Source organism: Burkholderia sp. AU17457 (assembly GCF_002223255.1).
Classification (GTDB): Bacteria; Pseudomonadota; Gammaproteobacteria; order Burkholderiales; family Burkholderiaceae; genus Burkholderia; species Burkholderia sola.
The window spans coordinates 223,856-337,045 of the sequence record NZ_NKFB01000006.1 but is presented as its reverse complement, the minus strand read 5'-3'; the positions used below and the strand labels follow the sequence as shown (position 1 = coordinate 337,045).

General features: G+C 67.3%; 104 protein-coding genes and 2 pseudogenes (2 of these 106 only partly in view). 58 read left to right on the top strand and 48 right to left on the bottom strand.

What is annotated here, in order from left to right:
- The 3 genes in view from glcF to glcD are tightly spaced (at most 24 nt apart) and all read right to left on the bottom strand, a layout consistent with a single transcriptional unit that may run on beyond the window.
- Positions 1 to 909 carry the 5' portion of a glycolate oxidase subunit GlcF gene (gene glcF, locus CFB49_RS28415; protein ID WP_089492980.1) on the bottom strand. The gene continues 312 nt to the left of window position 1, outside the view, so only the first 909 of its 1,221 coding nucleotides appear in the window; the start codon lies at positions 907 to 909; its stop codon lies beyond the left edge, outside the window.
- A 24-nt stretch (positions 910 to 933) separates the two neighbouring features.
- Complete coding sequence (gene glcE, locus CFB49_RS28410; protein WP_089492979.1) at positions 934 to 2,022, bottom strand: glycolate oxidase subunit GlcE; 1,089 nt, start codon at positions 2,020 to 2,022, stop codon at positions 934 to 936.
- On the bottom strand, positions 2,022 to 3,521 hold the full coding sequence (glcD, locus tag CFB49_RS28405; RefSeq protein ID WP_069621727.1) for a glycolate oxidase subunit GlcD: 1,500 nt from the start codon (positions 3,519 to 3,521) through the stop codon (positions 2,022 to 2,024). Before glcD ends, glcE begins: the two co-directional genes overlap by 1 nt.
- A gap of 223 nt (positions 3,522 to 3,744) precedes the next feature.
- Between glcD and glcC the strand changes: the two genes are divergently transcribed.
- The 3 genes from glcC (at position 3,745) to CFB49_RS28390 (ending at position 6,591) form a co-directional block, all read left to right on the top strand.
- Positions 3,745 to 4,515: a transcriptional regulator GlcC gene (gene glcC / locus CFB49_RS28400; protein WP_050013449.1), complete on the top strand. Its 771-nt coding sequence runs from the start codon at positions 3,745 to 3,747 to the stop codon at positions 4,513 to 4,515.
- 63 nt (positions 4,516 to 4,578) lie between these two features.
- A complete protein-coding gene (locus tag CFB49_RS28395) occupies positions 4,579 to 6,033 on the top strand; it encodes a DEAD/DEAH box helicase (protein WP_089492978.1) in 1,455 nt (484 codons plus the stop codon).
- A 174-nt stretch (positions 6,034 to 6,207) separates the two neighbouring features.
- Positions 6,208 to 6,591: an ATP-dependent protease gene (locus tag CFB49_RS28390; RefSeq protein ID WP_069621725.1), complete on the top strand. Its 384-nt coding sequence runs from the start codon at positions 6,208 to 6,210 to the stop codon at positions 6,589 to 6,591.
- 81 nt (positions 6,592 to 6,672) lie between these two features.
- Here CFB49_RS28390 and CFB49_RS28385 read toward each other — a convergent pair whose 3' ends face one another.
- Positions 6,673 to 7,614 (bottom strand): LysR substrate-binding domain-containing protein, encoded by a 942-nt coding sequence (locus CFB49_RS28385; RefSeq protein ID WP_089492977.1) that lies wholly within the window; start codon positions 7,612 to 7,614, stop codon positions 6,673 to 6,675.
- A gap of 81 nt (positions 7,615 to 7,695) precedes the next feature.
- On the opposite strand from CFB49_RS28385, the gene CFB49_RS28380 reads away from it, so the two are divergent.
- Complete coding sequence (locus CFB49_RS28380; RefSeq protein WP_176730275.1) at positions 7,696 to 8,094, top strand: nuclear transport factor 2 family protein; 399 nt, start codon at positions 7,696 to 7,698, stop codon at positions 8,092 to 8,094.
- Between the two features lie 214 nt (positions 8,095 to 8,308).
- On the opposite strand, the gene CFB49_RS28375 is transcribed toward CFB49_RS28380, so the two are convergent.
- From CFB49_RS28375 to CFB49_RS28355, 5 genes are all read right to left on the bottom strand, one after another.
- Positions 8,309 to 9,160 (bottom strand): carbohydrate ABC transporter permease, encoded by an 852-nt coding sequence (locus CFB49_RS28375; RefSeq protein WP_089492976.1) that lies wholly within the window; start codon positions 9,158 to 9,160, stop codon positions 8,309 to 8,311.
- A 21-nt stretch (positions 9,161 to 9,181) separates the two neighbouring features.
- Positions 9,182 to 10,126 carry a carbohydrate ABC transporter permease gene (locus CFB49_RS28370; RefSeq protein WP_069621722.1) on the bottom strand — a complete coding sequence of 315 codons (945 nt, stop codon included), beginning with the start codon at positions 10,124 to 10,126 and terminating at the stop codon, positions 9,182 to 9,184.
- 55 nt (positions 10,127 to 10,181) lie between these two features.
- The gene (locus CFB49_RS28365; protein WP_089492975.1) at positions 10,182 to 11,441 is read right to left on the bottom strand and encodes an ABC transporter substrate-binding protein; all 1,260 of its coding nucleotides are present in this window, start codon (positions 11,439 to 11,441) and stop codon (positions 10,182 to 10,184) included.
- A gap of 66 nt (positions 11,442 to 11,507) precedes the next feature.
- Positions 11,508 to 13,502 carry a beta-galactosidase gene (locus tag CFB49_RS28360; RefSeq protein ID WP_089492974.1) on the bottom strand — a complete coding sequence of 665 codons (1,995 nt, stop codon included), beginning with the start codon at positions 13,500 to 13,502 and terminating at the stop codon, positions 11,508 to 11,510.
- A gap of 9 nt (positions 13,503 to 13,511) precedes the next feature.
- Positions 13,512 to 14,660, bottom strand: a complete 1,149-nt coding sequence (locus CFB49_RS28355; RefSeq protein ID WP_089492973.1) for an ABC transporter ATP-binding protein — start codon at positions 14,658 to 14,660, stop codon at positions 13,512 to 13,514.
- Positions 14,661 to 14,849: 189 nt separating this feature from the next.
- Between CFB49_RS28355 and CFB49_RS28350 the strand changes: the two genes are divergently transcribed.
- Complete coding sequence (locus tag CFB49_RS28350) at positions 14,850 to 15,875, top strand: LacI family DNA-binding transcriptional regulator (RefSeq protein WP_069621718.1); 1,026 nt, start codon at positions 14,850 to 14,852, stop codon at positions 15,873 to 15,875.
- A 27-nt stretch (positions 15,876 to 15,902) separates the two neighbouring features.
- On the opposite strand, the gene CFB49_RS28345 is transcribed toward CFB49_RS28350, so the two are convergent.
- On the bottom strand, positions 15,903 to 16,544 hold the full coding sequence (locus CFB49_RS28345; protein WP_089492972.1) for a GntR family transcriptional regulator: 642 nt from the start codon (positions 16,542 to 16,544) through the stop codon (positions 15,903 to 15,905).
- Between the two features lie 131 nt (positions 16,545 to 16,675).
- On the opposite strand from CFB49_RS28345, the gene CFB49_RS28340 reads away from it, so the two are divergent.
- Positions 16,676 to 17,152 (top strand): OsmC family protein, encoded by a 477-nt coding sequence (locus CFB49_RS28340; protein WP_089493144.1) that lies wholly within the window; start codon positions 16,676 to 16,678, stop codon positions 17,150 to 17,152.
- 18 nt (positions 17,153 to 17,170) lie between these two features.
- On the opposite strand, the gene CFB49_RS28335 is transcribed toward CFB49_RS28340, so the two are convergent.
- Positions 17,171 to 18,121 (bottom strand): LysR substrate-binding domain-containing protein, encoded by a 951-nt coding sequence (locus CFB49_RS28335; protein ID WP_069621715.1) that lies wholly within the window; start codon positions 18,119 to 18,121, stop codon positions 17,171 to 17,173.
- A gap of 114 nt (positions 18,122 to 18,235) precedes the next feature.
- Between CFB49_RS28335 and CFB49_RS28330 the strand changes: the two genes are divergently transcribed.
- From CFB49_RS28330 to CFB49_RS28295, 8 genes are all read left to right on the top strand, one after another.
- On the top strand, positions 18,236 to 19,987 hold the full coding sequence (locus tag CFB49_RS28330; RefSeq protein ID WP_069621714.1) for an IlvD/Edd family dehydratase: 1,752 nt from the start codon (positions 18,236 to 18,238) through the stop codon (positions 19,985 to 19,987).
- Between the two features lie 131 nt (positions 19,988 to 20,118).
- Positions 20,119 to 21,477, top strand: coding sequence for an MFS transporter (locus CFB49_RS28325; RefSeq protein ID WP_089492971.1), 1,359 nt, complete (start codon positions 20,119 to 20,121; stop codon positions 21,475 to 21,477).
- 49 nt (positions 21,478 to 21,526) lie between these two features.
- The gene (locus CFB49_RS28320; RefSeq protein ID WP_089437318.1) at positions 21,527 to 22,456 is read left to right on the top strand and encodes a dihydrodipicolinate synthase family protein; all 930 of its coding nucleotides are present in this window, start codon (positions 21,527 to 21,529) and stop codon (positions 22,454 to 22,456) included.
- Between the two features lie 25 nt (positions 22,457 to 22,481).
- Positions 22,482 to 23,411, top strand: coding sequence for a Gfo/Idh/MocA family protein (locus tag CFB49_RS28315; RefSeq protein ID WP_089492970.1), 930 nt, complete (start codon positions 22,482 to 22,484; stop codon positions 23,409 to 23,411).
- 90 nt (positions 23,412 to 23,501) lie between these two features.
- The gene (locus CFB49_RS28310; protein ID WP_069621710.1) at positions 23,502 to 24,515 is read left to right on the top strand and encodes an arabinose ABC transporter substrate-binding protein; all 1,014 of its coding nucleotides are present in this window, start codon (positions 23,502 to 23,504) and stop codon (positions 24,513 to 24,515) included.
- A 21-nt stretch (positions 24,516 to 24,536) separates the two neighbouring features.
- Positions 24,537 to 26,084, top strand: coding sequence for an L-arabinose ABC transporter ATP-binding protein AraG (gene araG, locus CFB49_RS28305; protein WP_089437317.1), 1,548 nt, complete (start codon positions 24,537 to 24,539; stop codon positions 26,082 to 26,084).
- Positions 26,085 to 26,114: 30 nt separating this feature from the next.
- Positions 26,115 to 27,134 carry an L-arabinose ABC transporter permease AraH gene (araH, locus tag CFB49_RS28300; protein WP_069621708.1) on the top strand — a complete coding sequence of 340 codons (1,020 nt, stop codon included), beginning with the start codon at positions 26,115 to 26,117 and terminating at the stop codon, positions 27,132 to 27,134.
- Between the two features lie 50 nt (positions 27,135 to 27,184).
- On the top strand, positions 27,185 to 28,087 hold the full coding sequence (locus tag CFB49_RS28295; RefSeq protein WP_089492969.1) for an SMP-30/gluconolactonase/LRE family protein: 903 nt from the start codon (positions 27,185 to 27,187) through the stop codon (positions 28,085 to 28,087).
- A 118-nt stretch (positions 28,088 to 28,205) separates the two neighbouring features.
- Here CFB49_RS28295 and CFB49_RS28290 read toward each other — a convergent pair whose 3' ends face one another.
- From CFB49_RS28290 to CFB49_RS28275, 5 genes are all read right to left on the bottom strand, one after another.
- Complete coding sequence (locus CFB49_RS28290; protein WP_249190366.1) at positions 28,206 to 29,000, bottom strand: hypothetical protein; 795 nt, start codon at positions 28,998 to 29,000, stop codon at positions 28,206 to 28,208.
- Between the two features lie 215 nt (positions 29,001 to 29,215).
- Positions 29,216 to 30,055: a hypothetical protein gene (locus tag CFB49_RS28285; protein ID WP_089492968.1), complete on the bottom strand. Its 840-nt coding sequence runs from the start codon at positions 30,053 to 30,055 to the stop codon at positions 29,216 to 29,218.
- A 1-nt stretch (position 30,056) separates the two neighbouring features.
- Positions 30,057 to 32,387, bottom strand: a complete 2,331-nt coding sequence (locus CFB49_RS36925; protein ID WP_256979921.1) for a type VI secretion system Vgr family protein — start codon at positions 32,385 to 32,387, stop codon at positions 30,057 to 30,059.
- 36 nt (positions 32,388 to 32,423) lie between these two features.
- Positions 32,424 to 33,902, bottom strand: coding sequence for a type VI secretion system Vgr family protein (locus CFB49_RS36920; protein WP_249190368.1), 1,479 nt, complete (start codon positions 33,900 to 33,902; stop codon positions 32,424 to 32,426).
- Positions 33,903 to 33,920: 18 nt separating this feature from the next.
- The gene (locus CFB49_RS28275) at positions 33,921 to 34,172 is read right to left on the bottom strand and encodes a PAAR domain-containing protein (protein ID WP_089492967.1); all 252 of its coding nucleotides are present in this window, start codon (positions 34,170 to 34,172) and stop codon (positions 33,921 to 33,923) included.
- A 232-nt stretch (positions 34,173 to 34,404) separates the two neighbouring features.
- Between CFB49_RS28275 and CFB49_RS28270 the strand changes: the two genes are divergently transcribed.
- The 7 genes from CFB49_RS28270 (at position 34,405) to CFB49_RS28240 (ending at position 43,786) form a co-directional block, all read left to right on the top strand.
- Positions 34,405 to 34,905: a MarR family winged helix-turn-helix transcriptional regulator gene (locus CFB49_RS28270; RefSeq protein WP_089492966.1), complete on the top strand. Its 501-nt coding sequence runs from the start codon at positions 34,405 to 34,407 to the stop codon at positions 34,903 to 34,905.
- Between the two features lie 235 nt (positions 34,906 to 35,140).
- Entirely contained in the window at positions 35,141 to 35,971 is an 831-nt protein-coding gene (locus CFB49_RS28265) for a p-hydroxycinnamoyl CoA hydratase/lyase (RefSeq protein ID WP_069621703.1), read from the top strand.
- Between the two features lie 71 nt (positions 35,972 to 36,042).
- A complete protein-coding gene (locus CFB49_RS28260) occupies positions 36,043 to 37,491 on the top strand; it encodes an aldehyde dehydrogenase (RefSeq protein WP_089437311.1) in 1,449 nt (482 codons plus the stop codon).
- On the top strand, positions 37,488 to 39,395 hold the full coding sequence (locus CFB49_RS28255; RefSeq protein ID WP_373453193.1) for a feruloyl-CoA synthase: 1,908 nt from the start codon (positions 37,488 to 37,490) through the stop codon (positions 39,393 to 39,395). The genes CFB49_RS28260 and CFB49_RS28255 overlap by 4 nt, the downstream gene beginning before the upstream one ends.
- Before the next feature lie 217 nt (positions 39,396 to 39,612).
- Positions 39,613 to 40,818, top strand: a complete 1,206-nt coding sequence (gene mhpT, locus CFB49_RS28250; protein WP_089492965.1) for a 3-(3-hydroxy-phenyl)propionate transporter MhpT — start codon at positions 39,613 to 39,615, stop codon at positions 40,816 to 40,818.
- 61 nt (positions 40,819 to 40,879) lie between these two features.
- Positions 40,880 to 42,028 (top strand): porin, encoded by a 1,149-nt coding sequence (locus tag CFB49_RS28245; RefSeq protein WP_089492964.1) that lies wholly within the window; start codon positions 40,880 to 40,882, stop codon positions 42,026 to 42,028.
- A gap of 33 nt (positions 42,029 to 42,061) precedes the next feature.
- Positions 42,062 to 43,786: a tannase/feruloyl esterase family alpha/beta hydrolase gene (locus tag CFB49_RS28240; RefSeq protein WP_089492963.1), complete on the top strand. Its 1,725-nt coding sequence runs from the start codon at positions 42,062 to 42,064 to the stop codon at positions 43,784 to 43,786.
- A 63-nt stretch (positions 43,787 to 43,849) separates the two neighbouring features.
- On the opposite strand, the gene CFB49_RS28235 is transcribed toward CFB49_RS28240, so the two are convergent.
- Positions 43,850 to 44,326, bottom strand: coding sequence for an Lrp/AsnC family transcriptional regulator (locus tag CFB49_RS28235; protein WP_089492962.1), 477 nt, complete (start codon positions 44,324 to 44,326; stop codon positions 43,850 to 43,852).
- Positions 44,327 to 44,506: 180 nt separating this feature from the next.
- Between CFB49_RS28235 and CFB49_RS28230 the strand changes: the two genes are divergently transcribed.
- Together CFB49_RS28230 and CFB49_RS28225 are read left to right on the top strand one after the other, a co-directional pair.
- Complete coding sequence (locus tag CFB49_RS28230) at positions 44,507 to 45,739, top strand: diaminopropionate ammonia-lyase (RefSeq protein ID WP_089493142.1); 1,233 nt, start codon at positions 44,507 to 44,509, stop codon at positions 45,737 to 45,739.
- A 41-nt stretch (positions 45,740 to 45,780) separates the two neighbouring features.
- Positions 45,781 to 46,965: a M20 aminoacylase family protein gene (locus CFB49_RS28225; protein WP_089493141.1), complete on the top strand. Its 1,185-nt coding sequence runs from the start codon at positions 45,781 to 45,783 to the stop codon at positions 46,963 to 46,965.
- A gap of 123 nt (positions 46,966 to 47,088) precedes the next feature.
- Here CFB49_RS28225 and CFB49_RS28220 read toward each other — a convergent pair whose 3' ends face one another.
- From CFB49_RS28220 to CFB49_RS28205, 3 genes and pseudogenes are all read right to left on the bottom strand, one after another.
- Complete coding sequence (locus CFB49_RS28220) at positions 47,089 to 48,450, bottom strand: aspartate aminotransferase family protein (RefSeq protein ID WP_089437305.1); 1,362 nt, start codon at positions 48,448 to 48,450, stop codon at positions 47,089 to 47,091.
- A gap of 689 nt (positions 48,451 to 49,139) precedes the next feature.
- Positions 49,140 to 49,649 (bottom strand): annotated as a pseudogene (locus tag CFB49_RS28210) (GNAT family N-acetyltransferase).
- 282 nt (positions 49,650 to 49,931) lie between these two features.
- The gene (locus tag CFB49_RS28205; RefSeq protein ID WP_089437304.1) at positions 49,932 to 50,579 is read right to left on the bottom strand and encodes a glycine zipper 2TM domain-containing protein; all 648 of its coding nucleotides are present in this window, start codon (positions 50,577 to 50,579) and stop codon (positions 49,932 to 49,934) included.
- 461 nt (positions 50,580 to 51,040) lie between these two features.
- Between CFB49_RS28205 and CFB49_RS28200 the strand changes: the two genes are divergently transcribed.
- Genes CFB49_RS28200 through CFB49_RS28190 form a run of 3 tightly spaced genes read left to right on the top strand, consistent with a single transcriptional unit; the run spans position 51,041 to position 53,977 of the window.
- Positions 51,041 to 52,240, top strand: coding sequence for an amidohydrolase family protein (locus CFB49_RS28200; protein WP_089437303.1), 1,200 nt, complete (start codon positions 51,041 to 51,043; stop codon positions 52,238 to 52,240).
- A gap of 21 nt (positions 52,241 to 52,261) precedes the next feature.
- Positions 52,262 to 53,446 carry an amidohydrolase family protein gene (locus tag CFB49_RS28195; protein WP_089492961.1) on the top strand — a complete coding sequence of 395 codons (1,185 nt, stop codon included), beginning with the start codon at positions 52,262 to 52,264 and terminating at the stop codon, positions 53,444 to 53,446.
- A 54-nt stretch (positions 53,447 to 53,500) separates the two neighbouring features.
- Positions 53,501 to 53,977, top strand: coding sequence for a nuclear transport factor 2 family protein (locus CFB49_RS28190; protein ID WP_089437301.1), 477 nt, complete (start codon positions 53,501 to 53,503; stop codon positions 53,975 to 53,977).
- 54 nt (positions 53,978 to 54,031) lie between these two features.
- Here CFB49_RS28190 and CFB49_RS28185 read toward each other — a convergent pair whose 3' ends face one another.
- Positions 54,032 to 54,895, bottom strand: a complete 864-nt coding sequence (locus tag CFB49_RS28185) for a LysR family transcriptional regulator (protein WP_069621693.1) — start codon at positions 54,893 to 54,895, stop codon at positions 54,032 to 54,034.
- Positions 54,896 to 55,479: 584 nt separating this feature from the next.
- Here CFB49_RS28185 and CFB49_RS28180 point away from each other — a divergent pair.
- A complete protein-coding gene (locus CFB49_RS28180) occupies positions 55,480 to 56,280 on the top strand; it encodes an ABC transporter substrate-binding protein (RefSeq protein WP_089492960.1) in 801 nt (266 codons plus the stop codon).
- Positions 56,281 to 56,309: 29 nt separating this feature from the next.
- On the top strand, positions 56,310 to 57,158 hold the full coding sequence (locus tag CFB49_RS28175; RefSeq protein WP_089492959.1) for a phytanoyl-CoA dioxygenase family protein: 849 nt from the start codon (positions 56,310 to 56,312) through the stop codon (positions 57,156 to 57,158).
- Positions 57,159 to 57,235: 77 nt separating this feature from the next.
- On the opposite strand, the gene hutC is transcribed toward CFB49_RS28175, so the two are convergent.
- Together hutC and CFB49_RS28165 are read right to left on the bottom strand one after the other, a co-directional pair.
- The gene (gene hutC / locus CFB49_RS28170; RefSeq protein WP_089437298.1) at positions 57,236 to 57,973 is read right to left on the bottom strand and encodes a histidine utilization repressor; all 738 of its coding nucleotides are present in this window, start codon (positions 57,971 to 57,973) and stop codon (positions 57,236 to 57,238) included.
- Between the two features lie 31 nt (positions 57,974 to 58,004).
- On the bottom strand, positions 58,005 to 58,547 hold the full coding sequence (locus CFB49_RS28165; protein ID WP_050013406.1) for a helix-turn-helix domain-containing protein: 543 nt from the start codon (positions 58,545 to 58,547) through the stop codon (positions 58,005 to 58,007).
- A 134-nt stretch (positions 58,548 to 58,681) separates the two neighbouring features.
- Here CFB49_RS28165 and CFB49_RS28160 point away from each other — a divergent pair, with 134 nt between their 5' ends.
- Genes CFB49_RS28160 through CFB49_RS28150 form a run of 3 tightly spaced genes read left to right on the top strand, consistent with a single transcriptional unit; the run spans position 58,682 to position 61,110 of the window.
- Positions 58,682 to 59,464: an aldolase gene (locus CFB49_RS28160; protein ID WP_089437297.1), complete on the top strand. Its 783-nt coding sequence runs from the start codon at positions 58,682 to 58,684 to the stop codon at positions 59,462 to 59,464.
- 48 nt (positions 59,465 to 59,512) lie between these two features.
- Positions 59,513 to 60,409: a dihydrodipicolinate synthase family protein gene (locus CFB49_RS28155; RefSeq protein WP_089492958.1), complete on the top strand. Its 897-nt coding sequence runs from the start codon at positions 59,513 to 59,515 to the stop codon at positions 60,407 to 60,409.
- Positions 60,406 to 61,110 (top strand): MOSC domain-containing protein, encoded by a 705-nt coding sequence (locus CFB49_RS28150; protein WP_089492957.1) that lies wholly within the window; start codon positions 60,406 to 60,408, stop codon positions 61,108 to 61,110. Before CFB49_RS28155 ends, CFB49_RS28150 begins: the two co-directional genes overlap by 4 nt.
- 17 nt (positions 61,111 to 61,127) lie before the next feature.
- Here the strand turns inward: CFB49_RS28150 and CFB49_RS28145 are convergent, their stop codons facing one another.
- A complete protein-coding gene (locus CFB49_RS28145; protein WP_069621687.1) occupies positions 61,128 to 61,889 on the bottom strand; it encodes an SDR family oxidoreductase in 762 nt (253 codons plus the stop codon).
- Positions 61,890 to 62,298: 409 nt separating this feature from the next.
- On the opposite strand from CFB49_RS28145, the gene CFB49_RS28140 reads away from it, so the two are divergent.
- Entirely contained in the window at positions 62,299 to 63,009 is a 711-nt protein-coding gene (locus CFB49_RS28140; protein WP_089493140.1) for a YceH family protein, read from the top strand.
- A 97-nt stretch (positions 63,010 to 63,106) separates the two neighbouring features.
- On the opposite strand, the gene CFB49_RS28135 is transcribed toward CFB49_RS28140, so the two are convergent.
- Together CFB49_RS28135 and CFB49_RS28130 are read right to left on the bottom strand one after the other, a co-directional pair.
- A complete protein-coding gene (locus CFB49_RS28135; protein ID WP_089437295.1) occupies positions 63,107 to 63,532 on the bottom strand; it encodes a hypothetical protein in 426 nt (141 codons plus the stop codon).
- Positions 63,533 to 63,561: 29 nt separating this feature from the next.
- Complete coding sequence (locus CFB49_RS28130; RefSeq protein WP_069621685.1) at positions 63,562 to 64,116, bottom strand: hypothetical protein; 555 nt, start codon at positions 64,114 to 64,116, stop codon at positions 63,562 to 63,564.
- Positions 64,117 to 64,398: 282 nt separating this feature from the next.
- Here CFB49_RS28130 and CFB49_RS28125 point away from each other — a divergent pair, with 282 nt between their 5' ends.
- On the top strand, positions 64,399 to 65,529 hold the full coding sequence (locus tag CFB49_RS28125; protein WP_089492956.1) for a 3-deoxy-7-phosphoheptulonate synthase: 1,131 nt from the start codon (positions 64,399 to 64,401) through the stop codon (positions 65,527 to 65,529).
- A gap of 42 nt (positions 65,530 to 65,571) precedes the next feature.
- Here CFB49_RS28125 and CFB49_RS36500 read toward each other — a convergent pair whose 3' ends face one another.
- Positions 65,572 to 65,715: a hypothetical protein gene (locus tag CFB49_RS36500; RefSeq protein ID WP_179234956.1), complete on the bottom strand. Its 144-nt coding sequence runs from the start codon at positions 65,713 to 65,715 to the stop codon at positions 65,572 to 65,574.
- Between the two features lie 219 nt (positions 65,716 to 65,934).
- Between CFB49_RS36500 and CFB49_RS28115 the strand changes: the two genes are divergently transcribed.
- Entirely contained in the window at positions 65,935 to 66,363 is a 429-nt protein-coding gene (locus tag CFB49_RS28115; RefSeq protein WP_069621683.1) for a PRC-barrel domain-containing protein, read from the top strand.
- Positions 66,364 to 66,422: 59 nt separating this feature from the next.
- Here CFB49_RS28115 and CFB49_RS28110 read toward each other — a convergent pair whose 3' ends face one another.
- The 8 genes from CFB49_RS28110 to dapF form a co-directional block, all read right to left on the bottom strand.
- On the bottom strand, positions 66,423 to 67,175 hold the full coding sequence (locus CFB49_RS28110) for an SDR family NAD(P)-dependent oxidoreductase (protein ID WP_069621682.1): 753 nt from the start codon (positions 67,173 to 67,175) through the stop codon (positions 66,423 to 66,425).
- Positions 67,176 to 67,215: 40 nt separating this feature from the next.
- Entirely contained in the window at positions 67,216 to 67,731 is a 516-nt protein-coding gene (locus CFB49_RS28105) for an Ohr family peroxiredoxin (RefSeq protein WP_069621681.1), read from the bottom strand.
- 25 nt (positions 67,732 to 67,756) lie between these two features.
- Positions 67,757 to 68,512 (bottom strand): SDR family oxidoreductase, encoded by a 756-nt coding sequence (locus CFB49_RS28100; RefSeq protein WP_089492955.1) that lies wholly within the window; start codon positions 68,510 to 68,512, stop codon positions 67,757 to 67,759.
- Positions 68,513 to 68,717: 205 nt separating this feature from the next.
- A complete protein-coding gene (locus CFB49_RS28090; RefSeq protein WP_069621679.1) occupies positions 68,718 to 69,722 on the bottom strand; it encodes a LysR family transcriptional regulator in 1,005 nt (334 codons plus the stop codon).
- 109 nt (positions 69,723 to 69,831) lie between these two features.
- Positions 69,832 to 70,236 (bottom strand): cupin domain-containing protein, encoded by a 405-nt coding sequence (locus tag CFB49_RS28085; protein ID WP_089492953.1) that lies wholly within the window; start codon positions 70,234 to 70,236, stop codon positions 69,832 to 69,834.
- Positions 70,237 to 70,312: 76 nt separating this feature from the next.
- Positions 70,313 to 70,792, bottom strand: coding sequence for a carboxymuconolactone decarboxylase family protein (locus CFB49_RS28080; RefSeq protein WP_069621677.1), 480 nt, complete (start codon positions 70,790 to 70,792; stop codon positions 70,313 to 70,315).
- Positions 70,793 to 70,977: 185 nt separating this feature from the next.
- The gene (locus CFB49_RS28075) at positions 70,978 to 71,862 is read right to left on the bottom strand and encodes an RNA polymerase sigma-70 factor (RefSeq protein ID WP_069621676.1); all 885 of its coding nucleotides are present in this window, start codon (positions 71,860 to 71,862) and stop codon (positions 70,978 to 70,980) included.
- Positions 71,862 to 72,671 carry a diaminopimelate epimerase gene (gene dapF / locus CFB49_RS28070; protein ID WP_089492952.1) on the bottom strand — a complete coding sequence of 270 codons (810 nt, stop codon included), beginning with the start codon at positions 72,669 to 72,671 and terminating at the stop codon, positions 71,862 to 71,864. The genes CFB49_RS28075 and dapF overlap by 1 nt, the downstream gene beginning before the upstream one ends.
- 269 nt (positions 72,672 to 72,940) lie before the next feature.
- On the opposite strand from dapF, the gene CFB49_RS28065 reads away from it, so the two are divergent.
- From CFB49_RS28065 to trhA, 3 genes are all read left to right on the top strand, one after another.
- Positions 72,941 to 75,019, top strand: a complete 2,079-nt coding sequence (locus tag CFB49_RS28065) for a carbon starvation CstA family protein (protein WP_050013389.1) — start codon at positions 72,941 to 72,943, stop codon at positions 75,017 to 75,019.
- A 12-nt stretch (positions 75,020 to 75,031) separates the two neighbouring features.
- Positions 75,032 to 75,238, top strand: coding sequence for a YbdD/YjiX family protein (locus CFB49_RS28060; RefSeq protein WP_050013388.1), 207 nt, complete (start codon positions 75,032 to 75,034; stop codon positions 75,236 to 75,238).
- 208 nt (positions 75,239 to 75,446) lie between these two features.
- On the top strand, positions 75,447 to 76,067 hold the full coding sequence (gene trhA / locus CFB49_RS28055) for a PAQR family membrane homeostasis protein TrhA (protein ID WP_006480281.1): 621 nt from the start codon (positions 75,447 to 75,449) through the stop codon (positions 76,065 to 76,067).
- Positions 76,068 to 76,131: 64 nt separating this feature from the next.
- Here the strand turns inward: trhA and CFB49_RS28050 are convergent, their stop codons facing one another.
- Both CFB49_RS28050 and CFB49_RS28045 read right to left on the bottom strand, forming a co-directional pair.
- Complete coding sequence (locus tag CFB49_RS28050) at positions 76,132 to 76,557, bottom strand: nuclear transport factor 2 family protein (protein ID WP_089492951.1); 426 nt, start codon at positions 76,555 to 76,557, stop codon at positions 76,132 to 76,134.
- A gap of 118 nt (positions 76,558 to 76,675) precedes the next feature.
- Positions 76,676 to 77,029: a DOPA 4,5-dioxygenase family protein gene (locus CFB49_RS28045; RefSeq protein WP_089492950.1), complete on the bottom strand. Its 354-nt coding sequence runs from the start codon at positions 77,027 to 77,029 to the stop codon at positions 76,676 to 76,678.
- A gap of 488 nt (positions 77,030 to 77,517) precedes the next feature.
- Here CFB49_RS28045 and CFB49_RS28040 point away from each other — a divergent pair, with 488 nt between their 5' ends.
- The 3 genes from CFB49_RS28040 to CFB49_RS28025 all read left to right on the top strand — a co-directional run bounded on the left by CFB49_RS28040 (position 77,518) and on the right by CFB49_RS28025 (position 79,028).
- Positions 77,518 to 77,895 carry a hypothetical protein gene (locus tag CFB49_RS28040; protein ID WP_089437285.1) on the top strand — a complete coding sequence of 126 codons (378 nt, stop codon included), beginning with the start codon at positions 77,518 to 77,520 and terminating at the stop codon, positions 77,893 to 77,895.
- A gap of 223 nt (positions 77,896 to 78,118) precedes the next feature.
- The gene (locus CFB49_RS28030) at positions 78,119 to 78,598 is read left to right on the top strand and encodes a hypothetical protein (RefSeq protein WP_089492948.1); all 480 of its coding nucleotides are present in this window, start codon (positions 78,119 to 78,121) and stop codon (positions 78,596 to 78,598) included.
- Positions 78,599 to 78,767: 169 nt separating this feature from the next.
- A complete protein-coding gene (locus tag CFB49_RS28025) occupies positions 78,768 to 79,028 on the top strand; it encodes a hypothetical protein (RefSeq protein ID WP_089437282.1) in 261 nt (86 codons plus the stop codon).
- A gap of 153 nt (positions 79,029 to 79,181) precedes the next feature.
- Here CFB49_RS28025 and hpnH read toward each other — a convergent pair whose 3' ends face one another.
- Both hpnH and ispH read right to left on the bottom strand, forming a co-directional pair.
- Entirely contained in the window at positions 79,182 to 80,342 is a 1,161-nt protein-coding gene (hpnH, locus tag CFB49_RS28020) for an adenosyl-hopene transferase HpnH (RefSeq protein ID WP_006480287.1), read from the bottom strand.
- Between the two features lie 12 nt (positions 80,343 to 80,354).
- Positions 80,355 to 81,296 (bottom strand): 4-hydroxy-3-methylbut-2-enyl diphosphate reductase, encoded by a 942-nt coding sequence (ispH, locus tag CFB49_RS28015; RefSeq protein WP_050013381.1) that lies wholly within the window; start codon positions 81,294 to 81,296, stop codon positions 80,355 to 80,357.
- Positions 81,297 to 81,699: 403 nt separating this feature from the next.
- Here ispH and CFB49_RS28010 point away from each other — a divergent pair, with 403 nt between their 5' ends.
- On the top strand, positions 81,700 to 82,887 hold the full coding sequence (locus CFB49_RS28010; protein ID WP_069621669.1) for a glycosyltransferase: 1,188 nt from the start codon (positions 81,700 to 81,702) through the stop codon (positions 82,885 to 82,887).
- Between the two features lie 119 nt (positions 82,888 to 83,006).
- Here CFB49_RS28010 and CFB49_RS28005 read toward each other — a convergent pair whose 3' ends face one another.
- Complete coding sequence (locus tag CFB49_RS28005) at positions 83,007 to 84,416, bottom strand: phage tail protein (RefSeq protein ID WP_089492947.1); 1,410 nt, start codon at positions 84,414 to 84,416, stop codon at positions 83,007 to 83,009.
- A gap of 108 nt (positions 84,417 to 84,524) precedes the next feature.
- Positions 84,525 to 85,532, bottom strand: coding sequence for a hopanoid-associated sugar epimerase (gene hpnA / locus CFB49_RS28000; RefSeq protein ID WP_011353724.1), 1,008 nt, complete (start codon positions 85,530 to 85,532; stop codon positions 84,525 to 84,527).
- Positions 85,533 to 85,684: 152 nt separating this feature from the next.
- Here hpnA and CFB49_RS27995 point away from each other — a divergent pair, with 152 nt between their 5' ends.
- From CFB49_RS27995 to CFB49_RS27985, 3 genes are all read left to right on the top strand, one after another.
- Positions 85,685 to 85,981, top strand: a complete 297-nt coding sequence (locus tag CFB49_RS27995) for an acylphosphatase (RefSeq protein WP_006480292.1) — start codon at positions 85,685 to 85,687, stop codon at positions 85,979 to 85,981.
- A 15-nt stretch (positions 85,982 to 85,996) separates the two neighbouring features.
- Positions 85,997 to 86,896: an EamA family transporter RarD gene (gene rarD / locus CFB49_RS27990; RefSeq protein ID WP_069621666.1), complete on the top strand. Its 900-nt coding sequence runs from the start codon at positions 85,997 to 85,999 to the stop codon at positions 86,894 to 86,896.
- Between the two features lie 418 nt (positions 86,897 to 87,314).
- A complete protein-coding gene (locus tag CFB49_RS27985; protein WP_089492946.1) occupies positions 87,315 to 88,439 on the top strand; it encodes an OpgC domain-containing protein in 1,125 nt (374 codons plus the stop codon).
- A 35-nt stretch (positions 88,440 to 88,474) separates the two neighbouring features.
- Here CFB49_RS27985 and CFB49_RS27980 read toward each other — a convergent pair whose 3' ends face one another.
- Both CFB49_RS27980 and CFB49_RS27975 read right to left on the bottom strand, forming a co-directional pair.
- Entirely contained in the window at positions 88,475 to 88,681 is a 207-nt protein-coding gene (locus tag CFB49_RS27980; protein WP_069621664.1) for a hypothetical protein, read from the bottom strand.
- 120 nt (positions 88,682 to 88,801) lie between these two features.
- Positions 88,802 to 90,325, bottom strand: coding sequence for a peptide MFS transporter (locus CFB49_RS27975; protein ID WP_069621750.1), 1,524 nt, complete (start codon positions 90,323 to 90,325; stop codon positions 88,802 to 88,804).
- A gap of 496 nt (positions 90,326 to 90,821) precedes the next feature.
- On the opposite strand from CFB49_RS27975, the gene CFB49_RS27965 reads away from it, so the two are divergent.
- The 7 genes from CFB49_RS27965 (at position 90,822) to CFB49_RS27935 (ending at position 98,703) form a co-directional block, all read left to right on the top strand.
- Entirely contained in the window at positions 90,822 to 91,400 is a 579-nt protein-coding gene (locus CFB49_RS27965) for a cupin domain-containing protein (RefSeq protein ID WP_011548888.1), read from the top strand.
- 178 nt (positions 91,401 to 91,578) lie between these two features.
- Positions 91,579 to 93,189 (top strand): peptide ABC transporter substrate-binding protein, encoded by a 1,611-nt coding sequence (locus CFB49_RS27960; RefSeq protein WP_069621663.1) that lies wholly within the window; start codon positions 91,579 to 91,581, stop codon positions 93,187 to 93,189.
- A gap of 10 nt (positions 93,190 to 93,199) precedes the next feature.
- Positions 93,200 to 94,138, top strand: coding sequence for an ABC transporter permease subunit (locus tag CFB49_RS27955; RefSeq protein WP_050013372.1), 939 nt, complete (start codon positions 93,200 to 93,202; stop codon positions 94,136 to 94,138).
- Positions 94,139 to 94,151: 13 nt separating this feature from the next.
- Positions 94,152 to 95,054 carry an ABC transporter permease gene (locus tag CFB49_RS27950; protein ID WP_089437278.1) on the top strand — a complete coding sequence of 301 codons (903 nt, stop codon included), beginning with the start codon at positions 94,152 to 94,154 and terminating at the stop codon, positions 95,052 to 95,054.
- Positions 95,055 to 95,056: 2 nt separating this feature from the next.
- Positions 95,057 to 96,049, top strand: a complete 993-nt coding sequence (locus CFB49_RS27945; protein ID WP_089437277.1) for an ABC transporter ATP-binding protein — start codon at positions 95,057 to 95,059, stop codon at positions 96,047 to 96,049.
- The gene (locus CFB49_RS27940; RefSeq protein ID WP_179234955.1) at positions 96,046 to 97,065 is read left to right on the top strand and encodes an ABC transporter ATP-binding protein; all 1,020 of its coding nucleotides are present in this window, start codon (positions 96,046 to 96,048) and stop codon (positions 97,063 to 97,065) included. The genes CFB49_RS27945 and CFB49_RS27940 overlap by 4 nt, the downstream gene beginning before the upstream one ends.
- A 165-nt stretch (positions 97,066 to 97,230) precedes the next feature.
- Positions 97,231 to 98,703, top strand: coding sequence for an OprD family outer membrane porin (locus CFB49_RS27935; protein ID WP_089493139.1), 1,473 nt, complete (start codon positions 97,231 to 97,233; stop codon positions 98,701 to 98,703).
- A 55-nt stretch (positions 98,704 to 98,758) separates the two neighbouring features.
- On the opposite strand, the gene CFB49_RS27930 is transcribed toward CFB49_RS27935, so the two are convergent.
- The 3 genes from CFB49_RS27930 to CFB49_RS27920 form a co-directional block, all read right to left on the bottom strand.
- Positions 98,759 to 99,751 (bottom strand): DedA family protein/thiosulfate sulfurtransferase GlpE, encoded by a 993-nt coding sequence (locus CFB49_RS27930; protein WP_069621659.1) that lies wholly within the window; start codon positions 99,749 to 99,751, stop codon positions 98,759 to 98,761.
- 154 nt (positions 99,752 to 99,905) lie between these two features.
- Positions 99,906 to 100,175, bottom strand: a complete 270-nt coding sequence (locus CFB49_RS27925) for a hypothetical protein (RefSeq protein WP_050013367.1) — start codon at positions 100,173 to 100,175, stop codon at positions 99,906 to 99,908.
- A 272-nt stretch (positions 100,176 to 100,447) separates the two neighbouring features.
- Complete coding sequence (locus tag CFB49_RS27920; RefSeq protein ID WP_089492944.1) at positions 100,448 to 102,775, bottom strand: phosphocholine-specific phospholipase C; 2,328 nt, start codon at positions 102,773 to 102,775, stop codon at positions 100,448 to 100,450.
- Between the two features lie 591 nt (positions 102,776 to 103,366).
- On the opposite strand from CFB49_RS27920, the pseudogene CFB49_RS27910 reads away from it, so the two are divergent.
- Together CFB49_RS27910 and CFB49_RS27905 are read left to right on the top strand one after the other, a co-directional pair.
- Positions 103,367 to 103,868 (top strand): annotated as a pseudogene (locus CFB49_RS27910) (GNAT family N-acetyltransferase).
- A gap of 251 nt (positions 103,869 to 104,119) precedes the next feature.
- Complete coding sequence (locus CFB49_RS27905) at positions 104,120 to 105,715, top strand: thioredoxin family protein (protein ID WP_089492943.1); 1,596 nt, start codon at positions 104,120 to 104,122, stop codon at positions 105,713 to 105,715.
- A gap of 38 nt (positions 105,716 to 105,753) precedes the next feature.
- Here the strand turns inward: CFB49_RS27905 and CFB49_RS27900 are convergent, their stop codons facing one another.
- Both CFB49_RS27900 and CFB49_RS27895 read right to left on the bottom strand, forming a co-directional pair.
- Positions 105,754 to 106,008, bottom strand: a complete 255-nt coding sequence (locus tag CFB49_RS27900; RefSeq protein ID WP_069621748.1) for a DUF4148 domain-containing protein — start codon at positions 106,006 to 106,008, stop codon at positions 105,754 to 105,756.
- Positions 106,009 to 106,349: 341 nt separating this feature from the next.
- Entirely contained in the window at positions 106,350 to 107,753 is a 1,404-nt protein-coding gene (locus tag CFB49_RS27895; protein WP_050013360.1) for a GntP family permease, read from the bottom strand.
- Positions 107,754 to 108,079: 326 nt separating this feature from the next.
- Here CFB49_RS27895 and CFB49_RS27890 point away from each other — a divergent pair, with 326 nt between their 5' ends.
- The 5 genes from CFB49_RS27890 to CFB49_RS27870 form a co-directional block, all read left to right on the top strand.
- Complete coding sequence (locus CFB49_RS27890; protein ID WP_069621654.1) at positions 108,080 to 109,567, top strand: sigma-54 interaction domain-containing protein; 1,488 nt, start codon at positions 108,080 to 108,082, stop codon at positions 109,565 to 109,567.
- Positions 109,568 to 109,621: 54 nt separating this feature from the next.
- Positions 109,622 to 110,149 (top strand): BON domain-containing protein, encoded by a 528-nt coding sequence (locus CFB49_RS27885; protein WP_089492942.1) that lies wholly within the window; start codon positions 109,622 to 109,624, stop codon positions 110,147 to 110,149.
- A 61-nt stretch (positions 110,150 to 110,210) separates the two neighbouring features.
- Positions 110,211 to 110,483: a hypothetical protein gene (locus CFB49_RS27880; RefSeq protein ID WP_089492941.1), complete on the top strand. Its 273-nt coding sequence runs from the start codon at positions 110,211 to 110,213 to the stop codon at positions 110,481 to 110,483.
- Between the two features lie 103 nt (positions 110,484 to 110,586).
- Positions 110,587 to 110,892 (top strand): H-NS histone family protein, encoded by a 306-nt coding sequence (locus CFB49_RS27875; protein ID WP_089437271.1) that lies wholly within the window; start codon positions 110,587 to 110,589, stop codon positions 110,890 to 110,892.
- A gap of 581 nt (positions 110,893 to 111,473) precedes the next feature.
- Positions 111,474 to 113,190: the 5' portion of a GNAT family N-acetyltransferase gene (locus CFB49_RS27870; RefSeq protein WP_089492940.1), read on the top strand. 641 nt of this gene lie beyond the right edge of the window; the window shows 1,717 of its 2,358 coding nt (coding positions 1-1,717); its start codon is at positions 111,474 to 111,476; the stop codon falls past the right edge of the window.

Below are 113,190 nucleotides of genomic sequence, written 5' to 3'. Positions count from 1 at the left end.
CGCGACGCGCCGTGGCGTCGCATCGGCGAGCGCGTCGAGCGGCTCCGCCGCGATCACTTCGGCCAGATCGCGCGCGAGTGCGCTGACGCGCCGCGCCTTCTCCGCATAGACGGGGTCGGAGCGCAGCAGGTCGCCGTATTCCTTCACGAACGCGCCGCAGCCGCTCGCGGTCAGCACGATCGCTTCCGCGCCGGCCTCGATCGCGGGCCACCATGCGTCGATGTTGCGGCGTGCGCGCTGAAGGCCCGCGTCCTGCGCGTTCAGGTGATATTCGGTCGCGCCGCAGCAGCCGGCTTCGCGCGCCGGCGTCACGCTGATGCCGAGCCGGTCGAGCACGCGCGCGGCGGCCGCATTGGTGTTCGGCGACAGCGACGGCTGCACGCAACCCTCGAGCATCAGCATGCGCCGCGCATGACGCACGGCCGGGCGCGGCGCGGCCGCGGGCACCGCGGCCGGGATCTTGTCCCGCAGCGCGCCGGGCAGCAGCGGGCGCAGCGCGCGGCCGGCCTTCAGCAGCGCGGCGAACGCCGCCGGACGCGGCACCACGTGACGCAACCCCGCACGCAGCAGGCGCTCGCGCGTGGGCCGCCGCGCGCGCTTCTCGGCTTCCACGCGGCCGATGTCGAGCAGCGTGTGATAGCGCACGCCGGACGGGCAGGTCGTTTCGCAGTTGCGGCACGTCAGGCAACGGTCGAGATGTTGTTGCGTGCGTTCGCCGCACGGCTCGCCTTCGAGCAACTGCTTGATCAGGTAGATGCGGCCGCGCGGCCCGTCGAGCTCGTTGCCGAGCACCTGGTAGGTCGGGCAGGTCGCATTGCAGAAGCCGCAGTGCACGCATGCGCGCAGGATCGCTTCCGCTTCGTCGGCCCGGACGAGGGCCTTGCTTGCTTCGCTGAGGTTGGTTTGCATCGGCGGGTCGAAGTCGGGTTGGCGTCAGAAGTCGGCGTAGAGCCGGCCGGGATTGAAAATCGCGTGCGGGTCGAGCTGGCCCTTGAGTTGCCGGTGCACGCGCAGCAGCGCCGGCGGCAGCGGCTGGAACGGCTCCTGTGTCGTGCCCGGCGTGTAGCAGCTTGCGTGGCCGCCGCACTGCGCGGCGAAGCGCTGCACGTCGGCCGGCGCGGCGTCGGTCTTCAGCCAGCGCTGCGCGCCGCCCCAGTCGACGAGCTGCGCGCCCGCGAGCGCGTCGAGCGGCGCGGCGGCCGGCACCGACACGCGCCACAGCGGGCGCGGATCGTCGAAGAACGGCAGCGACAGGTCGCGCAGACGTGCCCAGAACGCGTCGTCGCGGTCGTCCATGCGGTCGCCTCCGATCGTGTCGCGCGCGGCCTTCACCGAGCCGTCGCCGCCTTCGAGCCGCACGCGCAGCACGCCGTCCGCGTGGCATGCGCCCGCGAGCGGCAGCCCCGCGCGCCGCCACGCGGCGACGCGTCGCACGGCTTCGCTCGCCGTGAGCGTCAACGCGAGATCGCCGGTCGCACGCGGCTTCGGCAGCACCTTCAGCGATACCTCGGTCACGACGCCGAGGCAGCCGAAACTGCCGGCGAGCAGCCGCGACACGTCGTAGCCCGCGACGTTCTTCATCACCTCGCCGCCGAAGCGCAGATGCTTCGCGTGGCCGGTGATCACGCGGCAGCCGAGCACGAAGTCGCGCACCGCGCCGGCCCACGGGCGGCGCGGGCCCGACAGCGCCGCCGCGAACATGCCGCCGACCGTCGCCGCGCCGCCGAACGACGGCGGCTCGCACGGCAGCATCTGGCCGGCCGCGTCGAGCATCGCATCGAGATCTGCGAGCGGCGTGCCCGCGCGCGCGGTGATGACGAGTTCGGTCGGGTCGTACGAGACGACGCCGCGATGCGTGCGCACGTCCAGCGTGCGGCCTTCGACCGGCCGGCCGACGAACGCCTTCGTGCCGGCGCCGCGGATGTGCAGCGGCTGGCGATCGTGGATCGCCGCGTCGACCTGCGCGACGAGCGCCGCGCTGTCGTCGATCGATTCGGGTTCGCGTTCGCGTTCGCGTCGCATCAGAAGCGCTCCAGTTCGGGAAACGGCAGCTTGCCGTGATGGACGTGCATCGCGCCGAATTCGGCGCAGCGGTGCAGCGTCGGGATGTTCTTGCCGGGATTGAGCAGGCGCTGCGGATCGAACGCGGCCTTTACCGCGTGGAAGAACGTGATTTCGTCGGCGTTGAACTGCACGCACATCTGGTTGATCTTCTCGCGCCCGACGCCGTGTTCGCCGGTAATGCTGCCGCCCACGGCGACGCACAGCGCGAGGATCTTGCCGCCGAGCGCTTCCGCGCGGTCGAGCTCGCCGGGCCGGTTCGCATCGAACAGGATCAGCGGATGCATGTTGCCGTCGCCCGCGTGGAACACGTTCGCGACCGGCAGCCCGTATTCGGCGGACAGCGCGGCGATCCCTTCGAGCACGCGCGGCAGTTCGCGGCGCGGGATCGTGCCGTCCATGCAGTAATAGTCGGGCGACATCCGGCCGACCGCCGGGAACGCATTCTTGCGGCCGGCCCAGAAGCGCTGGCGCTCGGCTTCGTCGCGCGCGACGCGAATCTCGCTTGCGCCCGCGTCGCGCAGCAGCGCGGCGACGCGTTCGGCGTCTTCTTCGACATCGGTTGCCGCGCCGTCGAGCTCGCACAGCAGGATCGCCTGCGCGTCGACCGGATAGCCCGCGTGGATGAAATCCTCGGCCGCCCGGATCGCGAGGTTGTCCATCATCTCGAGGCCGCCGGGAATCACGCCCGCGCCGATGATCCGCGCGACCGCGGCGCCAGCCTCGGCGACGTCGTCGAAGCTCGCCATCAGCACCTTCACGCTCGGCGGTTTCGGCAGCAGCTTCACGGTCACTTCGGTGACGATCCCGAGCATTCCCTCGGAGCCGGTGAACAGCGCGAGCAGGTCGAAGCCCGGTGCATCGAGCGCATCGGCGCCGAGCGTGAGCGTGTCGCCGTCGATCGTCAGGATCTCGACCTTCAGGATGTTGTGCACCGTGAGCCCGTATTTCAGGCAATGCACGCCGCCCGCGTTCTCGGCGACGTTGCCGCCGATCGAGCACGCGATCTGCGACGACGGGTCGGGCGCGTAGTAGAGGCCGTGCGGCGCGGCGGCCTGCGAAATCGCGAGGTTGCGCACGCCGGGCTGCACGCGCGCGATGCCGGCATCGGGGTCGATGTCGAGAATCCGGTTGAACTTCGCCATCACCAGCAGGATGCCTTTTTCGAGCGGCATCGCGCCGCCCGACAGCCCCGTGCCGGCGCCGCGCGCGACGACCGGCACGCGGTGCGCGGCCGCGACGCGCAGCACCGCGCGCACCTGGTCGACCGTATCGGGCAGCACGACCGCGAGCGGCACCGTGCGGTACGCGGCGAGGCCATCGCATTCGAACGGCTTCAACGCCTCCCGTTCGTGCAGCACGTCGAGGCCGGGTGCCGCCGCGCGCAGCGCGGCGACGAGCGTGGCGCGGTCGATGGTCGCCAATGGGCCGTCGATCCGTTCGTCGTAGATGAAACTCATCGTGTGTCTCCGTCTCCACCAGACAGCTGGCCGCGCGATGCGCGACACGCCGGATGGACGGCATTCTTGGCGGTACGCGCGGGCCTGTCCAGCCGTCTTGAAGGTGGTCGTACCAGTTTTTGGAAAGCCACCGATCGCGGTTTGTCGATCGATCGATAAAACCCAATAACGACAAGGCTTTGTGCGAAAATCGACATCATTCGTCCAAAGTGGTCATACCAGCATGGAAATGCAGGATCGGGAGAGGCCGGCGCGGCGCGTGGCCGACGTCGTCGCCGAGCGGATCGAGCAGTTGATCGTCGACGGCGTGCTGAAGGCCGGGCAGGCGCTGCCCTCCGAGCGGCGGCTGACCGAGAAGCTAGGCGTGTCGCGCACGGCCGTGCGCGAAGGCATGAAGCTGCTGCACGCGCGCGGGATCATCGATACGACGCACGGCAAGGGTTCGTTCGTCGCGAGCCTGACCCCGCAGCGCGCGATTACGCCGATGATGCATCTGCTCGGCTCGCAGCCGCGCACGCTGTACGACCTGTTCGAGGTGCGCGGGATGCTCGAGGCCGAGGCCGCCCGGCTCGCGGCGCTGCGCGGCACGCCGGCCGATTTCATCCTGATCCGGCGCCGTTACGAGGAAATGACGGCGGCCGACGCGCAGGATCTCGATCCCGCCGCGCGCGCGAAGCTCGACCACGCGTTTCATCTGGCGATCTGCGAGGCGTCGCACAACCCGGTGCTCGTCAATACGCTGCAGTCGCTGACCGACCTGCTGCTCAGCTCGGTGTTCGCGTCGGTGAACAACCTCTATCACCGCGAACCGCTGAAGAAGCAGATCGACCGCCAGCATGCGCGGCTTTACAACGCGGTCACGGGCCGGCTGCCCGACCAGGCGCGCAAGGCCGCGAGCGAGCATATCCGTCAGTGCGTCGACTATCTGCGCGAGATCGAGCAGGAGGAACAGCGGCTCGTGCGTTCGACGTTGCGGCTCGAAGGCTGGACGTGAGCGGGCCGGGGCTTGGCCGACGCGGTAACCGCTAGAATTGCGGTTTTAGCCGGGAACACGTCCATGTCTTTTGCCTCGCTTGGCCTGATCGAGCCGTTGCTGCGTAATCTGCAGGGCCTCAATTACCAGACACCCACGCCGGTGCAGGCCAAGGCGATTCCCGTCGTGCTCGGCGGCAAGGACGTCATGGCCGCCGCACAGACGGGCACCGGCAAGACGGCCGGCTTTGCGCTGCCGCTGTTGCAACGGCTCGTCCAACACGGCCCGGCGGTATCCAGCAACCGTGCGCGCGTGCTGGTGCTGGTGCCCACGCGCGAACTGGCCGAGCAAGTGCTGCAAAGCTTCGTCGAGTACGGGAAGGGTCTCGATCTGCGATGTCTGGCCGCCTACGGCGGGGTGAGCATCAATCCTCAGATGATGAAGCTGCGCAAGGGTGTCGACGTGCTCGTCGCGACGCCCGGCCGCTTGCTCGACCTCAATCGGCAGAACGCCGTGCAGTTCGATCAGGTGCAAACGCTGGTGCTCGATGAAGCCGACCGCATGCTCGATCTCGGCTTCGCGCGCGAACTCGACGCGGTGTTTGCCGCGTTGCCCGCCAAGCGCCAGACGCTGCTGTTCTCCGCGACGTTCTCCGACGAAATCCGCACGCTGGCGGCCGGCATTCTGCGCAGCCCGGTCGACATCAGCGTCAGCCCGCCCAACGCCGCGGCCAGCAAGATCAAGCAGTGGGTCGTACCGGTCGACAAGCGGAACAAGCCCGACCTCTTCATGCATCTGGTGGCCCAAAACAACTGGGAACACGCGCTGGTGTTCGTCAAGACCCGCAATGGCGTCGATTATCTGGCGGTCATGCTGGAGAAAGCGGGCTATGCGGTCGATACGATCCACGGCGACAAGCCGCAACCCGCGCGTTTGCGTGCGCTGGAGCGCTTCAAGACGGGCGAAGTGCAGATGCTGGTCGCCACCGACGTGGCGGCGCGCGGGCTGGATATCGACGATCTGCCGCTGGTGATCAACGTCGATCTGCCGATCGTCGCGCAAGACTACGTGCACCGTATCGGCCGCACCGGCCGCGCGGGCGCGAGCGGTGTGGCGGTGTCGCTCGTGTGCGCCGATGAGGCGCCGCAACTGGCCGCGATCGAAGCGCTGATCCGGCAGACGCTGCGGCGGGAAGAAGAGCCGGGTTTCGAAGCCGAACACCGCGTGCCGGAAACCAGCGCGACGGGCCAGATCATCAAGAAACCCAAAAAGCCGAAGAAACCGAAGGTGCCGCAAGCTGTGCCGGTGGCCAGGCAGGCGTCGGGCAAGAAGCCGCATACGCAAGGTGGCGAAGGCAAGCGCAAGCCTGCGGCGCAGCACGCGGCGGCCAATGGTGCCGGTCAAGGCCCGGACTACACCATCGGCAGCCCGTTCAGCGTGCACAAGCCGCGCGGCAAACCGGCCGGCAAGCCGGCGGCGGGGAAGGCTGCTGGCAAATCTGCTGGTGGTCGCGGCAAATCCGGCAAACCGTCCAGGTAGCCTGAATCCTTTCCTTTTCAACGTGCGCGATACGATCGAATAAACCGATGCCGTGAACGCATACGGACGGTTCGGAACAGCGCTGCCGGTTTTCTCGTTCGCGACCTGCAACCGCGCGCGATAGCGGCTTTCCCGCGTGACCCATGAAGTGCGATGACTGAAGTGAGAGATGGAATGACGACGACATTCGACGAGGCGACAACGGCGGCGATCGCCGCGTTCGCCCAGCTGGATTTCTACACGGCCGTGCAGGCGATGCGCGCCGAAGCCGATTACGACCACGAACGAGAACAGTGGATCTCGCGCTATATCGACGAGCAGGGCGGCGGCGTGGACGATGCGGAATACGACGCCCTGCACGCGCGGGCACAGGCCACGCCGGAATACGCCGAGTTCATCGATGGGGTTCGACGGGAAATTCTGGCGTACTTCGGCGTGACCGACGATCAACTGGACTGGATGGTCGTGCTGCGCGACGACGACAGCGATGAACTGTGGGCGGAGGTCAACCGGCAGCGGAGCGCGCTGGGAACCGGTGAAGTGCGCGGGGATCTCTGACCCGGCCTGTCATTCGCCGGTACTTTTGGGCGGGCCATTTGAGTGTCGGTCCCACCCAGGTATCGGACGCGTGCCGATCCATCAATCTTCTCGCGCGAGTCGTAGCAAGACGTCGACGAGGGCACGAATTTTCGGTTGTGTCGCCCGTTGGGGCGGATAGACGAGAAAGTAGGAAAGGCCGTCTTCAACCACTTCGTCAAACGGCGTCACCAGCGATCCGGCACGGAGCCGGTCTCTCGCCATTCGCGGGTCGCCGATTGCAATGCCGTGTCCTTCCATCGATGCCGCGAGCGTCAATTCGAGGGTATCGAATACGAGCCCACGTCCCGCATCGATCTGGCGCGCCCCAACGTGATCGAGCCAGCATCTCCACTCTGCGCGGCTGGGCCCGGGATGGAGCAAATCGAGCTGCGCAAGGTCGGCAACGGATCGCAGGGATGTCGCCAGCGCGGGCGCGCACATCGGCGTGAGCCGCTCGGAAAAGAGCGGTACCGCTTCCATGCCGGTCCACTGTCCGGTGCCGCGCACGATGATGGCGTCGACGTCGGAGGTCGTGAAATCCGGCGTGTCGTCCGCGGATGTCGAAATACGCAGCTCCGTGCCGCCCATCGCGCGATGAATGTCCGGCAGCCGCGGGAGCAACCAGCGAACGGCGAACGTGGACGGCAACTTCAACGTGAGCGCCGAGGTTGCCCGTGCATGGGAATCCGCGTGCTGGATCAATTGCGTGAGCACGTTGACCGCGACCGTCAGCAATGCATTGCCTTCCGGTGTCAACGTCAGCCCCGATACATGGCGCACGAACAGTGCGCATCGATAATGCGTTTCCAACTGCTGTATCTGGCGGCTCACCGCGCCTTGCGTACGGCATAGGTGATCCGCGGCCTTGCTGACGCTGCCCAGCTGCGCCGCCGCGACGAACGACTGAATCGCCGCCAACGGCGGGAGCGGCCGCGTCAGGTCAGCCAGCGGATATGCATGCGCCGCATACCCGGGTTGCAAATTTTTCGATTGTTCGGTCATCGGTGCGTCGCTATCGTACGTCTACCGGATGCCCTGTTCTTGCGAATGAACGGGGTGTCGACGAATGATCGGAGGATAATTTTGGGCTCAACGTCGGAGTCACTCTACACGGAACAGGTGCGCGCTTACCTGCGGGAACTGGAGCGCGGCGATGTCGGCGCCATCTGCGCGCTATTCACGCCGGACGCGCAGATTTTCTCGCCATTTCTCGGCTGGATGCGCCCCGAACCCTTCTTTTCGAAGGTCGCTGCCGCATCGGGAGAAAGCAAGATTACACCGATCGATATCTGCGTCAGCACGAGCGGGGCTCGACGTGCGACAGGTTACTTCATCTACGACTGGGGCCTGAAAGACGGTTCGGTGGCGCGCTTCGAGTGCGTCGACGTGTTCGAGTTCGACACGGCGGGGCTCATCGAACGGATGATCATCGTCTACGACACCCATCCGATTCGCAGTGCGGTCGGCGACAAGTACGCGTAGCCGAATCGGCGTCGGGCAAAGTCGCGCGCTGACGTCCACGCGCGTCCAAGCCCCGGCGAGCGACGAGTTCGATCGGTCGACGGCGTGGAAGCCCGGGTCACGAGCCAGGTTGCCAAGCGGCCTCACCCGAATCCGCAAAGCATGAAAAAAGCCCGCCGAAGCGGGCAACCTCACGATGCGGAGGGGGAGATGCGAAAACGCGACCGGCGCGCGTTCAGCCTTTCGTCGCGCCGAACGTGAGCCCCGCGACGAAATGCTTCTGCATCGCGAAGAACATCGCGACCGACGGCAGCGCGGCGAGGATCGACCCGGCCGATACGAGGTTCCACGACGTCGTCCATTGCCCCTTCAGCGCCGCGACACCCGCCGTGATCGGCGCGGCCTCGTCGCCTTGCGTGAGGCACAGCGCCCAGAAGTAATCGTTCCACACGAACGTGAACACGAGAATCGCGAGCGCGGCCAGCGCCGGCCGGATCAGCGGTAGCACGATTCGCCAGAACACCGTCCATTCGCCCGCGCCTTCGATGCGCGCCGCCTCGATCAGCTCGAACGGCAACTGCTTGATGAAGTTGCGCAGGAACAGCGTGCAGAACCCCGTCTGAAATGCGACGTGAAACAGGATCAGCGCTTCGACGGTATTGAACACGCCAAGCCGCAGCGACAGGTCGCGCACCGGAATCATCAGCACCTGCACGGGCACGAAGTTGCCGGCGACGAACGTGCCGAACAGCGCGGTATTGCCGCGAAACCGGTAGGTCGCGAGCGCGAAGCCGGCCATCGCCGCGAGCGCGATCGAGCCGATGACCGACGGCACCGTGATCTGCACGCTGTTCCAGAAGTAATGCAGCATCGGCGACGTCGTCAGCGCGTCGCGATAGTTCTCGATCATCGAGAAATGCCGCGGCCAGCCCCAGTAGTGGCCTTCGACCAGTTCCTCGGTCGAGCGCACCGACGTGACGAACACGGCGATCATCGGCAGCAGCCAGATCGCGAGCGCGACGGGCAGCGACAGCTTGTACAGCCGGCGCGATACCGGCTTCCAGTGGGCAACGGGTGTCGGAAACATGATGAGTGAACTCCCGGAAGGTCACTGTTCGTTGCGCAGCATGCGGCGCAACTGGAACGCGATGTAGACGAGCATGATCGCGAACAGCACGACCGCGATCGACGCGGAATAGCCGAGCCGGTAGTACTTGATCGCCTGGTCGTACATGTAATACGCGAGCACGGTCGAGCTCTCGAACGGGCCGCCGCCCGTCATCACCGAGATCAGGTCGAAGCTGCGCAGCGCGCCGATCACGGTGACGACGATCGCCATGAAGGTGGTCGGCCGCAATTGCGGTAGCACGACGTGCCACAGCAGCGCGAAGCCGCGCGCGCCTTCCATCCGCGCGGCTTCGATCTGTTCCGGGTTGACCGACGTGAGGCCGGTCAGGTACAGGATCATGCAGTACGCCGTTTGCGGCCACAGCGCGGCGAACACGATGCCGAAGGTCGCATAGCGCGCGTCGCCGAGCACCGGGATGCCGTGCCCGGCGACGAGCGCGAGCAGCCCGAAGGTCGGATCGTAGAACCACGAGAAGATCAGCCCGACGACCACGCCCGACAGCACGAACGGCGCGAAGAACAGCGACTTCACGAGCCGGATGCCGCCGACCGCCTGGTTCAGGTAGAGCGCGAGCGCGAGGCCGAGCGGCGGCGCGAGCATGAACAACACGAGCCAGATCACGTTGTTGCGCAGCGCCGTGTAGAACGTCGGCGCATGCAGCAGTTCCGCGTAGTTCGCGAGGCCGACGAAGGTGCGCTCGGTCATCCCGTCCCAGTTGTACAGGCTCAGCCACAGCGTCGACAGGATCGGCCAGATCACATAGACGGCGACCATCGCGCAGGCCGGCGCGAGAAAGAGCCACGCGGCGCGCCGTTGCCGCCGCACGGCGGGCGACGGGCGGCGCGCGGGCAACGCACCGGCGGATGGGCCGCGCGGGGGCGGCGCGGTGCCGGCGGGCGGGGTGGACGTGGTCGGACTGGACACGGCAAGCCTCCTGAAACGGACACGGCGGCGCGCGGCCGCCGGTTGGGTCACGCGGTCACTTCTTGTAGATCCGCTTGCGGGTCTGTTCGAGTTGCGCGAGCACGGTGTCGAGCTGCGCGGGGTTCGCGACGAACTGCTGCATGCCCTTCATCCCCTCGTCGGCCATTTCCTTCGTCATGTCGCGGTCGTAGAACTGCGCGACGCCGCCCTTCGTGTCGGCGAGGATCCGGAAGCCGATGCGCGAGATCGGATCGGCCGGCTCGGGCGACTTGCTGTTGGCCGACAGCGAGCCGAGCCCTTCGGCGAGTTTCGCGCCGATCTCGGGCGTTTCGACGAAGGCGAGGAACGTGTGCGCGTCGGCCTTGTTCTTCGCCTTGGTCGGGATGTGCAGCGATTCGACCGGGCCGTCCTCGGCAGTCGGCACCTTCGGGTCGATGACGGGGAAGCGGTAGTAGCCCATTTCCTGCTTCACGTTCGGCGGAAAGCCGGCCGCGATGAAGGTGCCCATCAGCATCATCGCGGCCTTGCCCTGGAACAGGAACGGCTGCGCGCCGTCGAGATCGTAGGACAGCGCATTGTCGATGAAGTAGCCCGAGTCGATCAGCGATTTCCACGTCGTGTAGACCTTCTTCACGCGCGGGTCGGTGTACGGCACGTCGCCGGCCATCAGCTGCTGGTGGAACGCGTTGCCGTTCAGGCGGAGGTCGAGATAGTCGAACCAGCCGGCGAGCGTCCACGCGTCGCGGCCGCCGATCGCGATCGGCGTGATGCCGGCCGCCTTCAGCTTCTTGCATGCATCGAGAAACTGGTCCCAGGTCTTCGGCTCGTCGGCGATGCCGACCTTGCGGAACAGGTCCTTGCGGTAGAACAGCCCCCACGAGTAATAGACGGTCGGCGCCGCGTACTGCTTGCCGTTATAGGACGACGCGCTGCGCGTCGATGCGTACGCCGCGTCCCAGCCGTTTTTCGTCCAGTCGCCGCTCAGGTCCTCGAACAGCCCGCGCTTCGCGTAGTACGCCATGCGCTCGCCCGCGTGCCAGTTCACGACGTCCGGCGCGACGGTCGTGAGCCATGCGGGGAGCTGCACCTTGTACGCTTCCTCGTCGACGAAGGTCGGCTTCACGTCGATGTCGGGATGGGCCTTGTGGAACGCTTCGATCGTCGACTGCCACACGGCGCGCTGGCTCGCGCCCTTGAACGCGATGTTGATGGTCAGCGTGCCGGCATCGGCGGGCGTCGTCGCGCCGAACGATGCGAATGCGATGGCGGCGGCGGTCGCCAGGCGGGCAGCGACGCGAAGGGGGCGATGGGTCATGAGTGTCTCCAGTCCTGTGTGTCGTTGTTTGTGCGTGACCGGCGCGTGGCGGCGCCGGGGCGATTGCTACGAACGGCTTCGATACACGGCCACGCCTTGCGGCTCGACCTGCGCGGCGCCGAACACGAATGCGGACGGCGGTACGCCGTCGATCGCATGCGGTGTGCTCGCGTAGTTGAATACGTAAGTCAGGCTGCCGCGCCGGCTCACGCGCACGGTGTCGCCGAGCGGCGTCGGGGCCAGGCCGGCTTCGGCCGCGACATCGGCGAACAGTCGCGCGGTGGTCGCGTCGTCGAACAGCGCGGCCCAGTAGTGCAGCGTGCCGTGCGACAGGCAGGCCGGATGGCCGTCGGCGAAGCGTGCACGCACGACGCGGTGTGCGTCGTCGTCGCTCAATTCGACGAGGTCGCGCCAGTGACGCGCTTCGCCCGCGAGCGGCGAACCGTCGCGCAGCGTGCCGTCGATCCGTTCGGTCACGTTCGGACGCAGCGATTCGACGCGCCACACGCGTACCGGCAGGATCGACGCGAGCGGGCCGGGCGGCAGCGCCGGTGGAATCTGCAGGTCGGCGGTCTTCGAGCCGGTGCGCGGGCCGAACACCGCGTGCGCGCCCGACGCGGCGAGCCGCGACGCGAAATCGTCGGGCACGATCGGCAGCGGCGGCACGACGACGAGCCGGTAGCCTTCGAGCGGCGCGTGCGCGGAAACGATGTCGACGTCGAGGCCGAGCGAGCGCAGCGCCGAGTAGTACTCGAACGCGAAACGCGGGTAGTGGAAATCGGCGCCCTGCGGCTGCACTTCGAACAGCCACTTCGCTTCGTAGTCGAACACCAGCGCAACGGGCGCGCGCACCGGGCCGTTCGCGTCGGCATCCGCGCCGGCGTCGAGCACGGCGGCGATCTCCTGCGCGACGCGCTGCGCTTCGCGGCCGCCTTCGTCGAGCTGGTTGTCGGGTGTGTTCAGGCCCGCGTGCATCTGCTCCTGCGCGAACGGCGCCTGCCGCCAGCGGAAGTACGACACGCAGCCGGCGCCGTGCGCGAACGCTTCCCAGCTCCACAGCCGCACCATGCCCGGTAGCGGCGCCGGATTCCAGTGCGCCCAGTTCACCGGGCCCGGCTGCTGCTCCATCACCCAGAACGGCAGCTTCGACATGCCGCGGTACAGGTCGTGATTGAACGACGCGAAATCGGGATGGCCGGTGCGCAGCCAGCGCGCCTTCACGTCGGGCGCGAACCAAAGCTCCTCGAGCGCGCCGAGCGGATAGCTGTCCCACGTCGCGACGTCGAGGTCGCGCGCGACTTCGTAGTGGTCGAACTCGGTGAACAGCTGCATGAAGTTGTGCGCGACGACACGGCCCGGCGAGTGCGCACGGATCACGTCGACCTGCATCCGGTGATAGCGCGCGAGCTCGTCGGACGCGAAGCGCCGGTAGTCGAGGCGATGCGACGGATGGGCTTCGGTCACGGTGCCCACGGGTGCGTCGACTTCGTCGAAATGGCGATACTCCATGCTCCAGAAGACGGTGCCCCACGCGCGGTTCAGCGCGTCGATCGTGCCGTAGCGCGCTTTCAGCCATTCGCGAAAGCGCACGAGCGCGGCCGGCGAATAGCTGACGACGGTCTGGTGGCAGCCCAGCTCGTTGTCGGTCTGCCAGTAGCGCACAGCCGGATGGCGGCCGTAGCGTTCGGCGACCGCCGTGCAGATCTGGCGCGACGCTTCGAGATAGGTCGGCGACGAGAAATCGTAGTGCCGGCGCGAACCGAACGCGCGCGGCCGGCCGTCCGCGCCGATCGCGAGGATGTCGGGATGGCGGTCGATCAGCCATTTCGGCGGCGTGGCGGTCGGCGTGCACATCACGATCTCGAGGCCGGCCGCGCCGAGCACGTCGACCGCGCGGTCGAGCCAGCCCCAGTCGTATTCGCCCGGCGACGGCTCGATGCGGCTCCACGCGAATTCGGCGATCCGCACCTGCTCGATGCCGAGCGCTTTCATGCGGCGGGCGTCGTCGGCCCACATCGATTCCGGCCAGTGTTCCGGGTAGTAGCAGACTCCGAGGCGCATGCCCGATCCTTATGCGTAGTGGTGGACGGGAAGATCGGCGCACGCGGGCACCGCGCGGCCGTCTTCGGTGAACAGGTGGCAGGCCGCGGCCGGCGCGTGCACATGCATGCGTTCGCCGGTGCGCACCGGCGCGTTGCCGGGCACTTTCGCGATCAATGCCGTGCCGCCGGGCTGGTCGAGGTGCACATAGGTCTGCTCGCCCAGGCGTTCGACGAGCGCGACGTCGCGCGCGAGCGTCGTCGCGTCGGGCGCGGCGCCGAGCGTCAGGTGTTCGGGGCGGATGCCGAGCGTCACGGCGGCGCCGGCGCCGAGCGCCGAGCCGTCGCGCGGCAGCACGAAGGTTTCGCCGGACGGCACGAGCGTGACGGTCGTGCGACGCGCGTCGCACGCGGTCACGACGGCCGGCAGGAAGTTCATCCGCGGCGAGCCGATGAAGCCCGCGACGAAGCGGCTGGCCGGATGGTGGTAGAGGTCGAGCGGCGCGCCGACCTGCGCGATGCTGCCGTGCTGCGCGGTATCCGCGCCGGCGTGCAGCAGCACGATCTTGTCGGCGAGCGTCATCGCCTCGGTCTGGTCGTGTGTCACGTAGACGACGCTCGCGCGTTCGAACTGCCGATGCAGCCGCGCGATCTCGATGCGGGTCTGGCCGCGCAAGGCCGCGTCGAGGTTCGACAGCGGTTCGTCGAACAGGAACACGCCGGGCTCGCGCACGATCGCACGGCCGATCGCGACGCGCTGCCGCTGGCCGCCGGACAGCGCCTTCGGCTTGCGCTCGAGCAGCGTGTCGAGCTGCAGGATGCGCGCGGCGTCGCGCACCTTCCGGTCGATCTCGGCCTTCGGCACGCGCGCGAGCTTCAGCCCGAACGCCATGTTCTCGTACACCGTCATGTGCGGAAACAGCGCGTAGCTCTGGAACACCATCGCGACGCCGCGGTCGGCGGCCGGCACGTCGTCGACGCGGCGGCCGTCGATCGACAGTTCGCCCGCGCTCAGATCCTCGAGCCCGGCGATCATGCGCAGCAGCGTCGATTTCCCGCATCCGGACGGCCCGAGAAACACGCAGAACTCGTGCGCGCCGATCTCCAGATCGACGTCGCGAATGACCGGCGCGTGCTCGCCGTAGGCTTTCTGCACGCGTCGCATCGAGATGCTCGCCATTGTCTCCGCTCCATGTTTTAATGCGTCGTACTGCGTGATTAAGCGCTTAATCATCGCGATCAAAAAAAGGGGCGATGCGATCGCGGCCGAGTCGCGCCCGTCGGTCGGGCGGCAAGGTGTGCGGCGATAGTGCGCCGCTTCGGTGAGCGAAGCAAATACTGGATCGACGTCTCATATAGTGGGCAAACGATGGCAACACTGGATGAAGTGGCGCGCCGCGCCGGCGTGACGGCCGCGACGGTGTCGAACGTGTTGCGCGACCGCGGCCGGGTGGGCGACGCGACGCGGGCGCGGGTGCTCGAAGCGGTCGATGCGCTCGGCTATCGGCCGCATCTCGCCGCGCGGGCGCTGGCGGAAGGGCGCGCGCCGACGGTCGCGCTGATGGTGTCGAGCATCGCGAATCCGTTCTATCCGGAGTTCGCGCTGGCGGTCGAGCGCGCGGTGCGCCGCAACGGGCAGTTCCTGATCGTCTGCAACACGAACGAAGATCCGTTGCAGGGGCGTGCGTATCTCGACCAGATCGCCGGCACGATCTCCGAAGGGATTCTCGTGACCAACGCGAACCTGCACCTGCCGGATCTGCTCGACGTCGCGCGGCGCGGCGTGCCGGTCGTGCTGTGCCTCTGGGAGCGGCCCGAGGCGCCGCCGCCGGGCTTGCCGTGCGTGGCGGTGGACTTCCGCGAGGCGGGGCGGATCGCGACGCGGCATCTGCTCGAACTCGGCCATCGCGAGATCGGCGCGATCGTCGGCGGGTCGGCAAATGGCGTGCAGGCCGCGCGCTACGATGGTTGCGTCGACGTGCTGCGCGAAGCCGGGCTGGACGCGACGCGCGTCGGCGCCGGGCACGATTCGATCGAGGGCGGCGTGCGCGCGGCCGGGCAGTTGCTCGATGCGCATCCCGAGCTGACCGCGCTCGTCGCGACCAACGACCTGCCGGCGATCGGCGCGATGCATGCGGCGGCCGATCGCGGCCGGCGCGTGCCCGACGATCTGTCGATCGTCGGCATCACCGATATCCATCTCGCCCGCGACACGCGGCCCACGCTGACGACCGTCGCGATCCCGACCGCCGAAGCGGCCGGCATCGCGGTGGAATTGCTCAATACGCTGCGCGAGGCGGGCGGGCAGGGCGACGACGCATCGCGCGTGCGGATCGCGTCGCCGCCGACGCTGAGGGTGCGCGGCACCACCGGGCCGGTACCGCACGCGGGATAGCCGGGCGCGAGCGGTCGCGCGCCCGCCTCAACCGCCTTCGACGAGCCGCAGCACGATGCGTCGCGCCGAATCGAGATGCGCGACGGTCATCGCGCGTGCCGCCCGCGCATTGCGTTCGCGACATGCCTGCAGAATCTCTTCGTGCTCGACCTGGAACGACGGTGTATCCGCGAGCAGCGTGGCCTGCAGGCGCTCGTAACGTTCGACCTGGCTGCGCAGCTCCGCGATCGACTTCAACTGCCGTGCGTTGCCGCAGCACCCATACAGCAACGCGTGGAATTCGCGGTTCAGCTCGCCTTGCCGGCGCGGCCCGGTTGCATCGCCGAGCAGCCGATGCACGAGTTCGGCGCGCGCGAGCGTTTCGTCGTCGAGCCGCTTCACGCTGCGATAGATCGCATCGCCTTCGATTAGCGCGCGCAGATCGTAGATTTCCTGCACGTCCGACGCGCTCAGCATCCGCACGACCGCGCCGCGATTCCTGAAGATATCGAGCAAGCCTTCGTGTTGGAGCCGCTGGATTGCCTCGCGCATCGGAATCCGGCTGACGCCGAACCGCTCGGCCAGATCGCGCTCGACGAGCCGCTCGCCGGCCGCCAGCTCGCCGTTGATGATCATGTCGCGCAGCGACGCGGCGACCGCGTCCGCCGTGGAGTCGAGTTTGGCTTCCATGCCTGCGTGTTCCGTCAATTTGGAATAATGGTATACCAAACGTCGATCCAGTGCCAGAATGGCGACCATCGGCGGGCCTCACGCAACGGCGTTTGGCCCGGTCAAGGCAACCGACATCAATGGAGAGCGAGATGGCATCGGGCGAACATCACTATCGCGTCGCGGTGGAGTGGACGGGCAATCGCGGCACCGGCACGTCGGAGTATCGCGAGTACGGCCGTGATCACGTGATCCGCGCCGGTTCCAAGCCGGATATCCCCGGTTCGTCGGACCCGGCGTTCCGTGGCGACGCGGCGCGCTGGAACCCCGAAGACCTGCTGCTCGCGTCGGCGTCGGCATGCCACAAGCTCTGGTATCTGCACCTGTGTTCCGAGGCCGGCATCCGCGTGCTGGCCTACGTCGACCACGCGGAAGGCACGATGCTCGACGGCGCCGGAGCGGGGCGCTTCACCGAAATCGTGCTGCGCCCGCAGGTGACGATCCGGGCCGGCGACGATCGTGACCGGGCCGCGCATCTGCATCACGATGCGCATGCGAAGTGCTACATCGCGAATTCGGTCAACTTCCCGATTCGCTGCGAACCGGTAGTCGGGTTTGCCGCGGAGTAGGAAATCGCGACCGCGCGGTTACGGCACGACGCCGTAAACCTCCCGCGCCGCGGCCCGAATCGCGTCGACCATCACCGCGACGGCCGGCGAATGCAGCCGGTCGGTGCGCGTGATGAGCCCGAAATCGTCCATCCGGCAGTCCATCTCCAGCGGCAGCACCGTGACGATGCCGTGCCGCGCGTAGTAGTGCGCGACGTCCTCGGCGAGCACCGCGATCATGTCGCTCTGCTCGATCAGTTGCGTGATGAACAGCAGCGCTGCCGTCTCGACGACGTTCGCCGGCGGCGCGAGGCTTGCGCGCTGGAACACGAGCTCGAAGCGGTGGCGCAGCACGCTGCCGGCCGGCGGCACGACCCACGCGGCGCGCTGCACGTCCGCGAGCGACAGTGGCGCCTGCGCGAGCAGCGGGTGGCCGGGCCGCACGACGGTGGCCACCGATTCCCCGGTCAACGGCTCGTAGCGCAGGCGCAGCTTGTCGTGTTCGGCGGACAGCCGGCCGAGCACGATGTCGATCTTTTCCTGCGCGAGGTGTTCGAGCAGCACGTTGCTGGTGTCGATCTCGACCGATACGTGCAGGCCCGCATGCGTGCCCTTCACCGCGGCGACGGCCGGCGGCACGAGCCGCAGGCCCGGCGACGTGATCGCGCCCACCGCCACGTGGCCGAGATGGCCGGCCTTCAGCGCGGCCAGCTCCTCGCGCGCCTGGTCGAGGCTGCCGAGCGCCGCGCGCGCGTGGCGGATCAGCGCGTCGCCGTACAGCGTCGGCCGCATCCCGCGCGGCAGCCGCTCGAACAGCACCGCGCCGATCGATTCCTCGAGCTCGCGCAGCAGCTTCGACGCGGCCGGCTGCGTCATGTTCAGCGCGGCCGCCGCGCGATGAATGCTGCCTTCGTCGGCGAGCGCGACGAGCAGCAGCAACTGGCGCGTCTTCAGGCGGGCGCGGTTTCCCCACGGGCTGGCTTCGGTCATCGTACGGGTTTATATCGATATCTGAATCGATATCGTAATCGCCTAAATCGTCATTAGCCAGTTATCAAAATTCTGCCTAGACTGCGCCGGTATCCCGTCACCACAGGACTGACGATGTCGGCAACAAAACCCAGGCTGCGCTCCGCTCAATGGTTCGGCACGAACGACAAGAACGGCTTCATGTACCGGAGCTGGATGAAGAACCAGGGCATTCCCGATCACGAATTCGACGGCCGGCCGATCATCGGCATCTGCAACACGTGGTCCGAACTGACGCCGTGCAACGCGCACTTTCGCAAGCTCGCCGAGCACGTGAAGCGCGGGATCTCGGAAGCGGGCGGCTTCCCGGTCGAGTTCCCGGTGTTCTCGAACGGTGAATCGAACCTGCGGCCGTCCGCGATGCTCACGCGCAATCTTGCGTCGATGGACGTCGAGGAAGCGATCCGCGGCAACCCGATCGACGCGGTCGTGCTGCTCGCCGGCTGCGACAAGACGACGCCCGCGCTGCTGATGGGCGCGGCGAGCTGCGACGTGCCGGCGATCGTCGTGTCGGGCGGCCCGATGCTGAACGGCAAGCTCGAAGGCAAGAACATCGGTTCGGGCACGGCCGTGTGGCAGCTGCACGAAGCGCTGAAGGCCGGCGAGATCGACGTGCATCACTTCCTGTCGGCCGAAGCCGGCATGTCGCGCTCGGCCGGCACCTGCAACACGATGGGCACCGCGTCGACGATGGCGTGCATGGCCGAGGCGCTCGGCGTCGCGCTGCCGCACAACGCGGCGATTCCGGCCGTCGATTCGCGCCGCTACGTGCTCGCGCACATGTCGGGCATCCGCATCGTCGAGATGGCGCTCGAAGGGCTCGTGCTGTCGAAGATCCTGACGCGCGCCGCGTTCGAGAACGCGATCCGCACGAACGCGGCGATCGGCGGCTCGACGAACGCGGTGATCCACCTGAAGGCGATCGCCGGCCGCATCGGCGTGCCGCTCGAACTGGAAGACTGGATGCGCATCGGCCGCGACACGCCGACGATCGTCGACCTGATGCCGTCGGGGCGCTTCCTGATGGAGGAGTTCTATTACGCGGGCGGGCTGCCGGCCGTGCTGCGCCGGCTCGGCGAAGGCGGGCTGCTGCCGCACCCGGACGCGCTGACCGTGAACGGCAAGTCGCTGTGGGACAACGTGCGCGAAGCGCCGAACTACGACGACGAAGTGATCCGTCCGCTCGACCGGCCGCTGATCGCGGACGGCGGGATCCGCATTCTGCGCGGCAATCTCGCGCCGCGCGGCGCGGTGCTGAAACCGTCGGCGGCGAGCCCCGAACTGCTGAAGCATCGCGGCCGCGCGGTGGTGTTCGAGAACCTCGACCACTACAAGGCGACGATCAACGACGAAGCGCTCGACATCGACGCGAGCTCGGTGATGGTGCTGAAGAACTGCGGGCCGCGCGGTTATCCGGGCATGGCTGAAGTCGGCAACATGGGGCTGCCGCCGAAGCTGCTGCGCCAGGGCGTGAAGGACATGGTGCGGATTTCCGATGCGCGGATGAGCGGCACCGCATACGGCACGGTCGTGCTGCACGTCGCGCCGGAAGCCGCGGCCGGGGGGCCGCTCGCAGCCGTGCGCAACGGCGACTGGATCGAGCTCGACTGCGAGGCCGGCACGCTGCATCTCGACATTACGGATGAAGAGTTGCAGCGCCGCCTGTCGGACGTCGATCCGACCGCGGCGCCGGGCGTGGCCGGCCAGCTCGGCAAGGGCGGCTATGCACGGCTGTATATCGATCACGTGCTGCAGGCCGACGAGGGCTGCGACCTCGATTTTCTGGTCGGCATGCGCGGCGCGGACGTGCCTAGCCATTCGCATTGAGCGGCGGGCGGTATAGCCCGTTGTGCAGATACGCGGCCCAGCGTCAGCGGTAAAGCACTGACGTGGGCCGACCGCGAAGCATGGGGCCCACGTAAGCGCTAAAGCGCTAACGTGGGCCGACAGGAGACAAGATGACGACGCAGTACACGCCCGCGCAGGCCGCGGCGGAACAGTCCGATTCGCCGGCAGCCGTCGACGAACGGCAACTGACCCGCCTGCTCACGCGCAAGCTGGTGCCGTTTCTCGCGCTGATCTACGTGGTTGCCTACGTCGACCGTACCGTCGTCGGCTTCGCGAAGCTCCACATGAACGCCGCGATCGGCCTTGGCGACGCCGCGTACGGGCTCGGCGCGGGACTGTTCTTCATCGGCTACTTCCTGTGCGAGGTGCCGAGCAACCTCGCGCTCGGACGCTTCGGCGCACGGGTCTGGTTCGCGCGCATCCTCGCGACGTGGGGCGTGATCACGATGGCGATGGCGCTCGTGCACGGGCCGACCAGCTTCTACGTACTGCGCTTCCTGCTCGGCGCGGCGGAAGCCGGCCTCTATCCCGGCATCCTGTACTTCCTCACGCAATGGTTCCCGATGCGCGACCGCGCCCGCGTGATCGGTCTGCTCGTGCTCGCGCAACCGCTCGCCGGCATCGTGACCGGGCCGCTCGCCGGATGGCTGCTGTCGACGCACGGGTGGTTCGGCCTGTCGGACTGGCAGACGCTGTTCGTCGTCAGCGGCTTGCCGGCCGTGCTGCTCGCGTGGCCGACGCTGCGGCTGTTGCCCGAATCGCCCGCGCATGCGCGCTGGCTGAACGACGACGAACGCCGCTGGATCGCGCGGCAGCTGGCCGCCGACCGCGACGCCTATCGTCCCGATTCGCACCGCAATCCGCTCGCCGCGTTGCGCGACCGTCGCGTGCTGCTGCTCGCCGCGCTGTTCCTGCCGTTCCCGCTGTGCATCTACGGGCTGTCGCTGTGGCTGCCGACCATCATCCATGCGTTCGGCACCGGCGATGCGATCACCGGCCTGCTGTCAGCCGTGCCCTACCTGTTCGCGGTGGTCGGCCTGCTCGTCGTGCCGCGCCATTCGGATCGCAAGCGCGAGCGCTACTGGCACATCGTCGTCGTGTCGGCGGCTGCCGCCGTGACGATGGCCGCGAGCGCGTGGGTACGGCAGCCAGCGCTGCAATTCATGTTCATCTGCTTCACCGCGTTCTCGCTGTATTCGATCCAGGCCGTCGTGTGGGCGCTGCCCGGCGAATTCCTGGCCGGCACGAGCGCGGCGGTCGGCATCGCCGCGATCAATTCGCTCGCGAATCTCGGCGGCTACGTCGGGCCGTACGGAATCGGCCTGATCAAGGCATCGACCGGCAGCCTCGCGGCCGGCCTGTACTTTCTCGCGGCGACGCTGCTGTTCGCGGTGCTGATGACGTTCGTGGTCCGGGCCGCGCTGCGCGCGCCCGAGCCGGCCGCGGGCGCATTCGCCCGCGAATCCTGAACGCCTTGTTTTCCGGCTGAACGCCGATTCGACTGACGCAGGACCCACCATGACATCGAGCAGCACACCGCGCTATCGCGGCATCTTCCCCGTCGTCCCGACGACGTTTTCCGACACCGGCGAGCTCGACCTCGCGAGCCAGAAGCGCGCGGTCGATTTCATGATCGACGCCGGCTCGGACGGGCTGTGCATCCTCGCGAACTTCTCCGAGCAGTTCGCGATCACCGACGACGAACGCGACGTGCTCACCCGCACGATCCTCGAACACGTCGCGGGCCGCGTGCCGGTGATCGTCACGACGTCGCACTACAGCACGCAGGTCTGCGCGGCGCGCAGCCTGCGCGCGCAGCAGCTCGGCGCGGCGATGGTGATGGCGATGCCGCCGTATCACGGCGCGACGTTCCGCGTGCCGGAAGCGCAGATCTTCGATTTCTTCGCGCGCGTGTCGGATGCGATCGACATCCCGATCATGATCCAGGACGCGCCGGCGAGCGGCACGCCGTTGTCCGCGCCGTTCCTCGCGCGGATGGCGCGCGAGATCGAGCAGGTCGCGTACTTCAAGATCGAGACGCCGGGTGCGGCGAACAAGCTGCGCGAGCTGATCCGGCTCGGCGGCGACGCGATCGAGGGGCCGTGGGACGGCGAGGAGGCGATCACGCTGCTCGCCGACCTCCATGCGGGCGCGACCGGCGCGATGACGGGCGGCGGCTTCCCGGACGGCATTCGCCCGATCCTCGAAGCATGGCGCGAAGGCCGCCACGACGATGCGTTCGCGCATTACCAGACGTGGCTGCCGCTGATCAATCACGAGAACCGCCAGTCCGGGATCCTCACCGCGAAGGCGCTGATGCGCGCCGGCGGCGTGATCGCGTGCGAGCGGCCGCGGCATCCGATGCCGGAACTGCACCCGGACACGCGCGCGGAATTGCTCGCGATCGCGCGCCGGCTCGATCCGCTCGTGCTGCGCTGGGCGCGCTGAGCGATTCGCGAAGGAGAGACGCACGATGAATCATCCAGTTTCGCTGGGCGTGGTCGGGATCGGCAAGATCGCACGCGACCAGCATTTGCCGGCGATCGCCGCCGAACCGGGCTTCGCGCTGACTGCCTGTGCGAGCCGTCACGCGGAAGTCGACGGCGTGCGCAATTATCCGGATCTGAACGCGCTGCTGGCCGCCGAGCCCGAACTCGACGCGGTATCGCTGTGCGCGCCGCCGCAGGTGCGCTACGCGCAGGCGCGCGCCGCGCTCGAAGCCGGCAAGCACGTGATGCTCGAGAAGCCGCCGGGCGCGACGCTCGGCGAAGTGGCCGCGCTGGACGCGCTGGCGCGCGAGCGCGGACTCACGCTGTTCGCGACCTGGCATTCGCGCTGCGCGAGCGCGGTGGAACCGGCGCGCGCGTGGCTCGCCACGCGCACGATCCGCGCGGTGCAGGTGCGCTGGAAGGAAGACGTGCGGCGCTGGCATCCGGGGCAGCAGTGGATCTGGGAGCCGGGCGGCCTCGGCGTGTTCGATCCGGGCATCAACGCGCTGTCGATCGTCACGCGCATCCTGCCGCGCGAGCTCGTGCTGCGCGAGGCGACGCTGATCGTACCGAGCGACGCCCAGATGCCGATCGCGGCCGAACTCGATTGCGCGGATACCGACGGTGTGCCGGTGCGTGCGGAATTCGACTGGCGGCACGGCCCGGTCGAGCAATGGGAGATCGCGGTCGACACGGCCGACGGCGTGCTCGCGATCAGCCGCGGCGGCGCGCAATTATCGATCGCGGGCGAGCCGGTCGAGATCGGGCCGGAACGCGAGTACCCGGCGCTGTATGCGCATTTCCACGCGTTGATCGCGCGTGGCGAAAGCGACGTCGACGTGCGGCCGCTGCGGCTCGTCGCCGATGCCTTCCTGTTCGGCCGGCGCGTGCAGACCGACGCGTTCGGCCGCTGAACCTGCGTGCGCTTCGGCATGAAGCGCACGCGACGATTGATTGATATTTCGACACGCATCACGGCATCAGCCGATACAAAGGAGACACCCATGAACCGCACGACTCACACGATCCGTCGACACACCCTGCGCGCGCTGCTGGCCGCGCTCTGCATCGCGCCGCTCGGGATGACGGGCGCCGCGCATGCCGACGCGCCGCTGAAGATCGGCTTCCTCGTGAAGATGCCGGAGCAGGCGTGGTTCATCAACGAGCAGAATGCGGCGTCCGCGCTCGGCCAGAAGGAGAACTTCTCGGTCGTGAAGATCGGCACGCCGGACGGCGAGAAGGTGCTGGCCGCGATCGACAACCTCGGCTCGCAAGGTGCGCAAGGCTTCGTGATCTGCGCGCCGGACGTGCGGCTCGGGCCGGCGATCGCGTCGCGCGCGAAGCGCTACAACATGAAGTTCGTGACCGTCGACGACCAGCTCGTCGATTCGAGCGGCAAGCCGCTGCCGAACGTGCCGCACCTCGGGATGTCGGCGACGAAGATCGGCAACCAGGTCGGCCAGGCGATCGCCGACGAGATGAAGCGGCGCGGCTGGAAACCGGAGGAAGTCGGCGCGCTGCGGATCACGAACTACGAGCTGCCGACCGCGAAGCTGCGCACCGACGGCGCGACGCAGGCGCTGCTTGCGAACGGCTTCCGCAAGGAGAACATCTTCGACGCGCCGCAGAAGACGACCGACGACGAAGGCGGTTTCAGCGCGGCGGCACCGGTGCTCGCCCGCCATCCGAACGTGAAGAAATGGGTGATCTACGCGCTGAACGAGGAAACCGTGCTCGGCGCGGTGCGCGCGACCGAGCAGCTGCACATCCCGGCGGCCGACGTGATCGGCGTCGGCATCAACGGCGCGGGCGAGGCGTTCGCCGAATTCCAGAAGAAGGAGCCGACGGGCTTCTACGGGACGATCGCGGTCAGCTCGACGAACCACGGCAAGGACAGCACGCAGAACCTCGTCGACTGGATCCGCAACGGCAAGACGCCGCCGGCCGACACGCAGACGAGCGGCAAGCTGATGACGCGCGCGAACTGGCAGGCCGTGCGTGCCGAACTCGGTATCTGAGCGGGGCGAGGCGAGAACGCGATGACGATGCAGACGATGACGGCCGTGCCCGGCCACGACGCCGAAGCGGGTGCGCCGCCGGACGGCCCGCTGCTCGCGCTCGACGGCATCACCGTGACGTTTCCGGGCGTGCGCGCGCTCGACGCGGTGTCGCTGTCGGTGCGCGCGGGCGAAGTGCACGGCCTGATGGGCGAGAACGGCGCGGGGAAATCGACGCTGCTGAAGGTGCTGTCCGGCGTGAACCATCCGCAGGCAGGCACGCTGACGCTGAACGGCACGGTGCAGCGCTTCGCGTCGACGCGCGCGGCGCTCGAGGCCGGCATCGCGATCATCTACCAGGAGCTGCATCTGGTGCCCGAGCTGACGGTCGCGGAAAACCTGATGCTCGGGCAATTGCCGAGCCGGCTCGGCGTGGTCGACGAGCGTGCGCTCGCGGCCCGCGCGCTCGATGCGCTGGAGCGGCTCGGCGAGCACATCGATCCGGGCGTCCCGGTGAAGTATCTGTCGATCGGCCAGCGCCAGATGATCGAGATCGGCAAGGCGCTGATGCGCGACGCGCGCGTGATCGCGTTCGACGAGCCGACGAGCTCGCTGTCCGCGCGCGAAACCACGCAACTGTTCCGGATCATTCGCGCGCTGCGCGCAGAAGGCCGGGCGATCATCTACGTCACGCACCGGATGGAGGAAGTGTACGAACTGTGCGACCGCGTGACGGTGTTTCGCGACGGCCGCCGCATCGACACGTTCGATTCCGTCGCCGATCTCGACCGCGACCGGCTGATCGGCTGCATGGTCGGCCGTTCGATCGAGGACGTGTACGGCTATCGGCCGCGCCCGGCCGGCGACGTGCTGATCGAAGCGAAGGGGCTGGCGGGGCCGGGGCTGGCCGAGCCCGTGTCGTTCACCGCGCGGCGCGGCGAGATCGTCGGCTTCTTCGGGCTCGTCGGCGCGGGCCGCTCGGAGCTGATGAAGCTGCTGTACGGCGCGGTGCGGCCGAGCGCCGGGCACGTCGAGCTGAACGGCAAGCGGATGGCGTTCGGCAGCCCGCGCGACGCGGTGCGCGCCGGCATCGCGCTGTGCCCGGAAGACCGCAAGCAGGAAGGCATCGTCGCGATCGCGTCGGTGGCCGACAACCTGAACATCAGCGCGCGCCGCCATTTCAGCCCGGCGCGCGTGCTGCTCGACGGGCGGCGCGAACGCGAGCTCGCGCAGAAATACATCGAGCGTCTCGCGATCAAGACCCGCGACGGCGAAACGCCGATCGGCGCGCTGTCGGGCGGGAACCAGCAGAAGGTCGTGCTCGCGCGCTGGCTGGCCGAGCGCATCGACGTGTTCCTGATGGACGAGCCGACGCGCGGCATCGACGTCGGCGCGCGCGCGGAAATCTACAACCTGTTCTACGAACTCGCGGAAGCGGGGCGCACGGTGATCCTCGTGTCGAGTGATCTGGCCGAGGTGATCGGCGTGTCGGACCGCATCGTCGTGATGAAGGAAGGACGGATCGCGGGCGAGGTCGCGAAGGCGCAGGCGACGCCCGATGCGCTGATCAAGCTCGCGCTGCCGCGCTAGCGGCCCGCAGTCAACCGGAAAGCAAACGTTATGAGCCAGGCAATGCAACCCCAACGTACTTCCCCCACCCCGGATACCCCTGCCGTGCCCGCGCGAGCGCGCGGCGGCGCATGGCAGCTGATCAACCGCTCCGGCATCGTGATGGTGTTTCTGGTGCTGTTCGCGACGCTGTCGCTGACCGTGCCGGACTTTCTCACGCCGCGCAACATCCAGGGCCTGCTGCTGTCGGTCACGCTGATCGGTTCGATCTCGGTGACGATGATGTTCGTGCTGGCGCTCGGCGAAGTCGATCTGTCGGTCGCGTCGATCGTCGCGTTCTCGGGTGTGGTCGCGTCGACGCTGATCACCGCGACGCACAGCATCGTGCTCGGTGTCGCGGCAGGCGTGCTCGCCGGCGGCGCGGTGGGGCTCGTGAACGGCGTGCTGATCGCGCGCTACCGGATCAACTCGCTGATCGTCACGCTCGCGATGATGGAAGTCGTGCGCGGGCTCGCGTTCATCACGTCGAACGGCGACGCGGTGATGATTTCGGAAGAACGCTTCTTCGATCTCGGCGGCGGGTCGTTCCTCGGCATCTCGTTTCCGATCTGGAGCAACATCGTCGGCTTCGTCGTGTTCGGCTTCCTGCTGCGCAAGACGGTGTTCGGCAAGAACGTGCTGGCCGTCGGCGGCAACGGCGAGGCCGCGCTGCTCGCGGGGCTGCCGGTCATGCGCATCAAGATCGCCGTGTTCGTGCTGCAGGGGCTCGTGACCGGCTTCGCCGGCGTGATGCTCGCGTCGCGGATGAGCCTCGGCGACCCGAAGACGTCCGTCGGCCTCGAGCTCGGCGTGATCTCCGCGTGCGTGCTCGGCGGCGTATCGCTGACGGGCGGCGTCGCGACGATTTCCGGCGTGCTGGTCGGCGTGCTGATCATGGGCTCCGTGCAGGACGCGATGAGCCTGCTGAACGTGCCGACTTTTTACCAATATCTGATACGCGGCGGAATTCTGTTGCTCGCGGTGCTGTTCGACCAGTATCGTCGCAACCAGCGGCGCGCGATGAAGATCTGACTTCGATCACGCGCGGCCGCCTGCATAGACGACGAATATCGGGAGACGGCATGCAACAGACTCATCCGGGCACGGCGGCGACGCTGCTGGCCGACAGCCGAAACACGCTCGGCGAAGGCGCGACGTGGTGTGACAGGACGCACGCGCTGTACTGGGTCGACATCGAAGGCGCGCAGCTGTGGCGCTGCCGCGCGGACGGTTCGGACCTCGCGCAGTGGGCGATGCCTGAGCGGCTCGCGTGTTTTGCGCTGACTGACGATCCGGACGTGCTGCTCGTCGGGCTTGCGACGCATCTCGCGTTCTTTGACGTGCGCAGCGGTGCGTTTACGCGGATCGTCGACGTCGAGCCCGATCTGCCGACGCGGTTGAACGACGGGCGCTGCGATGGGGCCGGCGCGTTCGTGTTCGGGATGAAGGACGAAGGCGGTGAGCCGCCGCGCGCGGTTGGCGGGTTTTATCGGCTCAATCCGGACCTCACGCTCGAGCGGCTTGCGTTGCCTGCGGCTGCGATCGCGAACAGCATCGGGTTCTCGCCGGACGGGGCGAAGATGTATTACTGCGATTCGCTGGTGCGCGAGATTTTTGTGTGCGATTACCGCGCGGGAGGCGAGGTCGCGAACGTGCGGTCGTTCGCGCGGCTGACCGATGCGGACGGCGATCCGGACGGCTCGATCGTCGATCGTGACGGCGGGCTGTGGAACGCGCAGTGGGGTGGGCGGCGGGTGGTGCGTTATGGGCCGGACGGCGTCGAGACGGATCGTGTTGAAGTGCCGACCGCGCAGCCGAGTTGCGTTGCGATCGACGGTGAAGGCCGGTTGTATGTGACGAGTGCGCGTGTTGACCTGAGCGATGATGCGCTGGCGAGCGATGCGCACGCGGGCGGTGTGTTCGTCGCGCAAACGCGCTACGCGGGGTTGCCGACTGCGCGGTTCGCGGGTATGCCCGCTGCCTGAATGGCGGATGTTGGCGGGAAGAGCCCATCAGCAGGCGGGCAGCAATTCCAGCTGTTTCAGGTCGCACCTAGTTTACGAGCGCTCCTGATATTCCTCCAGCCACATCCGCTGGGCCGCCTCAAAGAGGTTCGTGTACTGACGTCGTTTCGCCTGTTCCCGGGGGAGTCAATTTGCGAACATCGGGAAATTTTTGATCCTTTCGGATCAGATGGATATCCGAATCAGAAGTTTTGGTATATCCCTGCCATATCCCGGTTTCCGGGCATAGCATGCCTGTACACAGGCTCATCAGCCCGTATTTGTGACGCTTCGCTTGTTGCTCTTCGAGACGACGTTGCTTGCGTTCCTCGGGCGTCAAAATTACGTACGCGCGTTTGATTTTGACCTCGCTTAGCATCTGTGGAAATGATCCATCCAGCGGATTTGCATAAGCGAGATTGACGTTGACGGGAAATTTGCTGCCAGGAATATTCTTGGATCGATAGCGGAAAGACTGTTCGTTTGGAGCGTATGGAGTGCGCGTCCTAATTTCGTTCCCGTATTCCCGATTGCCTTCAGAATCGATCCAAAAGTCTTCAAGTCGAAGAAGTGCCTTGATTTCTGTGTCGGGAAGATCTGCGATCATAGGGCTAAAGTGAATTATTACTTCAGCTGAAACGATTTTTACCCTCGATCGGTCGTCGCTGTAATCTTCCGGATCCGTGCGCGTGAAAAGTTCAATCGTCGTTGAAGACAAGGCGCGATTGGCATATCGGTAAAGAGCACCTTTCGCGGATTCCTGAGTCCACGTGGAAAATAATTTCCCAACAGACATATTATGAAGATCGTATGGCTTATCATCCCGCAGAATTTCCATTACTTCTTTCAGAATGCTGCGCACTGCAGCCCGCTGTTCATCGGCGGTCGTCTGCATTTCAAATCCCTCCCCCAATGACTCGTATTGACTCACTATAGGTTCTAGTGCATGTGCCGGGGTTGAGCACGAGAGGGCGATCAGGACGGTCCGAGTAATCCTGTACCACACCCGCGCACGCATAGGCGTCTTCTTCATACAATTGACATCAGTAGCTTTGTTAAAAATTCACCAGCGCGCTCAGATGTGTAGGGGCGACTCAGTCGGCAGCACGCTTATGATCGGCTCTGATATTCCTCCACCCACATCCACTGGCCTGCCTCGAAAAGATTCGTGTATTGGCCGCGCTCTGCCTGTTCTCGCGGAGTCAGTTTGCGAACATCGGGAAATTTTTGTCCCTTTCGAATCAGGTGGATGTCCGAATCGGAAGTCTTGGTATATCCCTGCCATATCCCCGTTTCAGGGCACGGCATGCCCGTGCATAAGTTCATCAGCCCGTATTTGTGACGCTTCGCTTGTTGTTCTTCCAGGCGACGTTGTTCGCGTTCTTTAGGCGACAGAATTGTGTATGCTCGTTTTATTATAACTTTTGAAAGCATTTGAGGAAATGAGCCATCCGATGGGTTTGCATAAAAAAGCTCAACATTGACTTGGAACTTGCTACCTGGAACATCTTTCGATCGATAGCGAAAAGATTGCAAATTGGGCATATCTGGAGTGCGTGTCGATATTTCGTTGCCGTATTCCCGATTCCCATTTGAGTCTACCCAATAGTCTTCCAGTTGAAGAAGGGACTTGATTTCGGTATCGGGCAGACCCGCGATCATCGGACTTAGTCGAGTCGTCACGGCCCCCGGGACAATTTTTACATTCTGGCGATCAATGCTGTAGTCTTCTGGGTCGTCGAACGTCGTAAAAACTACGGTACTTGAAGGTGACACTGGGCTAGCGTAAAGATAGCGCCGGCCCTCTAAACGATTGTGCTTTGTAGAGTCTAAATTTCGACCGAATATAATATGCAGTGGATCAAATGATTTATCATCACGCAGGATCGCCATCGCCTCTTTCAGGATGCTGCGTACCATCGCACGTTGCTCGTCAGCTTGATGCGTCATGTCAATTCCTTGTGCCGACGATTTTGAGGGAAGCGACGTAGTCTGCTGTGCATGTACCAGGGTTGAACACGAAAGCGCCATCAGGACGGCTCCAGTAATCTTGCACCACACCTGCACACGCATAGGCATCTTCTTCATGTAGTTGGCTCCGGTAGCCTTTTTCGAAATTCACCATCTTTTCAGCTGTTTCAGGTGATACCTTCAGCAACTTGCAAACTTCGGCTCGCGCAATCGGCACGTCGAGTCTTGCATAAGATCCTCCGACTTGGCCTTGCATGTACGAAATTATCCAGTAGTAGTGGAAAATAAACATGCGATGCAATCCCGCTGTCACTCGAGCATCTTCTGGAATATGGATTTTCTCGGCGGCCCGCAAGACATCTTCACGTGTACTGCCTTCGTAAATTTTTGCTACATGCGCAAACATTGCATAGTCATCTGGATGTTGCTGAAGCAACGCTATCATCCAGAACGTCTGCTGGCAGTGTCGTGCCTCGTGGTAGAGGATGTCAGCAAATGCCTTTAGTTGTCCGTCTAGCTCGACTGCATCGTTTGCTACTGCAATAATTTTCGCAACTTCTTTCTCCTGAAGCGCTATGACCCATTCCTTGGTTACAAACGATGCGCTAACGTCGAGGCGCATGTTGTATTGGGCCTTCCCTTGTTCTGCGTCAACGACATCAATGGTCGGAATTGCCCCTGCCGATTCCACGTATTCGTTAGGTAATGCAAATGGCCCTGTGCCAAGTGCGTCAGCGAGAATTTGACTGCATCGCTTTGCAATACCTTCCTTCAGTTCAATCGGGACGGAGCCGTCCAGCGTCTTGTATTTCTCCCATTTGATGCTTTTAAGCAACTCCTTGATCGCCGCCGTATAGGTTTTCGTCACTGGATATACGACATCGCGACGCACCGGCATACCTGCGTCGACGTCAGCCTGCTTAGCCGCGTCGATGAAGTGATGGAAGCGCAACCCAAAGTTGAGCGGATCACAGGCCGCGAACTCGGGCCGATGACTCTCCGACGTCGCCCCCGGTTCCGGGGTGCTGATCGTCTTGCCTCTGATCTTCGTAGACCGTTTGTCGGCATTCGGCACCCTGGCGGTATATGGCGCCGTGTTGTCGCGCACGACGGCCGCCCGATTGACGGCAATCACCTTGTCGGGGTCGCTTGCCGCCAGTATCTCGACCGTGCCGAACGCGACCTCGTGGTCCGTTACCACTTCCGTTTCGCCGTGGTCGTTGCTTACCCCCTCGATCACGCGGCCGTTGTCGAGCGTGATCCGGTACGGCTGATTCGGCAGCGCAAACCCGTTGTCGTGCTCCATCAGCACAAAATGCGCGGCAAACTGCCCCGGACTGTCGGGCGTGACCGGGAAGCGTATCGGTCGCAACTGCGCGGTGTCCGTTTGGTGACTGCCAGCATGGATCGTATGCTCGCCGGCCGTGCGAACGACGTAACCCCGTTCACTGATGCACACCTCCGTACTCCCGGCGTGCAGCACGATTTCCTTCGCCGCGTGCAGATGAATGCTGTCCGTCGTGCTCGTGACCCGGATCGCCCGCTTGGCTGTCAGGTCGATCCCGTCGTTCTGCGCTTCGATGCGGACCTTGCCGCCAGCGGCGATCAATGCCATGCCTGCCTTGTGCACGAACAGCGCGAACGTGTTCACTACGCTGGCGAACAGCGATCGGCCGACCGCCAGGCCGACATGCCGGCCGCTCGTCACGGCCACATCCTCGTTGCTGGCGATATGGACACCGCGCTCGGCGGCCAGACTGATGCCCGCCGGTCCGGCCAGCACGATGTCGGCTTCGGTGAGTTCGGGAAAGTGGTCCGGATCCCCGGATGGATTGCCCTTGATCGCATCGTTGCGCGCGTTGATCGTCCTGACGACCTCGCTCTGATCAGCGCCGTGTCGTTGCGCGTCGTGCCGTTGCGCCAGCGCGGACAAGCGCTCTTGCAGTTCTCGCGCGCGAGTCAGCCGACCGATTGCCTCCTTCGCGTCCTTCGCGTGGCCCGCGCCGCCCGGTTGACCATCTGTCGTGACGAATAGGCCTTTCAACGCCCGCATCACACCCCAATCGTCGGTACGCAGATCGAAGCCCTTGCCGCGCGCCTCGGCACGCCCCTTCTTCTTCAGCATGCGCCGCAGGTTGCCGAGACTGAGCTGCGATGTGCCGGCATCGCTCGCAATCTGCGTATGAATTTGCCCCTGCGTGTCGTCGATTGCGACATGACCGGATGCCGTGCCTTGGTGCTCACGGCCACGCAGTATCGACACGCCCTGGTTGTGCGGCAGGTCCAGCGCCGGCTGACGGAACGCGTTCACGAGGCTGCCCGCAATGACCGGCAAATCCGGATCGCCCTAGTAGTGCATGACGGCAACCTCATGGCCGATCCGGGGGATGAGCGTCGCGCCCATGTCGGTGCCTTGCCATGGTGACAGCACGCGCAGCCAGATTCCCGAGCGCTCGTCGTGCGGGCCTTGACGGTCCCATTCGAACTGCACCTTGACGCGGCCGTACTGGTCGGTCCAGATTTCCTGTCCGGCCGGGCCGACGACGATGGCCTTTTCGGGGCCGCTCAACACAGGCTTGTCGACGCTGCGCTTCAGGCGGAACGGCTCATTCGCCGGCAGCAGCTCGAACTGCGTGTCGACACGGTACTTTTGCGCGGCGCCAGTGCGGACCCCGATTTCCTCGATGTCGAGCGCGCAGGACACGACCACATACTCACGGTTCGCGGATTGCTGCGGGTATCCCGCCAAGGTGAACGTGCGACCGACAGTCAGCCCGCGCAGGTTTCCTGCTCCCTTGGCACGCAGCCCCGCACAGCGTTGTGCGTCAAGCTGCACGCGAGCGAGGTGGCGCGCTTCCAGATCCGTATCGTTGGGCTGGCCAGCGAGACCTTGTGCGCCAGCCAGTGGCTGGCTGTAGTCGCCCCATGCGTAGATTTCAGCGTCGGCGCTCGCCGTATCGCGCGGGTTTTCCTCGGTAACCGCCAGCTTCGCGCGCGGGCGGGTGTAGTCATAGTCCGTCACGGTCACGCGGCCGGCCGTGAGTCGGCTGGTTACCGACAGCGCATGAATGTGCTCTTCGTCAATGTGCTTGCCGTCCGGCGGCAGGTAGCGCAGCGTCTCATAGGCAGGACCGTGGGGGTGATGGCCGCCGATCGTGTCGCACAAAACCAGGCGGTGATGGCCGTCATCGTGCTCGAACCACCACCAGATGCCCCATTCTTCCCACAGTCGTTGCAGGAACGCCCAGTCCGACTCGAATGCCTGACGCTGTACGTCGCGTTTCGGATAACGTCCGCGGAATGCGCCCGCCAGACGCTTGTCGACCGTGTACGGATACGTCGACAGCACCGCGTCGGTGATCTCGACGACGTTCATCTCCTGAAAGAGTCGGCTGTCCTGCGTCAGCGTCGCGCGATAGAGCCACGGGCGCAATTCGAGTTCGTACAGGATCGAATCGCGGTCCTGGCCGACAATCCGTGCCGCTTCGACCAACCCCGTGATTTCGCGCGTGCCGGCGCCGATATTGCCGAGTCCGTCATTGCCCGCCAAACCGGGAATGAAACGGCCTTTGCCGTCGAGTTGGATGGAAACGGTGACTTCAGTGCCGACGACTTTGTCCAGATCGAGATTGGCCGTGACGCTCGGAGAAAACGCGTAAGCGTCATCGGTGCGCAGCGTCACGAGATAACGGCATGCTTCAATACGACCGATTGTTTCGGTGCCTTGCAATCGCACCGGAACAAATACCGGGAGCGCGTCCATCCCGTAAGTGGGTAATGCGGCGCCGGAGATGGACAGCGTATGGGCCTGGTTCAGGATCGACATGATTTTGAACCTCTCGCGTCAGGCACCGACGACCGTGGCGCCGCACGCGGTCTTGTCGCCCAGATATCCGACCCGGCGGCCGCGGTGCGTACGCGGGCCGCTTGCCAGCAGCGGAAAGACGCCACCGCATGTGGGGCAGGTCACGCCGTGTCCGTCCAGTGCCACGCCAATGCCGAGATGCTTGAGATCATCGGCGGCTTCGATGACGGTACCGCCATGATCGGTGGCGTCTCCCAGGCGAACCATGTCGCGGCCTTGTGCGTTTTTCATCGATGACTCGTACGAGGAATGAAGCCGTTCTTTTACCTCGTCACGATGTGATGCACAATTTTCAAGATGGAAATCGACCGTTTTCAATAATTTGATTAGTAGATCGACTGATAAATTCGTACTGATACGATCCTGCTGCGAACATGGATGTACGTTGAGATTGATGTAGCGTCTACGCGATTCCATCCGGACCTGCTGGTAAGATGGCCCGCAATTCCATCCTGCCCGCACCATGAGTCCCGCACCGACCAAGCCCGCGAGTCCGAAGAACTCCGCGAAGAACGCCCGCGCACCGGCCGACAAACCGAAGCCGCGCGTGCAACAGCGCCTGACCTACGTGATCGGCGGCCTCGACCGGCTGCTGCGCCGTCACATGACCGACGCGCTCGCACCGCTCGGCATCACGCTCGCGCAATACACGGCGCTGTCGGTGCTGGAGGCGCGCGGCGCATCGTCGAACGCGCAGTTGGCCGAGCGCTCGTGGATCACGCCGCAATCGGCGAACGAGGTGATGAGCGTGATGGCCGCCCGCGGTTTCGTCACGCGCGAAGCCGACCCGTCGCACGGCCGCATCATCCTGCTGACGCTGACCGACGCGGGCGCGGCGATGCTGCGTGAATGCGAAGCCGCGCTGCGGCCGGTCGAGGCACGCATGCTCGGCGACATCCCGGCCGACGACGCCGCGCACGTGCAGCGCGCGCTCGAACTGTTCTCGCGCAACCTGCGCGGCTGACCGCATCCCGCATTTTCACGACGCGGGCCCGCGAGACCCGCGCTCGCTTCGTCCACGCCATCGGCGGCCACCCGACCGCTCCCTGATTTCCCCGCCGCTTTCTCCGCGTTCCGCTCCGGGTTTACACCGGCGCTCGTGCCGCTTGCAATATCAGGTAGCCTGATATTAAATGAAGTCGTCCGCAGCGGGGATGCTGCGCACCGAATCGCACTGGAAACGAACGACAGGAACAGACATGAGCAAGTACGACAATCGCTGGCAGACCGTTGAAGTGAAAGTGGAGGCCGGCATCGCATGGGTCACGTTGAATCGCCCCGAGAAGCGCAACGCAATGAGCCCGACGCTGAACCGGGAGATGCTGGAAGTCCTCGACGCGGTCGAGTTCGACGACGAGGCGAAGGTGCTGGTGCTGACCGGCGCGGGCGCCGCGTGGACGGCCGGCATGGATCTGAAGGAATATTTCCGCGAGATCGACGGCGGCTCCGACGCGCTGCAGGAAAAGGTGCGCCGCGACGCGTCGGAATGGCAGTGGCGTCGCCTGCGGATGTACAACAAGCCGACGATCGCGATGGTGAACGGCTGGTGCTTCGGCGGCGGATTCTCGCCGCTCGTCGCGTGCGACCTCGCGATCGCGGCGGACGACGCGGTGTTCGGGCTGTCGGAGATCAACTGGGGCATCCCGCCGGGCAACCTCGTCAGCAAGGCGATGGCCGATACGGTCGGGCACCGCCGAGCGCTGCACTACATCATGACCGGCGATACGTTCACCGGCGCGGAAGCGGCCGAGATGGGCCTCGTGAACAGCAGCGTGCCGCTCGCCGGCCTGCGCGACGCGACGATCGCGCTCGCCGCGCGGCTGATGGACAAGAACCCGGTCGTGCTGCGCGCGGCGAAGCACGGCTTCAAGCGTTCGCGCGAACTCACGTGGGAGCAGTGCGAGGATTACCTGTATGCGAAGCTCGACCAGGCGCAACTGCGCGATCCGGAGCGCGGCCGCGAGCAGGGGCTGAAGCAGTTCCTCGACGACAAGACGATCAAGCCGGGCCTGCAGGCATACAAGCGCTGAGACAAGCGCGGACGCAGCCGCCGGCTTCCGCGCCGGCGTAATCGCAAGAGACAGGCAAGGCAGGAGACGACATGACCGACAGACGGATGCTGATCGGCGGCGAGTGGTGCAACGCCCGCGACGGCCGCACCTTCGACCGCTTCAACCCCGCGACGGGCGCGCTCGCATCGCGCGCGCCGGCGGCCGGCGTGGCCGACGCCGACGCGGCGATCGACGCCGCGCATCGCGCGTTCCCCGCGTGGGCGGCACTCGCGCCGACCGAGCGGCGCCGCCGGCTGCTGAAGGCGGCCGACCTGATGGACGCGCGCATCGACGAAATCATTGCAACCGGCGTCGCCGAAACCGGCGCGACGCCCGGCTGGCTCGGCTTCAACGCGACGCTCGCGGCAAACATGCTGCGCGAGGCCGCGTCGATGACGACGCAGATCAACGGCGACGTGATCCCGTCCGACGTACCGGGCAATCTCGCGCTCGCGATGCGCGTGCCGTGCGGCGTGGTGCTCGGCATCGCGCCGTGGAACGCGCCGGTGATCCTCGGCACGCGTGCGCTGGCGATGCCGCTCGCATGCGGCAACACGGTCGTGCTGAAGGCGTCCGAGGCGTGCCCGGGCGTGCACGCGCTGATCGGCGCGGTGCTGGACGAAGCGGGGCTCGGCGCGGGCGTGGTCAACGTGATCACGCACGCGGCGGCCGATGCGCCCGAACTCGTCGAGCGGATGATCGCGCATCCGCATGTGAAGCGGATCAACTTCACCGGGTCGACGCACGTCGGCCGCATCATCGCGCGCCACGCGGCCGCGCACCTGAAGCCCGTGCTGCTCGAACTCGGCGGCAAGGCGCCGGTGCTGGTGCTCGACGATGCCGATCTCGATGCGGCCGTCGACGCGATCGCGTTCGGCGCATTCTTCAACCAGGGGCAGATCTGCATGTCGACCGAGCGCGTGATCGCCGCGCGGCCGATCGCCGATGCGCTCGTCGAGCGGCTCGCCGCGAAGGCGCGCACGCTGGTTGCCGGCGATCCGCTGGCCGGCCATCCGCTCGGCACGATGGTCGATGCGTCGGCCGCCGCACGCGCGGCGTCGCTGGTCGAGGATGCGCGTGCGCTTGGCGCGCAACTGCCGCTCGGCTGCCGTGTGGAAGGCGCGACGATGCAGCCGGCGATCGTCGACGGCGTCACGCGCGACATGCGGCTCTATCGCGAGGAGTCCTTTGCGCCGGTCGTCGCGATCCTGCGCGCGGACAGCGACGACGAAGCGGTCGCGCTCGCGAACGACAGCGAATTCGGGCTGTCGGCGAGCGTGTTCAGCCGCGATATCGCACGTGCGATGGCGGTCGCACGCCGGATCGAATCGGGGATCTGCCACGTCAACGGGCCGACCGTGCACGACGAAGCGCAGATGCCGTTCGGCGGCACGAAGGCGAGCGGCTACGGCCGCTTCGGCAGCCGCGCGTCGATCGCCGAATTCACCGAGCTGCGCTGGATCACCGTGCAGACCGCGCCGCGCCACTACCCCATATGAGCGAGCCGACGATGAATGCAGAGAAGGCGCCGCTTCAGGTCGGCCAACACGCCGACGCCGTGCGCTATCGCGCGGCCGCCGTCGCGGTCGGCGCGGCCGAGATTCGCCGCGCCGACGACGGTACCTGGTACCTGCGCTCGCGCGAGCCGCTCGGCGATTACCCGACGCGCCTCACCGACTGCCTCGTGCGCGGCGCGCAAGCCCATCCGGACCGCGTGCTGGCCGCACGGCGCGGCGCCGACGGGAACTGGATCGAGATCACGTACGCGCAGATGCTCGAAAATGCCCGCGCACTCGGGCAGGGCCTCGTCGATCTCGGGCTGTCGGCCGAGCGTCCGCTCGCGGTGCTGTCCGGCAACGATCTCGAGCATCTGCAGATGATGTTCGCGGCGATGCTGGCCGGCGTGCCGTACTCGCCGATCTCGCCCGCGTATTCGCTGGTGTCGACCGACTACGGCAAGTTGCGTCACACGCTCGGCGTGCTGCGCCCGGGTGCGGTGTTCGTCGCCGAGCGCGCGCCGTTCGCGCGTGCGCTCGACGCGACGTTGCCGACGGACGCAACGCTGATCGTCGCCCGCGACGCCGATGCGCAAACCGATGTCGAAAGCCGCACAGTGCCGCTGTCGCGCCTGCTCGCCACCGCCCCGCGCACGATCGACGCGATCCACGCGGCGGTCGGCCCCGACCATCTCGCGAAGATCCTGTTCACGTCCGGTTCGACGAAGCAGCCGAAGGCCGTGCCGACCACGCACCGGATGCTGTGCAGCAACCAGCAGATGCTGCGCCAGACGATGCCGGAACTCACGCGCGAGCCGCCGGTGCTGGTCGACTGGCTGCCGTGGAATCACACGTTCGGCGGCAGTCACAACCTCGGCATCGCGCTGTACAACGGCGGCACGCTGTATATCGACGACGGCCGCCCGATGCCCGGCCGCTTCGACGAAACCGTGCGCAACCTGCGCGAGATCGCGCCGACGATCTACTTCAACGTGCCGAAGGGCTGGGAAGAGCTGACTACCGCGCTCGAACGTGACGCCGAGCTGCGCGACACGTTCTTTTCGCGCGTGAAGCTGTATTTCTTCGGCGGCGCGGGACTGTCGCAGGCGGCATGGGACCGGCTCGACCGCGTGACCGAAGCGCATTGCGGCGAGCGCATCCGGATCATGGCCGGCCTCGGGATGACGGAGGCGTCGCCATCGTGCCTGTTCACGACGGGGCCGCTGATGCGCGCCGGCTATATCGGGCTGCCCGCGCCCGGCTGCGAAGCGAAGCTCGTGCCGTGCGGCGGCAAGCACGAACTGCGCTTCAAGGGGCCGAACGTGATGCGCGGCTACTGGCATGCGGACGTCGATCCGCGCGACGTGTTCGACGAAGAAGGCTATTACCGCAGCGGCGACGCGGGCGTCTTTGCCGATCCGCAGCGGCCGGAACTCGGGCTGCTGTTCGACGGCCGGCTGACCGAGGACTTCAAGCTGAGCAGCGGCACGTTCGTCAGCGTCGGGCCGTTGCGCGCGAACGCGGTGTCGACCGGCGCGCCGTACGTGCAGGACGTGGTCGTGACCGGCATCGATCGCGACGACATCGGCTTGCTGGTGTTCCCGCGCGTCGATGCATGCCGTGCGCTGGCGGGGCTCCCGGCCGATGCGTCCGTGACCGACGTGCTGCGCACGCCGGCCGTGCGCGCGGCATTCGCGACGTGGCTCGCCGCGCTGAACCGCAACGCGAGCGGCGGTTCGACGTTCGTCGCGCGGATCCGGCTGATCGACACGCCGCCGTCGCTCGATCTCGGCGAAGTGACCGACAAGGGTTCGCTGAACCAGGCGGCCGTGCAGAAGCATCGCGCGGCGACGATCGACGCGCTGTACGACCCGGCGCGACGCGATCCCGACGTGATTTACGCGTAAGCAGCACGCGCGAGCAGTTGCAGCGGTAAGCAACACGCAGGCAGAACGACCGGCCGGCCACGACACCGGCAGGCACTTTAGCGGCCAGTGAATCAGGCTGCCTGATAAAGGCGGCCATTCATACGACACCCCGCGCGCCGAACCGCCCCTGGCCGGCGGCGGCGCGCGGCGGCCGTTGCAGGGCCGACCGACTACAAGACATGGGATTGGAGACAGAATGAACACCTACGTTGCCGAAAAATCCACGGTCGCGACCACGCTCGCGCTGTGTTTCGCGATCGCCCTCCTCGAAGGGCTCGACCTTCAGTCGGTCGGTGTCGCCGCGCCGCGCATGGCGCGCGAATTCGGGCTGTCCGTGTCGCAGATGGGCATCGCGTTCAGCGCGGGCACCTTCGGGCTGCTGCCGGGCGCGATGCTCGGCGGGCGGCTCGCCGACCGGATCGGCCGCAAGCGCGTGCTGATCGCGTCGGTCGTGCTGTTCGGGCTGCTGTCGATCGCGACCGCGCAGGTATCGACGTTCGCGATGCTCGTCGTCGTGCGCGTGCTGACCGGCATCGGCCTCGGCGGCGCGATGCCGAACCTGATCGCGCTGTCGTCCGAGGCGGTCGACCCGCGCTCGCGCAGCAGCGCGGTCGCGACGATGTACTGCGGAATCCCGTTCGGCGGCGTGATCGCGTCGGTGATCGGCGTGCTGCTCGCGGGCGACACGGAATGGCGGCACATCTTCTATGTCGGCGGCGTGGGGCCGCTGCTGCTCGTGCCGCTGCTCGTGTGGTGCCTGCCGGAATCGCGCGCGTATCTCGACGTCGCGGGCACGCAGGCCGCGCGCACGAGCGTCGGGAAGACGCTGTTCGGCGACGGCCGCGCGACGTCGACGGTCGCGCTGTGGGTCAGCTACTTCTGCACGCTGATCGTTCTCTACTTCCTGCTGAACTGGCTGCCGTCGCTGATGGCCTCGCGCGGGCTCGATCGCGCACACGTCGGCCTCGTGCAGATCGCGTTCAACGTCGGTGCGGGGCTCGGCGCGCTCGGCATCGGCGCGGCGCTCGACCGGATGCGCGCGTCGCGCGTGGTCGGCGGCATGTATGTCGGGATCGTGCTGTCGCTCGCCGCGCTCGCGGCGGCGCCCGGTTTCGCGTCGCTCGCGGCGGCCGCGTTCGCGGCGGGGATGTTCGTCGTCGGCGGGCAGTCGGTGCTGTACGCGCTCGCGGCGATCTACTACCCGACCGCGATGCGCGGCACCGGCGTCGGCGCGGCGGTGGCTGTCGGCCGGCTCGGTTCCGTCGTCGGGCCGCTCGCGGCCGCGACGCTGCTGGCCGCCGGCCGCAGCGCGCCGGTCGTGATCGGCGCGAGCATTCCCGTCACGCTCGTCGCGGCCTTCGCCGCATTCGTGCTGATTCGCCGCCCGCAAGCCGGCGACTGACGGTTCGATTTTTCAATGCGCGCCGTCAGAGCGCGCTTACTCAAGGTCTGGAGACGCAACGATGAAGACGAAGACAAGGAACGGCCTGCTGGCCGCCGGCGCGTGCTGCGCGCTCGGTGCGCCGGGCGTGCACGCGCAGTCGAGCGTGACGCTGTACGGGATCATCGATACGGGCGTGGAATTCGTGTCGCACGCGAACGCGGCCGGCGACCATGTCGTGCGGATGCCGGGCGTGACGGGCGAGCTGCCGTCGCGCTGGGGGCTGCGCGGCACCGAGGATCTCGGCGGCGGCTACCAGGCGGTGTTCACGCTCGAAAGCGGCTTCAACGTGCGTGGCGGCGATCTCGGGCAGGGCGGCCGGCTGTTCGGGCGCCAGGCGTTCGTCGGGCTGAAGAGCGGCTTCGGCACGCTTGCGTTCGGCCGTCAGTACACGATGACCTATCTCGCGCTGCAGGGCGCGGACATCATCGGCCCCGACATCTACGGGCTCGGCTCGTTCGACGCGTACGTGCCGAACGGCCGCGCCGACAACGCGGTGACCTACGTCGGCACGTATCGCGGCGTGACGTTCGGTGCCGCGTATTCGTTCGGGCGCGACGGCGCGGGCACCGGCAACTCGCCGGGGCAGGGCACGTGCGCGGGGCAGGTGCCGGGCGACGCAGTGCAGTGCCGCAACTGGTCGGTGATGCTCAAGTACGACAGCGCGTACTTCGGTGCGGCGGCGTCGTACGAGGAACAGCACGGCGGCACCGGCGCGGCGGCCAACTTCTTCGACGGCGTGGCGCCCGTCCCCTTCACGAGCAGCGGCGGCAAGGATGCGCGCACGCACGTGAGCGCGTATGCGCAGGCGGCCGGCGCGAAGATCGGCGCGGGCTGGATCGGGCGGCGCGTGTCGACCGGTTCGCCGGCCGCGCCCGGCGCGCATTCGGACCTGTTCTTCGTCGGCGCGTCATATGCGGTGAAGCCCGATTTCATCGTCGACGGCGAAGGCTACCGGATCGTCAACAGCGCGCACGACACGCGCGCGACGATGGCCACGCTGCGCGCGACCTATCTGCTGACCAAGCGCACGGCCGTCTATGCGCAATCGTCGTATCTGTGGAACAGCGCGCACGCGCGCTACTCGGTCAGCGGCGGCGGGCCCGGCACGACGCCGGGCGCAGGGATGGGGCAGCTCGGCGCGATGGTCGGCGTGCGGCACATGTTCTGATTCACCGGCGTGACGAACCGAACGGGAGTTATCTTGAACAGGAAATCTGCATTCCTCTGTATTGTGCCGCTGTCCGCCGCCGCCCTGGTCGCCGGTTGCGGCGGCGACGATTCGATCAGTGCGCCGCCCACGCACCTGAGCGCCGCGACGCCGGCCGCGATGGCGCAGACCTGCGACGCGCTCGCCGCGAAGCTCGCGTATGCGAACACGTCGTTCACGTCGGTGACGACCGCGGCGGCTGGCGCGCTGACGGTGGCCGGCAAGCCGGTCGCCGAGCACTGCGTGATCGCCGGGAAGATGAACGAGCGCGTGAGCGCGGTGGACGGCAAGACCTATGCGATCGGCTTCGAGATGCGCTTGCCGAAAGCATGGAACGGTCGCTTCTTCTACCAGGCGAACGGCGGGCTCGACGGCAACGTCGTGACCGCGACCGGCGAGATTGGCGGCGGCGGCCCGCTGACCCACGCGCTGAACCAGGGTTTCGCGGTGATCAGCTCGGATTCCGGGCACAGTGCCGCGCAGAATCCGTTGTTCGGCCTCGATCCGCAGGCGCGGATCGACTACGGCTACGGCGCCGTCGACGCGCTGACGCCGATGGCGAAGCAGGTGATCCGGCTCGCGTACGGCAAGGCGCCCGATCGCAGCTATTTCGGCGGCTGCTCGAACGGCGGCCGTCACGCGATGGTCACGGCGGTGCGCAACCCGGCCGACTACGACGGCATCATCGCCGGCGATCCGGGCTTCCATCTGCCGAAGGCGGCGATCGGCGAGATGTACGGCGCGCAGCAGTTCGCGAAGATCGCATCGGCCACGGGAACGAACGGGCTGCCGGATATCCGCAGCGGTTTCAACGATGCGGAACGCCAGTTCGTCGGCGCGAAGATCCTCGACAAATGCGATGCGATCGACGGCGCGACAGACGGGATGGTGCAGGACGTCGCCGCGTGTCAGGCGCACTTCAGCGTCGATGCCGATATTCCCACCTGCGCGAACGGCACGCGCACGGGCGCCTGCCTGACGCCTGCGCAGAAGACCGCGCTGGAGAATGTGTTTACCGGGGCGCGCAACAGCGCGGGCACGGCGCTGTACGCGAGCTTTCCGTACGACCCGGGCATGTCGGGCCCTGGCTGGGCTGCGTGGAAGCAGTCGAACTCCGTCATGCTCGACCCGGCCGCGATGGCATTCACGTTCATGACGCCGCCGAAGACGGCCGCAGTGCTCGCGAACCTTGCGGGATTCGCGCTCGGCTTCGACATGGACAACGATGCGCCGGCGATCTTCGCGACGAACGGCCCTTACACGCAATCGTCATGGTCGTTCATGACGCCGCCCGACGAGACGAACCTCGCCGCGCTGAAGTCGCGCGGCGCGAAGCTGCTCGTCTATCACGGCACGGGCGACCCGGTGTTCTCGTTCAACGACACGCGCGACTGGTACGCGCGCGTCGCGCAGGCGAACGGCGGCGATGCGTCGAGCTTTGCGCGCTTCTATCCGGTGCCGGGGATGAACCACTGCTCGGGCGGGCCGGCCGCCGACCAGTTCGACATGCTGACGCCGCTCGTCGCATGGGTCGAACAGGGGCAGGCGCCCGCGGCGATCGTGGCCACCGCGCGCGACACGACGAACGCCGTGCCGAACGCGGACGTGCCGACGTCCTGGGGCGCGGGTCGTACGCGACCGCTGTGCCCGTATCCGCAGGTCGCGCGCTACAACGGCTCGGGCGACGTGAACTCGGCGGCGAGCTTCAGTTGTCGTTGACGTAGCCGTCGATGGGAAGCGGCCGGCGCACGCTGTCGCGCGCCGGCCGTGTCATCGCCGCATTCACTCGCCGGCATCGACCGGCACGTCGAGCCCGACCTTCACGCGGCTCATGCTGACCAGCGTCTTGAACCGCTTCACGTTGTTGTTCGCGAAGAACAGCTCGCGCGTGAGCGCGTTGTACTGATCCATGTTGCGTACCGCGAGGATCAGCACGAAATCCCATTCCCCCGTCACGTAGTAGCACTGCTGGATCTGCGGGCAGCGCTCGAACGCGCGCTTCATCGCGTCGAGCTGATCGATCTGCTCGCTCTCGACCTCGACGTTCACGACGATCGTCAGCGGATGATCGACCTTCTCAGGCGCGACGACGGCCGTATAGCGCTCGATCACGCCCGTTTCCGCGAGGCGCCGCAGCCGCCGGTTCACGGCGGCGGTCGACAGATTGACGCGCGCGCCGAGCTCGGACTGCGGCGTCTGCGCGTCGCGCTGGACTTCCATCAACAGCTTGCGATCGAACGCATCGAGAGGGATCGTCATGATGGTGCGTGAAATCTCGAAAGAATGAGAAATTTTTGCGTCTGGGCTGTCAATTTGGCGATTTTGTTGACCGGCGCACGCAATATTATTTTTCCAACCGATGGCGAGCGCAACCCGCGCCTGCCCGATCCGATTCACCCGACGGACCGCCCGCGCGATCCCGATCCGGAGCCTCTCACCATGCTGATCGCCAACCGGCGCGCGTCGCGCACCGCCTACCCGAACGCGCTGCGCCGCGTGATGAACATCGCGTCGGCCGACGAAAGCGGTGCGTGGCTCGCGCACTGGCCGCTCGTCGGCAATGCGCGCACGCCGCTGCGTGCGCTGCCGGATCTCGCCGCGCGGCTCGGCGTCGCGAGCGTCAGCGTGAAGGACGAGTCGTGCCGCTCGCCGCTCGGCAGCTTCAAGGCGCTCGGCGCGCCGATCGCGCTGGTGCGGCTCGTGAAGCGGCTGCGCCGCACGCAGGCACTCGATCCGCAAGCGCTCGTCACCGGCCGCTACGCGTCGGAACTGGCCGACCTGACGGTGATCAGCGCGACCGACGGCAATCACGGCCGCGCGCTGGCCGCCGCCGCGCGCGCGATCGGCTGCGGCTGCGTGATCGTGCTGCACGCGAACGTCGACGCCGAGCGCGAACGCGCGATCTCGGCGTACGGGGCACGGATCGTTCGCATCGCGGGGAACTATGACGAATCGGTCGTCTGCGCGGCGCAGCTCGCGCAGGCGAACGGCTGGTACGTCGTGTCGGATACGTCGTACGACGGCTACGAAGCGATTCCGCGCGACGTGATGCAGGGCTACGGCGTGATCGCCGCCGAAGCAGCCGCGCAGGCCGCGGAGGACGACGGGCAGCCGTTCACGCACGTGTTCCTGCAAGGCGGCGTGGGCGGCCTCGCCGCGGGCGTCGCGAGTTACCTGTGGGAGCGCGAAGGCGCGCAGCGGCCGCGCTTCGTCGTCGTCGAGCCGCGCCAGGCCGACTGCCTGTACCAGAGCGCGCTGGCCGGCCGCGCGACGAAGGCGAGCGGCAGCGTCGATTCGGTGATGGCCGGGCTCGCGTGCGGCGAGGCGTCGCCGCTCGCATGGGATTTTCTCGAGATGTGCATCGACCACTTCATGCTGATCGACGACGCGGACGCGGTGCAGGCGATGCGCGGCCTCGCGGCCGGCAGCGAACGCGACGTGCCGCTCGTCGCCGGCGAATCGGGCGCGGCCGGTGTGGCGGGGCTGGCCGTGTTGATGCGCGACCCGGCGCGCGCGCGGCAGGTCGGGCTCGACGCGCGCGCGCGCGTGCTGGCGATCAACACGGAAGGGGCGACCGCGCCGTCCGTGTACCGGCACTGCGTCGGCGAGACGGCCGACGCGGTGCTCGCGCGCCAGCGCGACTGGCTGAGCCGCGCGGCGGTGGTGGTCTGAACGACAGGACGACCGACATGACGACCGACGAGGCGAACGCAATGGATGCCATCGACGCAACTGAAGAGGGCACGCTGCAGGGGCGACTGAAGATCTGGCGCCGCCATCTGCACCAGTATCCGGAGACGGGTTTCGAAGAAGTGAACACGTCGGACTACGTCGCGCGGATCCTGACGACGCTCGGGCTCGACGTGCATCGCGGCATCGGCGGCACCGGGCTCGTCGCGAACCTGACGGCCGGCACCGGCCGGCGCGCGATCGGCATTCGCGCGGACATGGATGCGCTGAACATCGCCGAGCACGCGCCGGGCCGCGAACACGTGTCCCGCACGCCCGGCAAGATGCATGCGTGCGGGCACGACGGCCACATGTCGATGGTGCTCGGCGCCGCGCAACTGCTGGCCGAGCGCAAGGATTTCGACGGTACGGTGCGCTTCATTTTCCAGCCGGCGGAAGAGCACGGCCGCGGCGCGAAGGCGATGATGGCCGACGGGCTCTTCGAGCGCTTTCCGGTCGATGCGATCTTCGGCGCGCACAACATGCCGGGCATGCGAGCGGGCACGTTCGCGACGCGTGCGTGCGGCATCATGGCGAGCGAAGACAATTTCGTGATCCGGATCGACGGGCGCGGCACGCATGCGGCGCGGCCGCACATGGGCATCGATCCGATCGTGATCGGCGCGCAGATCGTGCTCGCGCTGCAGACGATCGTGTCGCGCAATCTCGACCCCGGCCAGCAGGCCGTCATCTCGTGCACGGAATTCATCACCGACGGGCTGCGCAACGTGCTGCCGTCGACGACGACGATCAAGGGTGACACGCGCAGCTATTCGCGTGACGTGCAGGCGCTGCTGGCAACGCGGATGCGCGAGATCAGCGAAGGGATCTGCTCCACGCACGGTGCGACCTGCACGTTCGAGTACACGCACGCGTTCGCGCCGACGGTAAATTCGCCGGAATGGGTCGACACCGCCGTGCAGGCCGCCGCGCACGTCGCGGGTGCCGACGCGGTAAACGCCGACGTGCAGCCGATGATGATTTCGGAGGATTTCGGCGCGTTCCTGCAGGCGGTGCCGGGCAACTTCGTGTTCATCGGCAACGGCGAAGCGGCCGGGCAGGGCGGCGTGCCGCTGCACAACGCGACGTACGATTTCAACGACGAGATTTTGCCGATCGGCGCGCGGTATTTCGCGGAAGTGGCGCGGCGCGTGTTGAAGGCGGTGTAGGGGGGCGCATCGCTGCGTATTCGGTTCGCCGCGCGCGCGGCGAACCTTCGTCATTGACGACGCATCGATGCTCGACCGCACCGGGTTGCCGGCGCGTCGAGGATGATCCGTCGTCGCATTCGCTCAACCGGCCAGTTCACCCAAGCACGCATCGAACTGCGCGACGAGCCGGTCGACATCGCCGGCCGTCGTTTGCGGGCACGCGAGCATCATGTTGTGGAACGGCGTGATCAGCACGCCGCGATTCAGCAGGTACAGGTGCACGATGTGCTCGAGTTCGCTGTCGAGTTGTTCGCCCGCGATCGTGCCGTTGCGCGGCGGCACGGGCGCGAACTGAAACTCGGTGCGCGCGCCGATGCGCGTCACGCACCACGGCAGCCGGTGTTTTGCGATCGCGTGTTCGAGCCCAGTCGCGAGCCGCGCGGCGAGTTCGAACATGTGCGCGTATGCGGCGTCGGTCGCGACTTCGGCGAGCGTCGCGCGCATCGCATGCATCGCGAGCATGTTCGCGGTGAGCGTCGTGCCGATACCCGAATGGCCGGGCGGCGCGTTCAGCTTCGCCGCTTTCGCGCGTGCCGCGAATTCGGCGCTGAAGCCGTACACCGCGCACGGCACGCCGCCCGCGATCGGCTTGCCGACCACCAGCATGTCCGGTTCGAGACCGTGCGCGACCGCGTAGCCGCCGGGGCCGCTGCTGATCGTGTGCGTCTCGTCGATCACCAGCAGCGTGCCGTGGCGACGCGTCAGTTCGCGCGCGGCCTCCCAGAAGCCTGGGGCGGGCAGCACCATCCCGATGTTCGTCATCGCGGGCTCGGCGAGCACGCACGCGACGTCGCCGTCCTTCAGCGCCGCTTCGAGCGCGTCCAGATCGTTGAATTCGACGACGCGCGTGTTCGCGAGCAGGTCGTACGACTGTCCGAGCAGACTGTCGCGCTGCACCGGGCGGCCGTTGACGAGATCGACGAACACGTCGTCGACGGTGCCGTGATAGCAGCCGTTGAACACGACGATCGTGTTGCGGCCGGTGGCCGCGCGCGCCCAGCGCAGCACGAAGCGGTTCGCGTCGCTCGCGCTCAGCGCGAATTGCCAGACCGGCAGCCTGAAGCGGCGCGCGAGTTCGCGCGACACCCACGCGGCGTCCTCGCTCGGCAGCATCGTCGTGTAGCCGCGCGTGGCCTGCTCGACGAGCGCGCGGGCGACCGGTTCGGGCGCATGGCCGAACATCGCGCCCGTATCGCCGAGGCAGAAATCGACGTAGCGATGACCGTCGACGTCGGTGAACGTCGCGCCACGGGCTTCCTTCACGTATAGCGAGAACGGGGTCGACCAGTCCTGCATCCAGTGCAACGGCACGCCGAACAGCAAGTGCTCGGACGCTTCCGCGGAAAGTGCGCGAGAGACCGGCATGGCTTCGGTGAATGCGTGGCGCTCGCGATCGAACAGCGCGCGGGCGCGGATGAGGTCGACTCCGTGGCGGGTAGGCAAAGGCAGCTCCTCGGTTGTGGGGAGAGGGGAAACGATAGCGCGGGCAGCGGGGAGCTGAACAGAGGCGGAATCACCGAGGCGAGCCGACGGCGGCCGGCGAGCAGGCAAATCGCCTTGGCGGACACGGTCCGCCGAAGCGATTTAATCGAAGTTTTTGCGCATAAACATACGACAACATATCTCCGGGCGTAGGCGGGGAAATGTGAGTGTGTGCACACATACAGAGAATTGGATGCGTAAAAGCCTGGTAAGCGACGGATGCGTGCTCCGTGCCACGCATGCTCGGACCGCGCGGTATGGTATGACGACGTATAAATACGATCCGTCGCCCGACGTATCGATACCCTTACCGGAAGGGGCGCCCATGGCGCCCATCGTCGTCGTTCATCTTTCCCTCCCCCGATCACCCGCATCGAAGCGGGTAACGCGCCGCACCTTCATCGTCACGCTCGGCTGCGACGACCCACTCGCGAACGATACGATGTGCACGCGAGCACCGGTCGTGCAGAACGTGACGGTAACGTCGCCGGGCCGATCTAGGCATTCCACGTGAGCGCGATGACGCCGACGAACGTGACGATTGCCGGGCAGGTCGTCAACACGACGATCGCCGACAAGCGATGAGATGAGGCGACACGCCACGACGCTCGCGTGCGGCCGGCTGGTACTTGCACGCGAACGCGAATACGCTACGCCAGCGTCTTCACCATGTAGTGCTCGTCGTAGAAGCGGCCATCGACGAACATCGAGCGCGGCTCCGTGCCGAACCGCACGAACCCCTGCGACGCATACAGCCGCTCCGCGGCGTGGTTGACTTCGTTCACGCACAGCATCAGCTGGCTGCATCCTCACGCGTTCGCCGCATGCGCTGTCGCGCTGTCGAGCAACGCCTGCGCGATGCGTTGCCCGCGATACGCGGCGTCGACGTACACGCCCCAGATCGTCGCCTTGTGCGCGATCTTCGTGCGCGCATCGCGGCGTACCCCGGTGATGCCGACGAGCGTGTCGCCGTCGAACGCGCCGAACACGGCTTGTGCCTGCGTCGGCGTGAGGCGCTTCGCGAATTCGTCGACCGGCACCTGCGACTCTTCGTCGAGCGTCGGCAGGAAGGACGTGGGCGCGGTGTGGACCGCACGCAGGCGGACGGTCTGGAACTGCGCCGCGTCGGCGGCGTCGAGCAGGCGGATCGTTGTCGTCATCGTCATCGGCGGCATTCCGGTTGAGGGGGGCATGCCGGCGCCGCTGCCGCGGTCGCGGGATGCATCGTCCTTATCCTAATAGGAATCCGGATGCCGCGTGGCGATGCGCGGCGCGTCGCACGCGCGGCGCGCACGATCGTGAACGGAGAAGACAGTGATGGCGGTGCGTCGTACCGCCATCAAGGCGGGAGCGCGTCAAGCGCATGCGCGGTCGCGTGGGTCTGGCGCACGACACCAAGCAGACGACGTGCGCGAGATCGACTCACGCGCACGCAACGGGAATCAATAGCGCGACAGCTGATTGCCGTTGATCTGCACGCGGTCGCCCGGACGCAGGTTGCCCGGCGACTGCACGTCGAACGAGCGCATCGAGCCGTCGCTGACCTGCACGTCGATCCGATAGCTGCTCGGGCCTTGCGCGGCGCCCATCTGCTGACCGATCTGGTTGCCGGCCACCGCACCGCCGAGCGCGCCGATCACGGTTGCCGCATCGCGGCCATGACCGCGGCCGAACTGGTTGCCCACCAGGCCGCCGACCAGCGCACCGACGACGGTGCCGGCCACGCCCGACGGGCCGACCGAGCCGTTGACCGGCTGGATGTTCGACACGGTGCCGTACTGCGTGCCGTACGGAGTCGCGTATTGCTGTTGCGGGTTGCCGTACTGGTCATACGGCTGCGAGCCGTATTGCGACGGATTACCGTATTGATCGTATGGTTGCGGCGCCTGGTTCGGATACGCCGGCTGCTGCTGCACGTAGCCCGGCTGCGAATACGCGGGCTGCGCATAGCCGGGCGTCGCGTATTGCTGCTGCGGATAACCCGGCTGCGCGCCGTAGTAGCCCGGCGCGACGCAGGCGGTGAGTGGAAGCGCCGCCACGGCGACGAGCGAGGCGAACAGAACGGTCTTCGTGGAAGGCATGCGCATCATGATGATTCCTGCATCGGCAACGTGTCCGCCGATGGATTCCCGTCGGGGGTGGCGAACTCGGCGTGAGTATAAGGAATGGCCGGATGCGCGTCCGGTGCGGCCGGGTAACAACGTGTAAAGTCTGTTGCCGCGTAAATCGCCGGTGGGGCGGGGCGTCGAAGCTGCCGCCGGCAATGGCGCGACACGGTGCCCCGACGCACGCGTGCCGGGCACTGCGGCTCGCGCGCGGCCGCCGACATTCCAGCCGTTTCCCCGGCCGGCGACACCCGTCTGCGCGCCGGCCTGGCGGCCCTGCGCGCCACACATCGCGAAATCGAATGCGCAGCATCGCGACATTTAATTGGCCTCGCGCAGCGGCGTCCGATATCGTGGCCGCATTCCCTGCCAACGGCCGCGCCGGCCGCGGTTCCTTACCCCCAGGCCGCGCCGGTGTCGCGCTGCGATCGCTCCCATTCGAAGCCATGACCGAACGATTCTTCATCAACGCCCGCGACGCCGGTGGCCAACCCGTCAATCTCGTCGTCCGCGACGGCCGCTTTGCCGCGATCGGCGCCGACCGCCCGGCCGCGCCCGGCGCGCAGACGATCGACCTCGACGGCCGCGTCGTGCTGCCCGGTTTCGTCGACGGCCACATCCATCTCGACAAGAGCTTCGTCGGCGATCGCTGGGTGCCACACGAACCGGTCGACTCGCTGCGCGAGCGGCTCGCGGTCGAGAAGCGCCAGCTCGCGGCCGCGCCGCCGATCGTCGAGCGCGCGAACGCGCTGATCGCGCAGGCCGCCGCGTTCGGCACGATCGCGATGCGCAGCCACGTCGACGTCGATGCGACGACGGGGCTGTCGAACCTGCACGCCGTGATGGCCGCGCGCGAACAGTGGCGCGGGATCGTCGACATCGAACTGGTCGCGTTCCCGCAGGCCGGCGTGATCACGTGCCCGGGCACCGCCGAGATCCTCGATGCAGCCGTGCGCGAAGGCGCGGACGTGGTCGGCGGGATCGATCCGACGACGCTCGACGGCGACGCGGACGGCCAGCTCGACATCGTATTCGGCATCGCCGAGAAGCGCGGCGCGAAAATCGACATCCACCTGCACGAGCCGGGCGAAACGGGCATCGCGCAATTGCGGCGGATCGCGGCGCGCACGCGTGCGGCCGGGCTCGGCGGGCGCGTGAACGTGAGCCATGCGTACGCGCTGGGCCAGGTGAGCGACGACGACGTGGAGCGCACCGCCGCGGCGCTGGCCGACGCCGGCGTATCGATCCTGACGAATGCGCCCGGCGACTGCGCGTTCCCGCCGGTGCAACGGCTGCGGGACGCGGGCGTGCACGTGTTCGCGGGCAACGACAACATCCGCGACGCGTGGTGGCCGTACGGCAACGGCGACATGTTGCAGCGCGCGATGATGGTCGGCTACCGGTCGGGCTTCTACACCGACGACGCGCTCGGCATCGCACTCGACATGGCGACGCACGCCGGTGCGCGCGCAATCGGCAAGGAGAACTACGGGATCGCGGTCGGCTGCGACGCGAGCTTCGTCGCGGTGCGTGCGCCGAATGCGGCGGCGGCCGTCGCGGGCGTGCCGGCCGAACGCTGGGTATTCCGCCGCGGCGAAAGCGATACGGGCGCACCGTTCGCGCCGTCGCTGCGCTTCACGCGCTGACCGACCCCGACCGGAACCGACATGACGAACCTGCTGATCCGCAACGTCCGCACGAACGCCGACGCCGCGCTCGACATCCTGATCGAAGGCGATCGCATCGCGCGGGTCGGCCCGTCGCTCGACGCGCCGGCCGGCTGCGCGATCGAGGACGGCGCGGGCGCGTTGGCGCTGCCCGGCCTCGTCGAAGGCCACACGCACCTCGACAAGACCCACTGGGGGATGCCGTGGTATCGCAACGAGGTCGGGCAGCGTCTCGTCGACCGTATCGAAAACGAACGCCTCTATCGCGCGACGAGCGGCCATGACGCGGGCGCCGCGTCGCTCGGGCTGGCGCGCGCGTTCCTCGCGGCCGGCACGACGCGTATCCGCACGCACGTCGACGTCGATACCGACGCCGGGCTGCGCCATCTGCACGGCGTGCTGGCGACGCGCGAGACGCTGCGCGGGCAGGTCGAGATCCAGATCGTCGCGTTTCCGCAATCGGGCGTGCTCGGGCGGCCGGGCACCGACGGGCTGCTGTCCGACGCGCTCGATGCCGGCGCCGACCTGCTCGGGGGGCTCGATCCGTGCGCGATCGAAGGCGATCCGGTCGAAGCGGTGGACCTGCTGTTCGCGATCGCCGAACGCCACGGCCGCGGGCTCGACATCCATCTGCACGAGCGCGGGTCGATGGGCGCGTACTCGCTCGACCTGATCCTGCAGCGCACGGCGGCGCACGGCATGCAGGGGAAGGTCACGATCAGCCATGGCTTTTGTCTCGGCGATCTCGCCGAATACGAGCGCGATGCGCTGCTCGCGCGGATGGCCGAGCTCGGCGTGGGAATCGTCACGACCGCGCCGGCCGCGGTGCCGGTGCCGCCCGTGGCCGCATGCCGCGCGGCGGGCGTGACCGTGATCGGCGGCAACGACGGCGTGCGCGACACGTGGACGCCGTACGGTTCGCCCGACATGCTCGAACGCGCGATGCTGATCGGCATGCGCAACGATTTCCGCCGCGACGACGCGCTCGAAGTCGCGCTCGACTGCGTGACGTACGGCGCGGCGCGCGGCTGCGGTTTCGCGGAGTACGGACTGCAGCCGGGCAGCCGCGCGGACGTCGTGCTCGTCGATGCGCTGACGTGCGCGGAGGCCGTCGTCGCGCGGCCGGCGCGGCGCGTCGTCGTATCGTCCGGAAGGATCGTCGCGCGCAATGGCGCGCTGGTCTGAGCGCCGCGTCGTCCCGGTATGATCCGGTTTTCAGCCGGATGTCGGGAGACGACGATGCGACGCACGACCGCGGCACGGGCCGCACGATGGATGGCGGCGGCCCTGTTCGCCGTGAGCGCCGCGCAGGCGGTGGCGACCGGCTCGGCCGACGACGCGCAGCAGGAAGCCAACCGGCGCACGGTGCTCGCGTTCTACGAGAAAGGCTTGAACGAGAAGGATGCGGACGCCGCGCTCGCGTATGTCGGCGATCGCTACGTGCAGCACAACCCGAACGCGGCCGACGGACGTGACGGCTTCCGCAAGTTCGTCGCGTTTCTGCGCGACACATATCCGCAGTCGCACAGCGAGATCAAGCGCTCGTTCGTCGACGGCGACTACGTGATCCTGCACGTGCACGCGGTGCGCGAACCGGGCACGCGCGGCAGCGCGATCATGGACATCTTCCGGCTCGAGCACGGCAAGATCGTCGAACACTGGGACGTCAATCAGCCGGTGCCCGAGCAGGCCGCGAACGGCAACACGATGTTCTGACGCGTGTGGCGCGCGGCGCCCCATGTGCCGCCCCCGTTTTGAATTCCGCTTCGCCTACCGCCCTTCGAGCTCCAGCATCGCCGCGAGCGTCTTCGTCAGCGCGCTGACCATCGGGTCGGCGGTCGGCCGGTGCAGGATCGCGATGTCCATATGCTCGATCGGCGCGAAGCCCTGTTTCGCGGTCAGCACCACATGCTCGTCCGTCACCACGCGCGCGGGCAGCACGCTGATGCCGAGCCCGTCCGCGACGGCCGCCTGGATGCCGCTCAGGCTCGATGTCGTGAAGCTGATCCGCCAGCGGCGGCCGCGCTCCTCGATCGCCTTGATCATGTCGTCGCGGTAGAGCCCGCGCGGCGGGAACACGACGATCGGCACCGGGTCGAGATCGATCGACGGATGCTTCGCGCTGTCGATCCAGCGCAGCTTCTCCGGCCAGCGCACGACGGCCTCGCGGCTGTCGCGCCGCTGCTTGATCAGCACGAGATCGAGTTCGCCGCGATCGTACGCGGCGCTGATGTCGCGGCTCAGCCCGCACGTCACTTCGAGCTTCACCTGCGGATGCTCGCGCTTGAACGCCGCGAGCGCGTGCGTCGTGCGGCCCGCCGCGAAATCGTCGGGCACGCCGAGCCGGATCGTCAGCGCGACCGTCGCGCCCGACAGCGCCTCCAGCATCTCGTCGTTCAGCGCGAGCATGCGTCGCGCATAACTGAGCACCGTCACGCCCGCGTCGGTCGGCCGCACGTCGCGCGCGCCGCGGTCGAGCAGGCGGTGGCCGGCGATTTCCTCGAGCCGGCGCACCTTCTGGCTGACCGTCGACTGCGTCGAATGCAGGCGCGCGGACGCCGTCGTGAAGCTGCCGCAGTCGGCGACCATCACCAGCGCGCGGAGCAGGTCGATGTCGAACAGGGGCCTATTCATTTATGCACTTCCAGGGATTCGGGCATTTCATTTTCAAATACGTGCGACGACTTTTAACATGGCGGGATGCCGCGAGCAATCGCGGTTTCGCCGGACCCGGCGCGGCGTTTCGCGGCGCTTTTGCCTCGAAGGTCGCTGGAATGCAGTTGATCAAGTAGTCGTCGCGCGCGCCGAAAAGGCGCAACACGCGGCGACAGCGCCGAGCCGCCTGCCGGGCGGTATAGGGCGCAACGTCAATTCCCCCTGGACACACCCTCGCGCCGACCATTCGTATAGACATCGTCGCGCCACGGATATCCGAAAAGGACGCCCTCGGCGGCGCGCGCGCGTTGAACAGGGTAAACACCCGGAACTCCCCGCGTTAGCGCTGTAGATCGAGCTCCGTCCTACCACTCCGGTCCCTGCTGGCCCTCGGTTCGCTTCGCACCCGGTTCTTCCCGCTTGCGCTCAAGAATTGAGCGGTCTAGACTGCATCTCGATTTCATCGAAATCCCGTCTTTCGCGCCCCGCGCCGGCGTCCCGCCGCGTCGCCCCCAACCGGACGCCGGCGTCGCCCGCCGCGTCGAGACTTTCAAGGACATGCCATGCACCGCACCGCAAAGCTCCTCGTCACCGCGCTGGCGTTCGCCCCGCTCGTATCGTTCGCGCAGGACGCGTCCACGATCCGCTGGGGTATCGACCCCACGTATCCGCCGTTCGAGGCGAAGCAACCCGACGGTTCGCTCGCCGGCTTCGACATCGACCTGCGCAATGCGATCTGCGAGCAGCTGCATGCGAAGTGCGTGTGGGTCGAGCAAAGTTTCGACGGGATGATCCCGGCGCTGCGTGCACGCAAGTTCGACGTGATCATGTCCGCGATGACGGCCACCGACGAGCGGCTCAAGCAGATCGACTTCTCGAACAAGCTGTATGCGTCGCCGGGCGCGCTGGTCGCGCCGGTCGGCTCGAAGCTGCTGCCGACCGCCGCCTCGCTCGCCGGCAAGCGCGTCGGGATCGACCAGGGCACGACACAGGAGGCGTACGCGAAGGCCGAATGGGCGACCAAGGGCGTGACGATCGTGTCGTACCAGAATCAGGACCAGGTGTATCAGGATCTCGTCAACGGCCGCCTCGACGCGACGTTCCAGGACAAGACGCAGGCCGGCTACTCGTTCCTGAAGACGCCGCGCGGCAAGGGCTACGCGTTCGCAGGCCCGGACGTGACCGACGCGCGGATCACCGGCTACGGCGTCGCGATGGGCATACGCAAGGGCGACGCCGACATGAAGAAGCGGCTGAACGACGCGATCGTCGCGATCCGCGCGAACGGCACATACCAGAAGATCGCCGCGAAATACTTCGACTTCGACATCTATGGCGCAAAGCAACTGACTTCGGCGCCGTGACCCCGTGACTCACGATCGACAGGCACACCATGACGAGTATCCAGGATCGCGTCGCGCAAGCCGTGACGCCCGAACTGATCGCCGCGTTCCGCGAGGAAGGCGCGGTCTGCATCAAGGGCATCTTTTCGCCGGACGAAGTGGCCGCGCTGCGGGCCGGCATCGACGCGAACCTCGCGCAGCCGAGCGAGCGCGCGAAAGTCGCGAGCCGGCCCGACGATCCGGGCTGGTTCTTCGAGGATTTCTGCAACTGGCAGCACAACGACGCGTATCGCGACTTCATCGTGCGCTCGCCGGCGCCGTCGGTCGCCGCTGCGCTGATGGGCACGGACCACGTGCGGCTGCATCACGACCACCTGCTCGTGAAGGAGCCCGGCACGCGGCAGCGCACGCCGTGGCACCAGGACCAGCCGTACTACGACATTGAAGGCGACGACAACGTCAGCATGTGGATTCCGGTCGATCCGGTGCCGCTCGAATCGACGCTGGAATTCGTCGCGGGCTCGCATCGCGGGCCGTGGCTGATGCCGCGCACGTTCATGGACAAGGAGGCGAAGTGGTTTCCGGAAGGCAGCCTCGCCGATCTGCCCGACATCGAAGCCGACCGTGCGGCCTTCCCGATTCGCCGCTGGGCGCTCGAACCCGGCGACATGGTGTGCTTCCGGATGCTCACGCTGCATGCGTCGGGCGGCACGCAGAACCGTCGGCGCGCGTTTTCGATCCGCTTCGTCGGCGACGACATCCGTCACGCGCCGCGCCGCTGGAAAACGTCGCCCGATTTCCCCGGGCTCGCGGAACAACTGCCGGACGGCGCACCGCTCGATCACCCGCTGTTTCCGGTCGTGTGGTCGCGCGCTGCGGGGCAGGTTGGCGCGATCTAAGCAGCGCAGGTAACGAACCCGGTGGCCGTTTCACGACGAAACGGCCGCCTGGCGTTCCTGGTGCGCGCGACGACGGATCAGGTCGGGTGGCGTCCCGCCCCCGGCTTGAAGCGCGAGCCGAGCCGGTAGCGGTTGCCCGGGTGCAGGAAGTGCACGAACGTGACGGGCAGCCCGTCCGTCCACGTGCGGCGCGTGAGCGTCAGGCACGGCTCGTCGGCGCGCATGTCGAGCAGCCGCGCCTGTTCGCCGGTCGGCAGCGACGCGTCGACGACGTGCTCGATTTCCAGTTCGTGGTGCGACACGTTGTTGTACAGGTATTCGGACGGCGGCTCGGTCTCGAAATCGTGATCGATGAAGCCGGGCGCGGCGGCCGGGTTCACGTAGCGGTCCTCGAGCTGGATCGGGCGGCCGTTTTCCTCGTGCACACACACCACGTGAAAGACCGGCGTGTTGACCGGCAGGCCGAACGCGGCCGCGACGTCGAACGACGCGGGCTCGCTCGACTGGCTCAGCACGCGGCAGCGGTATTCGTGCCCGCGCGCGCGGATCTCGTCGCGGATATGCGCGATCATCAGCAGGTTCGACTGCGGCTTCGCCTCGGCGACGAACGTGCCGACGCCCGCGATGCGCTTGAGCACGCCTTCCTCGGTCAGCTCGCGCAGCGCGCGGTTGACCGTCATGCGCGCGACGCCGAACTGCGCGGCGAGATCGAGCTCGGACGGAATGCGGTCGCCGGGGCGCCAGTCGCCGGACTCGACGTGCTGGCGAACGAGCGTCTTGATCTGCTGGAACGGTGCGGTGGCCTTGGTGACCATCGGAAGATCCTTGCGCGAAGAGGTGTCGAGGCTAGTCGTCGTGGCTGACGATGACCAGGATCTCCGCCTGCGCGGCGCCGAGGCTGCGCGTGCGGTGCGGGATGAGTGCGTTGAAATAGACTGAATCGCCGGTCCTGAGTTGCACCGTCTCGTTCGGAAACTCGATTTCGACGCGCCCCTTGTGCACGAACAGGAATTCCTCGCCTTCGTGCTCGCGGAACGTCGACGCGACGAATTCGTGCGGCGGATGCACGACGAACGGCAGCATCTTCTTCGGCGCGACGCCGGCCGCGATGCTCTCGAAGCGGTGCGCATGGCTGTCGGCCGCCGCGCCCATCGCGGTGCGCTCGCCGGCGCGCGTGACCGTGATCAGCTCGCGGTTACTGCTTTCCGAGAACAGTTGCTCGACGTCGACGTTCAGTGCCTTCGACAGCTTCAGCGCGACCGCGATCGACGGCACGCTCAGGCCGCGCTCGACCTTCGACAGATAACTCTTGGTCAGGCCGGTCTCGTCGGCCAGCACGTCGAGCGTCCAGCCTTTCTGTTTTCTGAGCAGCTTCAGGCGAATCGTCATGGGGCGCCAGGTGTCCTTCGAAAAACCGATTGTAACGCATGACACAAAGTGTCATTCGGTGTATTGTGTGTCACCTATGCCCGGGGAAACAGCTGCGGACGGCGCGGCAAACCCGGTCCATTCAGGAGGCGAACATGGCGGAAACGCTGAAGTTGACGAAGGAAGCGCTGGTCGCGCTGGCGGAGCGACGGCTTGAAAACGAAGTGGGCGACAGCGGCTGGTCCGCGCGGCAAAAGCTCGCGCTGACGTGCCGGATTTTGTTCGACGCCGGCCACGACTCGGGCCTGGCCGGGCAGATCACCTGCCGGGCGGATGCGGCCGGCACGTACTACACGCAGCGGCTCGGGCTCGGTTTCGACGAAATTTCGGCCGCGAACCTGCTGCGCGTCAACGAGGATCTCGACGTCGTCGAGGGCGAAGGCATTCCGAACCCGGCCAATCGGTTCCATACGTGGATCTATCGCGAGCGCCCGGACGTGAACTGCATCATCCATACGCATCCGGTGCATGTCGCGGCACTGTCGATGCTCGAACAGCCGCTGGTCGTGTCGCACATGGACACCTGCCCGCTGTACGACGATTGCGCGTTCCTGAAGGACTGGCCGGGCGTGCCGGTCGGCAACGAGGAGGGCGAGATCATCTCGAAGGCGCTGGGCAGCAAGCGCGCGATCCTGCTGTCGCATCACGGCCAGCTGGTGGTCGGCAAGACGATCGAGGAGGCGTGCATCCTCGCGCTGCTGATCGAACGCGCGGCGAAGCTGCAACTGCTCGCGATGTCGGCAGGCGAGATCAAACCGGTGCCGCCGGCGCTGGCGCGCGAAGCGCACGACTGGATCTCGAAGCCGAAGCGCGATGCGGTGACGTTCGACTACTACGCACGCCGCGCGTTGCGTACGCATCAGGATTGCGTCGCTTAAGCGCGCGCCGTTTCAATCTCGTCAGACAATCATTGAGGAATACAAATCGTGTCCATCCTGCTGAAAGGCATCATCGCCTATCCGGTCACGCCGTTTTCCGCCGGCGGCGACGTCGACCTGAAAGCGCTCGATGCGCTGATCGAACGCCTGATCGCCGACGGCGTTCACGCGATCGCGCCGCTGGGGAGTACCGGCGAAAGCGCGTACCTGTCCGATGCCGAATGGGAGGCCGTCGCCACCGCGTCGATTCGCGCGGTGCGCCGGCGCGTGCCGACCGTCGTCGGGATTTCCGATCTCACCACGGCGGGCGCGGTGCGCCGCGCCCGCTTCGCCGAACAGGCCGGCGCCGATGCGGTGATGGTGCTGCCGGTGTCGTACTGGAAACTCGGCAACGACGAGATCGTCGCGCACTACCGCGCGATCGGCGACGCGATCGGCATCCCGATCATGCTGTACAACAACCCGGCGACGAGCGGCGTCGACATGTCGCCCGACCTGATCGCGACGATCTGCAGGGCCGTCGCCAACGTGACGATGGTCAAGGAAAGCACCGGCGACATCGGCCGGATGCACCGGCTCGCGCAGTTGAGCGACGGGACGATCCCGTTCTACAACGGCAGCAATCCGATGGCGCTCGCCGCGCTGGCCGCGGGCGCGTCCGGATGGTGCACGGCCGCGCCGAACCTGAATGCCGTGTTGCCGCTTGCGTTGTTCGACGCGATGCGCACGGGCAACCTCGCGCGCGCCAGGTCGGTTTTTCACGCGCAGTTGCCGTTGCTGCAGTTCATCGTCAACGGCGGGTTGCCGGTGACCGTCAAGGCCGGGCTGAGGCTGCGCGGTTTCGATGCCGGCGAACCGAGGCGGCCGCTGCTGCCGCTCGGCGACGCACGCACGCGCGAACTCGAGCGCCTGCTCGCGGCGCTGCCGGATGGTGCGGCGGCATGAGCGACGGCGCGCGGCCGGCGATCGCGGTCGTCATCGACGCGGTGCGGATCGGCGCGAGCCGGCCGCTCGCCGGCACGCCGCACGCGAGCGCGATCGACAAGCAGCCGGTCGATGCGCGCCTGTGGCTGGGCGCGCTCGGCTTTGCCGGCGACGAGCAGGCCGATGCGCGGCATCACGGCGGCCCCGACAAGGCCGTTCATCACTACGCGCACGATCACTATGCATGGTGGTCCGGGCAGATCGGCGCGCGCGACGTGCTCGCCCGGCCGGGCGCGTTCGGCGAGAACCTGTCGACGCGCGGCATCACCGAGCGCGACGTGTGTCTCGGCGACGTATTCACGCTGGGCGGCGCGGTGCTCCAGGTGTCGCAGTCGCGGCAGCCGTGCTGGAAGCTCAACGCGCGTTTCGATCACCCGCGCATGGCGGCGCTCGTGCAGCAAAGCGGCCGGACCGGCTGGTACTACCGCGTGCTGCAGGAAGGCTGGGTGGCTGCGGGCGACGTGCTGGCGCTGCATGCGCGCCGCTACCCGCAATGGCCGCTGTCGGCGGTGCTCGACGTGCTGTATCGACGCACGCTCGACATGGCCGCGCTCGAGGCGCTGTGCGACGTGCCGCTGCTGCCGCCCGGCTGGCGCAAGATGCTCGAAAAGCGCCGCACGGAGCGGCAGGTCGAGGACTGGACGAAGCGGCTCGAGGGATGACGGGCCGCGTCCGATGCTTACTTCGTCGGCAGGTTGCGCACGTCGGCCGTCGGCTCGGTGCCGAATGCGTCGCTCAGCACATAGCCGATCAGTTGTCGGGCGGTCGCCTCGGGCGTGGCGAGCGCGCCGCTCGACTTCAACTGGTCGAATTTCTCGCGCATCGGGAAATGCTTTTCGTCGGTCGCGCGGATCGTGGCCTGCATGCCCGTATCGACGACGCCCGGCGCGACGCTGCAGATGCGCAGCGCGTCGTTCGCGTCGAGCGCGACGGCGCGCGCATGGTGATCGAGCGCGGCCTTGGTCGCGCAATAGATGCTCCAGCCCGCATACGCGTTGCGCGCCGCGCCGCTCGACAGGTGCGCGATCCGGCATTCGGTCGCGGCCGATGCGGCTTGCACGAGCGCGGCCGACAGCATCAGCGGCGCGGCGACGTTCAGGCCGACCGCGCGGGCGACGATCGTCGGGTCCTGCGCGGCGAGCGGGCCGATCGGATCGACGATGCCTGCGTTGTTGAACAGCAGCACGAGCGACGCGCCGTCCACGAAGCGGCGCAGCGTGTCGCCGGCCAGCCAGGCGGCGACGGCCGTGGAATCCGACAGGTCGAGTTCGACTTCGGCGAAGCGCTCGCCGGCCTGCGACGCGAGCGACGGATGGCGGCTGCGCGACACGCCGAGCACGGCGATGCCTTCCTGCAGCAGTTGTTCGGCGAGCGCAGCGCCGACGCCGCGGGTGTGTCCGGTGACGATGGCGCGCACGTGTGCGGGAGAAGATGCAGTCATGGTGGTGAACTGGTGAGGGGGTGAGCGGGTTTGACGAGCGGCGCGCACGCACGGCGGCAGCGCATTCGGGGCGGGTGATGCGTGGTATCGACGTGCGAAGACGGTCGCGCGCGGCGCCGCTGATGTGGGGATGAACGCCTATCGTAGCGCCGGCATGTGCATCGCGCAAACGCCGGGGCGTGCGTGAAGGCGGAATCCGCGGCGCCGCGGCCCATGCATCGTCACGTTGCACCGCGTGCGATCGGGTGCGCCGCTACGTCGGACGAAAGCCCGCTGCGGCACGTGCGCGCGCTGGTGCGGTGAGCGGCGCCGGGCCGGGCGTCGCGAGCTATCATATGGCTCGCCCGTGCGCGATGCCGCGCGGGCCGCGATCGTTTCCCTTCACCTGCTGCACGCCGCGACGCTACTCATGAACACCACGCCGGATACGCCCACGCCCCGCGCCCTGCGCGAACTCACGCCCCTCGAGGCCCGCATTCTCGGCGTGCTCGTCGAGAAACAGCACACGGTGCCGGATACCTACCCGCTGTCGCTGAACGCGCTGACCGCGGGCTGCAACCAGAAAACCGCGCGCGCGCCGGTGATGAACGTCAGCGAGGACGAAGTCACGACCGCACTCGACGGGCTGAAGCATCTGAGCCTCGTGATGGAAGGCAGCAGCAGCCGCGTGCCGCGTTTCGAGCACAACATGAACCGCGTGCTCGGCATCCCGAGCCAGGCGATCGCGCTGCTGACGATCCTGTTGCTGCGCGGCCCGCAGACGGCCGCCGAGCTGCGGCTGAACAGCGCGCGCCTGCACGGCTTCGCGGATATCTCGTCGGTCGAGGCGTTCCTCGACGAACTCGCGGCGCGTGCGCAGCCGCTCGTCGTCCGGCTGCCGCGTGCCCCGGGTGCGCGCGAGAACCGCTGGATGCACCTGATGTGCGGTGAAGTGAACATGGCGGACTTCGCGAGCGCGGAGGCCGGCGGTGGCGCGGATTCGGTGCCGCCTTCCGAATTCGAGGCACTGAAGGCCGAGCAGAAGCGCCTCGCGGACGAAGTGGCGCGCCTGAATGCGCTGGTCCAGCGGATGGCGAGCGAACTCGGTATCGACGTCGACGCGCCGGGCGACGCGGGCTGACCGACACGCGAGGCACCTGAAACGGAGTGACACCGGCGCACACGCTCACGCGCGCGCCGGGTGACGAACGCGCTGCGCCACCCTGCCCGAAGCCGCATTACCAGCGGCACCCCGCCTTCGCGGATGCATCGACGTCCTGCGCCCACGCGAAATCCGTTTGCTTGCCGGTGCGTGCGTTGCGGTACGTCATCGAATAGACGATCGCGCCCTGGCTCGTCATCTCGTACTCGCCGTTGATCTTGCCGTCGACCATTTCCCACCACGTGGTCGTGAACTGGTACGGCCGGCCCTCCGCCAGTTCTTCGTGATCCTCGTGCTTGAACAGCAGCGGGATCGCCGTCTTCGACTTCGCATACCGGACGATACCGCCTCGCCACTTGGCCGCGTCGTCGTAGTACGTGCGTAATTCGAAGCGCACGGGTTTGTCGCCGCTCGTCTGAAAACACAGCACTTCCGTACTGACTTCCGCCGACGCGGGCAATGCGATGCACAGCAGCAGCAACGCAGCGAATGTTTTTTTCATGTGCGTCCGTCCGTAATGGAAAAAGCGTTTCAACCGACACTGATTCGCGTGGCGCCCGCATCGACGAGCCGGAACAGCAGATCCTCGACGGCCGCGCCCGGCGCCGAGCCGAGATCCGCGTTGACGCGCCATCCGTGCTCCGTGTTCGCCGGTTCCGACAGATAGTGAACGATGCCGTGCAGGCCGTCTTCGGCCGGCATGCTTTCGTCGTCGGCGTCGAACCACGCGAAGAACCAGGTCTTGAACACATCGGCGGCCGCGGCTTCGTCGAGACCGTCGGCTTCGATTGTCGCCCAGTCCCACACGAACGGATGGATCGATACGGCTGCCGTTTCGAGCTCGAACGCGAACGGCTCGAAATCCAGTTGCGTGGTCGAATCGACCATCGCCGGCTGGCCGGCCGATTCGCCTTCGCCGTGAATGGTGTCGGCCCGGCATGGCAGCGCGAGCGGGCCTTCGGTGGCGAGCGTGCCGTCGGCTTTCCGGTAGGCCGGTTCGACGACGGCCGCCGGTTGCGCGGCCGCTTGCGCGAGCAGGTCGGCGTAGGGTTGGCGGATGGCGCTGAGCAGGTCGGATACGGTCATCGTGGCGTGTCGGGCAAGGGGTGAGCGATCGATCGCAGGCAAGCGGTGCATCGTGCCGCCTGCGCCGAACGGGGGGCCGCATCGGCAGCGGACAGCCACGATCGTACGGCACCGCGGTGACACCCGACCACTCGGCCGAATGGCCGGCGGACCCCGATCGCCGTCACTTCACGACCGTCGTGCCGATTCCGGTCGACTTCCCCGCAACCCGCCATCGTTGCGCGCGGGTGCCATAATCGAGCCTGCCCATCATTCCAGACAGACGTCCCCCGGAGAATCACCATGCAGAACCTCGACAATCCTTCCCACGATCGCGAGGTAGGCAGCGCCGACGCGACGCAGGACACCACGCGCATCGACGACGTCCGCATCGGCGCGGTGCGTCCGCTGATTTCGCCCGCGCTGCTGCTCGACGAGCTGCCGGTGCCGGCCGCGACGCAGACGCTCGTCGAGGATACGCGCCGCGCGATCGGGGATATCCTGCACGGCCGCGACGACCGGCTGCTGCTCGTCGTCGGCCCGTGTTCGATCCACGATCACGACCAGGCGCTCGATTACGCGCGCCGTCTGAAGGCCGCCGCCGACACGCTGAAGGACGACCTGCTGATCACGATGCGCGTGTACTTCGAGAAGCCGCGCACGACGGTCGGCTGGAAGGGGTACATCAACGATCCGCGCCTCGACGGCAGCTTCCGCATCAACGAAGGGCTGCGTGCCGCGCGGCAACTGCTGCTCGACATCAACGCGCTGGGCCTGCCGGCATCGACCGAATTCCTCGACCTGCTGAGCCCGCAGTACATCGCCGACCTGATCGCGTGGGGCGCGATCGGCGCGCGTACGACTGAAAGCCAGAGCCATCGCCAGCTCGCGTCGGGCCTGAGCTGCCCGATCGGCTTCAAGAACGGCACCGACGGCGGCGTGCAGGTCGCGTCGGACGCGATCGTCGCCGCGGCCGCGAGCCATGCGTTCATGGGGATGACGAAGATGGGGATGGCCGCGATCTTCGAGACGCGCGGCAACGACGATGCGCACGTGATCCTGCGCGGCGGCAAGAACGGGCCGAACTACGATGCCGGGCACGTCGAAGCGAGCTGCGCGGTGCTGCGCAAGGCCGGCTTGCGCGAGCAGGTGATGGTCGACTGCTCGCATGCGAACTCGAACAAGTCGCATGAGCGGCAAATCGAGGTCGCACAGGATCTCGCGCGGCAGTTGGGGCAGGGCGAGCACCGGATCGTCGGCGTGATGGTGGAGAGCCATCTCGAAGCCGGCAGGCAGGACCTGAAGCCGGGCGTGCCGCTGCAGTACGGCGTGTCGATCACCGATGCGTGTTTGAGCTGGACGCAGACGGAGCCGGTGCTCGACGTGCTGGCGGAAGCGGTGCGGCATCGCCGGGTGTATTCGCGGAATGCGTGATGCCGCGCGGCGGCGCGGCGCCCGCCGCGTGGTTCGATGTGTTCAATACGCCGCGAAGATCGGGCGCTCGTCCGTGAGATTGCCCTGATCGACCGGCCACGGCGCCATTTTCCGCGCCGCGCCCCATCTGTTTGCACGATCCTTGATCCTGATCCGGCTCACCCCGCTGCCGCGTTGCACGCTCAACGCACGATCCGGCGAATCCCGCTACCATGAAGACGTGTTGCTCGCTGCAGTCCGGCCACGCACACACGCAGTGGCGGCGCGGCCGGCCGCCATGCGACCGACGAAGCGCGGGGCGGCCATCCGTGGGGCGGCCGTCCGCGGGGCGCTCACCGATCAGCCATTGCGCCTGCCTCGCTTCGCCCCCGGAATCAACAACAACCGAACCGGAGTGCAATACACATGAAGTTCTACAAGACCCTCCTCGCAGCAACCATCCTCGCTTCGAGCGTCAGCGCGCATGCGCAGATCGCGGGCGCGCAGCCGATCAGCGTGACCGTCGAGCAATCGCAGGCGCTGCTCGAAGGCTGGAGCGTGAAGAAGAGCGTGCTCGGCAAGACCGTGTACAACGACGAGAACCAGAAAGTCGGCAAGGTGCGCGACCTGATCGTCGCGCCGGACGGCTCGGTGTCCGCCGCGATCGTGTCGGCAGGCGGCTTCCTCGGCGTGGCCGCGCATGACGTCGCGGTGCCGATCGCGTCGCTCGACGTGCGCAACGGCAACATCTACCTGCCGGGTGCGACCAAGGAAGCGCTGAAGGCCACGCCGGCGTTCCAGTACGCGAAGGTGCCGTCGGCGCCGAAGCCGAAGAAGGTCGACGAAAAGCACTGATCCGCTATCTCGCGCGCACCCGTCGCCCGTCGCGACGGGGGCGCGTGTCCTCGCGGCGGTCAGGTTGCGTCGAGTCCGCCGTCGACCGTGATCACCTGCCCCGTCATCCATGCCGCCTGCGGCGACGCGAGCGACACGATCCAGTTTGCGACATCCGCGGGCTCGCCGCGCCGGCCAAGCGGAATGCGCGCGCGTTCCTGCGCCTTGATCGCTTCGATGTCGCTTTCCGACAGCCTCATCCGTTCCGACAGGAAGTCCGTTTCCGTCGGGCCCGCCGCAACGGCGTTCACGCGTACGCCCGCCGATGCGAGCTCGAGCGCCCAGCAGCGCGTCAGATGCTCGAGCGCGGCCTTGCTCGCCGCATAGTGCGACAACAGCGCCGCGGCCTTGTGTCCGAACGTGCTCGACACGTTGACGATGCTGCCGCGCGTCGCTTTCAGATGCGGCAGCGCGGCGGTCGCGAGCATCGACGGTCCGAGCGTATTGACGGAGAAGATCGCGCTGATCGCATCGAAGGTCGCCGACTCGAGCGGCAGGATTGCCCCGGCGCCCGCATTGTTGACCAGCACGTCGAGCCGCCCCGCCAGTGCGACCGTTGCGTCGATCGTGCGCGTGGCGTCGGCCGGATTGCCGGCATCCGCGACCACGTAATCGATGCGCGGCGCGCGGCGCGCGGCGGCGGAAAGCGCATCTTCGCGGCGGCCCGTGATGACGACGCGCGCGCCTTCGCGTGCGAACGCGACGGCCGCCGCCAGCCCGATGCCGGCACCGCCGCCGGTAATAAGGACCACCTTGTTGTCGAATGACTGCATGACTTCCTCGTAAAGATGATGGGTGGAACGTTCGTGCCGTCTAGCGTTCGGGCACGTCGTCCGCCGGCGCGAGCGCCACGACATGGCTGATCCCTTCGTGCGCCATCTTCGTATACGGGCTGAAGCGCTCCGTATTGCGGACGAGCTCTTCCGCCACCGCGCGTTCGACGCCCGGCAGCCGCACGTGAATGTTCGCGTTCAGCATGAACAGCCCGTCCACCGGATCGCGGCAGAAGTCGATCGATGCGGATACCGATGCGCCGGCGATCGACACGCCCGCCCGTGCGGCCAGCAGGCTCAGCGCGCCGTGAAAGCACGCCGCATAGCTCGCGGCGAACAGTTGCTCCGGGTTCGGGCCGTCGCCGGGGCCGCCGAGCGCGGACGGCAGGCGCAGCTCGACATCGAGGCGCCCGTCGTCGGAACGCGCGACGCCCGATGCGCGGCCGTGCTCCGCCGCGCCGCCCGTGACGGTCACCGTCGTCGAGTACAGCGTCTGCGGTTCCCGCCCGCGATACCGGTCGAGCAGCGATAGCGGCGGCGGGCGCAGCGGCGTCATGGCGAGCGTGATCCGGCGGTGGCGGTCAGCGCGCGAGCGCGTTCTGCCGGAACCATGCGTCGAAGGTCGTCGCGCCGAGGCGCGCACCGGGCGCCGGCACGAGCGTGTCGTCCTGCAGCACCGCGCCGAAGTAGTCGGCGCCCGCATCCCGGGTCACCGTGCGTACGTCGTGCGTGGCCGACAGGAAACGCTCGACCAGGTCGGCGATCCGCACCCGCTCGGGGCCGCCGATTTCGACGATGCCGTTGCGCGGCGCGTCGAGCGCGAAGTCGGTCACGGCGGCCGCGACGTCGTCCGAAGCGATCGGCTGGAAGTGCGCGGTGGTCAAGCGGACCGTGTCGCGTTGCGCGCCAGCCTGCGCGATCGCGCCGACGAATTCGAAGAACTGCGTCGAGCGCACGATCGTGTACGGCACGCCGGCTTCGCGGATCAGGTTCTCCTGGATGATCTTGCCGCGGAAATACGCGCTCTGCTGCAGCCGGTCGGTGCCGACCACCGACAACGCGACGTGATGGCGCACGCCGGCCGCGCGCTCCGCGGCGAACAGGTTGTGCCCCGACGCCTCGAAGAACGCCTTCACGGCCGCTTCCTCGAACGACGGCGAATTCGCGAGATCGACGACGACCTCCGCGCCGGCGAGCGCGGCGTCCAGTCCCGCGCCCGTGATCGTATCGACGCCCGTCGACGGCGCGGCCGCCACCGCGTCGTGGCCGCGCGCGATCAGGTTCCTGACGACCTTGCTGCCGATGAGGCCGGTACCGCCAATCACGACGATTTTCACGATTGCTCTCCTTGAATGGGCGCGCGACAGGCGCGCCGCTTGAATCTGCCGAAACCGGTGCCCATCGCGTTCGTGCGATCGAGCCGGCAGGTTGCCGAACGGCGCAGCGCCGTATTCGCGTGCCTGTCGAACAGCCCGCATCGTAGGCATGCGCCGCGCGATCCGGTAGAGGCCGGCAAGCCCTCACGATGTTGCCGGAAATGCATCAATCGATCGTCTCCAGCGGCGCCAGCGTCGTCATCGTCGTCAGGCACTGCAGGTCGCGCGCCCGCGTCTGTTCGATCATGTAGTCGATGAACACGCGGATGCGCGTGGGCAGATGCTTGCGGCTCAGGTAGCAGAGATAGTGGCCGCCGTCGTCCGGTGCGTGCTGGCCGAGACAGCTCAGCAGTTGGCCGTCGGCGAGCAGGTCGCACACCTGGTACGCGGGTAACTGCGCGATGCCGAGCCCGTCGAGCGCCGCGCGCACGACGAGGTCGATGTCGTTGAACGTGTGATGCGCGGCGAGCTGGCGCCGCTGCGTCACCCCGTCGATCCTGAATTCCCATTCCGTCACGCGGCCCGACGCGGTGCACAGGTTGATGCAGCGATGCCGCGCCAGTTCGTCGACGTGGCGCGGCAAGCCGTGCCGGTGCGCGTACGACGGCGACGCGCACACGATCATCTGCATCGGAATCAGCCGGCGCGCGACGATCGCGCTGTCTTCCATGCGGCCGTCGCGAAACGCGACGTCGATGCGGTCGGCGGAGAAATCGGCCGGGCGGTCGTTCAACAGCAGGTCGAGCGTGATGTCCGGATACCGCGCATGGAAATCGCGCAGCAGCGGCGCGATGACCTTGCGGCCGAAGCCCGGCGTCGAGCCGACGCGCAGGTGTCCGCTCGGCGGCCCGCTGCGCAGTTCGCGCATGTCCTCGAGCGCCTGCGCCAGATGCTCGATGCCGGGCCGGCAGTTTTCGTAGAACAGCTCGCCTTCGCGCGTCAGCGACATGCTGCGGGTGGTGCGCTGGAACAGACGTGCGTCGAGCCGGTCCTCGAGGCGTTGCACATGGCGGCTGACCGACGAGCGGCCGACGCCGAGGCGATCGGCGGCGCGCGCGAAGCTGCCTTCCGTGACGACGGCGAGGAACGTGACCACGCCGGCATAGCAGGTCGAGAAACTGCGCGCGAACGGATCGTCGGCATCGGGGCGGCGGATGGAGGTGTCAGGCATGGAGGCGCTGGAATCGTGGTGTCCGTATGCGACTAGACGTTTCAGCGTTGCCGCCTGTGACACCGCCCGCCGCATTTTTTCAGAAAGGGCGCGGCGGCGTGCGACCCGGTTATTTTTCCGGCACGAGCACGGGCGCGCCCTGGTCCTTCAATAGCAGCACGATGAACTTCGCGGGCCGGGTCCGGCTCGCGTTGCGTCCGACCGTGTGCAGGTCGTTCGGGCCCTCGTAGAAGGTCTGGCCCGGCTTCAGCGTGACGGGCTCCCCGCCCTTCACCTGCATCACGATCGATCCTTCGACGACATAGACGAAGGCCTCGGCGTGGTGGCGGTGGACGGGGTCGACCGCGCCGGGCGGATACTCGACCGAGATCATCTGCGCTTCCTTGCCCGGGTATGCGTCGAGCGGCTTCGTCATCAGCGGCGTGACGATGGCCGACGGCGCCGCGCGAACGGCGCCGGTCGCGGCGCCCGCGATGACGAGCGCGGACGCGATCACGTGTTTCGTGCGAATCATGGTGGTGGCTTCCGGTGGGCCGCCGGCCGACGGCCGGCAGCGAGAGAGGGGGCCGACAGTCGGTCGCGCCCGCAGGTCAGGCGAGATTCGCCTTGTCGAGGCCGTATGCCTTGTCGGCTGAGCCCGGTACGGTCCGGAACGCGACATTCGCGCGGTTCCAGCCGTTGATGGCCATTACTTCGAACGTCAGGTCCGACAATTCCTTTTCGGAGAACTGCCCGCGCACGCGATCGTAGAGGTCGTCCGGCACGCCGTGCTCGGGCAGGGTCGTCAGCACTTCGGTCCACGCGAGCGCGGCCCGCTCGCGCGGCGAGAACAGCGTCGATTCGCGCCACGTCGCCAGATGGTGGAGTCGCAGCTCGCGCTCGCCGTGAAGGCGCGCTTCCTTCACGTGCATGTCGAGACAGAACGCGCAGCCATTGATTTGCGACGCCCGGGCGGACACGAGATCGCGGATCGATTCCTCGATCGCGCTGCTGCGCAGCAGGTTGCTGAGTTCGAGGAATTGCCTGAACAGCTCGGGCGATTGATGCATGTAGTTGAGACGCTGCGTCATGATTTCTCCTGGCGACGAAGAGGCTGGCCCGCGATAAGCGGGTGTCGTGGGCGGCGGGGCGCCGCGCGAAATCATCTTAGGAGTGTGCGCCGGTACGCGGTAGCCACGCACAGGGACGCATCGTGTTGCGCGCGCTGCACCAATCCGCGCGCGACGGCGGGCGCGGCCGGCGCGCGCTCCACGCGTCAGCCGGCGGCGCAGGCGGCAGCGATCCGCGCGAGCTTGTCGGGGTTGCGCTGCACGAGAATCCGGCCGATGCGCGTGCCGTCGGTCTCGAACGACATCGCCGCTTCGAGTTGGCCATCGATGAAACGCAGCATCGCCCACTGGCCGTTCAGCACGACCGGCCGCATCTCGACACCGCTGCCGCAGCGCAACCACGTCGCATAGAACAGTTGAGCGATCCGCCGGCCGCCGACCATCGGTTTCGGGAAGCTCTGGACGTGGCCGCCGCCGTCGCCGATCAGCATCGCGTCTTCGGCGAGCAGCGCCTGGATCGACGGGAAGTCGCCGTGCGCGAGCGCATGCGTGAACGTCTGCAGCAGCCGGCGATGCGTGTCGTGCGGCACCGCATGCCGCGGCTGCGTATCGTCGCGCAGCCGCGCCCGGGCCCGGCTGACCAGCTGTCGGCACGCGGCTTCGGTCTTGCCGATCGCGTCGGCGATTCGGTCGTAGTCGAATTCGAAGATTTCATGCAGCAGGAACGCCGCGCGCGCTTCCGGCGTCAGCCGTTCGAGCAACAGCAGGTACGCGACCGATACGTCGTTCGCGCGCTCCGTCATTTCCTCGGGCGTCGCCGGCGATTCGCCGAGTTCCGGTTCCGGCAGCCAGATACCCGTGTAGTGCTCGCGCCGGAGCTTCGCCGCGCGCAGGCGATCGATCGAGGTCCGCGTCGTGACCGCGACGAGCCACGCCTCGGCGTTCTCGATACTGTCGCGCGCCGCGTCGTGCCAGCGCAGCCACACGTCCTGCACGATGTCCTCGGCATCCGCGACGGAGCCGAGCATCCGGTATGCGATCTTCTGCAGGCGCGGGCGCAGCGCGTGGAAGGTTTGTGCGTCGTCGGTCATCACAGCCACACCCCGCTGAACCCGAACGCAACCGGCCCGCTCAGGAACACGCTGCCGGCGCCGTCCCATCGAACGGTGACGTCGCCGCCGTCGCATGTCACCCGCACGGTGTCGTCGAGCAGCCCGCGCCGGATGCCGTTGACCGCCGCGCCGCACGAACACGAGCCCGAGCCGAGCGGCACGCCGCCGCCGCGTTCCCAGATGCGCAGACGAATGTGCGCGCGATCGATGACCTGAACGGCATGCACGTTGGTTTTCTGCGGAAACAGCGGATGTGTTTCGATCGCCGGGCCGAGCGCTTCGATATCGACTGCGGCGACATCGTCGACGAAGAACGTGCAGTGCGGATTGCCCATGCTGCATGCGGCCGGCGTGCCGGGCAGCGGCAGGGCGAGCGTGTCGACGGCCTGCGAGAGCGGCACGTCCTGCCAGCCGAGCCGCGGCGCGCCCATTTCGACCTGGATCAGCCCGTCCGCATCCCGAGAACAATGCAGACGCCCGCGATTCGTGCGCAGCACGACCGACGCCGCGCCGGTTTCCCGCATCAGCTTCCACGCGACGCCGCGCGTCGCGCTGCCGCAGGTATCGAGCGCCGAGCCGTCGCGGTTCCAGAACGCGACGCACGCGGCCGCGTCGTCGCCGTCCGAGATCACCGCGAGCTGGTTGAAGCCGATGCCGCGATGCCGGTCGCCCATGCGCCGCACGAGGTCGCGATCGATGTGCTGCGCGGGATCGTGTTCCTGACCGCGCAGGTCGACGATGGCGAAGTCATCGCCATTCGCGTTCATCTTCTGAAATCCGATCGGCATGGCGGTTCCGGAATGGAGGCAGGCAAATACTGTACGTGGCTCGCCGATCGCGGGCAATCGTGGCCTGACGACGGGCGGACGGCACGCGTCTACGTAATTCTACGTAGATCGTCATACGTAGTTATCCGCTTGTAAGCATCCCCCGTCGCGCGGAATACTACGGCCCATCGCCGCGGTCTCTGCGAGGCCGCGGCACGACGCATCGACGTCACGCGGGTTCGGCCCCTCGCCGCATCCACTCAAAAACACATTGGAGACCAGGAGACGCCATGAATCGGGCTTCCAGTACCCTGCTATGGATCGCGGTCGCGCTGCTCGGCGCGTTCGCATTCGGCACGATCGCACTCGCGCACGGCGAACGCGTCAGTGCCCTCTGGATCGTGATCGCCGCAGTCTGCGTGTATCTGATCGCGTATCGCTTCTACAGTCGTTTCATCGCCAGCAAGGTCATGCAGCTCGACGGGCTGCGGATGACGCCGGCGGTCAAGTACAACGACGGCCTCGACTACGTGCCGACCAACAAGTACGTGCTGTTCGGCCATCACTTCGCCGCGATCGCCGGCGCCGGGCCGCTGGTCGGCCCCGTGCTCGCCGCGCAGATGGGCTACACGCCCGGCATGCTGTGGATCCTGGCCGGCGTCGTGTTCGCCGGCGCGGTGCAGGATTTCATCGTGCTGTTCATCTCGACGCGCCGCGACGGCCGTTCGCTCGGCGACCTCGTCAAGATGGAGCTCGGCACGGTGCCCGGCGTGATCGCGCTGTTCGGCGCGTTCCTGATCATGGTGATCATCCTCGCGGTGCTCGCGCTGATCGTCGTGAAGGCGCTGACCAATTCTCCGTGGGGCACGTTCACCGTCGCCGCGACAATTCCGATCGCGCTGTTCATGGGCGTCTATACGCGCTACATCCGCCCGGGCCGCATCGGCGAAGTGTCGATCATCGGCTTCATCGGGCTGATGGCGGCGATCGCGTTCGGTCAGAACGTGGCCGCCTCGCCGGCGATCGCCGCGTGGTTCACGTTCAGCGGCACGCAGCTCACGTGGATCCTGATCGGCTACGGCTTCGTCGCATCGGTGCTGCCGGTGTGGCTGCTGCTCGCGCCGCGCGACTACCTGTCGACGTTCCTGAAGATCGGCACGATCCTCGGCCTCGCGATCGGCATCCTGGTCGTCGCACCGGAGCTGAAGATGCCCGCGCTGACGAAGTTCGTCGATGGCACGGGCCCGGTGTGGGCGGGCAACCTGTTCCCATTCCTGTTCATCACGATCGCGTGCGGCGCCGTATCGGGTTTCCACGCGCTGATCTCGTCGGGCACGACGCCGAAGCTGATCGACAACGAAACCAACGCGCGCTTCATCGGTTACGGCGCGATGCTGATGGAATCGTTCGTCGCGATCATGGCGCTGGTCGCCGCGTGCGTGATCGAGCCGGGCATCTACTTCGCGATGAACGCGCCGGCCGCCGTGCTCGGCTCGACGCCGGAAGCGGTCGCGAATACCGTCACGCAATGGGGCTTCGTGCTGACGCCCGACATGCTGACGCAGACGGCCAAGGCCGTCGGCGAAACCACGATCATCGCGCGCGCGGGCGGCGCGCCGACGCTGGCCGTCGGCATGGCGCACATCCTGCACCAGGTAATCGGCGGCGAAGCGATGATGGCGTTCTGGTATCACTTCGCGATCCTGTTCGAGGCGCTGTTCATCCTGACGGCCGTCGACGCGGGCACGCGTGCGGGCCGCTTCATGCTGCAGGATCTGCTCGGCACGTTCCACCCGGCGCTCAAGCGCACCGAGTCGCTGCCCGCGAACCTCGTCGCCACCGCGCTGTGCGTGGCCGCGTGGGGCTACTTCCTGTACCAGGGCGTGGTCGATCCGCTCGGCGGCATCAACACGCTGTGGCCGCTGTTCGGCATCTCGAACCAGATGCTCGCCGCGATCGCGCTGGTGCTCGGCACCGTCGTGCTGTTCAAGATGAAGCGCGAGCGCTATGCGTGGGTGACGATCGTGCCGACCGCGTGGCTGCTGATCTGCACGCTGACGGCCGGCTGGCAAAAGATTTTCGACGCGAACCCGAAGGTCAGCTTCCTCGCGCACGCCGCGAAGCTGCAGGCCGCGGTGGATGAAGGCAAGGTGCTCGCGCCGGCGAAGTCGATCGCGCAGATGAAACGCATCATCTTCAACGACTACATCGATGCGGCGCTGGCCGGGCTGTTCATCTTCGTCGTCGTGGCGATCGCGGTATACGGCCTGCTCGCCGTGCTGCGCGCGCGCCGCGAGTCGAAGCCGACCGTGCGCGAGACGCCGTACGAAGCGATGCCGGCCGCGCAGGCGCTCGGCAGCGGACGTTAAGGGGAGGCCGCGATGTTCAGCGATCTTGGCGGCGACCTGCGCAGCGCGGGTCGTTACCTTGGGCAGGCGTTGCGGCTGATGGTCGGCCTGCCCGACTACGATACCTACGTCGCGCACATGCGCGACACCCATCCGGACCGTGAGCCGATGACGTACGAGGAATTCTTCCGTGAACGTCAGAATGCGCGGTACGGGTCGGGGGCGGGGAAGTGTTGCTGAACCGGGCCGTTGCAATGACCTGACGAATCAGCCCGGTATCGAAACGAAGGCGCCGCGACGGATGTCGCGGCGCTTTTTTTTTCGCCGCCCGGCGGCACGCATCGCGCGGCGCTTGTATGTCGTTTGCCCGGGCGCAGCGCGGCGGCGTCCGGCCGCCGGTATCATGAGGGCACTTTCTTTTTCCCGATGGATCGCAGGAGAACACGTCGTGCATGTTGGTGAGCGTTTCAACAGCATTTCCCATCTCGTCGGCGCGGTGCTGTCGGTGGCGGGCCTCGTCGCGCTCGTGACGATGGGCGCGCTCGAAGGCGACCCGTACAAGGTGGTGAGCTTCAGCGTGTACGGCGCGATGCTGATCCTGCTCTACGCGATCTCGACGGCGTATCACAGCGTGCGCAACCCGCGCCTGAAGGCGATCCTGCAGAAATGCGACCATGCGGCGATCTACCTGCTGATCGCCGGCAGCTACACGCCGTTCACGCTCGTCACGCTGCGCGGCCCGTGGGGCTGGTCGTTGTTCGGCGTGAGTTGGGGGCTCGCCGTGTTCGGCATCGTGCAGGAGCTCACGCTCGGGCGCCGCACGCGCCTGCTGTCGATGATCCTGTACGTGCTGATGGGCTGGCTCGCGCTCGTCGCCGTGCGTCCGCTGATCCATGCGCTGCCGCCGATCGGCACCGCGTGGCTCGTGGCCGGCGGCGTGATCTACAGCGCGGGGATCTACTTCTTCATCAACGACGAACGCATCCGCCACGGGCACGGCATCTGGCATCTGTTCGTGCTGGCCGGCAGCCTGTGCCAGTTCGTCAGTGTCGCGATGTATGTCGCATGAGCAGCATCGCATCGGGCATTGAGCGTGTGATGCGCTGTGCGTGGCGAGTCGGCCGGAGAATGCGCTACCGGCGCGAGGCCTTCCGCAGCGCGCCGAAGCCCACCCACCCCCAGTACACGCGATGATGCGCGATCAACCCGTCGCGCAGATCCATCACCTCGACGAGATCCACCTGATCGCCGTCCGGCGTTGCGCGCGGGTATTCCCAGACGAGCTGGCGACCATTCGAGAAGAACAGTCCGGTCCGGTACCAGCGTCCGAGCGAGTTGTCCGGATTGCGCAGGCCGGCCGCGAAGAACGCACCGATCGCGGCCTTGCCTTGCAGCATGCCCGAGCCGTGTTCGGGCAGCGTGGCGACGACGAGCGGCGTTTCGAGCACTGCGTCGTCGGCATATAGCGACATCAGCGCGTCGAGGTCGCGGGCGACGACGGCGGCGTGCCAGTCTTCATGAATGCGCCGGGCGTCGGCGTCGATGTTTGCGCGTGTCATCGCGGGTTTCCGGAAGTCGATCACGGAAACCACTGTAGGGGTGGGTCGCCGCGAGACGTTTCACGTCGACCCGAAACATGGATGCCGGGCCGCGCGGTGCTCGCTCGGAGGGCTGCCCTTAGCCGGCCAGCGCGTCGAGATTCAGCGCATACGATTTGCCGATCCACACCGCGCAATCGCGGTGGTCGCGCAGTTCGTCGTGCGTATTCGGATGCAGGAAGATGTCGAGCGCGCCGTGGTTCAGCACGAGCCACGGCACGATGTCGTCGAATCGCGCGGCATCGAACGCGACCTGATACGACCACGCCGGATGCGGGCCGACGAGGCGTTCGTGAAAGCGGCCGAGTTCGATGACCGCGCCGAACCGCGCGTTGACAACCTGGCGAAACGCCCAGGCCGCGTCGCGGCTCGCCGCATCGAAATAGACGTGCGCGTGCCAGCTGTCGATGGCGGTACTGTCGAGGGCGACCATGGAGAGGCTCGATTAAAAAATGAAAATGCCTGAGATGCCGTGCGAAACGGCCGATACGTGATTATCGCGCGTCCTTGCCGTTTGCGTCGTGTCTCAATTCGGGAGCGCGATGCGGATGATTTGTCCTGCATCAGAAGAATCGGCTGATCCGACGAAATCGCTTCGATGGTATCCGCATGCGCGATATCACGCCGGAAGCCTTATGCCCGGGCGCGCCCGCCGGAATCGCACCGACAACACGTCATTTCGGAAATTGAAAGAGCGGGCGAGTACCCACCGTATCGCCGGTAAAAATCCGATCAGATCGTTGAATGAAATAAAGAAATTCCATTTCGACGGGATACGTGAACGACGCAGCTTGCACGCCGAATGCACGGCTGAAAATAACAATTGCGGATTCGGCTATTCAAGCGGGATGCGTCCCGACATACGATGATTTCAACGCATCGATGATGGATCGATGCGGGGACAACCATCTGGAGGCCATTATGCGATCCCTCGTTCCCGTTGCCGTTCTTTCCTGCGCACTCGCTGCGCTGCCGGCCGTCAGCTTCGCGCAGTCGATCGGCGCCGCCGACACTTCGCACGCCGCGCCGTTGACCTGGTCGGCGGCGCGCGCCGAAACCGATGTCCAGCTGATGCAGATGACGCGTGCCGGCTATCGCGCGACGACGGCCGGCAACCAGAACTATCCGCTCGCGATGCAGCGGGCGCTCGAACGTGTGTACAACCCGGTGCCTGACCGGTGGCGCGACGAAAAGGCCGCGATGGAAGCGCGGGCGGCCCGCGACGTGCAGAGCGGCCATCCGGTCAAGGCGTTCTTCGTGAAAACCGCGTACTACCTGAAGGGCGAGAACACGTTTTGACGCAGGAGACGAACATGGCATGCGCTGACCGACGGCTCGGCGTGTGGCGTGCGTCGGCGATACGCAGGCTGCCGCGGGCGGGCACGGCGCGACGGCACGCCGACGTGCGCGGCACGCGCCACCGAGCGGATGGCCTGCGTGACGCGGGCCGGTGCGAGCTCGCATGCGGCTGTGCGCGGTCTGGGTCGGTGCCGGACGGCACGTGCGCGAGCGAGGGCGAATCATGAAGGCTGCCCGAAAAGGGCGGCGCCATCCGCCGTTGACGCGCGAATGGCTGCTGCCGCTGCCGCCCGCGCATGCCCGCGACATCTCGCTGAAATGCCACATGGCGCTGGTCGCGCTGCGCGGCGAGCACGGTAGCGCAACGTTGCTGATGCGGCTGCGCACGAGCGTGTATCTGGTGTTCCTCGCGCTCGACGATGCGGTTTCTCCCGACGCGACCATCGACCTGTGCGTCGACGCGGAGCGCGTGCTGGACGCAAGCGTGGCGCGCGCCGCGCAAAGCGGTGCGTGGACGCTGCACGCCGCGGAATCCGCGGTGCTCGAACGCGTGCTCGCCGCGAACGACGCATGCATCGCGACGCTCACGCGGCATCGGCTGGCGGAGCTGTGGCGCCATGTCTGCACGTTCGCTTCCGCCGAACAGCCGGGAATGGTCGCGCAGGCCGCGGCGAAGATGCGGGCGCCGGCCGTTCTGCATTGAATCGCTGGCCGCGGGCCGTGTTTCATACCCGTCCGATTCCATCGCGTGGACGCGCGCCGTCTAATGACAGGACTGGAACCCGGCGAGGCCGGGCGACGAGGATTCATCCTCGCGTTTGCGGCGATCGTGCGTGTCGACGCGAACGCATTCGTTTCGGTCAGGAGGAGCGATGGCGCTATACAGGAGCGGCGGCTACTTCACGTGCGGAAGTGGCCGCGCATTCAGCGAGAACCTGCCGCCGGGCAGCAAGGTGACGGTGGCGGGCATTTATCGATGCACCGTGTGCGGCGACGAAATCGGTATTGCGAAATGGCAGATGCTGCCGTCCGAGGACGCGCATCGGCATGACCTCGATCCGCCGTCCGACCCGCTGCTCGATCCGGGGCCGACCGCGTGGCAACTGATCGCCGCGGCGGAATCGCGCAGCTAGGCAACCGACGTTCGCCGCTGCGCGCACGCGCGCAAGCGCAACGCGTCACGCGGGTCCGTCGAAACAAAAAGCGCCACGGAGCGAACTCCGTGGCGCTTCTTCGATGCGTGGCCGGCGCGAAGGCGCGAACCTTCGCGCGGCACGACGCGCTGCTTAAGCGGCCGTTGCCGACTTCGCCGGCTTCTGCAGCTTGCCCTTGCCGGCGCGCTGGATTTCCTCGAGCTTGATCTCGACGTGGCGCGAGAACACGTACTCGGCCGGACGCTGCTTCGCGATCGAGATGTCCGGTGCGAACGGGCCGTCGGTCTTGATGCCCTTGCGGCTCACGCGCAGCGCCTTCAGCGGGTTCGAGATCGTGTCCATCACGGCCGTGGCCTCGAAGCCGCAGTGGACCATGCAGTCCGCGCACTTCTCGTAGTTGCCGACGCCGTAGTTGTCCCACTCCGTCGTTTCCATTAGTTCCTTGAAGGTCTTCACGTAACCTTCGCCGACCAGGTAGCACGGCTTCTGCCAGCCGAACACCGTACGCGCCGGGTTGCCCCACGGCGTGCACTTGTAGGTCTGGTTGCCGGCCAGGAAGTCGAGGAACAGCGACGACTGGCTGAACGACCAGCGCTTGCCGCCTTCGCCGCGCTTCAGGATTTCGCGGAACAGGTTCTTCGTCTTGTCGCGGTTCAGGAAGTGCTGCTGATCCGGCGCGCGCTCGTATGCATAGCCCGGCGATACGGTGATGCCGTCGACGCCGATCGGACCCAGCGTGTCGAAGAACTTCGCGACGCGCTCGGGGATCGCATCGTTGAACAGCGTGCAGTTGATGTTCACGCGGAAGCCGCGGCGCTTCGCTTCCTTGATCGCCGCGACCGCCTTGTCGTACACGCCTTCCTGCGACACGGAATGGTCGTGCATGTCCTTGTCGCCGTCGAGGTGGACCGACCACACGAAATACGGGCTCGGCTGGTAGTCGTCCATCTTCTTTTCCATCAGGAGCGCGTTCGTGCACAGGTACACGAACTTCTTGCGCTTCATGATGCCCTTGACGATTTCCGGCATCTCCTTGTGGAGCAGCGGCTCGCCGCCTGCGATCGACACGACGGGGGCGCCGCATTCGTCGACCGCCTGCAGGCATTCCTCGACGGACAGGCGCTGGTTCAGGATCGGATCCGGATAATCGATCTTGCCGCAGCCGTTGCACGCGAGGTTGCAGCGGAACAGCGGCTCGAGCATCAGCGCGAGCGGATAGCGTTTGTTGCCGGACAGGTGCTGGCGCACGATGTAGGCGCCGACACGGACTTGCTGGAGCAGCGGAATAGACAAGGGATGTCCTCCTTAAACTTCGCGGGCGACAGCTTGCGTGAGCTTCGCCGGCAACTTGAATTCGACTTTTTCTTCACGGCCCGCCATCGTCGCGACATCGACGGGCCCCAGCGCGCGCAGCGCGCCGATTACATCCTCGACCATTTCTTCGGGCGCCGACGCGCCGGCGGTCAGGCCGACCGTCTGCACGCCCGCGAACCATTCGGCCTTCACTTCCGAGCCGTCGGCGACGAGATAGCTCGGCACACCGCTTTCGGTGCCGATCTCGCGCAGGCGGTTCGAGTTCGAGCTGTTCGTCGCACCGACGACGAGCAGCACGTCAACCTGTTCGCTCAGTTCGCGCACGGCGGCCTGGCGATTCTGCGTCGCATAGCAGATGTCGCGCGTGTCCGGGCCGACCAGGTCGGTGAACCGGCGCTGCAGTGCTTCGATAATGCCGCGCGTGTCGTCGACCGACAGCGTGGTCTGCGTGATGTACGCGACCGGCGTATCGACGGGCAGCGTCAGCGTATCGACTTCGGCTTCGCTCTGCACGAGGATCACCTCGGCCGGAATCTGGCCGATCGTGCCCTCGACTTCCGGGTGGCCCGCGTGACCGATCAGGATCAGCCGGCGGCCCGCCGCGACGTACTGGCGGCCCTGCACGTGCACTTTCGTGACGAGCGGGCAGGTCGCGTCGAGCACGTCGAGCCCGCGCGTTTGCGCGTCGCGCTCGACCGTCTGGGCGACACCGTGCGCGCTGAAGATCGCGACAGCGCCGTGCGGCACCTCGTCGAGTTCCTCAACGAATCGTGCCCCTTTATTACGCAGATTTTCGACGACATGCCGGTTGTGCACGATCTCATGACGCACATAGACCGGCGCACCGTGCTGTTGCAGCGCGCGATCGACGATCTCGATCGCACGGACAACCCCCGCACAGAAGCCGCGGGGCTGGGCAAGGATGACTCGCATAAGTGAGCGAACTCCGACGACAGACGCCGGGGTTCGAGGCGCTTGGCACGCGCTTGCTCGCCCCGGCTTGATGTTATGAAGGCAGGAACGAACCGGCCGGCCAGGCCCCGGAACCCCGAATTAATCGCGCATTTTAACCCTATCGGGCCGTCCTTGCTTCGGTGCCGTGTCGGCACCGTTGCAATTGCGGGAGAGCCGCGTCGGCGCTGGCGCGCGCGGAACCCGGTAAACTGCGCGGTTTCGCGGGCGGCCGTTCCGGCTGCCCGCCATCGCGCTCATTTCAAGGCCATTCGATGACCGTCGATTCTCACGCATATTGCCCGTCCGCCCGTACGGCGTCGGATGTTTTGTTCCAGACCCTTATTAATACCGAACCAGCCGGCGTGCGGCAGGAGGCAGGCCGATGATGCTCGCGATCGCTTTCCTGGTGTCCGGCCTGTCGCTGGTGATCTGGATCGTGCTGCTCGTCGCGCGCGGCGGCTTCTGGCGCGCGCAGCCCGCGCGGCCGCTGCCGCCCGACGCGCGCGGCGCGGCAGCCGACGCCGGCTGGCCGGCGGTCGTGGCGGTCGTGCCGGCGCGCAACGAAGCCGACGTGATCGCCCGTGCGGCGACTTCGCTGCTCGAGCAGGACTATCCGGGCGACTTCCATCTGATCATCGTCGACGACCACAGCGACGACGGCACCGCCGACGCGGCCCGCGCGGCCGCGCTCGCGATCAACCGCGCCGACCGGCTGACGGTGCTGAGCGCGAAGCCGCTGCCGGCCGGCTGGTCGGGCAAGGTGTGGGCGCAGTCGCAGGGGATCGCGGCCGTCCGGACGCTCGGCCTGCCGGCCGACTACCTGCTGCTGACGGATGCCGACATCGGCCATCCGCCCGACGCCGTCGCGCAGCTCGTCACGCGCGCCCAGGCCGAGCAGCGCGATCTCGTGTCGCTGATGGTGCGGCTGCGCTGCGACTCGTTCTGGGAAAAGGCGCTGATCCCGGCGTTCGTGTTCTTCTTCGCGAAGCTGTACCCGTTCTCGTGGATCAACAACCCGCGCAACCGGACGGCCGGCGCCGCCGGCGGCTGCATGCTCGTGAAGCGCACGGCGCTCGAGGAAGCGGGCGGCATCGAATCGATTCGCGGCGCGCTGATCGACGACTGCAGCCTCGCCGCGCAGATCAAGCATCGCGGCGGCGGCCACCATCCGATCCGGCTCGATCTCGCCGATCGCAGCGTGTCGTTGCGCCCGTACGACAGCTGGCGCGATATCTGGAACATGATCGCGCGCACCGCGTTCACGCAGCTGCACTATTCGCCGCTGCTGCTGGCCGGCACGCTGCTCGGGATGACGATCATCTATCTGGTGCCGCCCGTCGTCGCGCTCGCGTACGGCGCGCGCGCATGGCCGGCGTGGCTCGCGTGGGCGTCGATGTGCGCCGCGTATGCGCCGATGCTGCGCTACTACCGGCGCTCGCCGCTGTGGGCGCCGGCGCTGCCGCTCGTCGCACTGTTCTATGTGGGCGCGACCTTCGCGTCCGCATGGCGTTACTGGCGCGGCAAGGGCGGCCAGTGGAAGGCGCGCGTGCAGGCGCCGGTGGAGCGTTGACCCGCGCCGGCGGATGCCGGCCGTCCCGCTAAACCGGAACGCCCAGAAGCACACAGCCCGAATCGGCTCAAGCCGATCCGGGCTGTGTGCTTTTGGGCCGCTTTTCGGCCGATGCGCGCTTACCGCTGCGTCAGCATCATGTACATCTGGATCACGACGTCCGGCGAGAACGTGAACGGCACCCAGCCGTAGCCGGTATGGCGGGCGACCAGCAGGCGGTCGCCGTTCGCCTGCTTCTGCACGGCCATCATCGGGTTCTTCGTCGTCACGAAGCGCCAGCCGGCCGGAATGCCGGGCGGCGGCTCCGGCTGCATCGACGCGCGTGCGTGCGCGAGTTCCTCGATCAGCTGACCCAGTTGCTCCGGATGCAGCGTGATCGACTGGCCGTTGATGGTCAGCGTGAGTTCGTTCTGGGACGGGCGCGCGACGTGCAGCGTCGCCTTGTCGGCCGGCGCGGCAGCGGTGCCGGTTTCAACCGCGGTTTCGGCTTGTGCCGTCGGGACCAATGCGGTCTCGGTATTGGCCGGGGCCTCGGCGGTTTCGACCACATCGATCGTTTCGACCGTTTCCGCCGCCGCCAGCGCGGTCGCGTTCACCGACGCTTCCGCCGCCACGGACGGCTCGACGACATCGACCGTCGCGGCCGTCGCGGCAACCGCGCTCGTCGCGGCTTCCTTGACGACGGCCTCGACCAGCGCTTCGGCGTCGGCGATGGCCTTCGCGTGGTGCTGCGCGGCCGCTTCGGCCTGGGCGATCGCTTCGGTGTGGCGCTGCGTGACGGCTTCGGCTTCGGCCGTTGCCTCCGCGTGGCGCTTCGCGGCCGCTTCGGCCTGGGCGATCGCTTCGGCGTGACGCCGCGTGATGGCTTCGGCCTCGGCGGTTGCGTCGGCATGACGCTGGGCGGCGGCCTGCGTGTCGGCGAGCGCTTGCGTATGACGCTGGGCGAGTGCCTCGGCCTCGGCGATCGCGGCCATGTGGCGCTGCGCGGCCGCTTCGGCTTCGGCGGTCGCTTCCGCGTGGCGTTGCGCGGCCGCTTCGGCTTCGGCGGTCGCCGCGGCATGACGTTGCGCGGCCGCTTCGGCTTCGGTCGCCGCGGCGTGATGACGCTGCGCGGCCGCCTCGGCTTCGGCGATCGCCGCCGCATGGCGTTGCGACGCGGCTTCGGCATCCGCGTGACGTTGCGCGAGCGCTTCGGTCAGCGCGGTGGCTTCCGCATGGCGCTGCGACGCGGCTTCGGCTTGCGTGGCGGCATCCGTATGACGTTGGGCGGCCGCTTCGGCGGCGGCGGTGGCATCGGCATGGCGCCGCTGCGCGGCTTCGGCATCGGCGGCAGCGGCCGTGTGGCGCTGCGCGGCCGCCTGCGCTTCGGCTTCCGCCGCCGCGTGACGCTCGGCCGCGGCGCGGGCTTCCGCTGCCGCGGCGCGCGCGAAGGCTTCCGCGCTGCGTGCCGCCTGCTGGGCGGCGTGGTGATCGTGGAGGAGCTGATCGACGCCCGTGGCGAGCGAAGCGATCTGATCGTTCAGGTTCATGCGTGTCTTCTCTGCGTAAGACCCGCGATTTTAACCGCTGCGCCGATGCCGGTCCGTGCGCGACGTGTAACAAAGTGCGCAAAGCGGCGCGACGTGCGCCGCTTTGTGTTACTTCAGGTAGCCCGCCGAGCCGAACCAGTCGAGCGCATCGCGCAGCCCTTCGCGATACGGGCGCGCACGGTAGCCGAGTTCGCGCTCGGCCTTCGCGGACGTGAAATACATCTTGTTCTTCGACATCCGCAACCCGTCGACGGTGACGAACGGCTCCTTCTTCGTGAACTTCGCGACCGCTTCGGCGCCGACCGCGAGCGGGTACAGCGGCCAGCGCGGCAGCGCGATCGTCGGCGCCTTGCGGCCCGTCATCTGCGCGATGTCCGCGAGCATCTGCTGCAGCGGCAGGTTCTCGCCGCCGAGGATGTAGCGCTCGCCGATCCGGCCGCGCTCGAGCGCGAGGAAGTGGCCGTGCGCGACGTCGTCGACGTGCACGAGGTTCAGCCCCGTGTCGACGAACGCCGGAATCTTGCCGAGCGCGGCCTCGACGATGATGCGGCCGGTCGGCGTCGGCTTCACGTCGCGCGGGCCGATCGGCGTCGACGGGTTGACGATCACGGCGGGCAGCCCTTCGTCGGCGATCATCCGTTCGACCGCGCGCTCCGCGAGCACCTTACTGCGCTTGTAGACGCCGATCGCCTGCTCGGCCGTGAGCGGCCGGTTCTCGTCGGACGGGTCGCCGGCGCTCGTCACCTTCAGCGTCGCGACGCTGCTCGTGTAGACGATTCGCTCGACGCCTTCCGCGCGGGCCGCGCGCATCGTCGCGACCGCGCCTTCGAGGTTCGCGCGCTCGATTTCGTCGGGGTCGGGCGCCCACAGCCGGTAGTCGGCCGCGACGTGCAGCAGGTAGCGCACGCCGCGCAGCGCGGCGCGCATCGACGCCTCGTCGCGCATGTCGCCGGTGACGATCTCGGCGTCGAGATCCGCGACGTTCGTGCGCGGGCTGGTCGGGCGCACGAGCACGCGCACCGCATAGCCTTTCTGCTGCGCAATGCGCGCGACGGCCGAGCCGACGAAACCGGACGCGCCGGTGACGAGAACGAGATCGCGGGAGGTATCAGTCATGCGTTTCCTTCAGGGCCGCGCGCACGGCGCGGCGGTTGGGCATCGGCGAGATTGTACGTGGTCGGCGGGCGCGGCGACGCCCGGCCGGCGCGTGTGCGAAGCGGCCGACGCGACTACAATGCCGGGCTTGAATGCAACGGGAGGGCGACGCGATGAGCCGCAATGAACTGGACGAACGGATCGAGACCTACTACGTGCGGGTGCGCGGCGTCGTGCAGGGCGTCGGCTTTCGTCACGCGACGGTGCGCGAAGCGCATGCGCTGAAGCTGCGCGGCTGGGTCGCGAATCTCGAGGACGGCACCGTCGAGGCGATGATCCAGGGCCCCGGCGCGCAGATCGACCGGATGCTCGCGTGGCTGCGTCACGGGCCGCCCGCCGCGCGCGTGACCGAGGTGACGTTCGAGGAACGCCGGACCGAGAAGCGCTTCGAACGCTTCCAGCAGCAGTAAGCGACGCACAACGACATGACGGGGTATCCGGAAGCCGGGCGCGGCCTCATGCTGTCGGTGATGGCGTCGACGCTGTTCGCGCTGATGTCGGCTTACGCGAAACTGCTCGCCCCGCTCACGGGGCTCGACATCTTCGCGTGGCGTATCGTGTGGACCGCCCCGGGCGCGCTCGCGCTGATCGCGCTGCGTGGCCGCTGGCCGGCGCTCGTCGAGCTGGCGCGGCGCAGTGCGCGCGACTGGCGCCTGCTGGTCGCGCTGCCGGTGAGCGCGGCGTTGCTCGGCGTGCAGCTGTGGCTGTTCCTGTGGGCGCCGCTGCACGGCCGCATGCTCGAAGTGTCGCTCGGCTATTTCCTGCTGCCGCTGACGATGGTGCTCGTCGGCCGCTTCTACTATCACGAACGGCTCGACCCGCTGCAATGGGCGGCGGTCGCATGCGCGGCGCTCGGCGTCGCGCACGAGGTATGGGCGACCCGCGCGTTCGCGTGGCCGACGCTCGTCGTCGCGCTCGGCTATCCGCCGTATTTCGTGCTGCGCCGGCGGATCAACGCGGATTCGCTGGCCGCCTTCGCGATCGAGATCGTGCTGCTGTGCCCGGTCGCGTTCGCGATGGTCGCGACGAGCGCGACGCGGGTCGGCGGCCAGCCGCTGCTGTGGGCCGCGCTGCTGCCGGGGCTCGGCCTGCTCAGCACGCTCGCGCTCGCGAGCTACCTGAAGGCGAGCCGGATGCTGCCGATGGCGCTGTTCGGGATTCTCGGCTACGTCGAGCCGGTGCTGCTCGTCGTGGTGTCGCTGCTGCTGCTCGGCGAGACGCTCAGCGTCGCGCAGCTCGCGACGTACGCGCCGATCTGGGTCGCCGTCGCGCTCACCGCATGGCACAGCGCGATGCTGATGCGCCGCTTGCCCGCGCGCGGATAACCGTATCGTCGCGATGCGCCGGCCGGGCGCAACGGGCCGCGCAGCGCGCATCATCCGGCCGTCGAACCTTGCTCGCTCCGCTGCCGAGTCCCGCCGAATCCGTCGATACTGACCATCCACTGACATCGCGCTGACGCGAATCTGGCGACGCTGCCTGCTTCGCTGCGCCACGCTCGCGCTTGTAATCGAAGAGAAGATTCGGTTGCATTTTGTTACTTAGGGTCGCCCCTGATCGGCCATTAGACTGATCCGATCGACTTCCCTTCGTATGCAGCTTTTCGATGAACGGTCACCGCCGTGCCGAGCCGGACGGGTTGGCGCGATACGGGCATACGCGTCTCGCCGCCGATCGCGCTCGCCGTCTCTCTCCCGATCCCTTCCCCGGTGCACGTCGCACCGCCGCCGTGCGGGTGCGCGCATGTCGTTGAACCCGCCGCATTCCGCCTCGGTGCAGCCGTCGCGCGGCGGCCGCCTGATCGAAATCGATTTCTTCCGCGGGCTCGTGCTGTTGATGATCGTCGTCGATCACATTGGCGCGAGCGTGCTGTCGCGCGTGACGCTGCATGCGTTCGCGCTGTGCGATGCGGCCGAGGTGTTCGTGTTCCTCGGCGGCTTCGCGACCGCGAGCGCGTACGGCGCGATCGCCGAGCGGCACGGCGCGCGCGCCGCGCAGCAGCGGTTCGTGCGGCGCGCGACGCAGATCTACCGCGCGTTTCTCGCGACGTCGACGCTGATGCTCGTCGTGTCGGCGGTGCTCGACCACTTCGGTATCGATGCGCCGAACCTCGCGCTCGACGACGTCAGCGTGATGCTCGCGTCGCCGCTCACGGGGGCGGCCGAGCTGCTGACGTTCCAGCGCCAGCCGTATCTCGCGTCGGTGCTGCCGATGTACGTGCTGTTCGCGCTCGCGTCGCCGGTGCTGGTGCCGTTCGCGCGGCGCCATCCGTGGCCGCTCGTCGCGCTCAGCATTGCGTCGTGGCTCGCGGCGGGCTGGCTCGGCCCCGAACTGCTCGACACCGACGGCTTCCGCTGGAGCTTCAACCCGTTCGCGTGGCAACTGATGTTCGTCGCCGGCGTGCTCGCGCGCTGCCAGCCGTTCTACCGGCGCGTCGCGCTCGGCCGCTGGGGCGCGGCGGCGACCGGGCTCGCGTGCGCGATCGTGCTCGGTTGCGCGAGCTACAAGCTGTTCTCGGGGCTGCCGGTGCCCGAAGGCGTGCTCAAGCGCGATCTCGCGCTGCCGCGTGTCGTGAGTTTCGCGGCCATCGCGTGGCTGATGGCCGATTGCGTGCGCTTCGGCTGGATCGCGCGGATCGCGCAGGGCGTGCGGCCCGTCGTGGCGGTCGGCCAGCGCGGGCTGATCTGCTTCGTCGCGGGTGCGGCGATCTCGCTCGTGATCGATTCGCTGCTGCATCCGGTCGCGGGCAGCGCCGATCTGCGGCATGTCGGCGTGGGCCTCGTGGCCGACGCGTGCGCGGTCGGGCTGATGATGGCGGTGGCCGGTTCGGGAACGTGGATCGCGCGATGGCGCGGCGCGGCGGCGTAGGCGGGCGCGTGCGGCGCGGCAGGCGCCGCGCGGCGTCAGTGAGGTGAGCCGATACGGGAGCGGGGTGTGGCGGTGCCGTCGTCGGATTCGGCGTCGTCGCGTTCGTCCTGCGCCGGATCGTCGCGCTCCGCGAGCACCGCGTCGGCTTCGGCCGCGGCCCGCGCGGCGCGCATCGCGGTGCAGCGCTGCGCGTGCCGAATGTCCGACAGAATTCTCAAAAGCCGCGTCGTCTTGCTTTTCATCGGGTTCTCCCGCCAGTGCGCATCTCGCGAAGCGGATGCGTTGTCTGCAACCAGTGTAGGACGCGTTCGCGTTTCCGGCGGGAGAATGTGGCGTGCACGCCGCACGCCGAGGGATAGTACTTACTGCGCGGCGACGGCGGCGGCCTGCGCCTGCAGCGCTTCTTCGCGGCGCTCGTCCGTGCAGCGCTGATGCTGGCGCGACAGGCGGTTCATCAGCGGCAGCAGCAGCAGCGCGAGCAGCATGCCGATCGCGGCGAGCCAGCCGAGCTTCTCGAACAGCGACAGGTAGAGCGGCAGCGATTCGGTGGCCGGCAGTTCGTGCGACGGCATCTGCGCGAAGTTCGCGACGACGCTGCCCAGATACTGCGACACGCCCGTCGCGACGAAATACGCGCCCATCATGAAGCCGCTCATGCGCGCCGGCACGTAGCGGGCGATCATCGCGAGGCCGAGGCCGCTCACCAGCAGCTCGCCGAGCGAGTACAGCCCGTAGCCCCACACCATGAACCACGACGACACGCGGCCGTCGACCGCGTAGCGGCCGCTGACCGTGAATACCAGGTAGCCCGCGGCGACCGCGCCGAAGCCGAGCGCGTACTTCGCGGCGACCGGCAGGTCGCGGCCGCTCTTCGCGACGAGGTTGTAGACCCACACCAGCACCGGGCTCAGCAGCATGATCCAGATCGGGTTCAGCGCCTGGAACTGCGCGGCGCTCCACGTGAACAGCGTCGTGCCGAACAGCATGAAGCGCGGGTCGACGTTGCGCAGCGCGAACAGCGTCAGCGACGTCGACATCTGCACGTAGAAGATGAAGAACAGGATCACCTGGCCGATCAGCACGAGCGCCGCGATCAGGCCCGCGCGCTCCGAGCGCTCCGACTTCGCGATCATGTACGCGAAGATCGCGAGGATCGCGAACGCGGCCGTCCACACGCTCGCGACCGCGAGCTGCTTGTGCTGCAGCACGTACAGCGTGATCAGCGCGAGCGCGACGCCGCCGGCGGCGACCGCGCCGAGGCGCTTCCAGCGGATCGGCGCGTCGTCCGGCTGCGAGCCGACGTGCGCGAGCGTGCGGTGCATCAGCATGAAGTTCAGGATCGCGAGCAGCATGCCGCCGCAGCAGACCGCGAACGCGGCGTGCCAGCCCCAGTGATCCTTGATCCACGGCGTCGCGAGCATCGATACCGTCGAGCCGATGTTGACCGCCATGTAGTAGATCGTGAACGCGCTGTCGATGCGCGCGTCGTCGCCTTCGTAGATACGGCGCACGAGGTTCGCCGCGTTGGCCTTGAACAGGCCGTTGCCGACCACGATCACGCCGAGCGACGCGTACATGTACGTCAGGTGATCGTTCGGCACCGCGAGCATCAGGTAGCCGGCGCACAGCACGGCCGCGCCGATGATCATCGTGCGGCGGGCGCCGAGCACCTTGTCGCCGATCCAGCCGCCGATCGACGGCGCGGCGTAGACGAGCGCGGTGAATGCTCCCCAGGTCAGGTTCGCGTGGCTGTCGGTGAAGCCGAGCCGGTCGACCATGAAGAGGACCAGGAGCGCGGCCATGCCGTAGTAGCCGAAGCGCTCCCACATTTCGATGAGGAAGACCGTCGTAAACGATCGGGTCTGTGAAACAGGTGCGTGCATCATCAATCTCGTTTGAAACGGACGGCGCGGATCGCGCGTCGCCTTGAGGTCGAACTGGCGCCGGAGCATTGTGGCCGGGTAGGCTTGCGTCGGCGATGGAGCAGTCGAGCGGTTAGCTCGGGCCGGGGTCGGATTCCACCCGAGAAGGCGGAGCGCGGCCCCGACCGGCGCGCGAATGGTAACGTTTGCCGGTCCGGTGCGTCGGGTCCGCGCCACTTAGGGAAACTCCCGATATGGCAGCAGCTTTCAGGAACATTTGTCTCATCATCTACTTGTAAGCTTGACGCCGGTTCTCCGCAAATTCCCGGAGAGCCGCTTGCAGCTTGCCTGTGAAGCCTTCGAGTCTGGCAAGATAGCGCGTCGTTTCGCTCGCTTCGGGCCCTGTTTAGTGCACCGGGCTCAACGCCGAAGGCGTGTACGAACCCGAAGATTAAGCTATCTCCAATTAACTTAGTTACTTTCCATCAAACATTTTTTGACGACCACTTTTCGGCCTGCTATGGTTCCCCCCACTGAAAACTCGCGATCGGCAGACGCTGTCGCACTGGGCAGCAAGATTCGCGCGTTGCGCCAACGTCTGAAGCGCACGCTCGACGACACCGCTACCGCCGCGGGGATTTCGAAACCGTTTCTGTCTCAAGTCGAGCGCGGGCTCGCGTCGCCGTCACTGACGTCGCTGGCCGGTATCGCCCACGCGCTCGGCGTGACGGTGCAGTACTTCGTGGATACGCCGAGCGAGGAACGCTCGGTTTGCCGAGGCGATCAGCTGCGTTTCTTCGGGTTTGCCGATTCGGCGAATCTGTTCGCGCGACTGACGAACGTGTCCGAAGGGCGCCAGCTGGAGGCGATCCTCGTGAGGATGCCGCCGGGGCAGAAGCGGTCCGAGGTGACGACACATGCAGGAGAGGAGTTCCTGTACGTGATTGAAGGGGAAGTGTCGCTGACGCTGGAAGGCAAGACGTTCGTCCTGCAGGCCGGCGACAGTTCGCACTATCAGTCGACGGTCCCGCACAGCTGGGTCAACACCGCGAAGATCGAGTCGGTGGTGGTCTGGGTCGGTACGCCGCGACTGTTCTAACGCACGGGTATTCCTTCGTTTCTTCGACGGAATGCCTGTCGAAAGAAATGTAAGGAATACTAACATGCAATACGAGAATCACGGGCCTCCTCAATCGCTGCCCCCGTCAGCGTCTCACGCGTAAGCCGCGGCATCCGCCGCGCGACGCCCACCGAACCACCTTCTCAAGACTGCCACGATGAAATCCTTGCATGCCATGTCGGCCGTGCTGGCCGCGCTCGCCCTGACGCCCGTCGCCCACGCCGTAACCGTTCCGTCGAACGTCGCGCTCGCTCCGCAACAGGACCTGACGCGACAGGTGCCGGCCGAAGTCGAGTCGCTCGACCCGGCGCACATCGAATCGTGGACCGGCAACACGATCGGCCTCGACCTGTTCGAAGGGCTCGCGCGCATCGATGCGGCCGGCCAGGTCGTGCCGGGCGTCGCGCTGTCGTGGGAACGCAAGACGCCGCAGACGTGGATCTTCAAGCTTCGCCACGACGCGAAGTGGAGCAACGGCCAGCCGGTGACGGCCGCCGATTTCGTCTATTCGTGGCAGCGCCTCGTCGATCCGAAGACGGGCTCGAAATACACGATCCTCGTCGAGTTCATCAAGAACTCGAAGGACATCATCGCCGGCAAGGCCGCACCGACGACGCTCGGCGTGCGCGCCGTCGATCCGTACACGCTCGAGGTGACGACCGACGTGCCGGTCGCGTTCTTCCCCGAACTGACCGCGATGGCGCCGCTCGCGCCGGTGAACAAGGACGTGGTCGCGAAGTTCGGCGACGCATGGACGCGCCCGGGCAACCTCGTCAGCAACGGCGCGTACCAGCTCGTCGACTGGCAGCCGAACAACCGCATCGTGGCGACCAAGGACGCGAAGTACTGGAACGCGTCGAAGGTCGTGATCAACAAGGTCACGTACCTGCCGATCGAAAGCGACGAAACCGCGATGCGCATGTACCAGGCCGGGCAGATCGACTACAGCTACTCGATTCCGTCGGGCATCTTCCAGCAGGTCAGCAAGCAGTTCGGCGCCGAGCTGCGCCCCGGCCTGCAGCTCGCGACCTATTACTACTACCTGAACAACAGCGACGCGGCGCTGAAGGACAAGCGCGTGCGCCAGGCGCTGTCGATGGTGATCGATCGCGACGTGCTGACGTCGAAGCTCACGCAGGCCGGCGAGAAGCCGATGTACGGGCTGATGCCGAACGGCACGAAGGGCGTGCAGCCGTTCACGCCGGAATGGGCGTCGTGGCCGATGGCCAAGCGCATCGCGACCGCGAAGGACTTGCTGAAGCAGGCCGGCTATTCGGACGCGAAGCCGCTGTCGTTCACGCTCACGTACAACACCAACGACCTGCACAAGAAGGTCGCGCTGTTCACCGCCTCGGAATGGCGCACGAAGCTCGGCATCACCACGAAGCTCGAGAACGTCGAGTTCAAGGTGCTGATGAAGCAGCGGCATGACGGCAAGGTGCAGATCGCGCGCGACGGCTGGTTCGCCGACTACAACGACGCGATGACCTTCTTCGACCTGATCCGCTGCGGCAGCTCGCAGAACACCGTCGGCTACTGCAACAAGCAGGTCGACGCGCTCGTCGAGGAAGGCAACCAGAAGCTCGACGACAACGCGCGCACCGCGCTGCTCACGCAGGCGCACGACCTGGCGATGAAGGACACGCCGATGGTGCCGCTGTTCCAGTACTCGGCCGACCGTCTCGTGAAGTCCTACGTGGGCGGCTATTCGCTGAAGAACGTGATCGACATGCGTGCTTCGCAGGACATGTACCTGATCAAGCACTGACGGAGCGATCATGCTGGCCTACGCATTGAGGCGCACGTTGTGGGCGGTGCCGACGATCCTCGCGGTCATCACCGTCTGCTACCTGCTGCTGCATTTCACGCCCGGCGGCCCGTTCGATACGGAGAAGCAGCTGTCCGCCGCGACGCTCGCGAACCTGAACGCGAAGTACCACCTCGACGAGCCGCTGTGGAAGCAGTACCTGCTGTATCTCGGCTCGCTGCTGCACGGCGATCTCGGCCCGTCGTTCCGCTACGTCGACTGGTCGGTGAACGATCTCGTGAAGAAGGCGCTGCCCGTGAGCCTCGGCGTGGGCGGTGTGTCGATCCCGATCTCGATCGTGCTCGGCGTGCTGCTCGGCACCGTCGCGGCCGTGCGCCGCGACAGCGTGATCGACCGCTTCGTGATGCTGATCGGCAACTTCGGCAACGTCGTGCCGCCGTTCGTGCTCGGCCCCGTCATGGTGTGGATCTTCGCGATCCTGCTGAAGACGTCGGCCGGCAACGGCTGGCTGCCGGCCGGCGGCTGGGGCGACGGCGGCTGGCAGTACCGGCTGCTGCCGATCGCGCTGCTGACCCTCATCAACGTGTCGCTGCTCGCGCGCGTGATGCGCGGCTCGATGATCGAGACGCTGTCGAGCAACTACATCCGCACCGCGCGTGCGAAGGGCCTGCCCGGCTCGACGATCGTGCTGCGCCATGCGCTCAAGCCCGCGCTGATGCCGGTCGTGTCGCTGTTCGGCACGGTCTGCATCACGTCGATCACGGCGGCCGTCGTCACCGAATCGGTGTTCGCGCTGCCGGGCGTCGGGCAGCTCGTCGTGAACGGCGCGATCAACCGCGACTACACGCTGGTGCTCGGCCTCGTCGTGATGACGACCGTCTTCGCGGTGCTGTTCAACCTGCTGGTCGACCTCGCGTACGCGTGGCTCGATCCGCGCATCCGTTATTGAGCGAGGCACAGCGATGACTCCGACCACTCCCGTCGTTGGCCTGCCCGTGCAGACCGATTCGCCGCCGCATTCGCGCTCGCCACTCGAACTGGCGTTCGCGCGCTTCCTTCACAACCGCGCGGCGCTGCTGAGCCTCGCGCTGCTCGTGCTGATCACGCTCGCCTGTTTCGTCGGCCCGTGGCTGCTCGCAGCCGACCCCGCCGCGAGCGATTGGGCCTCGATCAGCCTGCCGCCGACCTGGGCGAACCAGCACTGGTTCGGCACCGACGAGCTCGGCCGCGACCTGCTCGTGCGCACGCTGATCGGCGGCCGCGTATCGATCGAGGTCGGCCTGCTCGGCACGCTCGTGTCGGGCCTGTTCGGCGTCGCGTGGGGCGCGACCGCGGGCTTCGCGGGCGGCCGCGTCGATTCCGTGATGATGCGCGTCGTCGACATGATGTACGCGATCCCGTACCTGCTGATCGCGATCCTGATGATGACCCTGTTCGGCCGCTCGTTCATGCTGGTCGTGCTGACCATCAGCGCGTTCTCGTGGATCGACATGGCGCGCGTCGTGCGCGGCCAGACGCTGTCGCTGCGCAATCGCGAGTTCGTCGACGCGGCGCGCGCGATCGGCGTGTCGCCGGCGTCGATCGTGCTGCGCCACGTCGTGCCGAACCTGCTCGGCGTGGTCGTCGTGTACGCGACGGTCTCGGTGCCGAACATCGTGCTGACCGAATCGGTGCTGTCGTTCCTCGGCCTGGGCGTCCAGGAGCCGATGACGAGCTGGGGCGTGCTGATCCAGGACGGCGCGCAGAAACTGGAATCGATGCCGTGGCTGCTGCTGGCCCCGGCCGTCATGCTGTGCGTGACGCTCTACTGCGTGAACTTCGTCGGCGACGGCCTGCGTGACGCGCTCGACCCGAAGGATCGCTGAAGATGGCCGCTCTACTGGAAGTTGAAAACCTCGGCGTGCGCTTCACGCGCAAGGATGCACCGCCGATCGACGCCGTCAACGGCGTGTCGTTCTCGCTCGAAGCCGGCAAGACGCTCGGCATCGTCGGCGAATCGGGCTCGGGCAAGAGCCAGACCGTGATGGCGCTGCTGGGCCTGCTGGCCGGCAACGGCACGACGACCGGCGCCGCGCGCTACCGCGGCGACAACCTGCTCGACATGGATACGCGCGCGCTGAACGCGGTGCGCGGCGATCGCATCGCGATGATCTTCCAGGATCCGATGACGTCGCTCAATCCGTTCCTGACGATCGAGCGGCAGATGACCGAGACGCTGCAGCTGCATCGCAAGCTGTCGCGCAAGGAAGCGATCAAGCGCGCGATCGAGGCGCTCGAATCGGTGCGCATTCCCGATGCGGCGCGCCGCATCCGCATGTATCCGCACGAGTTCTCGGGCGGCATGCGTCAGCGCGTGATGATCGCGATGGCGCTCTTGTCCGAGCCGGAAATCCTGATCGCCGACGAGCCGACCACCGCGCTCGACGTGACCGTGCAGGCGCAGATCATCGACCTGCTGCGCGAGCTGAACCGCGAGCGCGGCACCGCGATCGTGCTGATCACGCACGACATGGGCGTGGTTGCCGGCCTCGCCGACGACGTGATGGTCATGTACGCGGGCCGCACCGTCGAATACGCGCCGGCCGAATCGATCTTCGCGGCGCCGTCGCATCCGTACACGATCGGGCTGCTCAACGCGTTGCCGCGCCTGACCGACGCGGACGACGCGCCGCTCGTCGCGATTCCCGGCAACCCGCCGATGCCCGGCACCGCGCCGGCCGGCTGCGCGTTCGCGAAGCGCTGCACGTATGCGGAAGAACGCTGCGGCGCCGAGCGCCCGGCGCTCGAAACCTATGGCGCCGCGGGCGCGGTGCGCGCGTGCCACCGGCCCCTGGCCGATTTGACGGGAGGTCTGCGATGAGCGTCGATGAACGCCGCCAAGCCGGCGCGACGGACGACACGCTGCTGTCCGTCGAGAATCTGAAAGTGCATTTCCGCGTGCCGCTCGGCGGCTATCCGTGGTCGCCGAAGGGCGTGCTGCGCGCGGTCGACGGCGTGTCGTTCGACGTCAAGCGCGGCGAGACGGTCGGGCTCGTCGGCGAATCGGGCTGCGGGAAATCGACGCTCGCACGCGCATTGATCGGCCTCGTGCCGATGACGGCCGGCACCGTGAAATGGCGCGGCCAGGCCGTGGCGCCCGATCACCTGCGCGGCACCGCGATGCGGCGAGAAGTGCAGATGATCTTCCAGGATCCGCTCGCCTCGCTCGATCCGCGCATGACGATCGAGCAGGTCGTCGCGGAGCCGCTCGTCACGCACCAGCCAGGCCTCGGCCGTACCGAAGTGCGCCGCCGCGTGATCTCGATGCTCGAACGCGTCGGCCTGAACGCGCATCACCTGCTGCGTTATCCGCATGAGTTTTCCGGCGGGCAGTGCCAGCGCGTCGGCATTGCGCGCGCGCTGATCAGCGAGCCGAAACTCGTGATCTGCGACGAACCCGTCTCGGCGCTCGACGTGTCGATCCAGGCGCAGATCGTGAACCTGCTGCGCGATCTGCAGCGCGAACTGTCGTTGTCCTATCTGTTCGTCGCGCATGACCTGGCGGTGGTGAAGGCCATCAGCCAGCGCGTGCTCGTGATGTATCTCGGCCGCGTGATGGAGTTCGGCACGCGGCATGACGTGTACGGCGTGCCCCAGCACCCGTACACGAAGGCGCTGCTCGATGCGGCGCCGACGCCGGAGCCGGCGCGCGAGCGTGCTCGCCGTCCGATGCTGCTGGCGGGCGAGATGCCCTCGCCGCTCAACCCGCCGTCCGGCTGCGCGTTCCGCACGCGCTGCCCGGTCGCGATCGACGCATGCGCGCAGGACGTGCCGCTGCCGGAAGTACGGCAGGGGTCGGCGGCGCGCGTCGCGTGCATCCGCGCGGGCGCGGTGTGATGTGAAGTAACGCAGAAAACATAACCAAGGCAGGTCAACAGGGGTAGGTGCGGCGCGAACGATCTTCGCGCCGCAGGTACAGGCGCGTCCTTAGCCGGGCTCGCCGGGGGGCTGGAAGCGGATCGCAACCGGCGTGGACGATATCAACACAAGACGAGAATGACGATGAAAAAGCAGAAAAAGATCGGGACGGCATCGAAGATGCTGCTTGCCTGGGGACTGCCGGCGCTTGCCGGCGTCTCGCTGACGGGCGTCGCGCACGCCGACGACGCGGCGCCCGCGCCGCTGACGGTCGCGCAGGCCGCGCCGGCCGCCGGGTCGGGCACTTCGGTTGCGCAGGCAACGACCCCGAACGCCGTGATCAACGCAGAGGCGACCCAGGCCGTCACGCCGCCCGACGAGCCGTCGGCGCAGTCGAAATCGAACGGCTTCATCGCCGACAGCCATCTCGACTTCCTGTTCCGCAACTATGCGGACGTGCTCGACAGCAAGGGCGGGCCGCATCGTCATGCGTGGGTCCAGGGCGCGATGGCGAACTTCGAGTCGGGCTACACGACCGGCCTGATCGGGATCGGCTTCGACGCGTCGTTGTATGCGGCGCTGAAGCTCGACGGCGGCCAGGGCGCCGGCAGCATGGTGCACATCGCGAAGGGCGGCGGCGGCGGCAACCAGCTCGCATGGGCCTACCCGGGCATCTACGACATCAAGGCGCGCATCTCGAACACGGTGGTCAAGTATGGTCTGCAGGCCGTCGACAACCCGTTCATGGAGCAGCACGACAACCGCGCGTTGCCGCCGACGTTCCTCGGCGCGACGCTCGTCAGCAATGAATTCAAGAACGTGATGCTCGAGGCCGGCAGCTTCACGAAGACCGACGCGCGCGGCCATACGACGCTCACCAACCTGACGACGCAGTACGGCGGCACGCGCATCAATCGCCTGTCGTACGTCGGCGGCACGTGGGACTACTCGCCGAACGGCGAGGTCGCGCTGTACGCGAACCAGGCCGACGACGTGTGGCACCAGTACTACGCGTCGGTGAAGCACAGCATCGGCAGCCCGCAGACGATCAAGTGGACCGGCTTCGGCAACGTCTACTCGACGCACGACACGGGCGATGCGCTGCAGGGCAAGATCAACAACAACGCGTACAGCCTGTCGCTCGCCGCGCAGCACGGCCCGCATGAACTGCTGCTCGGCTTCCAGCACGTGCTCGGCGACCAGTTCTTCGACTACCTGAACGAAACGAACGGCATCTTCCTGACCAACTCGATGGACGTCGACTACAACGCGCCGCACGAAAAATCGCTGCAGCTGCGTTACACGTTCTACGGCAAGGAAGCGGGCCTGCCGGGCTTCAAGGCGATGGTGTGGGGCGTGACGGGCTGGGGGGCGGACGGCAGCTCGGGCGCGGCCAACGACCCGAGCAAGTCGAGCATCTACTGGAGCAACGGCGCGCCGGTGCAGGGCCGTCACCACGAGTTCGGCTTCATCCCGTCGTACACGTTCCAGAGCGGCAAGCTGAAGAACACGAAGGTCACGTTCATCGCGATGTGGCACAACGGCTCGGCACATTACTCGGACGCGACGAACACCGAGTACCGTCTGGTCGTGAACCTGCCGCTGCACGCGTTCTGATGGAACGGGGACGCACGTCCCCTGTGTCGTATGGGCCGGCCTATGATCGGTGCGATCAGGCCGGCTTGTGCCAGCCCGCCACGGAATCGTTCGCGGCGGGCATCTCTTCGACGAGCGACGTGAGCTGGCGGCCCGTATCGCGCCATGCATCGAGGCCGCCGCGCAGCGCGAGCGCATCGGTGAAGCCTGCATCGAGCAGGCGCTTCGCCATCAGCGCGGCCGTCACTTCGTTCGGGCACGAGCAATACACGACGAATTTCTGCGTGAGCGGATAGCGCGCGACGATGTCGCCGATCTGGCGCTCGTCGGCGAACTGCGCACCGGGAATCGTGAACGGGTCGAGCTTGCGATGCTCGGGCGAGCGGACGTCGAGCACCACCGGGGCGGCGGTGTCGCGCAGCAGCATGTCGAGCTCGTCGACGCCGATCCGCGCGTTCGCGAGTTGACGGATCAGCGCACGGCGGCGCATCCACCGCACGGCCGCATAGATCGCGAGCAGCGCGACGATGACCAGCAGCACCGCGCGGCCGAGGCGGCTCGCGCCGGCGAACAGCCAGTCGATCTGCCGGTAGAACACGAGGCCGGCGCCCAGCCCGACGATCGTCCACAGCGCGGCGCCGAGCGCATCGTAGCCGGCGAACGTGCGATAGCGCGTGCCGAGCGCACCGGCCATCGGCACCGACACCAGCGACAAGCCCGGAATGAAGCGCGCGACCGCGAGCACGCGCACGCCGTAGCGGCCGAAGAAGCGTTCGGTCTTTTTCACGCAGGTATCGCGCGACAGCGACAGCCGGCAGATCGTCTTCAGCGTCGTGCCGCCGTAACGCCGCCCGGCGACGTACCAGACCGTGTCACCGATCAGCGCGCCGAGCACGGACATCGCCACGACCGTCACGAGCTGCGAGCCGATCATCGCCGGATGCATCGCGGACATCGCGCCGAACAGCACGAGCGTCGGCATCGCCGGCACCGGCAGGCCGATGGCCGCCGCGAGGACGTTGGCGAACACGAGAAGCGGCCCGTACTGGGCGACGAGGTCACGGAGCATGACGGCAGGCCGAAAAGGAAACGCGTGGGCGGGAAACGCAGATGGACCGATTATCGGCCTTTTTCAACGCAGCGGCGGGAATGATGCAAAGCGCCTGACGGCGGCAGGGGGATGTGGGTGAGCCGACGCATTGCACGCGGCTCACCGTTCGGAATCAGGATGGCGTACGGGCGAGCGATGCGGCGCCGTGGTTTTCGCCGGGCAGCTCGGCGCCGTGCGAGCGGATCGCCGCGATCAGTTCGGCCGGCGTGATCTCGTAGCGGACCTCGCGGTGGATGCCCGGCTTGCGTTCGTCGACCTCGATCAGCAGCACGCTCTTGCCGTCGGCCGTTGCTTCGAGCCGGAGCGAGCGCAGTTCGCGGCCGTCGGCCGCGTCGTGTTCGGTGAGCAGGGTCATTGCCCCGGATGAGCCGGTAGTGCGCATCGAACCTATCCTCGTGTCGTGGATGCCGTAGCGGCAAAAGATGTCTTTGTTGAATACAGCTTGACGCAGTTTAACGCGAACGGGCCGCGACACGGAGCATTTTCGTGGGGATGAAAAGAGGGCGATACCACCGATCCTTCTGATGTTTGAGCCGCGCCGGGCGGGCGTCTGCGCCGCATCGGGGGCCGGCCGGAACCGGTACCCGAACGGCGTTCGCGGCCACGCCGGCGCGGGCGGCGACACGCGCTGCGCCGCGCGTCGCCGCGGCGGCGTCAGAAGCGGTCGGCGAACCCCATCGCCGGGTCGCTGACCGAGTGGCGGCCGGTTTCCACGCGGCCGGCCACGCGGCGCGAGAAGCTCGCGTCGCTGTCGGCGGTGACGATGAAGTCGTACCAATGGCCGGTCGAGTCGAGCTTCCAGTGCAGTTCGGACTGGTCGCCGGCGTGTACCGTGACGGTCCACATGGTGCCGGCGCCGTTGCTGTTTTCGTTGCCGTGGCCATGACCGTGGTCGGTGTTTGCGCCGCGCCCGGACAGCGGCCCGTAAACCTCGTTCGACTTCACCGTGAAGCGTACCGTGCCGCCGCCGTCGTTGCGCAGCCGCAGGTGGAGGTTGCCGCTTGCGCCCGCATAGCCGACGCGCACTTCCGGCTGCGGCGCGCGAGCGCCGGCCACGCGGCTCAGGTCGCCGGTGAAGCGGCGGTGAAAGCCGTTCGGGCCGAGCACCCACAGGTCATATTTACCGCCATTGTCGGCGCGTGCGGCCCAGTCGCCGTGCAGCTTCTTGCCCGGCTCGACGACGTAGCGCCGCGGCAGCCGGTCGAGGTGCAGCTTGTCATAGACGTGAAACACGGCGGCGGCGCGGCCGGTGTTCGCGAACTTGAGCGTGACCGTGCCGGCGCCGGCATCGGTGCGTGCGCTCGCATGCAGCTCGTACGGCAGCGCGCGCGACGGGCGCACGCCGGTGGCCTGCGCGGGCAGCGCGGGCGAGGCGGGCGGCACGATCTTCGGCGCGGCTTGCTGCGCGGCGCTCAGCGCGTCGACCTGGCTTTTCGTCGTGCGGCCCGCGAGCGTCGGCAGCGGCTCGTTGTTCGGCGTGCGGAAGTTGAACGCGCTCGTCAGGTCGCCGCACACAGCGCGGCGGTACGCGCTGATCTGCGGCTCCGCGACGCCGAAGCGCGTCTCGAGGAAGCGCAGCGTCGACGTATGGTCGAACACCTGCGAATTGACCCAGCCGCCGCGGCTCCACGGCGACACGATCCACATCGGCACGCGCGGGCCCGGGCCGTACGGACGGCCGTCGGCCGCCGGCTGGCTCGCCGTGGCCGGCGCGAAGTCGTGGTACTCGACCGCGACGTCGGCGGCCGACAGTGTATGGCCGCCCGCGAGCGTGCCGTCGGCGTTGCGCGACGGCACGGCCGGCGACGGCATGTGGTCGAAGAAGCCGTCGTTCTCGTCGTAGTTGACCAGCAGCACGGTCTTGCTCCAGACCTCCGGGTTCGCCGTCAGCGCGTCGAGCACGGCCTGCACGTACCAGCCGCCCTGCGCGGGGCTCGACGGCCCCGGGTGTTCGCTATACGCGGACGGCGGGATGATCCACGACACTTCCGGCAGCTTGCCGTTGCGGACGTCGTCGCGAAACGTTTCGAGAAAGCCGTACGGCATCGTGTTGCCGAAGCCCTTCGCGAGCGGGCTCAGCGGATCGTCGATCGCCGGGTCGTAGAACGCGCCGGCCGCCGTCACCGGCTGCGTGATGTCGGTCGACGCGACGTACGCGGGCCGGCGCGCGGCCGGCATCTGCTCGATCGCCGCGCGCCAGTGGCGGAAGCTCATCATCTCGTTGCAGCCGAAGTTGTCGATCAGGCTCTGGTAGACCTTCCAGTTCACGCCGGCCTGTTGCAGCCGGTCGGCATAGGTCGTCCAGGTCCAGCCCTGGCTCGACGGGCCGATGTCGTTGCCGCCGTTGAACTGGTTGTTCAGCGCGGCGATCTTCACGCGGCTGCCGTCGGCCGGGCTGACGCCGTTCGGGCCGTTGGTGCCGCTCCAGTAGAACAGGCGGTTCGCGATCGTCCCCGTGTGCATCCCGCAGTGGTAGTGGTCGCACAGCGTGAACGCATCGGCGAGCGCGCGCTGGAACGGCACTTCGGCCGCGTCGTAATAGCCCATCGACAGCGGCGTCTTCGCGTCGGGCCAGCGGTTCATCCGGCCGTGATCCCACGCGGCCTGCGAATCGGCCCACGTGTGCGGCGTGCCGCCCGCGCGCTGCGCGTTGCCCTGGCGCGCATCGAGGTGATACGGCGTCACGGTCGCGGCGGGCGTCCCCTTCGTGTACGCCTGATAGAACACGTCGCGGCCGTTCGGCGACGGCACCGCGAAGCGGTCGCCATAGCCGCGCACGCCCTTGAACGTGCCGAAGTAGCTGTCGAACGCCCGGTTCTCCATCATCAGCAGCACGACGTGCTTGACGTCCTGGATGGTTCCCGTTTCGTGGAAAGCGGGAATGGCAAGCGCGCGGCGGATGCTCGGCGGAAACGCGGACAGCGCGGCGGCGGCGAGGCCGGAACCGGCGGTCTGCTGAAGGAATTTGCGGCGTGACGTCATGGCGTTCGGATCCTGTGAGGGTGGGAGCGTTCGTGAGTGCGTCTGGTGGTGCCCGGGCGTCGCCCCGCCCCGGGGCGATCGCCGATGTGTGCGCGTTCGGTGCGTCGGCCGCGCGTCGCGGCGGTGCGGGCATCGCGTCCGACGCCCGACGCGCGACGTCGCGTGGACGCTGTGGCCTCGTCGTCGCGATCCCGTGCGCCGCGCGCTCGTGATGCGCGGGGCAGATGTCGGCACGCACCGGCCAAGCGCATGCCAGGCTCGGGCGGCGCCCAGTCTAGGGAGGCGACATGACGCCGACGTGATGAAGAAATGACATTGCATGTCGCGCACGTGACGTTGTGCATGCAACGATTCGTTCAAGCGCGATGCGGGGCTGAGGAAGGTAAGAAATTACCGATCGCGGCCGGTGCGACCGGTCAGAATTTTCCGAGTTTCGCGAAGATGGCGCGGCCGCGTTTCGTTGCGGATGCAACGTGACGTGCGACGGCGGGACCCCGTGTTTCAAATGCGTGAAATCGGCTAAGCTCGTTGCGTTGCTGCGCGCTTGTGCAGCCTGCGCTTTCGGCGCGACTTTTCGGAACCGGCCCACCCATGACCGATATCAGAATCCGGCACAGCGAGACGCACGACGTCGACGCGATCCGGCAGATCGCCGCGCATCCCGCGGTGTACATGAATACGTTGCAGCAGCCGTTTCCGTCGCTCGAAAAATGGCAGAAGCGGCTCGACAACATACGCGAGCACGGCGTGAGCCTCGTCGCCGAAATCGACGGTACGGTGGTCGGCCATCTTGGCCTGCATCCCGAGCCGAATCCGCGCCGGCGTCACGCGGCGGCGCTCGGCATGATGGTCGATGCGGCCCGTCACGGACGCGGCATCGGCGGCCGGCTGCTCGCGGCCGCGATCGATCTCGCGGAGCACTGGCTGAACGTTACGCGTCTCGAGCTGACCGTGTTCACCGACAATCGCGCGGCGATCTCGCTCTACGAGAAACACGGTTTTCCGCATCGAAGGCGAATCGCCGGATTACGCGTTGCGCGACGGCGTGCATGCGTCCGTGTATCACATGGCGCGGATCAAGGCGCCGCAATGAAGGGCTTGCCGTCGCGGATGTGACGGCACACGCGGCCGAACGTCATATCCAATCGAGAATTCGTTCGTTTTCCTTCGGCTGTACCCGTCGTATCGTCGAACGATTTGCCGGCAGCTGCGGCCGGCTTCGCTTTTCCGTATCGATGCATGCGCGGCGCTGCACGTCGGCCGGCCTCATCGTCATCGTTTCACGGCCTTCGTTGCGTGTGCGGCATCTCCCTGAAACCGTCTTTTTCAACGGAACCCGCTTCGATGAAAACCGTTCTCCGCAATCTCACCGCCGCCTGCCTGTTCGCTGCCGCCAGCGCGGCGCTTGCCGCGGCCACGCCCGCGGGCGCCCCGGCGGCGAGCGCATCGCCCGACGGTGCGCATCTGCCGCCCGGCATCGCGTGGCAACACGGCGACGTCGATGCCGCGTTCGCGCTCGCGAAGCGCGAGGGCAAGCCGCTGCTGCTGTACTGGGGCGCGGTATGGTGCCCGTCGTGCAATCAGGTGAAGTCGACGATCTTCAGCCAGCAGGCATTCAAGACGCGTTCGTCGTTCTTCGTGCCCGTGTATCTCGACGGCGATACCGAAAGCGCACAGAAGCTCGGCGAGCGCTTCAAGGTGCACGGCTATCCGACGATGATCCTGTTCCGTCCCGACGGCACCGAAGTGACGCGGCTGCCCGGCGAAGCCGATCTCGACCGCTACATGCAGGCGCTGTCGCTCGGGATGACGGCCGCGCATCCGGTGCGGCAGACGCTCGCGACCGCGCTGAAGGACGGCGCGGCGCTGACGCCGGACGAATGGCGCCTGCTGGCCGACTATTCATGGGATACCGACGGCGCGCTCCCGGTGCCGGCCGATCGCGTCGCCGAGACGCTGCAGTCGCTCGCGCAACGCGCGCGGGCGGCCGGTGCGAAAGCCGAATCGGCGCGCTTCGCGCTGAAGTCGGCGGTGGTTGCCGCGTCGAACGACCCGACGCAAGCCGGCGCGCTCGACAAGGCCGCGCTTGCCGATTCGCTGCGCACGGTGCTGCACGATGCCGCGCTGTCGCGGGCCGATTCGGACGTGCTGGTTGCGGCGCCCGCGCGCGTGGTCGCGTATCTCGGCCGCGACGACGCGCAGCGCACGAAGTTGCGCGGCGCGTACGACACGGCGCTGGCGCGCCTGTCGACCGATACCACGCTGTCGTCGATCGACCGGCTGATGGCGCTGCACGGACGGGTGCTGCTCTCGCGTGGCGACGCGCGCAACGGCGCACCGCTCGCGGCGACGGCGCTGGCCGACACCGCGCGCAAGCAGATCGCCGCGTCGGTGCAGGGCGCGGCGAACGCGTACGAGCGGCAGGCGCTCGTCAGCGAAGGCGCGGACACGCTGACCGACGCTGGGCTGTACGACGAATCGGATGCATTGCTGAAGGCCGAGCTGCCGCGTTCGTCCACGCCGTATTACTTCATGTCGGGACTGGCCGCGAACGCGAAGGCGCGCGGCGACAAGGCGGCCGCGCTCGACTGGTATCGCAAGGCGTACGATGCGGCGAGCGGGCCGGCGACGAAGCTGCGCTGGGGCGCGACTTACTTCGCGAATGCGGTCGAGCTGGCGCCGGACGATTCGGCGCGCATCGAAGGGATTGCGGCCAGTGTGCTCGCGCAGGCCGACAAGACCCGGGACGCGTTCTACGGCGCGAACCTGCGCGCGCTGACCAAGGTCGTCACGCAGCTTAACCGCTGGCGCGGTAGCGGCGCGCACGATGCGTCGGTCAGGACGGTCGTCAAGCAGTTCGACGGCGTATGCGGGAAGCTGCCTGCCGGCGATCCGCAGGCGGCGGCGTGCGCGAAGCTGATCCAGCCCGTGAAGGCGTAACGACGCGCCGGGGCATCGTCGAGCGCGCCGGGGATTCGTTACCGGCCCGATTCCGACGACGCGCCGCGATCGCTGCCGTATCCGGCGGCGTCGTGCTGACGCGCGATCTTTGCTTCGGCGGATACGATGCTCGCCGGATAGAACCAGTCGCTCGACTGGAAGCCGGCCTGCTTGAGCGCCTTGACTTCGGCGTGGACCTGCGCGCGCGTGAGCGGCTGGTTCGACTGGGCCTGTGCGGCGAACGGGGCCGAGACGGCCAGGGCGATGGCAACGGCTTGGATCAGGCGTTTCATGATCGGGACCTCCACGATTCCGGTGAATCGCGACGCTTCGTTCGTCGAAGCGCCGCGCGACATTGAAACCAGTGTAGGCCGCGGCGGACGCGCGAAAAATGCGATCGCGCCCAACGCAGTGTTTTGCTGCGGGTAACAATGGGCGCGTAAGGGGCGAGGCTGTGCAATGGCCCGGGCAGCCGCCACGCGCGTGCAAGCGCTGCGGCATGGTTTGGCCTGATCCGACGGGCAGGAAATGAAATCGGACCGGATGCGCATTCCGGAATCCATTCCGGTGCGCATGCGGTCCGATCTTGAAAGACGGGAGGGCGGCGTACGAAGCGCCGCCCTGATGCGAACGCTTACACGAGCCCCGTCGCGTAGTACACGGCGATCACGAAGAACACCGCGAGCGTCTTGATGATGGTGACCGCGAAAATGTCGCGATACGACTCACGGTGCGTGAGGCCCGTGACCGCGAGCAGCGTGATGACCGCGCCGTTGTGCGGCAGCGTATCCATGCCGCCGCTCGCCATCGCGACGACCCGGTGCAGCACGTCCATCGGGATGTTGGCCGCCTGCGCGCCCTTGATGAACAGGTCCGACATCGCGGCGAGCGCGATGCTCATGCCGCCCGACGCCGAGCCCGTGATGCCGGCAAGCGAGCTGACCGACACTGCCGCGTTGACGAGCGGGTTCGGGATGCTCTTCAGCGCATCGCTGACGACGAGGAAGCCCGGCAGCGCGGCGATCACGCCGCCGAAGCCGTATTCCGACGCGGTGTTCATCGCGGCGAGCAGCGCGCCGGCGACGGCGGCCTTGGAACCGGCCGCGAAGCGGCCGCTGACGCGCTTGAACGCGGTCAGCACGACCAGCACGATACCGAGCAGCAGCGCGGCCTCGACCGACCAGATCGCGACGACCGTCTTGATCGACGTGGTGACCGGCGCGTGCACGCCCGGCAGCACTTCGGGCGCGACCGTGTACGACGCGGCGCCGTACCACTGCGGGATCAGCTTCGTGAACGCGAAGTTCGACACGCCGACGAGGATCAGCGGCAGGATCGCCAGCGCGGGATGCGGCAGCGCCTTCGCCTCGACGCGCTCCGGCTCGTTGACGAGCGACGTGCCGTAGCCTTCGCCCTTCGCCATCGCCGAACGGCGGCGCCATTCGAGATACGTGAGGCCGACGACGATGATGAACAGCGAGCCGATCGTGCCGAGCGCGGGCGCGGCCCAGGCAGTCGTCTTGAAGAACGTGGTCGGGATGATGTTCTGGATCTGCGGCGTGCCGGGCAGCGAATCCATCGTGAACGAGAACGCGCCGAGCGCGATCGCGCCGGGCATCAGCCGTTTCGGGATGTTGCTCTGGCGATAGAGTTCGGCCGCGAACGGATAGACCGCGAACACCACGACGAACAGCGAGACGCCGCCATAGGTGAGCAGCGCGCACACCGCCACGATCACCGCATTCGCGCGCGAGCGGCCGATGTAGCGGATCGCCGCATGGACGATCGACTCGGAGAACCCGGACAGTTCGATCACCTTGCCGAACACGGCGCCGAGCATGAAGACCGGGAAATACAGTTTGACGAAGCCGACCATCTTCTCCATGAAGATGCCGGAGAAGACCGGTGCGACGGCGGCGGGTTCGGTCAGGAGCACCGCGCCGAGCGCGGCGATCGGTGCGAACAGGATCACGCTGTAGCCGCGATACGCGGCGAACATCAGGAACGCCAGCGCGGCGAGGACGATCACGAAAGACAAGGGAGTCTCCTAAAAGCTTGGAATGGCTTTGGTTGTTGTTCGATCGCGCGATGCGCCGCGGACCAACTCAGGTTCGTGCAGGTTTCGTGCCATCGGCCGGATTGCGCCGCCGGACATGGGGCCGCCGGTGGCCGGCGGGCCCGCGCCGGTCCAAGTCTGACGATTCTACATAAAACGTCTCCGTCCGGAGACGTTTCGGCCGTCCGGCCAACCCTCGAAATCGTGCAGGGCTTTCCCGGACAACGCGTTGCGGTGTGTCTCCAGAGTGAGATAATCCGTCCCGTTCCGGAGACATCCGGCCGACGATAGACGGAGACGACGACACGATGATGAACGACTGGGCTCGCCTGCCCGTCAACTACGGCGACGTGCTGCGGCGCGCGGCCGAGTCGCTGTTCCGGACCTTCGAGGATTCGAGTGCGGGTACGGTGGTCGTCGATCGCGACGCGCGCGTCGTGTGGATGAACGACCGTTACGCGGCGCGCTTCGGATTCGCCGATCCGCAGCAGGCCGTCGGCCTCGACTGCGAGGCCGTGATCCCGAACAGCCTGATGCGCGAGGTCGTATCGACCGGCCAGCCGATCCTGCTCGACATCATGGAGACGGGCCGCGAGCCGCTCGTCGTCACGCGCCTGCCGTTGAAGAACGAGGCCGGCGAGACGGTCGGCGCGATCGGCTTCGCGCTGTTCGACCAGTTGAAGACGCTCACGCCGATTTTTTCCCGCTATGCGCAGCTTCAGCAGCAACTGATCGCGACGCAGCGCTCGCTCGCGCAGGCGCGCCGCGCGAAATACACGTTCGCGAGCTTCGTCGGCACGAGTGCCGCGAGCCTGGAGACCAAGCGCCAGGCGCGCCGCGCGGCGCAGGTCGATTCGCCGGTGCTGCTGCTCGGCGAGACGGGCACCGGCAAGGAACTGCTCGCCCATGCGATTCACGCGGCGTCGGCACGCGCGCTCCAGCCGCTCGTGACCGTCAACGTCGCCGCGATTCCCGACACGCTGCTCGAAACCGAATTCTTCGGCGCGGCGCCCGGCGCGTACACCGGCGCCGATCGCAAGGGCCGCGTCGGCAAGTTCGAGCTGGCCGATCGCGGCACGCTGTTTCTCGACGAGATCGGCGACATGCCGCTGCCGTTGCAGGGCAAGCTGCTGCGCGTGCTGCAGGACAAGGAGTTCGAGCCGGTCGGCTCGAACCGGATCGTGCGCGCGGACGTGCGCATCATCGCCGCCACGTCGGCCGACCTGCCGGCGCTCGTGGCGGCCGGGCGTTTCCGCGCGGATCTCTATTACCGGCTGAACGTGCTGACGATCCATGCGCCGCCGCTGCGCGAACGCGCATCCGACATTGCGGCGCTCGTCTACGCGACGCTCGAGGAACTGGCCGCGCAGCACGGGCGCGCCGCGCACTGCGAGCTGACCGACGATGCGCTGCGGATGCTGTGCGCATATCCGTGGCCCGGCAACGTGCGCGAGTTGCGCAATACGCTCGAACGCGCGCTGATGCTGTCCGATCGTTCGGTGATCGATGCGCGCGCGCTCGCACCGTTTCTCGGGCCGGTGCGCATCTCGCCGGACGGCGCGGCGCCGGCGCAGCGGGTTGCCGCGGTGCCGGCCGAGCAGTGTGCGGACGATGCGTCGACGGCATCCGGCGCGCCGGCCGCTTCGTATGCCGATGCACTGGCGGCGTGGGAGCGTCAGTTCCTGACCGATGCGCTGGCGGCCTGTGACGGCAAGGTCATTGAAGCGGCCGCGCGCATCGGCATCGGCCGCGCGACGCTGTACAAGAAACTGGCCGCGCTCGGTATCGGCCGGTAGGCCGTTCGGCGACGCCGATGCGGCCCGATGTAACGCATCGAACAGGAGGTCACGATGAAGCGGATCGGCTTCGCAGGGTGGTTGACCATGTTGCTGGCGAGCGCGGCGCTCGCGCAGTCGGGCGATGCCGACGCGCCCGACGCGCGGCGCAACTGGTACAACGATCCGTTCGTCGCGCTGTCGCAGGACGTCGCCGAGTGCCCGTTGCCGCTCGGCCCGTGGATGACGCGCGCCGAGATGACGGACGATGCGCACTACCGCGCCGAACGCGGCACGACCTGCTGGCTCGCCCATCGCTGCACGAAGCCGAACTCGTATATGTACGACGCGTCGATCGCCGATGCGGCGAAGGCGCACTTCGCCGGCTCCGATCGCCTGCGCGGCACCAGCCTGTGGATTACCGTGCAGCGACGTTTCATCTACGTCGAAGGATGCGCGCATACGACGCTCGATCGCCACGCGTTGCAACGCGAATTCGAGGCGCTTCCGGACGTCGAGCACGTTTTCGTTCGCATCACCGACGATCCGCGCAAGCGCTTGCCGTACAAGGCGCGCGGGCAACCCGGCCGCGCGCCGGACTGACCGCCGAAGGGCAGCCCATGGCATACTCGCGACATTCAAAAAGAGGTTGACGGGAAGAATAATGAAACACATGCTTGCGTCGGTCTGTCGGTGGCCTCGGGTGGCCGTGATGTTGGCTCTGGTTGCAGGGGTCGGCGGGTGCGGCGGCGGTGCTCCGCTGTTCACGTCGGACGGGCGCCCGACCACTCAGGTGCAATGCACCGGCAGCGACTGGAGCAATTGCACGGACAATGCCCGGGCCATGTGCAACGGGGATTTCGACGTAATCCAGCAATCGATGGATGACGCCGTGCGAAATCTTCTCTTCGCATGCAAGAAGAAAAGCGGTTATTGATCCCGAAATGACCGGCTGAGGAGACCACGATCGGGCGAAGCGCTTTTCTGTTTGCTTTGAGTCACTTGTTTTTCACGAATAACACTCACGGAGTCCCATCCATATGGCGACCTACAGGCAACTGAGCGCGCAGCTCGAACGGCTTCAGCAAAAGATCGACAAGGAGCGTGAAAAGGCGATTGCCGACGCGATTGCGCATATCCGCGCGAAAATCGACGAATACGACATTACGCCGGAAGAACTCGGTTTTCGCCCGGCAGGATCGGCCGGCACCACTGCCGCCACGAAACCCAAGCGCACCTTGCCGCCGAAGTACCTGAACCCGAAGACGGGCGAAACGTGGAGTGGCCGCGGGCGGGCGCCGGCATGGCTCGGCAAGAATCGCGCACGTTTCCTGATCAAGGACTGACTCCCGGAAATCCTCACCTTTCGTGTGCCGACTGACGGTGCGAATGGCCATGCGGCTTTCGCACCGTTTTGTTTTGGCGTAATCGTCACGCGATTTTCCCCCACGAATTGAAGTGCAATGCCGCGCAATTAACGGCTCCCGTTTTGCGAATTCGCCGCGATCCGGCTGCATGTTGCCGGTAATTCTCGTAAACAACCGCGTAATGGTGCAATGCATGCGCATTGGCACCTGCGGTTTTCGCGGTGCATGCATGACGCGGATTTTCATCACCTTTCGCATGCTGATGCGGTGCGTCGTGCGATTCCCGAAGATACTCACCATGGCTCCCGTAAATCCTCACCTTGGAGAAAGCGGCTGCAGCGTCGTGCCGCGTTGCGTGCATCGTGCACGCGGTGCTGCGATGCCGGCCCGCGTGTGTTGCAGGTCCATGGTGCGGGCGTTGATGCCCGTCGAATAGTCGGCCGTTCGGCATATAGGCAGTCGCAAGCGCTTCGCCTATGCTTGGGGTTCGCGTCGATCGGCGTACGGCCTGCCCGGCCGCATGCCGATCGTGTCGTCTTTCGTCACCGCAGGGAGCCGATGTGACCGTTCGCCATCTCGATGCGTTGTTCCAGCCCAGGTCCGTTGCGGTCGTCGGCGCGTCGTCGCGCGCCGGCAGTATCGGCGCGATGGTGTGGTCGCGTGTGCTCGACGGTGCGTTCCAGGGGCCCGTGTGGCCGGTCAATCCGAAATATCGCGAGCTGGACGGGCATGCGGTCGTCTCCGATGTCGACCGGCTGCCCACGCCGCCGTCGGTTGCCGTGATCTGCACGCCGCCCGCGACCTGGGCCGGCATCGTGCGCAAGCTCGGCGAGCTTGGCACGCGCGTCGCGGTGATCGTCGGCGAGGCGCGCACCGATGCCGATCGCGCCGCGGTCGATCGCACGCTGAAGGCGGCGAAGCCGTTCGTGCTCCGTATCGTCGGGCCCGGCAGCCTCGGCGTGTTGTCGCCGGCGCGGCATGCGCATTTCGGCGCGCCTGCCTATACGGCACGATCGGGCGGCGTCGCGTGGGTGTCGCAATCGAATGCGCTGACGAACGCGGTGCTCGGCTGGGCCGATGCGCGCGGCCTCGGCTTTTCGCACGTCGTCGCGCTCGGTAGTGAATCCGATGTCGATGCGGGCGACGTCCTCGACTATCTGGCAAGCGATCCCGGCACGCGCGCGATCCTGCTCGAACTCGATACCGTGCGCGCGGCGCGCAAGTTCATGTCGGCGGCGCGGGCGGCCGCACGCAACAAGCCGGTGCTCGCGTTGCGCACCGGCCGTGCCGATCCCGGCGACGCGCTGTACACGGCGGCGTTCCAGCGCGCGGGCATGGTGCGCGTCGATGCGCTCGACGATCTGCTCGACGAAATCGAGACGCTCGGCGTCGGCCGCGTCACCGCGCGGGGCGCGGCGACGCTCGTGACGAGCGATGCGGGCGTGGCGAAACTGGCGGTCGATGCGGTGGCCGACGTGCGCGACGTGCTGACCGACTGGTCGCCCGCGGCAACATCGGCCGTCGCGGCCGCGCTGCCGCACCTCGCGGCGCCCGGCAATCCGCTCACGCTGGGCGACGATGCACGTCCCGAGCACTTTGCCGCGGCGATCAAGGCGCTTGCCCCGTTTCCGCAGACGGGCACGCTGTTCGTCGTTCATTCCACTTCGCACAGCGCGCCGGCCGATTCGGTCGCGCGCACGCTGATCGATTCGCGGCAGTACGCGCATCGCGGCATCCTCGCGTGTTTCTTCGGCGCGGTCGACGCGGCGACGCGCGATGCGTTGCACGCGAACGGCATTCCGGTACACACGACGCCGCAGCGGCTCGCACGCGCGTATGCGCGTCTCGTCGACTACAACCTCGGGCGCCAGTTGCTGATGCAGACGCCGGAAGGCACGCCGCTGCAGCCGGCCGAGTGCGTGGCGTCCGCCCAGGCCGATGCGCGCCGCCTAGTCGAAGCCTGTCAGCATGAACTGGCCGGCGAGGCCGCGCTGCACTGGCTGTCCCGTTTCGGTCTGCAGGGCGAGCAGCCCAACGAGCCAGCCGGCAAGAAGGTCGTCGATATCACGGTCGACATGTACGACGATTCGAACTTCGGTCCGGTGTTTCGCTATGCCGTGCCACCGGCGGATGGCGTATCGGCGCCGTTCGTCGTCTACGGCCTGCCGCCACTGAACACGGTTCTCGCCCGCGCGGTGATGGAGCGCTCGCCGTATGCGCGCAGCACGCGCGTCGAGCCGACGCTCGACGCGCTGACGGCCCTGTCGCAGGTCGTCT

Coding starts and splice junctions, on each gene's coding strand:
- glcE (WP_089492979.1), bottom strand. CDS start 2,022: ATGCGACGCGAACGCGAACGCGAACCCGAATCGATCGACGACAGCGCG.
- glcD (WP_069621727.1), bottom strand. CDS start 3,521: ATGAGTTTCATCTACGACGAACGGATCGACGGCCCATTGGCGACCATC.
- glcC (WP_050013449.1), top strand. CDS start 3,745: ATGGAAATGCAGGATCGGGAGAGGCCGGCGCGGCGCGTGGCCGACGTC.
- CFB49_RS28395 (WP_089492978.1), top strand. CDS start 4,579: ATGTCTTTTGCCTCGCTTGGCCTGATCGAGCCGTTGCTGCGTAATCTG.
- CFB49_RS28390 (WP_069621725.1), top strand. CDS start 6,208: ATGACGACGACATTCGACGAGGCGACAACGGCGGCGATCGCCGCGTTC.
- CFB49_RS28385 (WP_089492977.1), bottom strand. CDS start 7,614: ATGACCGAACAATCGAAAAATTTGCAACCCGGGTATGCGGCGCATGCA.
- CFB49_RS28375 (WP_089492976.1), bottom strand. CDS start 9,160: ATGTTTCCGACACCCGTTGCCCACTGGAAGCCGGTATCGCGCCGGCTG.
- CFB49_RS28365 (WP_089492975.1), bottom strand. CDS start 11,441: ATGACCCATCGCCCCCTTCGCGTCGCTGCCCGCCTGGCGACCGCCGCC.
- CFB49_RS28360 (WP_089492974.1), bottom strand. CDS start 13,502: ATGCGCCTCGGAGTCTGCTACTACCCGGAACACTGGCCGGAATCGATG.
- CFB49_RS28355 (WP_089492973.1), bottom strand. CDS start 14,660: ATGGCGAGCATCTCGATGCGACGCGTGCAGAAAGCCTACGGCGAGCAC.
- CFB49_RS28350 (WP_069621718.1), top strand. CDS start 14,850: ATGGCAACACTGGATGAAGTGGCGCGCCGCGCCGGCGTGACGGCCGCG.
- CFB49_RS28345 (WP_089492972.1), bottom strand. CDS start 16,544: ATGGAAGCCAAACTCGACTCCACGGCGGACGCGGTCGCCGCGTCGCTG.
- CFB49_RS28340 (WP_089493144.1), top strand. CDS start 16,676: ATGGCATCGGGCGAACATCACTATCGCGTCGCGGTGGAGTGGACGGGC.
- CFB49_RS28335 (WP_069621715.1), bottom strand. CDS start 18,121: ATGACCGAAGCCAGCCCGTGGGGAAACCGCGCCCGCCTGAAGACGCGC.
- CFB49_RS28330 (WP_069621714.1), top strand. CDS start 18,236: ATGTCGGCAACAAAACCCAGGCTGCGCTCCGCTCAATGGTTCGGCACG.
- CFB49_RS28325 (WP_089492971.1), top strand. CDS start 20,119: ATGACGACGCAGTACACGCCCGCGCAGGCCGCGGCGGAACAGTCCGAT.
- CFB49_RS28320 (WP_089437318.1), top strand. CDS start 21,527: ATGACATCGAGCAGCACACCGCGCTATCGCGGCATCTTCCCCGTCGTC.
- CFB49_RS28315 (WP_089492970.1), top strand. CDS start 22,482: ATGAATCATCCAGTTTCGCTGGGCGTGGTCGGGATCGGCAAGATCGCA.
- CFB49_RS28310 (WP_069621710.1), top strand. CDS start 23,502: ATGAACCGCACGACTCACACGATCCGTCGACACACCCTGCGCGCGCTG.
- araG (WP_089437317.1), top strand. CDS start 24,537: ATGACGATGCAGACGATGACGGCCGTGCCCGGCCACGACGCCGAAGCG.
- araH (WP_069621708.1), top strand. CDS start 26,115: ATGAGCCAGGCAATGCAACCCCAACGTACTTCCCCCACCCCGGATACC.
- CFB49_RS28295 (WP_089492969.1), top strand. CDS start 27,185: ATGCAACAGACTCATCCGGGCACGGCGGCGACGCTGCTGGCCGACAGC.
- CFB49_RS28290 (WP_249190366.1), bottom strand. CDS start 29,000: ATGCAGACGACCGCCGATGAACAGCGGGCTGCAGTGCGCAGCATTCTG.
- CFB49_RS28285 (WP_089492968.1), bottom strand. CDS start 30,055: ATGACGCATCAAGCTGACGAGCAACGTGCGATGGTACGCAGCATCCTG.
- CFB49_RS36920 (WP_249190368.1), bottom strand. CDS start 33,902: ATGTCGATCCTGAACCAGGCCCATACGCTGTCCATCTCCGGCGCCGCA.
- CFB49_RS28275 (WP_089492967.1), bottom strand. CDS start 34,172: ATGAAAAACGCACAAGGCCGCGACATGGTTCGCCTGGGAGACGCCACC.
- CFB49_RS28270 (WP_089492966.1), top strand. CDS start 34,405: ATGAGTCCCGCACCGACCAAGCCCGCGAGTCCGAAGAACTCCGCGAAG.
- CFB49_RS28265 (WP_069621703.1), top strand. CDS start 35,141: ATGAGCAAGTACGACAATCGCTGGCAGACCGTTGAAGTGAAAGTGGAG.
- CFB49_RS28260 (WP_089437311.1), top strand. CDS start 36,043: ATGACCGACAGACGGATGCTGATCGGCGGCGAGTGGTGCAACGCCCGC.
- CFB49_RS28255 (WP_373453193.1), top strand. CDS start 37,488: ATGAGCGAGCCGACGATGAATGCAGAGAAGGCGCCGCTTCAGGTCGGC.
- mhpT (WP_089492965.1), top strand. CDS start 39,613: ATGAACACCTACGTTGCCGAAAAATCCACGGTCGCGACCACGCTCGCG.
- CFB49_RS28245 (WP_089492964.1), top strand. CDS start 40,880: ATGAAGACGAAGACAAGGAACGGCCTGCTGGCCGCCGGCGCGTGCTGC.
- CFB49_RS28235 (WP_089492962.1), bottom strand. CDS start 44,326: ATGACGATCCCTCTCGATGCGTTCGATCGCAAGCTGTTGATGGAAGTC.
- CFB49_RS28230 (WP_089493142.1), top strand. CDS start 44,507: ATGCTGATCGCCAACCGGCGCGCGTCGCGCACCGCCTACCCGAACGCG.
- CFB49_RS28225 (WP_089493141.1), top strand. CDS start 45,781: ATGGATGCCATCGACGCAACTGAAGAGGGCACGCTGCAGGGGCGACTG.
- CFB49_RS28205 (WP_089437304.1), bottom strand. CDS start 50,579: ATGATGCGCATGCCTTCCACGAAGACCGTTCTGTTCGCCTCGCTCGTC.
- CFB49_RS28200 (WP_089437303.1), top strand. CDS start 51,041: ATGACCGAACGATTCTTCATCAACGCCCGCGACGCCGGTGGCCAACCC.
- CFB49_RS28195 (WP_089492961.1), top strand. CDS start 52,262: ATGACGAACCTGCTGATCCGCAACGTCCGCACGAACGCCGACGCCGCG.
- CFB49_RS28190 (WP_089437301.1), top strand. CDS start 53,501: ATGCGACGCACGACCGCGGCACGGGCCGCACGATGGATGGCGGCGGCC.
- CFB49_RS28185 (WP_069621693.1), bottom strand. CDS start 54,895: ATGAATAGGCCCCTGTTCGACATCGACCTGCTCCGCGCGCTGGTGATG.
- CFB49_RS28180 (WP_089492960.1), top strand. CDS start 55,480: ATGCACCGCACCGCAAAGCTCCTCGTCACCGCGCTGGCGTTCGCCCCG.
- CFB49_RS28175 (WP_089492959.1), top strand. CDS start 56,310: ATGACGAGTATCCAGGATCGCGTCGCGCAAGCCGTGACGCCCGAACTG.
- hutC (WP_089437298.1), bottom strand. CDS start 57,973: ATGGTCACCAAGGCCACCGCACCGTTCCAGCAGATCAAGACGCTCGTT.
- CFB49_RS28165 (WP_050013406.1), bottom strand. CDS start 58,547: ATGACGATTCGCCTGAAGCTGCTCAGAAAACAGAAAGGCTGGACGCTC.
- CFB49_RS28160 (WP_089437297.1), top strand. CDS start 58,682: ATGGCGGAAACGCTGAAGTTGACGAAGGAAGCGCTGGTCGCGCTGGCG.
- CFB49_RS28150 (WP_089492957.1), top strand. CDS start 60,406: ATGAGCGACGGCGCGCGGCCGGCGATCGCGGTCGTCATCGACGCGGTG.
- CFB49_RS28145 (WP_069621687.1), bottom strand. CDS start 61,889: ATGACTGCATCTTCTCCCGCACACGTGCGCGCCATCGTCACCGGACAC.
- CFB49_RS28140 (WP_089493140.1), top strand. CDS start 62,299: ATGAACACCACGCCGGATACGCCCACGCCCCGCGCCCTGCGCGAACTC.
- CFB49_RS28135 (WP_089437295.1), bottom strand. CDS start 63,532: ATGAAAAAAACATTCGCTGCGTTGCTGCTGCTGTGCATCGCATTGCCC.
- CFB49_RS28130 (WP_069621685.1), bottom strand. CDS start 64,116: ATGACCGTATCCGACCTGCTCAGCGCCATCCGCCAACCCTACGCCGAC.
- CFB49_RS28125 (WP_089492956.1), top strand. CDS start 64,399: ATGCAGAACCTCGACAATCCTTCCCACGATCGCGAGGTAGGCAGCGCC.
- CFB49_RS28115 (WP_069621683.1), top strand. CDS start 65,935: ATGAAGTTCTACAAGACCCTCCTCGCAGCAACCATCCTCGCTTCGAGC.
- CFB49_RS28110 (WP_069621682.1), bottom strand. CDS start 67,175: ATGCAGTCATTCGACAACAAGGTGGTCCTTATTACCGGCGGCGGTGCC.
- CFB49_RS28105 (WP_069621681.1), bottom strand. CDS start 67,731: ATGACGCCGCTGCGCCCGCCGCCGCTATCGCTGCTCGACCGGTATCGC.
- CFB49_RS28090 (WP_069621679.1), bottom strand. CDS start 69,722: ATGCCTGACACCTCCATCCGCCGCCCCGATGCCGACGATCCGTTCGCG.
- CFB49_RS28085 (WP_089492953.1), bottom strand. CDS start 70,236: ATGATTCGCACGAAACACGTGATCGCGTCCGCGCTCGTCATCGCGGGC.
- CFB49_RS28080 (WP_069621677.1), bottom strand. CDS start 70,792: ATGACGCAGCGTCTCAACTACATGCATCAATCGCCCGAGCTGTTCAGG.
- CFB49_RS28075 (WP_069621676.1), bottom strand. CDS start 71,862: ATGACCGACGACGCACAAACCTTCCACGCGCTGCGCCCGCGCCTGCAG.
- dapF (WP_089492952.1), bottom strand. CDS start 72,671: ATGCCGATCGGATTTCAGAAGATGAACGCGAATGGCGATGACTTCGCC.
- CFB49_RS28065 (WP_050013389.1), top strand. CDS start 72,941: ATGAATCGGGCTTCCAGTACCCTGCTATGGATCGCGGTCGCGCTGCTC.
- CFB49_RS28060 (WP_050013388.1), top strand. CDS start 75,032: ATGTTCAGCGATCTTGGCGGCGACCTGCGCAGCGCGGGTCGTTACCTT.
- CFB49_RS28050 (WP_089492951.1), bottom strand. CDS start 76,557: ATGACACGCGCAAACATCGACGCCGACGCCCGGCGCATTCATGAAGAC.
- CFB49_RS28045 (WP_089492950.1), bottom strand. CDS start 77,029: ATGGTCGCCCTCGACAGTACCGCCATCGACAGCTGGCACGCGCACGTC.
- CFB49_RS28040 (WP_089437285.1), top strand. CDS start 77,518: ATGCGATCCCTCGTTCCCGTTGCCGTTCTTTCCTGCGCACTCGCTGCG.
- CFB49_RS28030 (WP_089492948.1), top strand. CDS start 78,119: ATGAAGGCTGCCCGAAAAGGGCGGCGCCATCCGCCGTTGACGCGCGAA.
- CFB49_RS28025 (WP_089437282.1), top strand. CDS start 78,768: ATGGCGCTATACAGGAGCGGCGGCTACTTCACGTGCGGAAGTGGCCGC.
- ispH (WP_050013381.1), bottom strand. CDS start 81,296: ATGCGAGTCATCCTTGCCCAGCCCCGCGGCTTCTGTGCGGGGGTTGTC.
- CFB49_RS28010 (WP_069621669.1), top strand. CDS start 81,700: ATGATGCTCGCGATCGCTTTCCTGGTGTCCGGCCTGTCGCTGGTGATC.
- CFB49_RS28005 (WP_089492947.1), bottom strand. CDS start 84,416: ATGAACCTGAACGATCAGATCGCTTCGCTCGCCACGGGCGTCGATCAG.
- hpnA (WP_011353724.1), bottom strand. CDS start 85,532: ATGACTGATACCTCCCGCGATCTCGTTCTCGTCACCGGCGCGTCCGGT.
- CFB49_RS27995 (WP_006480292.1), top strand. CDS start 85,685: ATGAGCCGCAATGAACTGGACGAACGGATCGAGACCTACTACGTGCGG.
- rarD (WP_069621666.1), top strand. CDS start 85,997: ATGACGGGGTATCCGGAAGCCGGGCGCGGCCTCATGCTGTCGGTGATG.
- CFB49_RS27985 (WP_089492946.1), top strand. CDS start 87,315: ATGTCGTTGAACCCGCCGCATTCCGCCTCGGTGCAGCCGTCGCGCGGC.
- CFB49_RS27980 (WP_069621664.1), bottom strand. CDS start 88,681: ATGAAAAGCAAGACGACGCGGCTTTTGAGAATTCTGTCGGACATTCGG.
- CFB49_RS27975 (WP_069621750.1), bottom strand. CDS start 90,325: ATGATGCACGCACCTGTTTCACAGACCCGATCGTTTACGACGGTCTTC.
- CFB49_RS27965 (WP_011548888.1), top strand. CDS start 90,822: ATGGTTCCCCCCACTGAAAACTCGCGATCGGCAGACGCTGTCGCACTG.
- CFB49_RS27960 (WP_069621663.1), top strand. CDS start 91,579: ATGAAATCCTTGCATGCCATGTCGGCCGTGCTGGCCGCGCTCGCCCTG.
- CFB49_RS27955 (WP_050013372.1), top strand. CDS start 93,200: ATGCTGGCCTACGCATTGAGGCGCACGTTGTGGGCGGTGCCGACGATC.
- CFB49_RS27950 (WP_089437278.1), top strand. CDS start 94,152: ATGACTCCGACCACTCCCGTCGTTGGCCTGCCCGTGCAGACCGATTCG.
- CFB49_RS27945 (WP_089437277.1), top strand. CDS start 95,057: ATGGCCGCTCTACTGGAAGTTGAAAACCTCGGCGTGCGCTTCACGCGC.
- CFB49_RS27940 (WP_179234955.1), top strand. CDS start 96,046: ATGAGCGTCGATGAACGCCGCCAAGCCGGCGCGACGGACGACACGCTG.
- CFB49_RS27935 (WP_089493139.1), top strand. CDS start 97,231: ATGAAAAAGCAGAAAAAGATCGGGACGGCATCGAAGATGCTGCTTGCC.
- CFB49_RS27930 (WP_069621659.1), bottom strand. CDS start 99,751: ATGCTCCGTGACCTCGTCGCCCAGTACGGGCCGCTTCTCGTGTTCGCC.
- CFB49_RS27925 (WP_050013367.1), bottom strand. CDS start 100,175: ATGCGCACTACCGGCTCATCCGGGGCAATGACCCTGCTCACCGAACAC.
- CFB49_RS27920 (WP_089492944.1), bottom strand. CDS start 102,775: ATGACGTCACGCCGCAAATTCCTTCAGCAGACCGCCGGTTCCGGCCTC.
- CFB49_RS27905 (WP_089492943.1), top strand. CDS start 104,120: ATGAAAACCGTTCTCCGCAATCTCACCGCCGCCTGCCTGTTCGCTGCC.
- CFB49_RS27900 (WP_069621748.1), bottom strand. CDS start 106,008: ATGAAACGCCTGATCCAAGCCGTTGCCATCGCCCTGGCCGTCTCGGCC.
- CFB49_RS27890 (WP_069621654.1), top strand. CDS start 108,080: ATGATGAACGACTGGGCTCGCCTGCCCGTCAACTACGGCGACGTGCTG.
- CFB49_RS27885 (WP_089492942.1), top strand. CDS start 109,622: ATGAAGCGGATCGGCTTCGCAGGGTGGTTGACCATGTTGCTGGCGAGC.
- CFB49_RS27880 (WP_089492941.1), top strand. CDS start 110,211: ATGAAACACATGCTTGCGTCGGTCTGTCGGTGGCCTCGGGTGGCCGTG.
- CFB49_RS27875 (WP_089437271.1), top strand. CDS start 110,587: ATGGCGACCTACAGGCAACTGAGCGCGCAGCTCGAACGGCTTCAGCAA.